Source organism: Pseudomonas sp. ABC1, from assembly GCF_013395055.1.
Lineage (GTDB): Bacteria > Pseudomonadota > Gammaproteobacteria > Pseudomonadales > Pseudomonadaceae > Stutzerimonas.
Genome location: NZ_CP058349.1, coordinates 3,649,080 through 3,764,422, shown reverse-complemented (window position 1 = coordinate 3,764,422; position 115,343 = coordinate 3,649,080). Strand labels below are relative to the sequence as shown.

The 115,343-nt window shown below is 64.9% G+C and carries 94 protein-coding genes and 4 tRNA genes (2 of these 98 cut by a window edge); 82 read left to right on the top strand and 16 right to left on the bottom strand.

Annotation, left to right across the window (positions count from 1 at the left end):
- From HW090_RS16570 to HW090_RS16540, 7 genes are all read left to right on the top strand, one after another.
- Positions 1-125, top strand: the 3' portion of a protein-coding gene (locus HW090_RS16570) for an RluA family pseudouridine synthase (RefSeq protein ID WP_179114562.1). The gene continues 511 nt to the left of window position 1, outside the view; 125 of the gene's 636 nt are visible here — the last part of the coding sequence; its start codon lies beyond the left edge, outside the window; its stop codon occupies positions 123-125.
- 119 nt (positions 126-244) lie between these two features.
- Entirely contained in the window at positions 245-3,955 is a 3,711-nt protein-coding gene (metH, locus tag HW090_RS16565; RefSeq protein ID WP_179114561.1) for a methionine synthase, read from the top strand.
- On the top strand, positions 3,952-4,278 hold the full coding sequence (locus tag HW090_RS16560; RefSeq protein WP_179114560.1) for a DUF5629 family protein: 327 nt from the start codon (positions 3,952-3,954) through the stop codon (positions 4,276-4,278). Before metH ends, HW090_RS16560 begins: the two co-directional genes overlap by 4 nt.
- Positions 4,271-4,753: a GNAT family N-acetyltransferase gene (locus tag HW090_RS16555; RefSeq protein ID WP_179114559.1), complete on the top strand. Its 483-nt coding sequence runs from the start codon at positions 4,271-4,273 to the stop codon at positions 4,751-4,753. The genes HW090_RS16560 and HW090_RS16555 overlap by 8 nt, the downstream gene beginning before the upstream one ends.
- Positions 4,743-5,102 carry a DUF1801 domain-containing protein gene (locus HW090_RS16550; RefSeq protein ID WP_179114558.1) on the top strand — a complete coding sequence of 120 codons (360 nt, stop codon included), beginning with the start codon at positions 4,743-4,745 and terminating at the stop codon, positions 5,100-5,102. Before HW090_RS16555 ends, HW090_RS16550 begins: the two co-directional genes overlap by 11 nt.
- 17 nt (positions 5,103-5,119) lie before the next feature.
- The gene (locus tag HW090_RS16545; RefSeq protein WP_179114557.1) at positions 5,120-5,422 is read left to right on the top strand and encodes a hypothetical protein; all 303 of its coding nucleotides are present in this window, start codon (positions 5,120-5,122) and stop codon (positions 5,420-5,422) included.
- Positions 5,423-5,484: 62 nt separating this feature from the next.
- Positions 5,485-5,907: a hypothetical protein gene (locus tag HW090_RS16540; protein WP_179114556.1), complete on the top strand. Its 423-nt coding sequence runs from the start codon at positions 5,485-5,487 to the stop codon at positions 5,905-5,907.
- Positions 5,908-5,945: 38 nt separating this feature from the next.
- Here HW090_RS16540 and HW090_RS16535 read toward each other — a convergent pair whose 3' ends face one another.
- Positions 5,946-7,811 carry a S9 family peptidase gene (locus HW090_RS16535; RefSeq protein WP_179114555.1) on the bottom strand — a complete coding sequence of 622 codons (1,866 nt, stop codon included), beginning with the start codon at positions 7,809-7,811 and terminating at the stop codon, positions 5,946-5,948.
- A gap of 189 nt (positions 7,812-8,000) precedes the next feature.
- Here HW090_RS16535 and HW090_RS16530 point away from each other — a divergent pair, with 189 nt between their 5' ends.
- Positions 8,001-8,273: an HU family DNA-binding protein gene (locus HW090_RS16530; protein ID WP_131183298.1), complete on the top strand. Its 273-nt coding sequence runs from the start codon at positions 8,001-8,003 to the stop codon at positions 8,271-8,273.
- Positions 8,274-8,331: 58 nt separating this feature from the next.
- Here the strand turns inward: HW090_RS16530 and HW090_RS16525 are convergent, their stop codons facing one another.
- A complete protein-coding gene (locus HW090_RS16525) occupies positions 8,332-8,985 on the bottom strand; it encodes a response regulator transcription factor (protein WP_179114554.1) in 654 nt (217 codons plus the stop codon).
- 260 nt (positions 8,986-9,245) lie between these two features.
- On the opposite strand from HW090_RS16525, the gene HW090_RS16520 reads away from it, so the two are divergent.
- From HW090_RS16520 to HW090_RS16505, 4 genes are all read left to right on the top strand, one after another.
- Positions 9,246-9,797: a PQQ-dependent catabolism-associated CXXCW motif protein gene (locus tag HW090_RS16520; protein ID WP_179114553.1), complete on the top strand. Its 552-nt coding sequence runs from the start codon at positions 9,246-9,248 to the stop codon at positions 9,795-9,797.
- A gap of 55 nt (positions 9,798-9,852) precedes the next feature.
- The gene (locus tag HW090_RS16515) at positions 9,853-10,518 is read left to right on the top strand and encodes a response regulator transcription factor (protein WP_179114552.1); all 666 of its coding nucleotides are present in this window, start codon (positions 9,853-9,855) and stop codon (positions 10,516-10,518) included.
- Positions 10,519-10,714: 196 nt separating this feature from the next.
- Complete coding sequence (locus HW090_RS16510) at positions 10,715-10,993, top strand: peptidylprolyl isomerase (protein ID WP_179114551.1); 279 nt, start codon at positions 10,715-10,717, stop codon at positions 10,991-10,993.
- A 276-nt stretch (positions 10,994-11,269) separates the two neighbouring features.
- Positions 11,270-11,343, top strand: a tRNA-Cys gene (locus tag HW090_RS16505).
- Positions 11,344-11,447: 104 nt separating this feature from the next.
- Here the strand turns inward: HW090_RS16505 and HW090_RS16500 are convergent.
- On the bottom strand, positions 11,448-11,621 hold the full coding sequence (locus HW090_RS16500; protein ID WP_179114550.1) for a hypothetical protein: 174 nt from the start codon (positions 11,619-11,621) through the stop codon (positions 11,448-11,450).
- Between the two features lie 290 nt (positions 11,622-11,911).
- Between HW090_RS16500 and HW090_RS16495 the strand changes: the two genes are divergently transcribed.
- The 4 genes from HW090_RS16495 (at position 11,912) to HW090_RS16480 (ending at position 15,997) form a co-directional block, all read left to right on the top strand.
- Entirely contained in the window at positions 11,912-12,808 is an 897-nt protein-coding gene (locus HW090_RS16495) for a LysR family transcriptional regulator (RefSeq protein ID WP_179114549.1), read from the top strand.
- Positions 12,809-12,983: 175 nt separating this feature from the next.
- Positions 12,984-14,201, top strand: a complete 1,218-nt coding sequence (locus HW090_RS16490; RefSeq protein ID WP_179114548.1) for an acyl-CoA dehydrogenase family protein — start codon at positions 12,984-12,986, stop codon at positions 14,199-14,201.
- Positions 14,198-15,151 carry a D-isomer specific 2-hydroxyacid dehydrogenase family protein gene (locus HW090_RS16485; RefSeq protein ID WP_179114547.1) on the top strand — a complete coding sequence of 318 codons (954 nt, stop codon included), beginning with the start codon at positions 14,198-14,200 and terminating at the stop codon, positions 15,149-15,151. The genes HW090_RS16490 and HW090_RS16485 overlap by 4 nt, the downstream gene beginning before the upstream one ends.
- A gap of 51 nt (positions 15,152-15,202) precedes the next feature.
- The gene (locus HW090_RS16480) at positions 15,203-15,997 is read left to right on the top strand and encodes a class II aldolase/adducin family protein (RefSeq protein WP_179114546.1); all 795 of its coding nucleotides are present in this window, start codon (positions 15,203-15,205) and stop codon (positions 15,995-15,997) included.
- A 21-nt stretch (positions 15,998-16,018) separates the two neighbouring features.
- Here the strand turns inward: HW090_RS16480 and HW090_RS16475 are convergent, their stop codons facing one another.
- Entirely contained in the window at positions 16,019-16,906 is an 888-nt protein-coding gene (locus tag HW090_RS16475; RefSeq protein ID WP_179114545.1) for a LysR family transcriptional regulator, read from the bottom strand.
- A 118-nt stretch (positions 16,907-17,024) separates the two neighbouring features.
- On the opposite strand from HW090_RS16475, the gene HW090_RS16470 reads away from it, so the two are divergent.
- The 14 genes from HW090_RS16470 (at position 17,025) to HW090_RS16405 (ending at position 30,997) form a co-directional block, all read left to right on the top strand.
- Positions 17,025-17,666 carry a DsbA family protein gene (locus HW090_RS16470; protein ID WP_179114544.1) on the top strand — a complete coding sequence of 214 codons (642 nt, stop codon included), beginning with the start codon at positions 17,025-17,027 and terminating at the stop codon, positions 17,664-17,666.
- A gap of 101 nt (positions 17,667-17,767) precedes the next feature.
- Positions 17,768-18,718, top strand: coding sequence for an MBL fold metallo-hydrolase (locus HW090_RS16465; RefSeq protein ID WP_179114543.1), 951 nt, complete (start codon positions 17,768-17,770; stop codon positions 18,716-18,718).
- Between the two features lie 229 nt (positions 18,719-18,947).
- Complete coding sequence (locus HW090_RS16460) at positions 18,948-19,760, top strand: ABC transporter permease (protein WP_179114542.1); 813 nt, start codon at positions 18,948-18,950, stop codon at positions 19,758-19,760.
- A 3-nt stretch (positions 19,761-19,763) separates the two neighbouring features.
- Complete coding sequence (locus HW090_RS16455) at positions 19,764-20,540, top strand: ABC transporter ATP-binding protein (protein ID WP_179114541.1); 777 nt, start codon at positions 19,764-19,766, stop codon at positions 20,538-20,540.
- 87 nt (positions 20,541-20,627) lie between these two features.
- On the top strand, positions 20,628-23,045 hold the full coding sequence (locus tag HW090_RS16450; RefSeq protein ID WP_179114540.1) for a TonB-dependent siderophore receptor: 2,418 nt from the start codon (positions 20,628-20,630) through the stop codon (positions 23,043-23,045).
- Between the two features lie 60 nt (positions 23,046-23,105).
- Entirely contained in the window at positions 23,106-24,746 is a 1,641-nt protein-coding gene (locus HW090_RS16445; RefSeq protein WP_179114942.1) for an ABC transporter substrate-binding protein, read from the top strand.
- A complete protein-coding gene (locus tag HW090_RS16440) occupies positions 24,743-25,696 on the top strand; it encodes an ABC transporter permease (protein ID WP_179114539.1) in 954 nt (317 codons plus the stop codon). Before HW090_RS16445 ends, HW090_RS16440 begins: the two co-directional genes overlap by 4 nt.
- A complete protein-coding gene (locus HW090_RS16435; protein ID WP_256930688.1) occupies positions 25,693-26,622 on the top strand; it encodes an ABC transporter permease in 930 nt (309 codons plus the stop codon). Before HW090_RS16440 ends, HW090_RS16435 begins: the two co-directional genes overlap by 4 nt.
- Entirely contained in the window at positions 26,619-28,244 is a 1,626-nt protein-coding gene (locus HW090_RS16430; protein WP_179114538.1) for an ABC transporter ATP-binding protein, read from the top strand. Before HW090_RS16435 ends, HW090_RS16430 begins: the two co-directional genes overlap by 4 nt.
- Positions 28,245-28,257: 13 nt before the next feature.
- Positions 28,258-28,413, top strand: coding sequence for a hypothetical protein (locus HW090_RS16425; RefSeq protein WP_218673548.1), 156 nt, complete (start codon positions 28,258-28,260; stop codon positions 28,411-28,413).
- The gene (locus HW090_RS16420; protein ID WP_179114537.1) at positions 28,370-28,651 is read left to right on the top strand and encodes a hypothetical protein; all 282 of its coding nucleotides are present in this window, start codon (positions 28,370-28,372) and stop codon (positions 28,649-28,651) included. Before HW090_RS16425 ends, HW090_RS16420 begins: the two co-directional genes overlap by 44 nt.
- A gap of 2 nt (positions 28,652-28,653) precedes the next feature.
- Positions 28,654-29,364, top strand: coding sequence for a DJ-1/PfpI family protein (locus HW090_RS16415; RefSeq protein ID WP_179114536.1), 711 nt, complete (start codon positions 28,654-28,656; stop codon positions 29,362-29,364).
- 713 nt (positions 29,365-30,077) lie between these two features.
- Positions 30,078-30,530, top strand: a complete 453-nt coding sequence (locus HW090_RS16410; RefSeq protein ID WP_179114535.1) for an antitoxin Xre/MbcA/ParS toxin-binding domain-containing protein — start codon at positions 30,078-30,080, stop codon at positions 30,528-30,530.
- A complete protein-coding gene (locus HW090_RS16405; RefSeq protein WP_179114534.1) occupies positions 30,530-30,997 on the top strand; it encodes an RES family NAD+ phosphorylase in 468 nt (155 codons plus the stop codon). Before HW090_RS16410 ends, HW090_RS16405 begins: the two co-directional genes overlap by 1 nt.
- 37 nt (positions 30,998-31,034) lie before the next feature.
- Here the strand turns inward: HW090_RS16405 and HW090_RS16400 are convergent, their stop codons facing one another.
- Positions 31,035-31,601 (bottom strand): nucleotidyltransferase family protein, encoded by a 567-nt coding sequence (locus HW090_RS16400; RefSeq protein ID WP_179114533.1) that lies wholly within the window; start codon positions 31,599-31,601, stop codon positions 31,035-31,037.
- Between the two features lie 274 nt (positions 31,602-31,875).
- On the opposite strand from HW090_RS16400, the gene HW090_RS16395 reads away from it, so the two are divergent.
- From HW090_RS16395 to HW090_RS16380, 4 genes are all read left to right on the top strand, one after another.
- A complete protein-coding gene (locus HW090_RS16395) occupies positions 31,876-34,020 on the top strand; it encodes a TonB-dependent receptor (protein WP_179114532.1) in 2,145 nt (714 codons plus the stop codon).
- A 54-nt stretch (positions 34,021-34,074) separates the two neighbouring features.
- A complete protein-coding gene (locus tag HW090_RS16390; protein ID WP_179114531.1) occupies positions 34,075-35,655 on the top strand; it encodes an FAD-dependent oxidoreductase in 1,581 nt (526 codons plus the stop codon).
- Between the two features lie 18 nt (positions 35,656-35,673).
- Entirely contained in the window at positions 35,674-36,171 is a 498-nt protein-coding gene (locus HW090_RS16385) for a RidA family protein (protein WP_179114530.1), read from the top strand.
- Positions 36,172-36,269: 98 nt separating this feature from the next.
- The gene (locus tag HW090_RS16380) at positions 36,270-38,699 is read left to right on the top strand and encodes a TonB-dependent siderophore receptor (RefSeq protein WP_179114529.1); all 2,430 of its coding nucleotides are present in this window, start codon (positions 36,270-36,272) and stop codon (positions 38,697-38,699) included.
- 106 nt (positions 38,700-38,805) lie between these two features.
- Here the strand turns inward: HW090_RS16380 and HW090_RS16375 are convergent, their stop codons facing one another.
- The gene (locus HW090_RS16375; RefSeq protein ID WP_179114528.1) at positions 38,806-39,330 is read right to left on the bottom strand and encodes a transposase; all 525 of its coding nucleotides are present in this window, start codon (positions 39,328-39,330) and stop codon (positions 38,806-38,808) included.
- A gap of 345 nt (positions 39,331-39,675) precedes the next feature.
- Here HW090_RS16375 and HW090_RS16370 point away from each other — a divergent pair, with 345 nt between their 5' ends.
- The 34 genes from HW090_RS16370 (at position 39,676) to HW090_RS16205 (ending at position 91,675) form a co-directional block, all read left to right on the top strand.
- Complete coding sequence (locus HW090_RS16370) at positions 39,676-41,298, top strand: FAD-dependent oxidoreductase (RefSeq protein WP_179114527.1); 1,623 nt, start codon at positions 39,676-39,678, stop codon at positions 41,296-41,298.
- Positions 41,295-41,666 carry a ferredoxin family protein gene (locus HW090_RS16365; RefSeq protein WP_179114526.1) on the top strand — a complete coding sequence of 124 codons (372 nt, stop codon included), beginning with the start codon at positions 41,295-41,297 and terminating at the stop codon, positions 41,664-41,666. The genes HW090_RS16370 and HW090_RS16365 overlap by 4 nt, the downstream gene beginning before the upstream one ends.
- A 389-nt stretch (positions 41,667-42,055) precedes the next feature.
- The gene (locus tag HW090_RS16360) at positions 42,056-43,042 is read left to right on the top strand and encodes an ABC transporter substrate-binding protein (protein WP_179114525.1); all 987 of its coding nucleotides are present in this window, start codon (positions 42,056-42,058) and stop codon (positions 43,040-43,042) included.
- A 19-nt stretch (positions 43,043-43,061) separates the two neighbouring features.
- Positions 43,062-44,405, top strand: coding sequence for an LLM class flavin-dependent oxidoreductase (locus HW090_RS16355; RefSeq protein ID WP_179114524.1), 1,344 nt, complete (start codon positions 43,062-43,064; stop codon positions 44,403-44,405).
- A complete protein-coding gene (locus HW090_RS16350; RefSeq protein WP_179114523.1) occupies positions 44,402-45,088 on the top strand; it encodes a peroxiredoxin-like family protein in 687 nt (228 codons plus the stop codon). The genes HW090_RS16355 and HW090_RS16350 overlap by 4 nt, the downstream gene beginning before the upstream one ends.
- A gap of 162 nt (positions 45,089-45,250) precedes the next feature.
- Positions 45,251-47,752, top strand: a complete 2,502-nt coding sequence (locus HW090_RS16345) for a TonB-dependent siderophore receptor (protein ID WP_179114522.1) — start codon at positions 45,251-45,253, stop codon at positions 47,750-47,752.
- A gap of 18 nt (positions 47,753-47,770) precedes the next feature.
- Positions 47,771-48,631, top strand: a complete 861-nt coding sequence (locus HW090_RS16340) for a TauD/TfdA family dioxygenase (protein WP_179114521.1) — start codon at positions 47,771-47,773, stop codon at positions 48,629-48,631.
- Positions 48,628-49,944: an LLM class flavin-dependent oxidoreductase gene (locus tag HW090_RS16335; protein ID WP_218673547.1), complete on the top strand. Its 1,317-nt coding sequence runs from the start codon at positions 48,628-48,630 to the stop codon at positions 49,942-49,944. Before HW090_RS16340 ends, HW090_RS16335 begins: the two co-directional genes overlap by 4 nt.
- A 205-nt stretch (positions 49,945-50,149) precedes the next feature.
- A complete protein-coding gene (locus tag HW090_RS16330) occupies positions 50,150-51,256 on the top strand; it encodes an LLM class flavin-dependent oxidoreductase (protein ID WP_179114520.1) in 1,107 nt (368 codons plus the stop codon).
- A 90-nt stretch (positions 51,257-51,346) separates the two neighbouring features.
- The gene (locus HW090_RS16325; protein ID WP_218673546.1) at positions 51,347-52,531 is read left to right on the top strand and encodes an alpha-hydroxy-acid oxidizing protein; all 1,185 of its coding nucleotides are present in this window, start codon (positions 51,347-51,349) and stop codon (positions 52,529-52,531) included.
- Positions 52,528-53,877, top strand: a complete 1,350-nt coding sequence (locus tag HW090_RS16320) for an LLM class flavin-dependent oxidoreductase (RefSeq protein ID WP_179114518.1) — start codon at positions 52,528-52,530, stop codon at positions 53,875-53,877. Before HW090_RS16325 ends, HW090_RS16320 begins: the two co-directional genes overlap by 4 nt.
- A 623-nt stretch (positions 53,878-54,500) precedes the next feature.
- A complete protein-coding gene (locus tag HW090_RS16315; RefSeq protein WP_179114517.1) occupies positions 54,501-55,421 on the top strand; it encodes an ABC transporter substrate-binding protein in 921 nt (306 codons plus the stop codon).
- Complete coding sequence (locus tag HW090_RS16310; RefSeq protein WP_179114516.1) at positions 55,418-56,587, top strand: phosphotransferase enzyme family protein; 1,170 nt, start codon at positions 55,418-55,420, stop codon at positions 56,585-56,587. The genes HW090_RS16315 and HW090_RS16310 overlap by 4 nt, the downstream gene beginning before the upstream one ends.
- 38 nt (positions 56,588-56,625) lie before the next feature.
- Positions 56,626-57,498: a sulfurtransferase gene (locus HW090_RS16305; protein ID WP_179114515.1), complete on the top strand. Its 873-nt coding sequence runs from the start codon at positions 56,626-56,628 to the stop codon at positions 57,496-57,498.
- Positions 57,499-57,683: 185 nt separating this feature from the next.
- Complete coding sequence (locus HW090_RS16300; protein ID WP_179114514.1) at positions 57,684-59,840, top strand: TonB-dependent siderophore receptor; 2,157 nt, start codon at positions 57,684-57,686, stop codon at positions 59,838-59,840.
- 64 nt (positions 59,841-59,904) lie between these two features.
- Positions 59,905-60,738 (top strand): 5'-nucleotidase, lipoprotein e(P4) family, encoded by an 834-nt coding sequence (locus HW090_RS16295; RefSeq protein ID WP_179114513.1) that lies wholly within the window; start codon positions 59,905-59,907, stop codon positions 60,736-60,738.
- 8 nt (positions 60,739-60,746) lie between these two features.
- The gene (gene pnuC / locus HW090_RS16290; RefSeq protein ID WP_179114512.1) at positions 60,747-61,334 is read left to right on the top strand and encodes a nicotinamide riboside transporter PnuC; all 588 of its coding nucleotides are present in this window, start codon (positions 60,747-60,749) and stop codon (positions 61,332-61,334) included.
- An 86-nt stretch (positions 61,335-61,420) separates the two neighbouring features.
- Positions 61,421-62,104: a UTRA domain-containing protein gene (locus HW090_RS16285; RefSeq protein ID WP_256930811.1), complete on the top strand. Its 684-nt coding sequence runs from the start codon at positions 61,421-61,423 to the stop codon at positions 62,102-62,104.
- A 561-nt stretch (positions 62,105-62,665) separates the two neighbouring features.
- Positions 62,666-63,442 carry an alpha/beta fold hydrolase gene (locus HW090_RS16280; protein ID WP_179114510.1) on the top strand — a complete coding sequence of 259 codons (777 nt, stop codon included), beginning with the start codon at positions 62,666-62,668 and terminating at the stop codon, positions 63,440-63,442.
- Positions 63,443-63,771: 329 nt separating this feature from the next.
- Positions 63,772-64,593: a class II aldolase/adducin family protein gene (locus HW090_RS16275; RefSeq protein WP_179114509.1), complete on the top strand. Its 822-nt coding sequence runs from the start codon at positions 63,772-63,774 to the stop codon at positions 64,591-64,593.
- Between the two features lie 16 nt (positions 64,594-64,609).
- The gene (locus HW090_RS16270; RefSeq protein ID WP_179114508.1) at positions 64,610-65,575 is read left to right on the top strand and encodes an ABC transporter substrate-binding protein; all 966 of its coding nucleotides are present in this window, start codon (positions 64,610-64,612) and stop codon (positions 65,573-65,575) included.
- 281 nt (positions 65,576-65,856) lie between these two features.
- A complete protein-coding gene (locus HW090_RS16265; RefSeq protein ID WP_179114507.1) occupies positions 65,857-68,253 on the top strand; it encodes a TonB-dependent siderophore receptor in 2,397 nt (798 codons plus the stop codon).
- Positions 68,254-68,304: 51 nt separating this feature from the next.
- Entirely contained in the window at positions 68,305-69,630 is a 1,326-nt protein-coding gene (locus tag HW090_RS16260; protein WP_179114506.1) for an LLM class flavin-dependent oxidoreductase, read from the top strand.
- Positions 69,631-69,671: 41 nt separating this feature from the next.
- Positions 69,672-71,270 (top strand): ABC transporter substrate-binding protein, encoded by a 1,599-nt coding sequence (locus HW090_RS16255; RefSeq protein WP_179114505.1) that lies wholly within the window; start codon positions 69,672-69,674, stop codon positions 71,268-71,270.
- Positions 71,267-72,265, top strand: a complete 999-nt coding sequence (locus HW090_RS16250; RefSeq protein ID WP_179114504.1) for an ABC transporter permease — start codon at positions 71,267-71,269, stop codon at positions 72,263-72,265. Before HW090_RS16255 ends, HW090_RS16250 begins: the two co-directional genes overlap by 4 nt.
- Positions 72,266-72,383: 118 nt before the next feature.
- Entirely contained in the window at positions 72,384-73,223 is an 840-nt protein-coding gene (locus HW090_RS16245; RefSeq protein ID WP_179114503.1) for an ABC transporter permease, read from the top strand.
- Positions 73,220-74,845: an ABC transporter ATP-binding protein gene (locus HW090_RS16240; RefSeq protein ID WP_179114502.1), complete on the top strand. Its 1,626-nt coding sequence runs from the start codon at positions 73,220-73,222 to the stop codon at positions 74,843-74,845. Before HW090_RS16245 ends, HW090_RS16240 begins: the two co-directional genes overlap by 4 nt.
- A 358-nt stretch (positions 74,846-75,203) precedes the next feature.
- Entirely contained in the window at positions 75,204-85,211 is a 10,008-nt protein-coding gene (locus HW090_RS16235) for an autotransporter-associated beta strand repeat-containing protein (protein WP_179114501.1), read from the top strand.
- A 318-nt stretch (positions 85,212-85,529) separates the two neighbouring features.
- Positions 85,530-86,357, top strand: a complete 828-nt coding sequence (locus HW090_RS16230) for an NADPH-dependent oxidoreductase (RefSeq protein ID WP_179114500.1) — start codon at positions 85,530-85,532, stop codon at positions 86,355-86,357.
- Positions 86,358-86,433: 76 nt separating this feature from the next.
- Complete coding sequence (locus tag HW090_RS16225; RefSeq protein ID WP_179114499.1) at positions 86,434-86,952, top strand: flavin reductase family protein; 519 nt, start codon at positions 86,434-86,436, stop codon at positions 86,950-86,952.
- Positions 86,889-88,388 carry an MFS transporter gene (locus tag HW090_RS16220; RefSeq protein WP_306299179.1) on the top strand — a complete coding sequence of 500 codons (1,500 nt, stop codon included), beginning with the start codon at positions 86,889-86,891 and terminating at the stop codon, positions 88,386-88,388. The genes HW090_RS16225 and HW090_RS16220 overlap by 64 nt, the downstream gene beginning before the upstream one ends.
- 168 nt (positions 88,389-88,556) lie before the next feature.
- Positions 88,557-89,162, top strand: coding sequence for a cysteine dioxygenase (locus HW090_RS16215; protein WP_179114498.1), 606 nt, complete (start codon positions 88,557-88,559; stop codon positions 89,160-89,162).
- Positions 89,159-90,742, top strand: a complete 1,584-nt coding sequence (locus tag HW090_RS16210) for a rhodanese-related sulfurtransferase (protein WP_179114497.1) — start codon at positions 89,159-89,161, stop codon at positions 90,740-90,742. The genes HW090_RS16215 and HW090_RS16210 overlap by 4 nt, the downstream gene beginning before the upstream one ends.
- 213 nt (positions 90,743-90,955) lie before the next feature.
- The gene (locus HW090_RS16205; RefSeq protein WP_179114496.1) at positions 90,956-91,675 is read left to right on the top strand and encodes an endonuclease; all 720 of its coding nucleotides are present in this window, start codon (positions 90,956-90,958) and stop codon (positions 91,673-91,675) included.
- Positions 91,676-91,699: 24 nt separating this feature from the next.
- Here HW090_RS16205 and HW090_RS16200 read toward each other — a convergent pair whose 3' ends face one another.
- Entirely contained in the window at positions 91,700-92,203 is a 504-nt protein-coding gene (locus HW090_RS16200; RefSeq protein ID WP_179114495.1) for a hypothetical protein, read from the bottom strand.
- A 449-nt stretch (positions 92,204-92,652) separates the two neighbouring features.
- Between HW090_RS16200 and HW090_RS16195 the strand changes: the two genes are divergently transcribed.
- The gene (locus tag HW090_RS16195) at positions 92,653-94,242 is read left to right on the top strand and encodes an ABC-F family ATPase (protein WP_179114494.1); all 1,590 of its coding nucleotides are present in this window, start codon (positions 92,653-92,655) and stop codon (positions 94,240-94,242) included.
- Between the two features lie 80 nt (positions 94,243-94,322).
- Here the strand turns inward: HW090_RS16195 and HW090_RS16190 are convergent, their stop codons facing one another.
- Positions 94,323-94,808, bottom strand: coding sequence for a MarR family winged helix-turn-helix transcriptional regulator (locus HW090_RS16190; protein WP_179114493.1), 486 nt, complete (start codon positions 94,806-94,808; stop codon positions 94,323-94,325).
- 80 nt (positions 94,809-94,888) lie between these two features.
- Here HW090_RS16190 and HW090_RS16185 point away from each other — a divergent pair, with 80 nt between their 5' ends.
- Entirely contained in the window at positions 94,889-95,797 is a 909-nt protein-coding gene (locus HW090_RS16185) for a DMT family transporter (RefSeq protein ID WP_179114492.1), read from the top strand.
- Entirely contained in the window at positions 95,797-96,972 is a 1,176-nt protein-coding gene (locus tag HW090_RS16180) for a cyanate transporter (protein WP_179114491.1), read from the top strand. The genes HW090_RS16185 and HW090_RS16180 overlap by 1 nt, the downstream gene beginning before the upstream one ends.
- Before the next feature lie 5 nt (positions 96,973-96,977).
- On the opposite strand, the gene HW090_RS16175 is transcribed toward HW090_RS16180, so the two are convergent.
- The 3 genes from HW090_RS16175 to aroC all read right to left on the bottom strand — a co-directional run bounded on the left by HW090_RS16175 (position 96,978) and on the right by aroC (position 100,925).
- The gene (locus tag HW090_RS16175; protein ID WP_179114490.1) at positions 96,978-99,062 is read right to left on the bottom strand and encodes a BCCT family transporter; all 2,085 of its coding nucleotides are present in this window, start codon (positions 99,060-99,062) and stop codon (positions 96,978-96,980) included.
- 247 nt (positions 99,063-99,309) lie between these two features.
- Positions 99,310-99,837 (bottom strand): acireductone dioxygenase, encoded by a 528-nt coding sequence (locus tag HW090_RS16170; protein ID WP_179114489.1) that lies wholly within the window; start codon positions 99,835-99,837, stop codon positions 99,310-99,312.
- The gene (gene aroC, locus HW090_RS16165; protein ID WP_179114488.1) at positions 99,834-100,925 is read right to left on the bottom strand and encodes a chorismate synthase; all 1,092 of its coding nucleotides are present in this window, start codon (positions 100,923-100,925) and stop codon (positions 99,834-99,836) included. Before aroC ends, HW090_RS16170 begins: the two co-directional genes overlap by 4 nt.
- A gap of 161 nt (positions 100,926-101,086) precedes the next feature.
- Between aroC and HW090_RS16160 the strand changes: the two genes are divergently transcribed.
- The 3 genes from HW090_RS16160 to folE all read left to right on the top strand — a co-directional run bounded on the left by HW090_RS16160 (position 101,087) and on the right by folE (position 103,585).
- A complete protein-coding gene (locus tag HW090_RS16160) occupies positions 101,087-102,049 on the top strand; it encodes an alpha/beta hydrolase (RefSeq protein WP_179114487.1) in 963 nt (320 codons plus the stop codon).
- A 65-nt stretch (positions 102,050-102,114) separates the two neighbouring features.
- Entirely contained in the window at positions 102,115-102,897 is a 783-nt protein-coding gene (locus HW090_RS16155; protein ID WP_179114486.1) for a hypothetical protein, read from the top strand.
- Between the two features lie 127 nt (positions 102,898-103,024).
- A complete protein-coding gene (gene folE, locus HW090_RS16150; RefSeq protein ID WP_179114485.1) occupies positions 103,025-103,585 on the top strand; it encodes a GTP cyclohydrolase I FolE in 561 nt (186 codons plus the stop codon).
- A 61-nt stretch (positions 103,586-103,646) separates the two neighbouring features.
- Here folE and HW090_RS16145 read toward each other — a convergent pair whose 3' ends face one another.
- Entirely contained in the window at positions 103,647-104,249 is a 603-nt protein-coding gene (locus HW090_RS16145) for a glutathione S-transferase family protein (protein ID WP_179114484.1), read from the bottom strand.
- Positions 104,250-104,260: 11 nt separating this feature from the next.
- Positions 104,261-105,457: a PLP-dependent aminotransferase family protein gene (locus tag HW090_RS16140; protein ID WP_179114483.1), complete on the bottom strand. Its 1,197-nt coding sequence runs from the start codon at positions 105,455-105,457 to the stop codon at positions 104,261-104,263.
- Between the two features lie 68 nt (positions 105,458-105,525).
- Here HW090_RS16140 and HW090_RS16135 point away from each other — a divergent pair, with 68 nt between their 5' ends.
- Positions 105,526-105,999 carry a MarR family winged helix-turn-helix transcriptional regulator gene (locus HW090_RS16135; RefSeq protein WP_179114482.1) on the top strand — a complete coding sequence of 158 codons (474 nt, stop codon included), beginning with the start codon at positions 105,526-105,528 and terminating at the stop codon, positions 105,997-105,999.
- Positions 106,000-106,256: 257 nt separating this feature from the next.
- Here HW090_RS16135 and HW090_RS16130 read toward each other — a convergent pair.
- The 3 genes from HW090_RS16130 to HW090_RS16120 all read right to left on the bottom strand — a co-directional run bounded on the left by HW090_RS16130 (position 106,257) and on the right by HW090_RS16120 (position 106,580).
- A tRNA-Leu gene (locus HW090_RS16130) sits at positions 106,257-106,341 on the bottom strand.
- Positions 106,342-106,396: 55 nt separating this feature from the next.
- Positions 106,397-106,472, bottom strand: a tRNA-His gene (locus tag HW090_RS16125).
- 31 nt (positions 106,473-106,503) lie between these two features.
- A tRNA-Arg gene (locus tag HW090_RS16120) sits at positions 106,504-106,580 on the bottom strand.
- 263 nt (positions 106,581-106,843) lie between these two features.
- Between HW090_RS16120 and folD the strand changes: the two genes are divergently transcribed.
- From folD to HW090_RS16085, 7 genes are all read left to right on the top strand, one after another.
- Positions 106,844-107,698: a bifunctional methylenetetrahydrofolate dehydrogenase/methenyltetrahydrofolate cyclohydrolase FolD gene (gene folD / locus HW090_RS16115; protein ID WP_179114481.1), complete on the top strand. Its 855-nt coding sequence runs from the start codon at positions 106,844-106,846 to the stop codon at positions 107,696-107,698.
- A 398-nt stretch (positions 107,699-108,096) separates the two neighbouring features.
- Entirely contained in the window at positions 108,097-110,322 is a 2,226-nt protein-coding gene (locus HW090_RS16110; protein WP_179114480.1) for an NADP-dependent isocitrate dehydrogenase, read from the top strand.
- 77 nt (positions 110,323-110,399) lie between these two features.
- Positions 110,400-110,840 carry an NUDIX hydrolase gene (locus HW090_RS16105; protein ID WP_179114479.1) on the top strand — a complete coding sequence of 147 codons (441 nt, stop codon included), beginning with the start codon at positions 110,400-110,402 and terminating at the stop codon, positions 110,838-110,840.
- Between the two features lie 82 nt (positions 110,841-110,922).
- Positions 110,923-112,050 (top strand): tRNA 2-thiouridine(34) synthase MnmA, encoded by a 1,128-nt coding sequence (mnmA, locus tag HW090_RS16100; protein WP_179114478.1) that lies wholly within the window; start codon positions 110,923-110,925, stop codon positions 112,048-112,050.
- Positions 112,047-112,673: a high frequency lysogenization protein HflD gene (hflD, locus tag HW090_RS16095; RefSeq protein ID WP_179114477.1), complete on the top strand. Its 627-nt coding sequence runs from the start codon at positions 112,047-112,049 to the stop codon at positions 112,671-112,673. The genes mnmA and hflD overlap by 4 nt, the downstream gene beginning before the upstream one ends.
- 107 nt (positions 112,674-112,780) lie before the next feature.
- On the top strand, positions 112,781-114,151 hold the full coding sequence (gene purB / locus HW090_RS16090; RefSeq protein ID WP_179114476.1) for an adenylosuccinate lyase: 1,371 nt from the start codon (positions 112,781-112,783) through the stop codon (positions 114,149-114,151).
- A 79-nt stretch (positions 114,152-114,230) separates the two neighbouring features.
- On the top strand, positions 114,231-115,343 hold the 5' portion of the coding sequence (locus HW090_RS16085; protein ID WP_179114475.1) for a cupin domain-containing protein. The gene runs 54 nt beyond the window's last position; 1,113 of the gene's 1,167 nt are visible here — the first part of the coding sequence; the start codon lies at positions 114,231-114,233; its stop codon lies beyond the right edge, outside the window.

Genomic DNA, 115,343 nt, shown 5'->3' with positions numbered 1-115,343 from the left:
GCCTCTACGCCCATGACGAAGCCTTGCAGGCCCACGAGCGCCTGTGCCTGCACGCCAGCATGCTCAGCCTGACCCACCCGCAAAGCGGCGAACGCCTGCGCTTCGAGAGCCCCGCGCCGTTCTGAGCCGGACGCCCCGCCAGCCAACATGAGCCATTTTCATACACCTGCCCGGGGCGGCCCAGGCGCGGCATAGCTTGCTATCATTGCGCCCTTTTCGTTCCCCCGCTCTTTCAGGTAGTCCCATGTACGATCGCAACACCCGCCTCCAGGCGCTCCAGCAAGCCTTGCGCGAGCGCATCCTGATCCTCGATGGCGGCATGGGCACCATGATCCAGAGCTACAAGCTGGAAGAGGCGGATTATCGCGGCGAGCGCTTCGCCGACTGGCCGCAGGACGTCAAGGGCAACAACGACCTGCTGATCCTCAGCCGTCCGGACGTCATCGGCGCCATCGAGAAAGCCTACCTGGACGCTGGTGCGGACATTCTCGAAACCAACACCTTCAACGCCACGCAAGTGTCCCAGGCCGACTACGGCATGGAAGCGCTGGTCTACGAACTGAACGTCGAGGGTGCGCGCCTGGCACGTCAGGTGGCCGACGCCAAGACCCTGGAAACCCCGGATCGCCCGCGCTTCGTCGCCGGCGTACTCGGCCCGACCAGCCGCACGTGCTCGATCTCGCCGGACGTCAACGACCCCGGCTACCGCAACGTCACCTTCGACGAACTGGTAGAGAACTACAGCGAAGCCACCAAGGGCCTGATCGAAGGCGGCGCCGACCTGATCCTGATCGAAACCATCTTCGACACCCTGAACGCCAAGGCGGCGATCTTCGCCGTGCAGGGCGTGTTCGAGGAAACCGGCATCGAACTGCCGATCATGATCTCCGGCACCATCACCGACGCCTCCGGGCGTACCCTGTCCGGGCAGACCACCGAAGCCTTCTGGAACTCGGTGCGGCATGCCAAGCCGATCTCCATCGGCCTCAACTGCGCCCTCGGCGCCGCCGACCTGCGCCCCTACCTGGCGGAACTCGCGGCCAAGGCCGACACCTTCGTTTCGGCGCACCCCAACGCCGGCCTGCCCAATGCCTTCGGCGAGTACGACGAGCAGCCCCATGAAACCGCCGCGGTGATCGAGGAATTCGCCCAGAGCGGCTTCCTCAATATCATCGGCGGCTGCTGCGGCACCACGCCAGCCCATATCCAGGCCATCGCCCAGGCCGTGGCCAAGTATCCGCCGCGCGTCATTCCGGAGATTCCCAAGGCCTGCCGTCTGTCCGGCCTGGAGCCGTTCACCATCGACCGGCAGTCGCTGTTCGTCAACGTCGGCGAGCGCACCAACATCACTGGTTCGGCGCGTTTCGCCCGTCTGATCCGCGAGGAGAACTACACCGAGGCGCTGGAAGTCGCCCTGCAGCAGGTGGAAGCCGGCGCCCAGGTGATCGACATCAACATGGACGAGGGCATGCTCGACTCCAAGGCGGCGATGGTGCGCTTCCTCAACCTGATCGCCGGCGAGCCGGACATCTCCCGCGTACCGATCATGATCGACTCGTCCAAATGGGACGTGATCGAAGCCGGCCTCAAGTGCATCCAAGGCAAGGGCATCGTCAACTCCATCTCCATGAAGGAAGGCGTCGAGCAGTTCAAGCACCACGCCCACCTGTGCAAGCGCTATGGCGCCGCCGTGGTGGTAATGGCCTTCGACGAAACCGGCCAGGCCGACACCCAGGCGCGCAAGGAAGAAATCTGCCAGCGCAGCTACGACATTCTGGTCAACGAAGTCGGCTTCCCGCCGGAAGACATCATCTTCGACGCCAATATCTTCGCCGTCGCCACCGGCATCGAGGAACACAACAACTACGCGGTCGACTTCATCGAAGCCTGCGCCTATATCCGCGACCACCTGCCCTACGCGCTGTCCAGCGGCGGGGTGTCCAACGTGTCGTTCTCCTTCCGTGGCAACAACCCGGTGCGCGAAGCAATCCACTCGGTGTTCCTCTACTACGCCATCCGCAACGGCCTCGCGATGGGCATCGTCAACGCCGGGCAACTGGAGATCTACGACGAGATTCCGGCGGAACTGCGCAACGCGGTCGAGGACGTCATCCTCAATCGCACCCCGGACGGTACCGAGGCGCTGCTGGCCATCGCGGAGAAGTACCGCGGCGATGGCGCCGTCAAGGAAGCGGAAACCGAGGAGTGGCGCTCGCTGCCGGTGGAAAAGCGCCTGGAGCATGCGCTGGTCAAGGGCATCACCAGCCATATCGTCGAGGACACCGAGGAGTGCCGCCAGCAGTGCGCGCGCCCGATCGAGGTCATCGAAGGGCCGCTGATGAGCGGCATGAACGTGGTCGGCGACCTGTTCGGCTCGGGCAAGATGTTCCTGCCCCAGGTGGTCAAGTCCGCCCGAGTGATGAAGCAGGCCGTCGCGCACCTGATCCCCTTCATCGAAGAGGAAAAAGGCGACAAGCCGGAGGCCAAGGGCAAGATCCTCATGGCCACCGTGAAGGGTGATGTGCACGACATCGGCAAGAACATCGTCGGCGTGGTGCTGGGCTGTAACGGCTACGACATCGTCGACCTCGGCGTGATGGTGCCGGCGGAGAAGATCCTGCAAGTCGCCCGCGACGAGCAGTGCGACATCATCGGCCTGTCCGGGCTGATCACCCCGTCGCTCGACGAGATGGTCCACGTCGCCCGCGAGATGCAACGCCAGGACTTCAAGCTGCCGCTGATGATCGGCGGTGCCACCACCTCCAAGGCGCACACCGCGGTGAAGATCGAGCCGCGCTACCAGAACGACGCGGTGGTCTACGTCACCGACGCCTCGCGTGCCGTTGGCGTCGCCACCCAGTTGCTGTCGAAGGAAATGAAGAGCGACTTCGTCGCCCGCACCCGCACCGAATACGTCACCGTGCGCGAGCGCACCGCCGCCCGTAGCCAGCGCACCGAGCGCCTGGGCTACGCCGCCGCCATCGCCAACAAGCCGGCGTTCGACTGGAGCGGCTACCAACCCAGCGTACCGACCTTCGCCGGCACACGCCTGCTGGACGATATCGACCTGAACGTGCTGGCCGACTATATCGACTGGACGCCGTTCTTCATTTCCTGGGACCTGGCCGGCAAGTACCCGCGCATCCTCGACGACGAAGTGGTCGGCGAAGCCGCCACCGCGCTGTTCGCCGATGCCCAGGCGATGCTGCGCAAGCTGATCGACGAGAAACTGATCACGGCCCGCGCACTGTTCGGCTTCTGGCCCGCCAACCAGGTCAACGACGACGACCTGGAAGTCTACGGTGAGGACGGCCAGCCGCTGGCCACCCTGCACCACCTGCGCCAGCAGACCATCAAGCCGGACGGCAAGCCCAACTTCAGCCTGGCCGACTTCGTCGCGCCAAAGACCAGCGGCACCACCGACTACGTTGGCGGCTTTATCACCACCGCCGGCATCGGCGCCGAAAAGGTGGCCAAGGCCTATCAGGACGCGGGCGACGACTACAGTTCGATCATGGTCAAGGCGCTGGCCGACCGCCTTGCAGAAGCCTGCGCCGAATGGCTGCACGAACGCGTGCGCAAGGAATACTGGGGCTATGCGCCCGACGAGCACCTGGACAACGAGGCGCTGATCAAGGAGCAGTACAAGGGCATCCGCCCGGCTCCCGGCTACCCGGCTTGCCCGGACCACACCGAGAAGAAGACCCTGTTCGCCCTGCTCGACCCCGAGGCCGACTTCAACCAGGCCGGGCGCAGCGGCGTGTTCCTCACCGAGCACTACGCCATGTTCCCCGCCGCCGCCGTCAGCGGCTGGTACTTCGCCCATCCCGAGGCGCAATACTTCGCCGTCGGCAAGGTCGACAAGGACCAGGTGGAAAGCTATACCGCCCGCAAAGGCCAGGACCTGGCCGTCACCGAGCGCTGGCTGGCGCCGAACCTGGGGTATGACGAATGACCGATAACGCCTCGCTTTACCTGCTCGACCAACTGGAGCAGGCCGATATGCTGGAGATCGACGGCCTGCACGCCTTCGACTTCCAGCTCGACGACGACCTGCTCGACCAGGCCGATGCCGCCGCCGAGGCTGGCCAACCCTTCGCCAGCGACGTCATCGCGCTGCGTATCGACTGCCAGGATGGCCGCGAACGCCGGCACTGGGAATTCAGCTACAACGCCCTGATGGAGGCGCAGTACCAGCCGGAAAGCGACACCTGGCAACTGGAAGGCAGCTCGCTCAAATGCCTGTCGGCCATCGGTGTCAGCGCCGAGGATGAATAAGGCTATCGTCACCCTCCGCAAACTCGCCCCCGCCGACCTCGACGCCGCCAGTGCCCTGTGCATGGCCTCGTTCATGGACGCCGTCGCCCCGACGCTGCATGAACAGGGCGTCCAGACCTTTGCCCATATCGCCGCACCCGGAGCCTTCGCCGAACGTATGCAGGGCCACAACCTGATCCTCGTCCATGAGGAAGACGGCACGTTGCAAGGCCTTGTCGAACTGAAGGAAGGACGGCACCTGGCCATGCTGTTCGTCGCGCCCGGACACCAACGGCAAGGCATCGGTGGCCGCCTGCTCGACGCAATCCTCCCGCAGGTGCGTACCGAGGTACTGACCGTCAGCGCCTCGCTCAGCTCGGTCGAGGCCTACCGGCGCTATGGTTTCGAGTGCTCCGGCGATGTCGCCGAAGTCTCCGGGCTGGTCTACCAGCCAATGGAAAAATCCCTGTCAGGCGGGAACACCAATGACCGATGAACGCATCGAGACGCTGCTGGAAGACATCCGTCTGCTCGACGAGGAACGCTTCCAGATGGCCCAGGCACTTCGGCAGAGGATCCTGGCGCTCTCTCCCACCATCCGCGAGGAAGTGAAGTACGGCGGCCTGCTGTTTTCCGTGGACAAGCCCTTCTGCGGCATTTTTTCCTATGCGCGCCACCTGTCCATCGAGTTCAGCGCGGGCGCGGCGCTACAGGACGAACACGGCCTGCTGGAAGGCCAGGGCAAGCTACGTCGCCATATCAAGCTGTCGTCACTGCAAGACATGCGTGACAAACCCGTTGGCGCTTACCTGGAACAGGCGTTCCGGCACTGCGCAGCCCCATGACCCTCACAGGAGCGACAATGAAAATACGCTGGCGACTTATCCTTGTGGCACTCATCTCCCTGGCCTTCTGGATACTGGCGGACGTTGCCTATGTCCTGTCCGGGCAGCCCTACGGCATTGCCGGCAGTGCGGGCTATTTAATGCTGCCGGCCCTCGCGGCGGCCTTCGCCTGGGCGGTCTGGCCGGCCTTTCCCCGCCAGCCGGAACCACTGCGCAGCCTGCTGCGGGTACTGGCCACGCTGGGCGTAGTGTTCGTCTGGCTGCTGCCGGCGCTCTACTGGGTCACCCAGGTGCATATCGCCATTGGCGGCAGGCTCTGAGAAGCTGCGACAGCGGCACAAGACCGTGTAGCGGCCCGATCAGCGAAACAGGAATTTCCACAATGAACCCCGTGATACAGGAAGAACCTTCCGGCTGCGGTATCGCCGCGGTGGCGAATATCCTTGGCCACACTTACGCGCAGATGAAGGAAATCGCCAACGCGCTGGGCATCCACGCCGAGGACGAGGCACTTTGGTCCGATACCCGTTACGTACGCCGCCTGCTCGCCATGGCGGGCGTCAGGACCTCAGAGCAGGAAAACCCGTTCACCTCCTGGGACAACCTGCCCGACCTCGCACTGCTATCGATCAAGCACCATGAAGTGGAAGGGCGGAATTTCTGGCATTGGGTGGTGTTTTCCCGGCAGCAGGGCCGGCCACTGGTACTGGACTCCGCCAGCTACCTGCCGGAAAACCTGCGAACCGACTTCCACGCCATGCAGCCCAAATGGTTTATCGAAGTCAGTCGCCCGGAAAATCCGTAGGGCGCGCCCCGCGCACCGGCCTCAGATACACCAGGCGCTCACAGCAGCGCCTGGTAGAAGCGCAGCTCGCACATAAGCGCATCGGCGAGGTTTTCCGCCTGGCGAAAGCCATGTCGTTCCTGCGCATACAACCGGTACTCGACCGGCACACCCCTGGCGCGCAGGGCCACCACCATCGAGGCAGTCTGCTCCGGTAGCACCACGGCATCCTGCCCACCCTGGAAGAAAATCACCGGCGTCTCGATCCGTTGCGCATTGTGCAAGGGCGCACGCGCCCTGTAGCGAGCGGCCTGGCGTTGCGGATCGCCGATCAGCCAGTCGAGATAGTCGGCCTCGAACTTGTGCGTGACGCGCCGCAGGCTGAGTGGATCGCTGACGCCATAGAGGCTCGCAGCGCCACGGAAACAGGTGTTCCCCACCAACGCATTCAGGGCTGTATAGCCTCCAGCGCTGCCACCGCGAATGAATGTCCGTCCGGCATCGACCAGCCCCTCATCAGCCAAATGGTTGCGCAATGCATGGGCATCCTGCACGTCGAACACGCCCCACTGACCCCGCAGGCACTGGCGGTACTCGCGCCCGAAACCGCTGCTGCCCCGGTAGTTCAGGTCGGCCACGGCAAAACCGCGTTGCGTCCAGAACTGGATACGCGGATCGAATACCGGGTAGCAGGCCGATGTCGGTCCGCCATGCAGAAAGACCACCAGCGGGGGGCGCTCATCCCCCATATCCAGGCCTGGCGCGACAACCGGCGGATAGAAGAACGCATGGGCCTTGCCTTCGCCGCTCTCGAAGCACAGCGCTTGTGGCCGAGACACGCGCTCGGGCGGCACGGGATACGCTCCGCCCGCCAGTACGCGCACGGCCCCCGTGCGACGCTCGATGGCGAGCACGGCCGGCAAGCGGTCCTCGGCGGCGGCAATGCAATAAAAGAAGCCTTCGTCCCAGGACAACTGGCGAAAACGGCTGAAATCGGCTGCAAGGCGCCGCTCCCTGCCCTGCCCATCCCGCAGGATCAGATGCCCGAAGCCCTGGTCGAGACGGCACAGCAGCAGTTCATCACCCAGTGGCAGGTAGCTGACCACACCGAGTTGCCAGGGGCTTGGCGCATGGTCGAAGCGGCTGTCCGCCATCAGCGGTCGCATATTGCCTTCCGTCCAGCGCCAGGGTTGCCACCAGCCATCGGCATCGCCCATGCAATACAACTGCCCCTCACGGCAGAAACGCGGCTGCTGCCAGGACACGTCCTGCCCTCCGGCCGTTCTGTCAGCCAGGCACTGCGCGCCCTGCCAGCCGCCTGCCCCCCACTGCGCCTGGCACAGACGCGTGCATGTCCAAGGCTGTTCGGGGCGCTGCCATTCGATCCAGGCGAGCGTGGAGCCATCCGCCGACAGGCAGGGCCCGGCATAGAAATCCCGCCCCTCGGCCACCACCGTGCGCCGCGCATCGGCCAATCCGATGCTGACCAGGCGGTGGATGACGCCCTGGTCGCCCTGTTCTTCCTCGACCGCCAGCAAGGCCTGTCGCTGCGGGTCGAAACACAGGTCGCCATAGCGGCAACCTTCGCGCAGTGATACCCGCTGCGGCGCGCCCTCCAGCGTCTGCTGGTAGAGCTGCTGGTCAGACTCGTTGACGAAGGCCACGCCCCGCTCGGTCATGCACAGAGCGCCGCCCCCGTACTCATAGACCCGGCTGCGCAGCGAGAACCCAGCCGGCGTCAGGCAACGTGCCTGTCCGTCGCGATGAAACCAGAGCCGGCACGCGCCCAGCGTCGGTTCGAACAGGGTCCAGAACAGGCCGCCGTGCCCCGCCTGCAACTCGGCGAAATCGCCACTGGCGGCAGCCGCCTGGTCAGCACTCCAGTCGCCGGGCCAGAAACCGAACCCGAATGTGGTTTTAGTCATTTTCAGCACCATGACACGATCCCGCGACCATAGGTCGCCATCGTCCATTCAGCCATCATATTTGTTGTAGCCTGTCACCCTTGGCGGCTACCTTACAGGCTGTCGCCGAAACGACACCTGAAATTTTGCAGGCAATACCTTCGACGCCTGCTTATACTGGGCGCCCCCTGAAACCATGGAGATATTCTCGTGAACAAAGCCGAATTGATCGAAGCGATCGCCGAGTCCGCCGACCTGCCGAAGACCACCGCCAGCCGTGTACTGGATGCCTTCACCGACACCGTCACCGCAGCTCTGCAGAAAGGCGACAGCGTAGCCCTGGTCGGTTTCGGTACTTTCGCAGTCAAAGAGCGTGCAGCCCGTGATGGCCGCAACCCGCAGACTGGCGCCACGATCAAGATCGCCGCGGCCAAGCTGCCTGGCTTCAAGCCCGGCAAAGGTCTGAAAGACGCCGTGAACTGAGTCATCCGCGTCCCCGATCGATAGAACCTGTTTCACGCAGGATTCCATCGGGGACGTTCTACCCCGCCACGCTTCCCCCCACCCGCAAGACCCCCGTATCGATGGCCAGGTGCACCAGTTCCGCATGGGAGCTGACCTGCAGCTTGCTCTTGAGCATCGTCAGGTAGTTGGAAACCGTCTTGCCGCTGATGCACAGTTGCTCGGCGATACGCTTGGCCGGCATTCCCTTGGCCAGCATCACGAAAATCTCGAACTCACGCTGGGTCATGCCGCGCAGCCTGGGATTCTCGCTGGCGTCCGACTGTGGCTGGCAAGCCAGCTCCGTGGCCAGCGGCTGTTCGATATAGGGATACCCCGCCAGAATCCGCCGCACCGCCTCCACCAGTACATCCGGCGAAGCCTTCTTGGTGACGTAGCCACAGGCACCGGCCTGCATGGCCTGGCGTACCAGTGACAACTCGTCGTGCATGCTGAAGAACAGCACCGGCAATTGCGGCAGGCGCACCAGCATGCGCCGGGTGGTCTCCAGGCCGCTGATGCCTGGCAAGCCGATGTCCATGATGACCAGGCTGGGAATGTCCGCCTGGATCTTCAGCAAGGCCTCCTCGCCATCCCGCGCCTCGCTGACCTGGGCCTCGGGCAGCAGCACGCGCAACAGGCTCGCACAGCCTTGCCGCACCATCGCGTGATCGTCCACCAACAGAATCTTCATAGGCTGTGCCCTCGCCTGCCAACCGCTCCGGGCGCGTCAAGCGCCGGGCCTTTGCCCCATCCTAGAGAGCGCGGCACGGCATCGACCTACTACCTTGGTATCGCCCCCGTACTACTTTGGCGAAAAGCCCCGGCGCACCGCGCCGCACCGGCTCGAAAACCAGTACTTTGGTACTGGTTTCATTCACCAACGTAGGATTCCAAAGCAACACCCTTTGCCCTGTAATGAAAACCAAGTCATCAAGGCGTACAGGACAGTCGATGGGACAGATACTGTTGTTACCCCTGCTGGTCGTGGCTCTGCTGCTGGGCAACGCGCAGGCCGGCGAAGAGCTGCCCCTGTTCAATGCCGAAGGCTACCGCCAGGAGCACTACCGGAGCCCGACGCCCGAGCAGGCGCCCGGGGCCGTGACGGTCGACACCGCCGCCCTGCGCCAGCTACTCGAACGCCAGCCAGACGCCGTACTGATCGATGTGTTCCGCAGCACCTGGCGCTTCGGGCAATTCATCGAAGACCAGCCCCACAGCAACCTGCCCGACAGCATCTGGCTGGCCAATACCGGGGATGGCGCGCTGGCGCCTGACTGGGAAAGATATTTCACCCGCAACCTGGAAAGACTCAGCCAGAATCGCAAGGATGCCCCGATCGTGTTCTATTGCCGCTCCGACTGCTGGCTGGGCTGGAATGCCACGCGGCGCGCACAGGCCATGGGTTATACGCAGCTGTACTGGTATCGCGACGGCATCGACGGCTGGCAGCAGGCCGGCCTGCCCCTGCATGACGCCACACCGGAGCCTTTCGCGGCGCCTTGAAGCGCCGGCAGCACGCCACGCCATAATCACAACAACAAGATAAAGGTAACCTGCCATGTACAAGATTCTTATCGCAGACGACCATCCACTGTTTCGCGAAGCAATCCAAAACGTCATCAGCGACGGTTTCCCCGGCAGCCAGATCATGGAGACCTCGGACCTCGACGCCGCGCTCGCCCTGACCCTCGAACACGACGACCTGGACCTGATCCTGCTGGACCTGAACATGCCCGGCATGCACGGTCTCAACGGCCTGATCAACCTGCGCAACGAGGCACCGACCATCCCGGTGGTGATCGTCTCCGCCGAGCAGGACAAACAGGTGGTCCTGCAAGCCATCACCTATGGCGCGGTGGGTTTCATCACAAAGTCCTCGCCACGGGCACAGATGACCGAAGCCATCGAGCAGATCCTCAACGGCAACGTCTACCTGCCCTCGGACATCATCCGCAGCCAGAAGACCTCCCAGCGCAGCTCGCAGCACAGCGAGCCGGGCATTCCTCCGGAGCTGCTGCAGGCACTGACGCGCAAGCAACTGCTGGTGCTCGAACGCATGGCCAAGGGCGAATCCAACAAACAGATCGCCTACAACCTGGACATCGCCGAAACCACGGTCAAGGCTCACGTCTCGGCCATACTGCGCAAGCTCAACGTGCACAACCGGGTACAGGCCATCCTCTCCGCCGGCGATATCGACTTCGCCGCCTACCTGCGCCGCTGAACGCACGACGGCGCACCTGGCCTGGTCGGCACGGTGCGCACCGTTGCTTTATCATTGCGCTTCATTTTCCTGCGAGCGGCCTTCGGGCAGACAGCGAAGGAAGGCGCTCGGTGATGCGACGGCCATGTCCGACCACACAGCATCAGGCCTTCACCACCTCCCGCTCGCCACAGCCTCCAGCCCGCGGAAACCGACAATGCGCAAAGCCATGGCACGCCATATCCTGGTCAAGACAGAGGCCGAAGCCCTGCAATTGAAAAAACGCCTGCTCAACGGCGAAGCCTTCGACGTACTGGCCAGAAAGCACTCCACCTGCCCTTCCGGCAAGAAGGGCGGCGACCTCGGCGAAGTCCGCCCTGGCCAGATGGTCCACAGCATCGACCAGGCGATCTTCAAGAAGCCCCTGCGTGACATCCACGGCCCGATCAAGAGCCAGTTCGGCTACCACCTGCTGCAGGTGTTCTACCGCGAGTGACGGGGCAAGTATTGCCAGCGTTCATTACCCCTCTCCCGATTGCGGGAGAGGGCTGGAGTGAGGGAGAAAGACACAAGAACCCTCTTCTGGGGCCATGCCCCATGAATCGGAGGGAAGAAAAGCTTCATGCAATTGCCCTGCGGGTGTTGCCAGCCCGCGGAGCATTCGTCATAATGCGCCGCATCCCGATTTCAGGCTTTTGAAAAAGCCAATGCAATCAACGAGTTGCTAATCATAAAGCACTCGTGAAGCTTGCCAGACAAGCTTGGGAACTGAGGCCGGTTGGCAGAGTGGTTATGCAGCGGATTGCAAATCCGTGTACGCCGGTTCGATTCCGACATCGGCCTCCATATTCGAAAGCCCCGTGAACGCTGGTTCACGGGGCTTTTTCTTTGCCTGCGGGAAAGTGATCACCCCGGCGCAGTGACGAGGCAATCAGGACTTTCCCCGCCTATCACTCTCGGCGCTTGCGAGAAGAAACCAGCAGCGCCAGGCCGGTCAGCAGGAAGCCGGGGGCCATGTAGAAAAACGTGGGGATGTCCGCTGCCATGCCGATGATGGTGAAGACCACACCGCAACACAGCAGGGGGATTGCCAGGATTCGTTGGGGGTTTGGGTTCTTTTCCATGACATCTCTCGACCATGCTAGGGGCGGCCACTCTACCGGCATGCCTCGCCCACCGCCAGTCGTTCACCAGTCCGCTCGCAGTGGTGCGAGCACGCAGCACATGGCTGGACCTGCGGGCAAACGGGCGATGTATATCCTTCGTTGGCACTCAGGTTAATTTCCCGTCCATACCAATATGCAAAAATCAAATTACAGCCGCTGTTGTCCGATGCAATAATCCACGACCGGTCAGGCGCGCATCGCCAGCGGCGCCCGGTCCAGCCCATGAACCCACATGATGAGTGCCCGACATGAAAATCGATGACATGGACGCCTTCGTCGCCGTCATCCGTTGCCAATCCACCAACCTGGCAGCCGAAGCCCTGCAATTGACACAACCGGCCATCACCCGCCGCGTGCAGAACTTCGAGGAAGACCTGGGCGCCAACCTGCTTGACCGCAACACCAAGCCACTCAAGCCGACGCCCATGGGCTGGCGGGTCTACGAACAGTGCAAGGCGATCCTGCGCGAGATCGACACCCTGCGCGAACTGGTGGCCAACGACGGCATACCCAGTGGTTCACTGCGCCTCGGTGTGCCCCAGACCATCGGCGACGTGGTGTTGCTCGACGCCTTGCAGCAGATCCGCGAGGATTTTCCCGATCTGCGCACCCAGGTCATCAACGGCTGGGGCAGCAGCCTGATCAGCAAGATGGAGAACGGCGAACTGGACGCCGCCGCCGCGCTGTTCCCGGCGGGCAAGATATTCCCCGAAGGCATCACCGGGCACTCCATCGGCCGCATGCAACTGCAAGTGGTCGCGGCCAAAGGCAGCATGCCCAAACGCCACTACAAGCTGAAGGATTGCTACACCCTTGGCTGGGTACTGAACCCCGACGGCTGCGGCTTCCGCGCCGGCCTGCAACGCGCCCTGGCGGAACAGGGGCTGTCCTTGCAGATCAACCTGGAGACCTTCGGCACCGAGCTGCAACTGGGCCTGGTGGCCAACGGCATGGGACTGGGCCTGGTACCCGCCCCGCTGCTCGCCAACAGCCGCCATGTCGATCGACTGGAAACCGTCAGCATCAGCGACTTCAAGCCCATGATCGACCTGTGGCTGCTGCACCCACGCTACCTGGGCAACCTGCAGGAGCCGGTGGAGCTGTTCGGCAATGTGGTCGCCCAGCGTTTGGGCAGCCAGGAGTGAGAGCAGTCACAATATAAACAAAACACATATTCTAAAGAATATAAATCAAATCAACTGATAATTAGCATAGAACCAAAAATACTTTTACATGCTGCTTCTATAAGAATACGGTCTCAAGGGCCAGGCAGGAGCACAGGCTGCCCGGCTCTCCATAGACCGATATCGCGAGCAGCCCATGAGCGTTCCAGCACCGTCTTCCGCCGCCCTCTCCACACCTTCGTTCACCCGCGCCCCCAGGGCTCCCGGCGGCAGTGAACTTGATGACCTGCTGGACGAAATCACCCGCACCCTCGCCGCGACTGCCGCCGAGTATGACCGCAGCGGCCGGTTCCCCACGGAAAACTTCGCGCTGCTGCACCAGCATGGCCTGCTCGCCCTTACCGTACCGGAGTCGCTCGGCGGCGCTGGTGGCGACCTGGCGACCGCGCGCAAGGTCATCGCAGCAGTTGCCAAAGGCGAGCCGTCCACCGCACTGATCCTGGTGATGCAGTACCTGCAGCACTTCCGACTGCAATCCAACGAACGCTGGCCCGAGCACCTGCGCCATCGCCTTGCCCGTGAGGCCGTCGAGGATGGCGCCATGGTCAACGCCTTCCGGGTCGAGCCGGAACTGGGCACTCCGGCACGCGGCGGCCTGCCCGCGACCATCGCCCGCCGCAGCGCAGAAGGCTGGCGCATCAGCGGACGCAAGATCTACTCGACCGGCAGCCACGGTATCCACTGGTATGTGGTGTGGGCCCGCAGCGACGACGCCGATCCGTTGGTCGGTGGCTACCTCGTGCACCGGGATACCCCCGGCATCACTATCGTCGACGACTGGGACCACCTGGGCATGCGCGCCACCTGCAGCCATGAGGTGCGCTTCGACGATGTGCTGATCCCGCTCGACCATGCCGTCGGCGTCAGTCCCTGGAGCGCGCCCCGCCCGGAGCTGGATGGCGAAGGCCTGCTGTGGATGTCGGTCCTGCTGCCGGCCATCTATGACGGCGTGGCCCAGGCCGCGCGCGACTGGCTGGTGGACTTCCTCGCCACCCGCACACCGTCCAACCTCGGCGCACCGCTGTCCAGCCTGCAACGCTTCCAGGAAATCGTCGGTCGCATCGACTCGCTGCTGCTGAACAACCGGGTGCTGCTCGACTCCGCCGCACGCGGTCAGTTGGAGGCGCGCCACGCCGGCCAGCTCAAGTACCTGGTCACGAATAACGCCATCCAGGCCGTCGAGTTGGCCATCGAAGCCTCCGGAAACCCCGGTTTGTCGCGGCGCAATCCGTTGGAGCGCCACTACCGCGACGTGCTGTGCAGCCGAATCCACACACCGCAGGACGATGTCGCCCTCAGCGCCGTTGGCCGTGCGGCCTTTGCCAGTCTCGACAACCGGGAGCATGCACGATGAGCGAAGTCCTGATCGCCAGCCAGCTCGATGCCGACGCCAACGACTACCTGCGCCAGCGCCTGCCGGGCCAGCACATCGTCGATATCGAACCGGGTCCGGAGGCCCTGGGCAAGCTGCCCGAACAAGCCAGCGTATTCATCGTCCGGCCGATCAACGTACGTGGCGTGAACGTCGCCGAGGCCCCGCCCGGCTGGCCGTGGAAGCTGAACTGGGTGCAACTGGGGTCCTCCGGAATCGACTTCTACCCGCGCTGGCTGTTCGACGCACCGCAAGTCACCAGCGCCAAGGGCGCCAATGCCAACCATGTGGCGGAGTTCGCCCTGGCCGCCGTGTTCGCCGGGGCCAAGCGCCTGCCGGACATCTGGGTAAAGAATGACGATTGGCACTTCACCTACCTGCAGCCGCTGCAGGGCAGCACGCTGGGCATCCTCGGCTTTGGCGCCATCGGCCAGACCCTGGCACGCAAGGCGCAAGCGCTGGGCATACGGGTACTGGCACTGGGGCGCCCCGGCCACCCGCTCGCCGAGGCTCCCGGTGTCGAGACGGCCAGTGGCATCGAACAGTTGTTCGCCGAATCGGATCACCTGGTCATCGCCGCACCGCTGACCGAGCAGACCCGCCACCTGATCGGCCGTCACGCGCTGGCCCACGCCAAACCAGGCCTGCACCTGATCAACCTGGCCCGTGGCGGCCTGCTCGACCAGCAGGCCTTGCTCGAAGCCCTGGAGGATGGCCGCCTGAGCCGCGCCACCCTGGATGTCACCGACCCCGAGCCGTTACCCAACGGGCACCCGCTCTATCTGCATCCACGGGTGCACATATCGCCGCACACCTCGGCGCTGTCCACAGACGGCAAGACACGTTTCGTCGACAGTTTCGTCGATAACTTCCAGCGCTACCGCCAGCGCACGCCACTGAACAACCTGGTCGATATCCAACGCGGCTACTGAACCGCGTACCACTTCCGCCAAACGTGCCTACCCTTTTCACTGGAGCTTCCCATGAGCACAAGCACACTCGCCGCCACCCCGATCACTACAATCCGCCAGCGCGTCAGCGCGGAAGAATGGGAGGTGCGCGTCAAGCTCGCAGCCGCCTACCGCCTGGCCGCCCTGTTCCGCTGGACAGACCACATCTACACGCACTTCTCCGCACGCGTGCCAGGCAAGGAAGAACACTTCCTGATCAATGCCTACGGCCTGCTGTTCGACGAGATCAGCGCGTCCAACCTGGTCAAGGTGGACATCGACGGCACCATCATCGACGACCCGCTGGGCCTGGGCATCAACCAGGCCGGCTACGTCATCCACAGCGCCATCCACCGTGCGCGCCCCGACCTCAAGGCCGTGCTGCACACCCACACCCGCGACGGCGCCGCCGTCTCGGCCCAGCGCGATGGCCTGCTGCCGCTGTCCCAGCATGCCCTCGCCTATTACGGCCGGGTCTCCTACCACGACTATGAAGGCGTGGCGCTGGACCTGGACGAACAGGTGCGGCTGATCGCCGACCTGGGCGACAGCAACATCTTCATCCTGCGCAATCACGGCCTGCTCACCGGCGGTGTCAGCGTCGAACACGCCTTCCGCGAACTGCATGGGCTGGAGCGTGCATGCAATATCCAGATCGCCGCCCAGGCCGGCGGCAATGCCGACCTGCTGCATGCACCGCAGGCAGCCATCGACAAGGTCGCACGCCAGCGCGAAGCCTTCTCCAACGGCGAGAACCCCGGCATCGCCCGTCACTGGGATGCGCTGATCCGCCAATTGGAACGCGAAGGCGACGCGTACAAGCATTGACCCCGGGCGAGCGTGTTTGCCTCAGCGGATGGACTGGGCCAGGAAATCGACGAAAGCCCTCACTTTGACGGGGCGATAACGTGCCGTGGGAAAGACCGCATGGATATCGCCGCGTGGCAGGCTCCATTGCGGCAATACAGCCACCAGACGGCCTTCGACAAGGTCGGTACTCACCACATAGTCAGGCAGTACCGACAGCCCCGCCCCGGCCAGGACCGCCTCGCGAACCGCCAGCGTGGCGTTGAACATGAGATCGCCCCGCATCGAGACCTCATGGCGCTCCAGCGCACCACGAGAAAACGTCCAGCGGGTGGGTTCGCGCAGCGCCGTATTGACCACGAGGGGCAAGGCGCTGAGTTCGTCCGGTCGCGTAACGCTTGCCAGACGCTCACGCCACTGTGGCGCGGCAACCATGCGCTGCTCGAAACCGCCTATTCGCCGTGCCTGCAGATGTTGCTCGGTCAACCAGCCGACCCTGATCGCCAGGTCGATATCGCCTGTGGAGAGGTCCAGTGTCTGATCACTGAAGCGGGCGTCGACCTTGCAGTGCGGGTAGCGCTGTGAAAAGGCCGCGATGGCGGGCACGACCACGCCGACGCCATAGTCGAATGGCGCAGTGATGCGCAGCGTACCCGTCGGCTCGCTGGCCGCCTCGGCCAACTCGTCGAAGGCATCCCCGGCCTCCTTGAGGATCAGCGCACAGCGATAGTAAAAAGCCTGGCCCGCCTCGGTCAGGCTGACACGGCGCGTACTGCGGGTCAGCAGGGTACAACTGAACTCACGCTCAAGCCGGGCGACCTGCTGGCTCACCACGGCCTTGGTAATACCCAGCCGCTCAGCGGCAGCGGTGAAGGAGCCGGTCTCGACGACTGCGACGAAATAAGCAAGACGATTCAGATTGGACAGCATGGCAGCGTCTGGCGCCCCTTATTGTTAGTCAAAAACAGACAATTCGTTTACATCGTATGTATTTATTCGTCAACACAAGGACTTTAAGCTCCCTCCACATCGGACCCAGGAGTCTCCTGTGAACAAGACGCTGAGCTATCTCTTCGACCCGCTGTGCGGCTGGTGTTATGGCGCAGGTGGCCCCTTGCCGGAAATCCTCGCCAGTACCCGCCTGGAACTGCGCCTGCTTCCAACCGGCCTGTTCTCCGGCGCTGGCGCACGCCCGATGGACGAACAGTTCGCGGCCTACGCCTGGGGCAACGATCAGCGCATCGAGCGCCTGACCGGCCAGGCATTCAGCGAGCGCTATCGCGACAAGGTCCTTGCCGACCGCAGCCAGCTCTTCGACAGCGGCCCCGCGACCGTGGCCCTGACCGCGGTACACCTGAGCGCTGCCGAACGAGAGTTCGACGCGCTGAAAGCCATCCAGCACGCGCGCTATGTCGACGGCCTGGATATCACCAGCCTGCAAATCCTCGCCCACATCCTCGAAGGGCTTGGCCTGAATGACGCGGCCCAACGTCTTGTGGTGCCGGATGCCGCGCTGCGACAAGCCACTCAGGAACGTATCGCACAAGGCCGCGACCTGCTGGCACGGCTCGGTGCCAGCGGGGTTCCGACCTTCCTCCTCGAAGAAAACGGCCAGACGCGCCTGCTGCACGGCAGTGCCATCTTCTCCAATCCCCAGGCGTTCGCCAGCGAGTTGCAGAACGGCCACTGAACCACCCTGCGCCGGCCAAGTCGACTCCAGTGTCGGCAACAGCACTCGCCCTGACGGGCAGCCCCACAACGACCTTTCCACCCTCAAGAAGGTAAAGTGACATGAAAAAATCCCTGTTCGCCCTGTCGGCCTGTGCCCTTGCCATCAGCGCCTTGCTGGTGGGTTGCGACAAGAAAGACGAGCCCGTCTCCCAGGCACCACAGGCCACTGCGCCGCAGGCCCAACCCGGGGTCGAAGCCGCGCAAGAAACCCTGACCACCGATGTATTCAACCCAGGCGAAGCGGCGATCTTCGCCGTCTCCTCGGTCGTTGTTCAGGGCAAGCACGACGCCATCCTGATCGATGCCCAGTTCTCTGCGGATCAGGCACAGAAACTGGCAGAACGGATCAAGGCCAGTGGCAAGCGCCTGACCACCATCTACATCAGCCATGGCGATCCGGATTACTACTTCGGCCTGGACACCCTGCATGACGCCTTCCCGGAAGCCAGAATCCTGGCCACGCCCCAGACCATCGCCCACATCCAGGCAACAAAGGAAGAAAAGCTCAAGGTATGGGGCCCACAACTGGCCGAGAACGCGCCCAAGGAAATCATCCTGCCGCAACCGCTGGAGGGCGACAGCCTGGTCCTCGAAGGCCAGGAACTCAACATCATCGGCCTCGACGGCCCGACCCCGGACCGCACCTTCGTCTGGATTCCGTCGATCAAGACAGTGGCCGGTGGTATTCCGGTTCTGTTCGGCGAGCATGTATGGATTGCCGATACCCAGACGGCGGAGTCGCGCACCCAATGGCTGGAAACCCTGGACCGGATCAAGGCCCTGGAGCCGACGGTCGTCGTCCCCGGCCACTTCGTCGGCAGCCTGCCGCAAGGCCTGGGCGCAGTAGACTTCACCGCCGATTACATCCGCGCCTTCGATGAAGAAGCCGCCAAGGCCAGCAACTCGCAGGAACTGATAGCAGCCCTGAAGCAGCGCTATCCGGACCTGGGCGGCGAAAGCTCGCTGGAACTGAGCGCCAAAGTCATCAAGGGTGAACTTGAGTGGCACTGACAGGCCATTGAGCGCGAACCCAAGCCCGTCAGTGGAGCGCAAACGAAGGCTCCACTGACGGATCTTCACTCACCATCAAATACAAAAAACACATATAAGATTAAAAATATATGTGAAATATAAATAATAACAATATTCCAAAAAAGAATTTCATTTTGATTTTTTAGAAAAATACTATGCATGTCAGACATACGCGATCAATCACACCAGACCACTCGCAGGATCTTTCATGCCAGCCTCCAGTCGCCACGCCATTGCGTCTCCGAACAGACGCAGCAGGCATGTCCCCGAATCCGTACTGCGCCTGCTCAGCCCCCTGGCCATCCTGCTGCTCTGGGAACTGGCCTCCCGTTCCGGGCTCATTCCCTCGCGTGTGATCGCCGCCCCCAGCGAGATCGGCGGCACCCTCTGGGAGCTGATTCGCAGTGGCGAACTGGGCTATCACCTGCTGGTCTCCCTCAAGCGCGCGGTGCTGGGCCTGACCATAGGCGTGATCATCGGCACCGCCGCCGCGCTGGTCAGCGGCCTGTCGAAACGCGGCGAGGTGATCCTCGACTCACCCATGCAGATGCTGCGCACCATCCCTTCACTGGCGCTGGTGCCGCTGTTCATTCTCTGGTTCGGCATCGGTGAGTTCACCAAGATCGCGCTGATCGTCACCGGCACCACCTTCCCGGTCTACCTCAACCTGTTCGCCGGTATCCGCAATATCGACCCGAAACTGGTGGAAGCCGCCAACACCCTCGGCCTGAATCGTCGTGAACTGATCTGGCACGTGATCCTGCCCGGCGCCCTGCCCTCGTTCTTCGTCGGCCTGCGCTACTCCCTGGGTATCTCCTGGCTGGCCCTGGTGTTCGTCGAGCAGATCAACACCACCGCCGGCATCGGCTACCTGGCCAGCGACGCCCGCGACTTCATGCGCACCGACGTGATCGTCATCTGCCTGTTGATCTACAGCGCCCTCGGCCTGCTGATCGACGGCCTGATCCGTGCCCTGGAACGCTTCGCGCTGGTCTGGCGCCCATCCTTCGTGAGGAGCTGAGTGATGAACGCCCACACCCAAGCGCCCGCCGTCAGCCTGCGCAAGGTCGTTCGCCAGTTCGGCGAGAACCGCGTGATCGACGGGCTGGACCTGGACATCGCCCCTGGCGAATTCGTCGCACTGCTCGGCGCCAGCGGCTCCGGCAAGACCACCCTGCTGCGCTCACTGGCCGGGCTGGACCCGATCGACGCGGGTGAACTGCGAGTACCCGCCGCACGCTCGGCGGTGTTCCAGGAACCGCGCCTGATGCCCTGGAAGCGCGCCTGGAAGAACGTGACCCTCGGCTTGCGCGTGGACAACCCCCGCGAGAAAGCCGAGCAGGCACTGACCGAAGTCGGCCTGGCCCACCGGCTGAATGCCTACCCGGCGACCCTGTCCGGCGGCGAGTCGCAGCGCGTGGCGCTGGCCCGCAGCCTGGTGCGCGAGCCCAAGCTGCTGTTGCTCGACGAACCTTTCGCCGCCCTCGATGCCCTGACGCGCATCCGCATGCACCGGCTGATCATCCAGCTCTGGCGAGCCCATACGCCCGCGGTGCTGCTGGTCACCCATGACGTCGATGAAGCAATCCTGCTGGCCGACCGCATCATCGTGCTGCAACACGGCCATATCGCCGAGGAAATCCGCATCGAACTGGAACGCCCGCGCGCCAACGGCGACGCCGGCTTCAACGCGATCCGCCTGCGCCTGCTGGCACTGCTCGGCGTCGAGAAGGACGACCCCGAGGACATCGGCCAGGACCATAACCCATTCGGCTATCCGCTCAGCGCGATCGCCATCTGACCACCACGACGTAACCAATCAATAGCCAACCCCTGTACCCGAACCAAGGGCCAGTGCCGGTCATGCTTACACACAGGACGATCATGTATGCATCACACAGCCAAGCCCCTGGGCCTGTTCCCTCTCTCGACCCTGGCCCTCGCACTGGCCCTGGGCGCCCAGGCGCCGAACCTGGCCGCCGAGGAAGAGAAACGCCTGGAAACCGTCACCGTGATTTCCACCGGCCTGCGCGGCCAGCAGCGCACGGTGGCCGACAGCCCGGCACCGATCGACATCATCAATAGCGAGCAGTTGCTCAAGACTGGCCGCGCCGAACTGTCGGAGGCGATCTCGAAACTGCTGCCATCGTTCAACTTCGGCACCAATATCGCCGGCTACAACTCGGTCAACCGCCCCCTCAGCAACCGCAGCCTGGCCCCGGTCTACACCCTGGTGCTGGTCAACGGCAAACGGCGCCACAACGGCGCCACCGCGGCCCGCGGCTCCATCGACAACAGCGGCGCCAACGCGGTGGACATCGACCTGATCCCGGTCAGCGCGGTGTCCCATATCGAGGTACTCAAGGACAGCGCCGCCGCCCAGTACGGCTCGGACGCGGTCGCTGGCGTGGTCAATATCATCCTCAAGTCCAGCGCCTCCGGCGGGCATGTGGAAAGCAGCTACGGCAAGCTCTACTCGGGCCAGGGCGAGTCCATCAAATTCGCCGGCAACCAGGGCTTCGAGCTGGGCGACGGCGGCTTCTTCCACGCGTCGGCCGATGCCCGCAAACGCGGCACCGCCCAGTGGAACGACAAGGCCGACCGCAGCCTGCGCGCCTACGCCGACGATGCCCGCGAGGCCGCCTGGGATCGCGTCGCGATCAAGAACGGCGACCCGGACATCGAAGCCTTCAACCTGGCCTACAACGCCGAACTTCCGCTGGCCGACGACTTCTCGCTGTACTCCTACGCCACCTATGGCGAGCGCGATGCGGAAGCCTACAACTACTACCGCTTCCCCAATGGCACGGCGTCGGTGCCAGAGGTGTTCCCCAACGGCTACTACCCGGTCAACAACATCAAGGACACCGACTACCAGGCACTGTTCGGCGGCAAGGGCCGGCTCGCCGGCTGGGACTGGGACCTTTCCACCACCTATGGTCGCAACAACAACCATCACTCCAGCGACCTCAATATCAATCCCTCGCTGGGCACCGCCTCGCCGCTCAAATTCAATGACCTGGCCACCTTCCGCTTCGAGCAGTGGGTGAACAACCTCGATGTCACCCGCAGCTACGAAAACCTGTTCGACCTGAGCCTGCCGACCCAGGTGTCCCTGGGCCTGGAGCATCGCTGGGAGCGCTACAGCACCTTCGCCGGCGACGAGGCGGCCTACATCACCGGCAGCTATAACGCCGCCTCCGGCGCCCAGGCCGCGCTGACCATCCGACCGGAGAACGAGGTCGACCTGATCCGCAACAACGTGGCCGGCTACCTCGACCTGGGCTTCGACCCCAGCGACCGCTGGTACATCGGCGCTGCCGCACGGGTCGAGCACTACGACGACGATTCGGGCAACACCTTCGGCTTCAAGCTCAATTCGCGCTATGAACTGACCGACACCCTGGCGCTGCGCGGCACCCTCGGCAGCGGTTTCCGCGCCCCGTCGCTGACGCAGATCGCCTACAACGTCTACGACAACCGCGTCACCACCGATGCCTTTGGCAACGTAGTCCCGGCAGTCACCTACCTGACCCCGTCCGGCAGCGCCCTGGCCAAGGCCCTGGGTGGCGACGACCTGAAACCGGAAAAGTCGCGCAATCTGGGCCTTGGCCTGGCCTGGAAACCAGCGCCACGCACCAACATCACCCTGGACGCCTACCTGATCGACATCGACGACCGCATTACCCTGACCTCGAACGTGTACGGCAGCGCGGTCAACTCCATCATCGCCGCGGCCGGGTTGCAGGCCGGCACTTACGTCAACTTCTACACCAACGCCTTCGACACCCGCACCCGTGGCATCGACCTGGTCGCCGACCACAGCACCGACTTCGGCCGCTGGGGCGACGTACGCTGGAGCGCGGCGTTCAACTACAACAAGACCACCATCGAAGACGTCAAGCGCTCGCCCCAACTGCTGGCCGACGCAGGCATCAACCTGATCGGTCGCGACCGCAAAGGCGATCTCACCGTCGCCTCGCCACGCACCAAGTGGGTACTGGGAGCCAACTGGAACCTGGGCAACCTCTCCACCAGCCTGCAGACCACCCGCTACGGCTCCGTCAGCACCCTGGCGCTCAACAGCGTCGGCGACCGCAGCTTCGGCGCCAAGTGGGTCACCGACCTGGATGTCGGCTACACCTTCTTCGACCGGCTGACCCTCAGCCTCGGCGGCACCAACATCTTCAACGTGCGCCCGGACAAGAACGCCGTCTACAACGCCAACGGCCTGGCCCGCTACGGCAACCCGCCGTTCAGCCCCGCCGGCGGCTTCTGGTACACCAAGATCGCCTACGACTTCTGACCCGTTCGCCTGCCCCGCAGGACGCGGGGCGGGCCGCTCCACGAGGAAACGCCCATGCCGATGAGTTCCCTGCGTACCCTGGCCCGCCGCCTGGCGGGCCTCGCCCTTCCCCTCGCCGCCGCCCTCGCCCTGGGCGGCTGCTCGCCGTCCGAGGACAGCACGTCCGGCAAGACCCTGCGCATCGCCTTCTTCCTCGACAACCCCAACCTGACCAGCATCGACCCCTTCCAGGTCTACTGGATCGAGCACCGCGTGGTCCTGCGCAACGTCGCCGAATCCCTCACCGACCAGGATCCGCAAAACGGTGAGATCATCCCCTGGCTGGCGAAAAGCTGGGAGATCAGCGACGACGCCCTGAGCTACACCTTCCACCTGCGCGACGACGTCACCTTCAGCAACGGCGAGCGCTTCGACGCCCAGGCGGTGAAGACCGCCTTCGACAGCAACAAGGCCTTCGCCAGCGAACTGCCGAGCACCTTCGGCGCCACCTACCTGGCCGGCTACGACCATGCCGAAGTGCTCGACGACTTCACCATCAGGCTGGTACTGGCAAAACCCAACGCAGGCTTCCTGCAAGCCACCTCGACCACCAACCTGTCGATCCTCGCCCCCGAGTCCTACCGTGCGACGGAGCGCGAGCGCTCCCTCGGCAAGGTCATCGGCAGCGGCCCGTTCATCCTCGACAGCTACACCCCCGCCAGCGGCCTGCGCCTGGTCAAGCGCAGCGGCTATGCCTGGCCCTCGGCCAACGTGCGCAACCGTGGCGAAGCCCACCTCGACCGCGTGGAGGTCAGCTACGTCCCGGAGGAAAGCGTACGCAACGGCCAGTTCCTGCAGGGCCAGGTAGACATCCTGTGGCCGCGCAACCCGTTCTCCGAGGTCGACCTGGAGCTGTTCCAGTCCCGCGGTGCCACCATCCAGAGCCGCTCGCTGCCGGGCCCGGCGCTCAACCTCTACCCCAACACCCGCAATGGCCGCATCCTCGGCGACCGCGACGTGCGCCTGGCCGTGCAGAAGGCCATCGACCGCGCCAGCTACGCCAGCACCGTCTACAGCCCGGCGTTCCCGGTGGTGGACGGTGTCTACGACGTCACCACACCCTACTTCCGCAGCCAGGGCGCCAAGCTCGCCTACGACCTGCCGGGCGCCGAACGCCTGCTCGACCAGGCCGGCTGGAGCAAGGCGGACGACGGCTACCGCTACAAGGACGGCAAGCGCCTGACCCTGCGCTACAACCTGGCGCCGCAGGAAACCGCCGGCGACGTGCTGATCCAGGACCAGTTGCGCAAGGCCGGCATCGACCTGCAACTGGACGTGAAGACCTACGCCGAGTGGGCCGCGGCGAATGCGGCGGGCAACTATGACCTGGTCGCCTCCTACATGACCCGCGCCGACCCCATCGTGTTGCAGAGCATCCTCGACCCACGCAGCGCCAACAGCGTCACCCTGGCCACCAGCACCTACGCCCCGGACACCCTGGAGAAGGCCCTGGCGCTGTTCGACGCCGGCATCACTGCCACCGATAGCGAACAACGCGCCCGCGCCTACGGCGACCTGCAGGACCTGCTGATCGACGAAGGCTCGGCGTTGCCGATCTACGAACGCCTCTGGCAGGCCGCCACCTCGGCACGGGTGAAGGATTTCCACTGGTCCGCCGAAGGCTTCGCCTTCCTCAATGACATCGACCTGGAGGCACCATGACCCGCTACATGCTCGGCCGCGTCGCCCAGGCCCTGCTGGTGCTGTGGGGTGCCTACAGCATCACCTACTTCATCCTCTACCTGCTGCCGGGCGATCCGCTGTCGATCATGCTCAGCGCCTCCGGCCTGGAGATCGAGTCACTGTCGCCGGAAGCGCTGGCCCAGGCACGTGCCTACTACGGGCTGGACCGGGGCCTGTTCGAGCAGTACCTGAACCTGCTGCTGGGCGTCTTGCAAGGCGACTTCGGCCAGTCGCTGACGCAGAACCGCCCGGTGATCGAGCTGCTCGCCGAACGCCTGCCGCAGACCCTGGCCCTGGCCGGGCTGGCGATCCTGCTGTCGCTGGTGGGCGGCATCGGCCTGGCCTACCTCACCGCCTACGTGCGCTGGCGCCCGCTGAAAGTGGCGCTGACCCGCCTGCCCGCGCTGGGCTTCTCGGTGCCGGTGTTCTGGATGGGGCTGCTGCTGATCCAGGTCTTCGCCTTCAGCCTCGGCTGGTTCCCCGCCACCGGCAGCCTGGGCTTCGACAGCCTGGTATTGCCGGCGGTGACCCTGGCCATCCCCAGTGCGGCGGTCTACGCCCAGGTGCTGCAACGCAGCTTCCAGGGCATCTGGCGCGAGCCGTATATCGCCACCGCCTACGCCAAGGGCCTCAGCCGGGGCCAGGTGCAGGCGCGCCACGCGTTCAAGAACGCCGCCCTGCCGATCCTCACCCTGGTCGGCCTGCAGGTCGGCAACACGGTGTCCGGCGCAGTGCTGGTGGAAACCATCTTCGCCCGCAACGGCGTCGGCCGGCTGACCCAGGAAGCGGTCCTGCGCCAGGACATTCCGGTGGTGCTGGCGGTGGTCGCCATCTCGGCGACGGCCTTCGTCGTCATCAACCTGATCGTCGACCTGCTCTACCCGGCATTCGACCCCCGCATCGCCCACACGCCCAAGGTGTCCTCATGAGCGCTACCGATACGCCCATCGACCGCTTCAACGGCGTCCTGCTGAAACGAGCGTCCGACGCAAGAGCCCCGGCCAACGGACCGTGGCGACGCAGCAGCCGCCTGCGTCGCAGCCTCGATACCCTGCGACCACTGCTGCGCCGCCCCGGCTTCCTGCTGGCGTTCGCCATCGTCGTCTTCTCCCTGCTGGCGGCACTGGCACCGGGCCTGCTCAGTGGCTTCGACCCTTATGCCACTTCGCCCGCCGACAAGCTCACTGCCCCCAACGCCACCCACTGGTTCGGCACCGATGAACTCGGCCGCGACCTCTACACCCGCGTGGTGCATGGCGCCAGCCTGTCGGTACAGGCGGCCTTGCTGGCGGTCGGCATCGCCCTGCTCGGCGGCCTCGGCCTGGGCATCCTGTCCGGTTTCGCCGGTGGCCGAATCGACGCGGTGATCATGCGCTTCGTCGATGTGCTGCTGGCCCTGCCAGGCCTGCTGCTGGCCCTGGCGATCGTCACCGCCATCGGCTTCGGCACCCTGCCGGTGGCCATCGCCGTGGGCGTCGGCATCATCCCCGGCTTCGCCCGCACCACCCGCGCCGAAGTGCTGCGGGTCAAGACCCTGCCCTACGTCGAGGCCGCGCGCCTGGGTGGCGCGAGCTGGGGACGCACCCTGCTGCGGCATATCCTGCCCAACGCCTGGGGGCCGGTGGCGGTGCTCGCCACCCTGGACTTCGGCGCGGCCATCCTCGCCACCGCCGGCCTGAGCTTCCTCGGTTTCGGGGCGGCGCCACCAGCAGCCGAATGGGGCACGCTGATTGCCAACGGCCGGCACTTCCTCATCACCGCGCCCTGGGTTTCGCTGCTGCCGGGGCTGTTCCTCGTCGCCGTGGTGTTCAGCCTCAACCATATCGCCCGCACCTTCGAGGAAATCCAGCGATGAGCGACCGCCAGCCCCTGATCGACGTCCGCCACCTGAGCGTCGCCTACCGCTCCGCGGGCCAGACCGCCCAGGCCGTGCAGGACGTGTCCTTCCATATCGAGCAAGGCGAGACCCTGGCCATCGTCGGCGAATCCGGCTCCGGCAAGACCACCCTGGCCAACGCCATTCTCGGCCTGCTGCCGGAGAACGCCGAAGTCAGCGCCGGACAGTTGTACGTCGACGGCCTGGACATCAGCCATGCCTCTGAACGCAGCAAGCGCCAGTTGCGTGGCCGCACCATCGGCCTGGTACCGCAGGACCCGATGGTCAGCCTCAATCCGACCCTGCGCATCGGCCGGCAGATCGCCGAGGCGCTGATCCTCGCCCATGGCAGGCGCTACCCAGGCGTGGATGCAGACGTCGTCGAGCTGCTGCAACAGGTCGGTCTGGACAAGCCGGTGCTGCGCGCCCGCCAGTACCCCCATGAGCTTTCCGGCGGCATGCGCCAGCGCGTGCTGATCGCCATCGCCCTGGCCGGCAATCCCCGGCTGATCATCGCCGACGAGCCGACCAGCGCGCTGGACGTCACCGTGCAACGGCGCATCCTCGACCACCTGGAGCGACTGGTGCACGAGCGTGGCATCTCGCTGTTGATCATCACCCACGACCTCGGCGTGGCCGCCGACCGCGCCGACCGGGTACTGGTGATGAAAAGCGGCCACCTGCTCGAACAGGGGCCGCCCCGGCAAATCCTGCTGGCACCAACCCAGGACTACACCCGCGCCCTGATCGCGGCGGCACCGGCCTTCGCAGCCCGCCGTGCACCACCCGCCCCCGCCGCCAGCGGCACGCCGCTACTGGCCCTGGAGAATGTCGGCAAACAGTACCGACTGCCCGCCGTGAAGGGCGAGGACGCCGTGTTCCAGGCCCTGCAAGACGTCAGCCTGGCCGTCTACCCCGGCCAGACGCTGGCCATCGTTGGCGAATCCGGCTCCGGCAAGAGCACCGCCCTGCGCATCGCCCTCGGCCTGGAGAAACCCGACCAGGGCCGCATCCTGTTCGCTGGCGAGGACGTCACCGGCCACGGCTGGCGCCAGTTCCGCCCGCTGCGCCGGCGCATGCAACTGGTGCAGCAGAACCCTTTCGCCGCCCTCGACCCGCGCTTCTCGATCTTCGACAGCATCGTCGAACCGCTGGTGTCCTTCGGCCTGGCCAAGGGCCGCGAACTGGAACAGGCGGCGCGCCGCCTGATCGACCTGGTGCACCTGCCACAGGCCTACCTCGACCGCCTGCCCCGCGAACTCTCCGGTGGCCAGCGCCAACGGGTGGCCATCGCCCGCGCCCTGGCGCTGCAACCGGACCTGCTGCTGCTCGACGAACCGGTGTCGGCGCTGGACGTCTCGGTACAGGCACAGATCCTCGACCTGCTCGGCGAGCTGCAACGGGAGCTGGGCGTCGCCTATGTGCTGGTCTCCCACGACCTGGCCGTGGTCGCCAGCGTCGCCCACCAGGTGCTGGTACTGAACAGGGGCCAGGTGGTGGAACAGGGCCCGGCGAGCCAGGTCTTCGACACCCCCGCCAGCCCCTACACCCGCGAACTGCTCGATGCCATCCCCGGCAGCCATTTGGCTCAGGCGTCCTGATGGGTACAGAAACATGACCACCCCGCAACTGCCCTCCCCGTGCGAAGCGCTGGCGATCGCCGACAGCCTGCTGCGCAGCCGCTACGCTGGCGCCGCCTTCGCCTTTGTCGCCGGCTCGATCATTCGTGGGCACCGCCACCGGCATCCGCCAGGCCGAAGCCCTGCGTGACCGCCTGCCCGATGGCACCGACACCCTGGTCAGCTCGCCGCTGCTCCGGCGCCACCCGGACGCCACCGTGGCACTGGTCGCCCACGGCTTCGTCGCCAAGGTCATCCGCGCCATCGCCCTAGACGAACGCAGCGACCTGTTCGACTGGCAACTGGACAACGCCCACTATTGCGAACTGCAACTGGGCCTGCCACTGTCCCGCTTCGACAATACCCTCGACGACATCCACCAGGAATGACCATGAGCCAGCCAACACTGCATATCGGTCTGCTGCTGTTCCCCGGCCTGACCCAACTGGACCTGACCGGCCCCGCCGAAGTGTTCGCTCGGTTGCCCGGCACGTGCCTGCATCTGATCTGGAAGACCCTCGACCCGGTGGCCTCGGACCGTGGATTGAGCATCCTGCCGGACACCACCTTCCAGGACTGCCCCAGGCTCGACGTGATCTGCATCCCCGGCGGGCCGGGACAGATCGACCTGATGGACGACGCTACGACCCTGGACTTCATCAGGCGTATCAGTGCGGACTGCCGCCTGGTCACCTCGGTCTGCACCGGCTCGCTGGTGCTTGGTGCCGCCGGCCTGCTGGATGGCTACCGGGCGACCTGCCACTGGTCATCCCTCGACCAGTTGGCGCTGCTTGGCGCCCTCCCGGTCGAACAACGGGTGGTGCGCGACCGCAACCGCATCAGCGGTGCCGGTGTCACCTCCGGCATCGACTTCGCCCTGAGCGTGGTCGCCGAACTCGCCGGCGAGGACAGCGCCCAGGCGATCCAGTTGCAGATGGAATACGACCCGCAACCGCCCTTCACGGCAGGCTCGCCGCGCAGCGCACCACCCGCGCTGCTGGAGCGGGTCCGCGTCCAGAGCGCCAGCTTCATCGAGCGCCGCCGCCAGGCGACCTTGCGCGCGGCACAACGCTTGTCACTTGCGTCCGACCTCACGTCGTGAGCGAACACGTGCTGCTCCTGAACGGCGGCAGCCCCTCGCTCAATAGTCACCATGGGCAGACAACGACCTCCGTCGCTCCCGCGCAGGCGGGAGCCCAGGTGCGCGGGCTTATGACCAACACATCTTTCCTGCATTCACCACCGAAGATGACTGCTGGATAAGAGCCGGTAAACATGCGTGTGGGGCACCTGGGTTACCGCCTGCGCGTACTACGGTCTGACACGTCTTTTGCCTTCCCCACGACTCGGTGACCTTGCGTTCGGCGCTCCTGTGCGAATACCAGGCTACGTCCCGCCACTTGTCATCCACACAGCCGTCTTCTGCGGCGACTGTAGGAAGAAACCCGCCAGCCTTGGCCTTGCGCACCTGGGCTCCCGCCTGCGCGGGAGCGACGGGGTTGTGGCTTCTTCTCATGGTCACTTCGATATTTGCAGCGAGCCCGACCTGCCCTCGGAGCAACCTTCGCCGACAGGGATGTCGGCGTAGAGCTACAGGGATGTATTCATGCGTGTTGCGTAGAGGGGCTGGTCGGGCTCGCGACAGCACGGACGTCAGGACAACACCAGCGTGTTCATGACCCATCACGAACTGACTTGCCAATCCAGCTCCAACCTTCACATAGCAGGATTGCCCTGGCGCCCTTCCGACTGGCACGCACAGCCATTCCTGCTATCATTTGACGAAATTCGATCAATCATTTGAAGGAGGCAGTCATGCAGCCCCTCGCAAGATCGTCGACCTCAGGCACCCACCATCTTCATTTCTGGATCATGGCCCACGCGCTGGCGCAGCAGACCGAGCACCAACGTCTGCATCAGATCAGTCATGGGCTGGACGCTTCCTGGCTGGTCGCGGTGCGCTCGGCTTTCGATATGAAAGCGCCTGCCCTGGCGCTGCTGGTGAATCTGTCCACCTCGACCCTGGAACGGCGCATCAAGGGCAACGTCGCCCTCGACCCGGTGGCCTCCGAGCGAATCGACCGCCTTGCGCAGATCGCTGTACTCGCCGAAGAGGTTTTCGAAGACAAGGCCATAGCAACCGACTGGCTGGCGAGCGAGAACGATACCCTCGGCGGCAAGACGCCTCTCTCGCTGTGCGAGACCGAGCTGGGCGCACGCCAGGTGCGGCGGGTCCTGCATGCCATCGAATGGGGTGGCGTCGCCTGATGCGGGCCTGGCGCATTGCCAAGGCGGCACGGGCGGCGGACCTCTCCGGCAAGGGCGCGGCCATCGAAGGTGGCCGCTGGAACGACGCCGAAGTGCCCGCCGTCTACCTGGGCCTGTCGCCGGCGATCTGCTGCCTGGAAACCTTCGTGCACCAGACCCGGCGTCCGCTCATTCCGATGAAGATCAGCCTCTTCGAGCTGCCCGATGAGCCATCGCTGTACCTGGAACCGGAGCCCGCCAGCCTGCCCGATGGCTGGGCCACACTCCCGGCCGACCGGCCGAGCATGGGCTTCGGCACCCAATGGCTCGAACGTGGCGAACAGCTCGGGCTGATCCTGCCTTCCGCGGTGCTGCGGCTCGAACGCAACATCATGCTCAACCCCCTGCACCCCGCCATGGCCGATGTGAAACTGGTGGAAATACTCGACTTCGCCTACGACGAGCGCTTGTTCATTGCTCGGACCTGACGCCATGAAAACGCCCGGCGTGCTGCCCGGCGGACGCTCACTCGATCACCACTCGTGGCCAGCGCTCCTGGTAACGCTTCTGTGCGATCCGCTGGCGATAGGTCGACTCGCTGACCCGCGTCGGGTTGCGCCGGATGCGCATGGCGAACAAATCCCCCAGCCCATGGGGCGCGATGACATGCAGGCTGTCGTCATCCGCCAGGTACACCCCCACCGCCGTGGCGAACTCCGGCCAACTGGCCACCGCCTGCTCCAGCGAACGCAGCGGCTCGACCGCATGGCCGAAATACGCCTCGAACCACAGGTGCACACCCGCCTGGTTGGTCACCTCCCACGGCAAGCCGGGCGCTGACGCGCACAGGCGCGCCTGCAGCGCACGGTCGCGCTCGGCGGACAGGTCCTCAGGGTCGAAATAAGCCAGGTCGATATCGCTCAGTGCCGAGGGCATGACATGCCCATGCAAGTGATCCCACACCAGATTGCGTACCGCACCGGCACCGATGCACCAGTCGTCCAGCCCCAGCGACCTGGCAGCACGCAATGCCGCCATGAACCCATCAGCCTGGCGAACGATGCCCTTCAACCGCCGCTCACTCTCGTCCATCCCCGCCCTCCTGAAACGTCATCACGAAGCCTCAAAATCAATAAAATTTATATTTATAAACTTAATAAATAATACAAATACATAATTAACATAGAACGAAAAAGACTTTCACAGCACTTTTTAAAACGAATACCTTCTGTACCAGACCGACCCCGACACGGTGGAGGCAACGGATTCCTGCTGTCCTGCGCCATTCGGATCGGTGCTACTCCACCCGCTTGCCACCAGGTTTCCGACATCACGACCCCCTCGCTGACCGTCAGGAGCCACAGCCATGTCCACCCTTCCATACCCCCTGCAACCCCTCGTGCTCGCACTGGCCGTCAGCACCCCGGCACTGGCCGCGTCGACCATCGACGACGACCGCTTGCCCACTGTCACCGTCACCGCCGAACACCGCCAGGAAAACCTGCAGAAGACCCCGCTGGCCATTTCCGCCTTCGACGAGAACAGCCTGCGCGACCAGCAGATCAGCAATGTACGCGACCTCTCCGGCCGCGTACCCAACCTGACGTTGAACCGCCAGTCGATTTCCTACAGCGCCCAGACCTACGGTATCCGTGGCATCGGCGAGACCGACCCGATCCAGGAAGCCGCCGTGGCGGTGTACGCCGACGACCTGTATATCCCGCGCGCCATATCCTCGATGCTCGACTTCAACGACGTCGAGCGCGTGGAGGTGCTGCGCGGACCGCAGGGCACCCTGTACGGGCGCAACAGCGCCGCCGGCGCGGTACGTGTCATCACCCGCGACCCGGACCAGCAACGCCGGGGCTTCTTCGAACTGGGCGCGGGCAACTACGACGCACGCAATGGCCGCCTGCTGCTCAGCGGCCCGCTGGTCGACGACACCCTGTTCGGCAGCTTCTCCGCCCTGCGCCTGACCCGTGACGGCACCGTGCACAATCGCACCACAGGCAAGGACGTCAACAATGTCGACATCCAGTCCTACCGGGGCAAACTGCGCTGGGCGCCGGACGAGTCCCCGTGGGACGTGCAACTGACCCTGGCAGCCACCATCGACCGAGGCGACACCACCAGCTACACCCCCTTCGACCCGGCCACCGGACACTATGACAAGTTCAAGACCTACAACAGCCTGACGCCGAAGAACAAACTCGACCAGGGCAGCGCCGTGCTGCGGGTAATCCGCGAACTGGGCGACGGCCTGCAATTCAAGTCGGTCACCGCCTGGTCCGAGTTCGAACAGCCGGTGGACTACGACAACTCGGGCAAGGCCAACAGCGGCAACGCCTCGCCAATCCAGAACAACCTGATCCTCTACAAGCAGCGCTATGCCACCCAGGAATTCCAGCTCAACGGTGAAGGCGAACGCCTGAGCTACACCCTGGGCCTCTACCTGTACAAGGAGCGCTTCCGCGCAGAGCGCGACAGCCTCACCTACTCGGTGGCACAGGACCGGGTCAACGCCAGCGGCCAGTACAGCACCACCGACACCGAGAGCTATGCGCTCTACGGCCAGGGTAACTACAAGCTGACCCCGCGCCTGTCGCTGACTGCTGGGCTGCGCTACACCAGCGAGCACAAAAACTTCAGCTACACGAACTACGCCATCACTCCCGAGCAGGTGATCACCGGGATCAACTTCAGCGCGGACACCAGCGACTCCTGGGCGTCGCTCAGCCCCAAGGTAGGCCTCGAATTCGCCTGGAGCGACGATCTGGTGCAATACGGCTACGTGGCGCGTGGCTTCAAGGCCGGCGGCTTCGACAACCGTGCGCCCACACGGGTGGCCGCCGAGCAGGGCTTCGACCCGGAGAACGTCACCACCTACGAACTCGGCTTCAAGGGCGACTTCGTCGATGGCCGGCTGCGCAGCAATATCGCCGTGTTCTACAACGACTACGACGACCTGCAGACCAATGCCTGGGACCCGGCGATCAGCGCCAACCTGCGCACCAACGTCGGCAGCGCCCACACCTATGGCGTGGAACTGGAGAACACCGCCCTGCTCGTCCGCGACCTGCAACTGCGGGCCAACATCGGCTACCTCAAGAGCCAGTACGACGACTTCCAGAACGCCAGCGGCCCCGGTGTCAGCGCCGACGGCAAGGAGATGATCTTCGCCCCGCGCTGGAACGCCAGCCTGGGCCTGACCTGGACCATCCCACTGGACCTGCCCGGCGCCCTGGTAGCCACCACCGACTACCAGTACCAGACGCGTTCCTGGGCCAATGCGCTGAACGCCGATATCTACGAAGTGCCCGCCCAGGGCTTCTGGAATGCCAGCACCAGCTACGCCAGCGGCGATGGTCACTGGACCACCACCCTGTCGGTAAAGAACCTGCTCGACCGCGCCTACCCGCAAACCGTCGCCTACTCGGCTGCCAGCAACACCTCCCACTACGCCTTCAACGACCCACGCATCGTCCTGCTCAGCGTGCGCTACGACCTGTAGGCCTGGCCGCGTGCGCGGTACGGAACGCATTGACCCATCACAAGGAGAGACACCATGGGGCTCACCCGCAGAGACCTGATTTCCCGGATTGCCGCCGTCGGCGGTTACTCCGCCGCGCTCGGCACCATCAGCAGCCTCGGCCTGCTGCCGCGACCGTCGCAGGCCGCCACCTTCGAGCCACTGCAACTCGCCGGCAACGGCCAGGGCAAGCGCGTACTGATCGTAGGCGGTGGCATTGCCGGCCTGGTCTCGGCCTATGAACTGAGCAAGGCCGGCTTCTCGGTGAAACTGCTGGAGGCCCGCGAACGCATCGGTGGCCGCGTCTGGACCCTGCGCAACGGCGACACGGTCGAGCACAACGACGGCAGCCGGCAGACCGTCCAGTTCGATGATGGGTTGTTCTTCAATGCCGGCGCCGGACGCATCCCCAGCCACCACCAGACCATCCTCGGCTATTGCCGCGAATTCGGCGTGGAACTGCAGCCGCTGGTCAACAGCAGCCGCAGTGCGCTGGTGCAGCCCGACCTGAGCCAGCCACCGCTGCAATTGCGCCAGGCGGTCAACGACACCCGAGGCTGGCTCAGCGACCTGCTGTCGCGCAGCGTCAGCAGCCACAGCCTGGACCAGGAACTGCCCGCCGACGAGCGCAAGGCGCTGCTGGAATTCCTCAAGGTCTACGGCGATCTCGACGAGCAGTTGCACTACAAGGGCTCGCGACGTTCAGGCTACAGCCGCTTCGCCGGTGCCGGCGAGCAGGCACCGCTGATTCGCGAACCACAGGATCTGCGCCGGCTGCTCGACAGCAACCTGCTGCTGCCGCAGGTGTTCGAGGAAATCCCCGAATTCTCCGCCACCATGCTGCAACCGGTCGGCGGCATGGACCGCATCCCCCAGGCGTTCTACCAGCGGATCAAGCAGCACGTGCGGCTGAACGCCGAAGTCGTGCGCCTGGAAACCTCCGAGCAGGGCAGCAAGGTCCAGTGGAAGGATCGCCTGAGCGGTCGCCAGTACAGCGAGGAAGCCGACTACGCCATCGTCACCCTGCCGACCCCGTTGGTGGCCAAGCTGGCGAATAACTTCAGCGCACCGTTCCAGGCCGCACTGGCCCGTACCCAGGGCGATTTCGGCAACAAGGTGGCCTGGCAATCGCCGCGCTTCTGGGAGACCGACTACCAGATCTATGGCGGCCTTTCCTATATCAACCACGAAGCGCGCACCCTCTGGTACCCGAGCGAAGGGCTGAACAGCGCCCAGGGCGTACTGGTGGGCACCTACAACAACGGCGAGGTCGCCCAGGCCTTCGCCGAGAAATCGCTGCAGGCGCAATTCGCCTCCTCACGCCAGGCGGTGGAATCGCTGCACCCCGGCCACAGCGGCAAGCTGGCACGACCGCTGGCGATCAACTGGTCGAAGATCCCCTTCAGCGAAAGCCCCTGGATCGTCCATGGCCAGGACGCACCCAACCCCTCCTACGCCGAACTCAACCAGCCCCAGGGCCGTACCTGGCTGGCCAGCGACTCGCTGGCCCATGGCGGCGTAGGCATCTGGCAGAACAGCGCCGCCGATTCGGCGCGGCGGGTGGTCGAGCTGATCACCCGGCATGCCACACACAACCAACGCGGCGTCGCCGCCTGACCCTGGAAGACCTGCCCTATGAAAACCACCGCCTTGCTGCTGGGAGCCCTGATGAGCCTGTCCACCCTCTCTGCCCACGCCGACGCCATCAAGCGTGTCGATCCACCGGGTTCCAACTTCCCCATCTCGCAACTGATCACTGTCCCGGCCGGCAGCGCCCTGACCTTCGTCAGCGGCACCCTGCCGGACGTCGCCGATCCCAAGGCGCCGCCCTTCACCCTGGCCGCCTACGGCAACACCGAAACCCAGACCCTGTCGGTGCTGAACAAGATTCGCACGGCCTTGCGCAGCCAGGGACTCGACCTGGGCGACATCGTGCAACTGCGGGTCTTCCTGGTCGGCGACCCGGCCAACGACGGCAAGCTCGACTTCAACGGCCTGCAAGCGGCCTACACCCGGTTCTTCGCCACCGCCGAACAACCGAACAAGCCCACACGCACCGCGTTGCAGGTCGTCGCCCTGCCACTGCCCGGCGCCCTGGTGGAAATCGAAGCCATCGCCGCCAAGGCCCCCTGACCACACGTAGGGCGCACCACGCGCACCAAGCCCCGCAGCCCGGTGCGCGCGGCGCACCCTACGGCCAGTGATGTCCCATAAATCTCAGGAAGAGAACCATGCCTTTCACGTGCCCCCATCCAGCCAGCGGACTGCTGGCCCTCTCCATCGCCGCCGGCCTGACGGCTCCGGCCCTGGCTGATGACACCAACACCGGCGCCACCCGCTCGCCCCACCTGGACACGGTGATCGTCACCGGCAACCGTGGCAGCGAGGCGCGCACCGTCACCAGCAGCCCGGTGCCCATCGACGTGGTCAGCGCCAGGCAACTGCAGGAGACCGGTAAGCCCGGCCTGATGGAAGCACTGAGCGCCAGCATTCCCTCGCTGAGCCTGCCGGAAAAGAGCGGCTGGGACGCCAGCGGCATCGCCCGCGCACCGAACCTGCGCGGCCTCAACGCCGGACAGGTACTGGTACTGGTCAACGGCAAGCGCCGCCATACCAGCGCCACCTTGAACATCAACGGCATCAACGCCGGTGCCGCCCCCACCGACCTCGACCTGATCCCGATCAGCGCCATCGACCGCGTCGAAGTGCTGCGCGACGGCGCCGCCGCCCAGTACGGCTCGGACGCCATCGCCGGGGTCATCAACGTCATCCTCAAGGCCGACACCAGCGGCACCTCGGTGACCCACGCCGGGATCGGCTACGACGGCAAGAAGGACACCCTGCAACAGAGCCTGAACAAGGGCTTCGAGATCGGCGACGGTGGCATCGTCCAGCTCGCACTGGACGCCCGCACGCAGAACGACGACAACAAGGCGCGAGCCAACGGCTACAGCTACGCCGAGGCCCACGAGCGCGCCGGCAAGAGCACCTATGGCGGCTACGGCACGCCGAAGGTCAACCTGCTGACACTCGGCTACAACGCCGAGCTGCCGGTCGGCGACAGCCTGGAGCTGTATTCCTTCACCACCTGGTCATACCGAAAGGGTGAACAGGGCCAGAACTTCCGCCTGCCGACCATCGTCAACACCATCACCACCGGTCCCAACGGTCGCCCGTCCGGCTACGTGCCCACCTGGTACATCGAGGAAGACGACTTCCAGGCCGCGTTCGGCGCCCGGGGCGATGCCGCCGAGTGGACCTGGGACCTGTCCAGCACCTACGGACGCAACGCCGCCGAACAGGGCACCTGGAACAACCAGAACCCCTCGCTGGGCGAAGCCACGCCCGACGAATTCGAATCCGGCACCTGGATCGCCACGCAGCTCACCAGCAACCTCGACCTCAGCCACAGTTTCGACGTCGGCCTGATCAAGCCACTGGACCTGTCCTGGGGCCTGGAGCACCGCAAGGAAACCTACCAGGTACGTGCCGGCGACTGGGCCTCCTGGGCCGACGGCGGCTATTGCCGCGCGCCAGGCGAATGCGCCTCCTCCGGCGCCCAGGTAACCAACGGCATCTCACCCGCCGAGGCCAGCAGCGCCAGCCGCAACAGCGTCGCCAGCTACATCGACGTCGGCATCCACCCCGTGGAGAACTGGTACCTGGGCGGCGCCCTGCGCTACGAGCACTACAACCAGGGCGTGGGCGCTACCCGCAGCGGCAAGCTGACCACCCGCTACGACTTCACACCGGCCTTCGCCATACGCGCCACGGTGAGCAACGGCTTCCGTGCCCCATCGCTGGCCAACGACCTGTTCAGCGCCCGCTCGACCAGCTACGCGGTGATCAACAATGTCTACCAGTCCTACAACTTCGGCGTGCTGCCGGTAGACTCCGCCGCCGCCAGGGCGCTGGGCGCCAAGGCACTCAAGCCGGAAAAGTCCACCAACTTCAGCCTTGGCTTCACCTGGGTGCCGCTGCCCGAACTGTCGCTGACCGCCGATGCCTACCTGATCGACATCCGCGACCGCATCACCCTGACGGGTCGCCTGCTCGGCGACGAAGTGCGCCAGACCCTGGTGGCCAACGGCATCACCTCCACCTCCGGCGGGCAGTACTTCATCAACGGCGCCGACACCCGCACCAAAGGCCTGGACATCGTCGCCAGCTACGATCAGGACCTGCGCCGCTTCGGCTCGCTCAAATGGACCGCCGCCTTCAACTGGAACGACACGGAAATCCGTGACTACGAGCAAAGTACCGACATCCTCGGCGTCAGCTACTCGCTGATGGACCGCGACGCACGCAACCTGCTGACCAACGTGCAACCACGGACCAAGCTGATCCTCAGCGGCACCTGGCAGTACGGCGCCTGGACCAGCACCCTCGGCCTGACCCGCTACGGCGCCTACCGTGAGGTCAACGACGCCAGCGACCGCAGCTACGACCGCACCTACCAGGCCAAGTGGATCACCGACCTGGACATCGGCTATCGCCTGACCCACAACCTCGACCTGGACATCGGCGCGAAGAACCTGTTCGACGTCTACCCCAAGCGCCAGGGCATCGCCAGCAAGACCATGGACTCGGGCTACGGCACCTATTCGCCGTTCGGCTTTACCGGCGGCTATTACTACACTCGCCTGACCTACACGTTCTGAAACCGCTACCGGGCGCTCCCCGGTGCGCGCGGCGCACCCTACGGCCATCCACGATCAAGCATCACGCTGGATAACGCCTTTTCGTAGGGTGCGCCATGCGCACCGCTCACTCACCGAAATCCCCCGTCTCCACTCCCGAGCCACCCCACTCCAGCGGATAGATACCCTCGCGTTGCAGACGATGGAAACTCGACCAGGGCCAGTCGGCCACACGCCCGATCAGGCCATGCTTGACCGGGTTCCAGTGCAGGTAGTCCATATGCCGCTGGTAGTCGCTCCCGTCGCGAATACGGTGCTCCCAGAAGCGACGCTGCCACAAGCCGGCCTCACGCCTGGCGCACTGGCTGGCGGAAAGCATGAACACGGGCGATGACAATGTCTGGCTGGCCAGGCGTTTGATCATCGACCAGCGCCTGGAGTAGTTCGTGTCGGGCAATTCCCATATGCAGTGCAGATGATCAGGTAGCAGTACCCAACCATGAATACCAAAGGGATAGCGCCGGCAGACATGCTGAACGGCCTCGCGCAAAGCCTGCCGCACCTTCGCCTGTTCAAACAGCGGCCGCCGCCTGGCGGTCACCAGGGTAAAGAAGAACAGCGAGCCTTCCCTGGCACGACGGTAGTTGGGCATTGCCTTCTCTCCGATCACCAACCTTCCGGAAACATAGCCCGTGGAAAGAGAAGCGACAGCCTGATTCGTCCAGGAATGCGCGCCACATCACAGAAAACTTCGGGATTCGTTCGGTGCGCACGGCGCACCCTACGGCCATGTGCGTCATGCCAGGAACGGGTGGCTTGACGCACAGCCAATAAATACAACAAACACATAAAATAGATTTGTGATTATAAAAAATAAGAAATTAGCATAGAGCCAAAAATAATTTCACAGCGGTTTTTAATAGCTCTACCTTTCATCCACAGACCGACCCCATGCCTGGCGGAGGTGCCTCACGAATCCACCCCAGGAGCCTCTCGCATGTCCGATGTACCTCCCCTGCCCACACTCGAACTGGATACCGACATCTTGATCGTCGGTGGCGGCATGGCCGGTGCCTGGGCGGCGGTGGCGGCGCGCCAGGCGGGGGCCGAAGTGGTGCTGGTGGACAAGGGCTATTGCGGCACCAGCGGCGTCACCGCCGCCGCCGGGCCGGGGCACTGGTGGGTCGAGCCGGAGCAGCGCGACAGCGCGGTGGAGACCCGCGCCATCCCCACACTGGGGCTGGCCGACAAGCGCTGGATGCGACGCATCCTCGACGAGACCTGGGAGTGGCTGCCGACCCTGGCCCCCTGGTACGACTTCGGCACCGACGAGCACGGCAAGACCTGGTACGGCGCGGTGCGCGGTCCGGAATACATGCGTGCCCTGCGCCAACGCATCGAGCAGGCCGGTGTCACCATCCTCGACCACAGCCCGGCGCTGGAGCTGCTGCGCCGCGCCGATGGCTCGATCGGCGGCGCACGCGGCTGGCAGACCCGCCAGCGCCGGGCCTGGCAGGTCCGCGCCGCCGGGGTGATTCTCGCGGCAGGCGGTTGTGCCTTCAGGTCGCACCTGCTCGGCAGCGGCAACAACACCGGCGATGGCTTCCTGATGGCCGCCGAAGCAGGCGCCGAGCTGTCCGGCATGGAGTTCTCGCGCGAGTACTGCGTTGCCCAGGCACACACCGGCATGACCCGCAGCATGATCTACTCCTTCGCCACCTACTACGACGCCAGCGGCCAGGTGGTGGCGCCGGTGGAAGGCCCGGACCCATCGATGCGCACCGCTGGGCTGGCCCAGGCGCTGCTGCGCGGGCCGGTGTACTGCAACCTGCACCACACGCCGGAAGACATCCGCGAACAACTGCCGGAAATCTCCCCCAACGTGCAGTTGCTGTTCGACCGTGCCGGCCTAGCCCCCTACGAGCGCCCCTTCGAAGTCACCCTGCGCGCCGAGGGCACCATCCGTGGCACCGGAGGCCTGCGGGTGATCGACGAGCATTGCCAGACCCACGTGCCCGGCCTCTACGCCATCGGCGACAGCGCCACCCGCGTGCTGGTGGCCGGCGCCAACACCGGCGGCGGCGCGGTCAATGCCGCCTGGGCGCTGTCCTCGGGTATCTGGGCCGGACGCGCCGTCGCCGCCCTGGCGCAACGCGCCGGGCGACGCCTGGACGAACCCGTGGACGCCATCGGCCAGGCCGGCCTGCGCCCCAGCGAAGCGCCGCGCCCGGACAGTGGCGATGCAGCGCGTATCAGTGAAACCGTGCGCAACGAGATGCTGCCGCTAGAGAAGAACTTCTTCCGCACCGGCGAGAAACTCCAGCACTCTCTGGCCACCCTCGATGCTGCCTGGGACGACCTGCGTCGCCACCTCGGCGGCGCAGCCAACGAACAGGTGCGCAACCGCGAGAGCGCTGCCCTGGTCGCCACCGCCCGCTGGTGCTACCGCGCCGCATTGGAACGCAAGGAAAGCCGTGGCCTGCACTTTCGCAGCGACCTGCCGCAGACCGACGACAGCCTCGCCTATCGCCTCGCCACCGGCGGCCTCGACCGCGTCTGGGTGCGCCGCGAGGAAGCCCCTGTCCCGCAACGGCTAGAACCCCAGGAGTTGCCGGCATGATCGAAGTCATCGTCCAGTCGCGCTGCGACGGCTGCAACCGCTGTGTCGAGGTCTGCCCCGGCAACGTGTTCGACATCAGTGCCGAGGGCCATCCCGTCATCGCCCGCCAGGTGGATTGCCAGAGCTGCTACCAGTGCGAGCTGTATTGCACGGCCGACGCCCTCTATGTCGGCCACGACTGCGAACGCCCATTGGGCATCGACGAGGTACAGGCGCTGGCCTCCGGCACCCTCGGCCAGTACCGGCGCCACTCGGGCTGGGACGAATGGGCCGGCACCTACAGCAACCAGCAATGGCGCATGGGCCAGGTGTTCCGCCGTGCCGCCGGCTTTCGCAGCGGCACCATCGATGGTCTCGGCAAGCCATGAAGGCCCCATCGTCTCTCCGTCACACCTGCATCGGCGGGAATCCATGCGCTGACCGCCATACCGCGCACCTGGGTCCCCGCCTTCGCGGGGACGACAGCGGTGAGGTTGCGAAGGTGTTCCAACCGACCAATAGACGTTCCCTGTCCCACCGTCATTCCCGCGCAGGCGGGAATCCATGCGCCAGCCGCCATACCGCGCACCTGGGTCCCCGCCTTCGCGGGGACGGCGGCGGTGGAACTGCGATGGCATTCCAATCTGCCAACAGACGCGCCCTATCCCCCAGTCATTCCCGCGAAGGCGGGAATCCATGCGCCAGCCGCAACACCGCGTACCTGGGTCCCCGCCTGCACGGGACGACCACAGCATTTCAAGTTAGAAGGAGCTTCCCCATGTCGATCCGCCCATCCCTGATTGCGCTGCTCGGCCTTGCCCTAGCGCTCGCCTCGCCGCTTACGCTGGCCGCCGACTTGCAGCCCTTGCGCGTGGCCAACCAGAAGTCCTCGCTCAAGCTGCTGCTGGACGCCGCCGGCGAGCTGGACAATCTGCCCTACCGCATCGACTGGTCGGAGTTCGCCGCCGCCGCGCCGCTGGGCGAAGCGCTCAATGCCGGCGCGGTGGACGTCGGTGCCCTCGGCGATGCGCCCTATGTGTTCGCCCTCGGTGCTGGAGCGCCGCTCAAGGTGATCGCCATCACCCATGCCGACGGGCGTTTCAGCACCTCCATCCTGGTACCCAAGGACTCCCCGCTGCACAGCGTGGCCGACCTCAAGGGCAAGCGCATCGTCACCAACCGTGGCTCCATCGGCCACTACCTGGTGATCCGTGCGTTGCAGGATGCCGGGCTGAAAACCGCCGACGTGACCTTTGTCAACCTGCTGCCCACCGACGCCCGCAGTGCCCTGGAAAGCGGCAACGCCGATGCCTGGTCGACCTGGGACCCGTACACCACCATCGCCATCACCCAGAACGGCGCACGCATCCTGCGCAAAGGCGACGACCTGCTGAGCAACCACCTCTACCTGGCCGCCACCAGTCAGGCCATCGCTGACAAACGTGTGCAACTGGACGATTTCGTCCAGCGCCTCGACCGCGCCTGGCAATGGGTGAACCAGCACCCCGAGGCTTATGCCAGGGCCCAGGCGAAGGTCACCGGCCTGCCCCTCGAGGTGCACCTGACCTCGGCCAGCAACACCGACTTCCGCCCGGTGGCGATCACCGCGCAGGTCATCGACGGCTTGCAGAAGACCGCCGACATCTACCTCGCGGAAGGCGTGCTGACGCGTCCGGTGGACGTGTCCCAGGGTTTCGACGCCAGCTTCAACACAGTGCGCGAACTGCCCGACAGCCTGCCCATCAGCCACACCCAACCCCAGTGAATCGAGAGGAACCCACAGCATGAGCAAGCGACAGATCAGACTCGGCGCCATGATCCACGGCGTCGGCCACGGTTGGGGCGAGTGGCGCCACCCGGACGCGCGGGCCGACGCCAGCGTCGACTTCTCCTTCTACAAACGCCAGGCGCAACTGGCCGAGGCGGCGAAGTTCGACTTCGCCTTCATCGCCGACAGCCTGCATATCCATGAGAAATCCAGCCCGCACTACCTCAACCGCTTCGAGCCGCTGACCGTACTCTCCGGACTGGCAGCGGTGACCGAGCACATCGGCCTGGTGGCGACCATCACCGTCAGCTACACCGAGCCGTTCCAGGTGGCGCGCCAGCTCGCCTCGCTGGACCATATCAGCGGCGGCCGCGCCGGCTGGAACGTGGTCACCTCCTGGCTGTCCGGCACTGCCGACAACTTCGGCAAAGCCGAACACCCGCCGCACGCGCTGCGCTACCGCATCGCCCGCGAGCATGTCGAGGTGGTCAAGGGCCTGTGGGATTCCTGGGAAGACGACGCCTTCGTACGCGACAAGACCAGCGGTACCTTCTTCACTCCCGGCAAACTGCACACGCTCGGCCACCAGGGCGAGTTCTTCACGGTCAAGGGGCCGCTGAACATCGCCCGCTCGCCCCAGGGCCAGCCGCTGATCTTCCAGGCCGGCACTTCCGAGGACGGACGCGAGTTCGCCGCGCGCAACGCCGATGCGATCTTCGTCAGTCCGGAATCCTTCGAAGAAGCCCGCGACTACTACCAGGACTTGAAACGCCGCGCCGCCGAGGCCGGGCGTAACCCGGACGATTTGTACATCCTGCCCGGCATCCGCCCCATCGTCGGCCGCGACGAGCAGGACGTGGAAGAGCGCTACCGCCAGGCGGTCGAGCTGGTCAGTCTGGACGAAGCCATCACCGCCCTCGGCCGCCCGTTCAACGACTACGACTTCAGCGCCCACGACCCGGACGCACCCTTCCCCGCCCAGGACAGCCTGGCAGCGCTGGGCAAGGAGAGCAGCCGTGGCTTCGCCGAGCGCATCCTCAAGCTGGTCGCCGAGGAAAACCCGACCTTGCGTGAGGTAGCACTGCGCGTGGCCCAGCCACGCCGGGATTTCGTCGGCACCGCGCAGCAGGTGGCGGATGCGCTGCAACACTGGTTCGAACAAGGCGCCGCCGACGGCTTCATCGTCAACTCGCTGCTGCCCGATGGCCTGGAGAAATTCACCGAGCTGGTGGTGCCGGTGCTGCAGGAACGTGGCCTGCTGCGCCGCGAATACAGCGGCAAGACCCTGCGCGACAACTTCGGACTGGCCGTCCCGGCCAACCGCAACACCCTGCGCCGCACACAAGGAGAAGTGGCATGAGCGAATCGATCAACCAGTTGCTGGCCGACCTGCACGCCGAGCGCGAACGCACCTGGGCACCAGAGGCCCTGAAGATCAACATCGACCAGCGCCGCACCCTGGTCGAGCAGGCCGACCCGGCGCGCTTCGTCAAGGTCGGCGACAGCCTCGAACCGTTCAGCCTGGCGCCGGTCGAGGGCGGCACGCTGGGGCTGGAAGCATTGATCGCCAACGGCCCGGCGGTGCTGGTGTTCTTCCGCTTCGCCGGCTGCCCGGCCTGCAACATCGCCATCCCCTACTACGAGCGCAATCTGCAACCTGCGCTGCGCGAGCGCGGCGTACCGCTGGTGGCGATCAGCCCGCAGGTGCCCGAACGCCTGAAGGAGATCAAGGAGCGCCACGCACTGACCCTGCAGGTGGCCAGCGACCCGCTCAACGCCCTCGGCCGACGCCTGGGCATCCTCTATGAATTCGACGAAGCCTCGCGCCAGTCTTCCCTGGCCAAGGGACCGGGCATCGGCGACGTCACCGGCACCGGTACCTGGGAGCTGCCGCAACCGACCGTACTGGTGATCGGCCAGGACCGCCGCGTGCACTTCGCCGAGGTCAGCCCGGACTGGCTGGTACGCAGCGAGGCACAGCCGATCATCGACGCGGTGGATACGCTGCTGGAGCAGGACACCCGCGCCAGCAAACGCGCGTAGCACCACCATTGCCCGTACCCCTTGCGTAGGGTGCGCCATGCGCACCAGGCAGACCAAACCGCCACCAGCCCGAACGCTGGCGCCCGCCCCCCCAATCACCCATCACGAGCCTGCCTCACAGGCTCCGCAGGGGCTTCTTTTACCCAGTGAAGGAAGTTGCAGATGCATGCGTTCGTACCGTCCCAACCCACCCACCATCCGGCTCGAATCCGTTACCTGCTGCTGTGCGGCCTGGCCGGCAGCCTGTCGGCCCAGGCGGCGCCCTCGGAAACCGTACTCGATACCGTCTCGGTGATTTCCACCGGCAACCGCAGCAATACCCTGACCGTGGCCGACAGCCCATCACCCATCGATATCATCAGCGGCGAGCAGATCCGCAAGACCGGCAAGGCCAGCCTGCGCGAAGCGCTGGGCCGCATCGTGCCGTCGTTCAGCGCACCTGCGCAGTCTGGCGGCGGCACCTCCAACTCGGTGCGTCCGGTGTCGATCCGTGGCCTGTCCGGCGATCACCTGCTGGTGCTGGTCAATGGCAAGCGCCGGCACAACACCGCCGTCTACAACAACTTCGCCCGTATCGCCAGCGGCAGCGTGCCAGTGGATCTCGACCTGATCCCCACCTCGGCCATCGAGCGTATCGAGTTGCTGCGTGACGGTGCCTCGGCGCAGTACGGCTCCGACGCCATCGCCGGGGTGCTCAACATCATCCTCAAGCGCCAGGACAGCGGCGGCAGTGCCAGCATCACCACCGGCCAGCAGGAAGACAAACCCGGCGACCTGACCCAGACCGGGATCAACGGCGGCTTCGCCCTTGGCGACAACGGCGGCTTCTTCAACACTTCGCTGGATATCCGCCTGCAGGGGCCGTCCTACACGGCCGGCGATGCCCAGGGTTCGTGGTATTACCCGGTACTGAACGGCCAATCGGTGCCCTTCGGCACGCCCGGCGCCACCGCCGATCCGCGTGAGGAATCGGTCGACCGCCTGCTGGAAAAAGGCTACGGCCGCTCCAACCGCGACAAGGTCTACAACCTCTCGTACAACGCCGAGTTGCCGATCAACGACGTCACCTTGTACTCGTTCGCCACCTACAGCGACCGCAATATCGTCGATACGCGCGGCAGTTTTCGCGCCACCAACGTCTCGTCGATCCCGGAGATCTACCCCGACGGTTTCCACGCGCAACGGCTGATCGACGAGAAGGATTTACAGATCGCCCTCGGCGGCAAAGGCGACCTCGCCGGCTGGGCCTACGACCTTTCCACCACCTACGGCAAGGATGACGTGCGCCTCGGTGCGCAAAACACCCTCAACGCCTCCATCGGCCCGACCAGCAAGACCTCGTTCTACCTCGGCGCCCAGGAGTTCCAGCAGTGGACCACCAACCTGGATATCACCCGCCCGTTCGAGATCGGCCTGCCCAAGCCGCTGCAACTGTCGGCAGGCATCGAGCATCGCTGGGAGAAATACCTGCAAGGCGCCGGCGAACCCGACTCCTACCGCGACGGTGGTTATGAGTATCCGCTTGGGCATCCACGCGCGACGCAGAAACCTTCGCCCGGCCTGCAATCCTTCACCGGCACCTCGCCTGGCGATGCCGGCTCGCTGGACCGCGACAGCTACGCCTTCTACATCGACGCCGGCAGCAACCTCACCGAACGCCTGTACACCAGCGCCGCCTTTCGCTTCGAGCACTACGACGACAGCTCGGGCAACACCGTCAGCGGCAAGCTATCCAGCCGCTATGAGCTGACTCCGGGGCTGGCCCTGCGCGGCACCTTCAATACGGGCTTTCGCGCGCCATCGCTGGCTCAGCAGATATTTTCGGTCACGCAGAACACCGGCGTGCTCCAGGCCGACGGCACCACCCGCACCATCCAGGCACGCTACCTGCCACCCGGCAGCGCCGAGGCTCAGGCGCTCGGCGGCAAAGACCTGGAACCGGAGAAGTCGACCAACTTCAGCGTCGGTCTGTCGTGGGAGCCGGCCCGCAACGCACGCATCACCCTCGACGCCTACCGCATCGAGATCAAGGACCGCATCGTCAAGAGCGAGATCATCCAGGTCAGCAACACCTACTCCGCGCAATACAACCTCAACGGCGTCGACAGCCGCACAGACGGGATCGACCTGGTCAGCGAACTGCACAGCGACTACGGGCGTTTCGGCCAGGTGCGCTGGTCGGCGCTATACAGCCACAACCGCACCAGCATTCGCGACATCAAGGAAAACGGCGCCGCCGCCCTGCTCGGCAGCAACTACGTGACCTTCGGCCACCAGGCGCAGACCGACCTGACCCAGGGCAGCCCGCGCGACAAGCTGGTGCTCGGTGGCAACTGGCACATCGGCGACTTCATCACCGACCTGCGACTGACCCGCTACGGCAAATACACCGAAGCCGGTACAACGGCGGCGGCCGACAAGCAATTCAGTGCCAAGTGGATAACCGACCTCGACGTCACCTACCTGATCACCGACAACCTGTCGGTCGCCGTCGGCTCCAACAACCTGTTTGGCGTACGCCCCGACAAGCAAAACCCGAACGTGCTGCGCACCAACCTGGCCGGTAACGCCACCGAGATCAACAACCCCGACGAGTACGGCGCATTCAGTCCGTACGGCCTCAACGGCGCCTTCTACTACGCGCGCCTTTCCTACGACTGGTAACGACAAGAGGACACAGCCATGCCCGCAGAAAATGTCGTCGCACTCGCCTCCACACTCAAGGTCACGCAGCTGGAGCCCACGGTCGGCGCGGAAATCACCGGTGTCGATCTGGGCAAGCCGCTCAGCCCGAACCAGCGTGACGAGATCCACGCCCTGCTGCTCAAGCACAAGGTGATTTTCTTCCGCGACCAGCACATCAGCAGCGAACAGCAGATCGCTTTCGCCGCGCAATTCGGCGAGTTGTACGAACACCCGACCACCCAAAAGCAGGACAGCAACAAACCCCAGGCGCACCTGATCCTCGCCCGCGAAGCACGCGAGGCCTACGGCAATGCGCCCAAGGGCCGCTGGCACACCGATACCAGCTGGCTGCTCAAGCCGACCTACGGCGCGGTGCTGCGCGCCGTGTCGCTACCTGAACTCGGCGGCGATACCGTATGGGCCGATGCCGGGCTGGTCTATCGCGAGCTGTCGGATGAGTTGAAAGCGCGTATCGACAACCTCTACGTCACCCACAACTTCAAGTCGTCGCTGGACAAGGTCGGCTACGCCTACCCGATCCTCGCCCACCCGTTGGTGCGCACCCATCCGGAGACTGGCGAGGACACACTGTTCATCAACTTCTCCATGTCGCCCCAGGTGATCGGCTGGTCGGTGGAAGAAAGCCGCGCCCTGGTCGCCGAACTGCTCAAGGCGTTCAGCAACCCCGAATACCACGTGCGTTTCAAATGGACCGAGGGCAGCGTGGCGTTCTGGGACAACCGCGCCCTGCTGCACTACCCGGTCTATAACTACGGCGAATTCGAGCGAGTGATGGAGCGTGTGCTGATCGCCGACGACGACATTCCCCATCGCGTGCGCCCGGGGGCTCGAACATGAGCCGCCAACTGCACCTGGCCCTGTTCGTCACCCACGCCGGCAGCCACCTGGCCGGCTGGCGTCACCCGCTGGCGGAGAACGGCAACGCCCTGGACATCCGTCACTACCAGCGTCTGGCCCAGCGCGCCGAGGCGGCGAAACTGGACATGCTGTTCGTCGCCGACAAGCTGGCGCTGGACGATATCCACGGCGGCGACTTCGAGGCCGCCGTCACCTGGCGCCCCAGCGGCAGCCCGGAACCGCTGGCGCTGCTCTCGGCGCTCAGCGTACTGACCGAACGCATCGGCCTCGGTGCCACCATCTCCACCAGCTACCACCAGCCGTACCATGTGGCACGCCAGTTCGCCACCCTCGACCACTTCAGCGGCGGTCGCGCGGCGTGGAACGCGGTGACCTCGGTGAACGACGGCGAGGCACGCAACTTCGGCCTCGACCAGCACCTGGGCCACGCCGAGCGCTACGCCCGTGCCGGCGAATTCATCGAACTGGTGCGCACACTGTGGGACACCTGGGAAGACGACGCGCTGATCGTCGACAAGGCCAGCGGCCGCTACGCCGACGCCAGCCGCATCCACTACGCCGACCACCAGGGCGAACACTTCCGCGTGCGCGGCCCGCTGAACCTGCCACGCCCGCCCCAGGGCCACCCGGTGCTGATCCAGGCAGGCGTCTCCGGCACCTTCCAGGCACTGGCGGCGGCCAATGCCGAAGTGATCTTCCCGGTGCAATCGACCCTGGAAAAAGCCCAGGCCTTCTACCGCCAGTTCAAGCAGCAGGTGCTCGACGCGGGCCGCCAGGCCGATGCCGTCAAGGTGCTGCCCGGCCTCTACCCGATCGTCGCCGACAGCGACCAGCAGGCCCAGGACCTGGCCGGCGAACTGGACGAACTGATCCAGCCGATCGCCGGCCTGGCCTTCATGTCGGCGAGCATGAACTACGACCTCGCCCGGCATGATCCGCAGGCACCGGTGCCGGATATCCGCGACTTTATCCGTGGCAGCAAGGGGCGCTTCGACGTGGTCATCGGCAATGCCATCGAGGCCGGCTGGAGCCTGCAACAACTCGGGCGCTGGTACGCCTCCAGCCTGGCCTTCGCCAAGCTGGTCGGCTCGCCACGCACGGTGGCCGAGGAAATGGAGCGCTGGCTGGTGGAGGACGCTGCCGACGGTTTCGTGGTGATGCCGCCCTACAGCCCCGGTGGCGCGGAGCGCTTCCTCGACCAGGTGGTGCCTGAACTGCAACGGCGCGGCGTGTTCCGCCGTGAATACAGCGGCAGCACCCTGCGCGAGCATCTGGGGTTGCACAAGCCATAGCACAGGCATGGCGACCTGAGCGTGTCTTTTCAGAAACACTCCAGTACCCGCAATAATATAAAAATAGAAATAAATATAACCTTATCTCTATTCGTTTTTTGCATATTCAGCATGACTTTCCTAGTATCGATCACATGCCTTGTCGTACCCACCGGCGCCCTGTGCAAGCGCCCAGTACTTTTTCGATGAACAGGAGTTTTCCAACATGAGTCTCGAATTTATCGGCCTGATCGGCCCGCAGGAAGGCAGCGAATCCCAGGCCCCGCGTGGCCCCATCGTCGACGTGGAGTTCGTCAAGGCATTCGCCCAGGCACAGGAATACGGCGGTTTCGACAAGGTGCTGCTGGCGGTCAACACCAGCGCGCCGGATTCGCTGATCCTCGCCAGCTACGTCGCCGCGCTGACCGACCGCCTCGGCCTGCTGGTCGCCCACCGCCCCGGCTTCCAGGCACCGACCTTCGCCGCGCGCCAGTTCGCCACCCTCGACCACCTGAGCCAGGGCCGCGCCGCGATCAACGTGATCACCGGCGGCGACAGCGGCGACCTGCAGCGTGACGGCGACTTCCTCGACAAGGATGCACGCTACGCCCGCACCGACGAATACCTCGACGTGTTCCGCAAGACCTGGACCAGCACCGAAGCCTTCGACCACCAGGGCGAGCATTACCGCATCGAGGACAACCTGACCCTGGTCAAACCGTTGCAGAAGCCTTACCTGCCGATCTACTTCTCCGGTGCCTCGGACGCCGCCGTGGAAGTCGCCGCCAGGCACGCCGACGTCTACATGATGTGGGGCGAGCCGGTGGAGCAGATTCGCGAGCGCATCATCCAGGTGCGCAAAGCCGCCGCCAAATATGGCCGCGAAAAGCACATCCGCTTCAGCCTGTCGCTGCGACCGATCCTCGGCGCCACCGAGGACGAAGCCTGGGCCCGCGCCGAACGCATCCTCGCCGACGCACGGGAGCTGGTCCACCTGCGCAAGAACACGCGGCGCGAGAAGAACTTCGGCAAGAGCAACATCGGCTCCGAGCGCCTGGTCGACCTGGCCAGCCAGCGCAAGGTGCACGACAAGCGCCTGTGGACCGAAATCGCCGCGCTGACCGGGGCCGCCGGCAACTCCACTTCGCTGGTGGGCACGCCGGAGCAGGTCGCCGAGGCCGCGCTGGACTACTACAACGTCGGCGTCAGCACCTTCCTGTTCCGTGGCTTCGAGCAACTGCGCGACGCGGTGGAGTACGGCCAGGACCTGCTGCCGCGCATCCGCGCGCTGGTCGAGCAGCAGGAGAAAGCGGGCAAGGTCCAGGCCGGCTGAGGCAACAGCCCCCCGGTGCGCACGGCGCACCCTACCGCTACCGGCAACGTAGGGTGCGCCATGCGCACCGGGGCCCGACGGAGTCCGAACATGCCCCTGAACAGACGCGAAACCCTGGGCCTGCTGGCGGGCAGTGTTACCCTGATGGCGACACGCCCAGTAAGGGCCACACAGGAATCCACCCCCGTGATCGAAACACCCCTGCCCCCCTTCGCCAATCTACTGGAACTGGAAACACTCGCCAGCAAGGTCATTCCCAAGCCAGCGTTCGATTACATCGCCCGGGGTGCCGGCGACGAACAGACATTGCGCGAGAACCGCGACGCTTTCTCACGGGTCTTCATCGACCAGCGCGTGCTGACCGGCAAGACCGTGCAAGCACTGGATACGCTAATTCTCGGCAGCCTGTTGAAATCCCCCCTGGTCGTCGCGACCATGGCGGCACACGGGCTGGTCCACACCACTGCGGAGTCCGGTAGCGCACGAGGCGCCGCAGCCTATGGCACGCTGCTCGAGGTCAGCGCCGTATCGACCCAGAACCTCGAACAGATCGCCGCCGCCAGCAACGGCGACAAGTGGTTCCAGTGCTACCTGACCCGCGACGTCGGCTTCAACCGCGAACTGTTGCAGCGAGCGCAGGCCGCCGGCTACACGGCAATCGTGCTGACCGCCGATGTCACTGTCGGCGGCAACCGCGAGCAGGACCGGCGCAACGCACTCTGCCTGCCGATACCCGGCAACTTCCTTGACCGCACAGGCCGCCCACGCGCCATTAATCGTGTCTTCGAAAACCGCCTTGGGCCGGACAGCCTGGACTTCGTACGCCAGCACAGCGGCGGCCTGCCGCTGGTACTCAAAGGCGTCACGACCGCCGCGGATGCCCGCCTGGCACTGCGCCATGGCGTCGATGCGATCCAGGTTTCCAACCACGGCGGACGCCAGTTGGACGGCTCGCCGGCGGCCTTCGACTCACTGCTACGGGTCGCCGCCGAGGTACAGGGTCAGGTACCGATCATTTTCGACAGCGGCATCCGCCGCGGACTCGACGTGTTCAAGGCGCTCGCCGCTGGCGCAGACGCAGTGGCCATCGGCCGGCCCGTGCTCTATGGCCTGTCCCTCGGCGGCTGGCAAGGCGTGCACGCGGTACTGGAACACCTCGAAAGCGAGCTGCGCACCGTCATGCAACTGGCCGGCGCTGCCACCCTCGCCGATATCCGCGCAACCCCACTACTGAACCCCGACGGCTCCCCCCTACAGCAAGGAATTCGCTCATGAGCCCAGCACGACAACTCCACTTCGGCGCCATCCTCACCGGCGTCGGCACCGCCCAGCACGAATGGCTGCACCCAGCCATCCCTGGCGACGCCAGCATCGACATCGACTGGTACCGGCAGCAGGCGCGCGCCGCCGAGTCCGCCGGCTTCGACTTCGTCTTCATCGTCGACAGCCCCTATATCACCGCCGAATCGGCGCCGCACTTCCTCAACCGCCTGGAGCCGCTGACCCTGCTCTCGGCGCTGGCCGGCGCCACCGAGAAAATCGGCCTGGTCGGCACCCTCACCACCTCCTACACCGAGCCCTTCAACGTTGCCCGCCAGTACGCCTCGCTGGACCATATCAGCCATGGCCGCGCCGGCTGGAACGTGGTCACCACCGGGCTGGAGGGTGCCGCCGGCAACTTCGGCCGTGAACGCCATATCGACCATGGCGAGCGCTACCGCCGCGCCCGCGAGCATGTCGAGGTGGTACAGGGCCTGTGGGACTCCTACGAAGACGACGCCTTCCCCCGCGACAAGGCCAACAAGCGCTTCCTCGACCCATCCAGGCAGCATCGCCTGGACCATCAGGGGGAATTCTTCCAGGTCACCGGCCCGCTCAATATCTCCCGCTCGCGCCAGGGCCAGCCAGTGATCTTCCAGGCCGGGGTGTCCGAATCCGGGCGCACGCTGGCCGCCGAAGTGGCGGAAGGCATCTTCGCCGGGGTGGACAACTTCGACGATGCCCGGGAGTACTACGCCGACATCAAGCGGCGAGTGGCCGAAGCCGGACGCAACCCCGAGCATGTGCTGCTGTTCCCCGGCATCGACCCGATCATCGCCGACAGCGACGAACAGGCCCAGGCCATCCAGCGCGAACGCCAGGGCGAACTGGACCTGCACAAGGCCCTGGTGCAACTGGGCCGCCCGTTCAACTACCACGACTTCAGCCAGTACGACCTCGACGCGCCCTTCCCCGACCTCGGCGAACTGGGCGTCAACGGCTACCGGGGCCATGCCGAGAAGATCAAGCGCATCGCTCGCGAACAAGGGTTGACGGTACGCCAGGCCGCCCTGCGCTTCGGCCAGCCGTTCTCCAGCTTCGTCGGTTCGCCACGCACCGTGGCCGACGAGATCGAGCGCTGGTTCACCCAAGGTGCGGCGGACGGCTTCAATATCCACGTCGGGCCACCCGAGGACTTCGCCCGTTTCACCGACCAGGTGCTACCGCTCCTGCGCGCGCGCGGCCTGTTCCGTGGCGAACTCACGGGCGACACGCTGCGCGCCAACCTGGGCCTGCCGGTGCCGCGCAACCGTCATACGCTCCGGGCCGAACAGGTTGCCGAGGAGTCGTTGGCGTCCTGAGGCAGGTTGCTGTCCGGCGCCACTTATGTGAGCGCCGCGATTGTGAGCGCCGCAATGCGGTGGCCTTGCGCTCGTCGTTCCTGTGCGAATGCCAGGTGGCGGGACGGGGCACGCGTGAATACATCCCTGTAGCTCTTCACCGCCATCCCTGGCGGCGGAGGCCCCGTCTCGCCACCTGGCATCCGCACAGCCGTCTTCGGTGGTGATTGTAGGAAGACATTCGTCGGTCATAAGCCTTGCGCACCTGGGTTCCCGCCTTCGCGGGAACGACGAGTGGTGGCGTTATTATGCTGTGCTCTTTCCCAGGATCACTTCGGTATTGACCGCGAGCCAGGCCAGCCCCTCGGAGCAACCTTCGCCGACAGGGATGTATTCATGCGTGTTGCGTAGAGGGGCTGGTCGGGTTCGCGACACACGGTCGAAAGGTCTGCACGGGCCAGCAAGATCAGAATGAGCACCGAATAGCAGTACGCACTCATAGGGCCTGATACCCACTCAGCCATCTCACGACTCGAAGCAGCGTTTATTCAAAAAACGCATGCGATTAGCGCCAAAGGGTATTGGTATATACCAGAACCCTTCCCATTGAATACGCCGCACACAGCAACTGGCGGAGTATTCGGATGATCGTGGTAAGGGTGATGCTGGAGTATTTCCATCCCTGGCCCAACTCGGCGGGGTTCTACCTCGCCCGGGATAGGGGCTGGTATCGGGAGGCCGAGCTCGACGTGCGCCTGGTACAACCCGATCCCTACCATGGCGACAGCCTGCAACACCTGCTCGACGGGCAGGCCGACTTTGGCGTGTTCCCCAGCAACCGCCTGCTGGTGCGCCGGGCCAAGGGCCAGCCGCTGCGGGGTATCGCGGCGATCAACCATGCGGGGCTGGAGTCGATCCAGACCCTGCGCGACTTCGGTATCGAACGCCCCCGCGACCTGGCCGGCAAGCGCCTGGCACTCAACCCGACCCCTCGCGGACTGGCCATGGTGCGCCACCTGGTGGCCGCCGATGGCGGCGATCCGGACGCGGTGATCCTGGTCGACAGTGGCGTGCGCGAACTGCGTCCGGAGCAGCTTGCCGCCGGGGCCGCCGAGGCCAGTTTCGGCGGTTACTGGGCCTGGGAAGCACTGATGGACAGCCCCATCGCCGACGAACGTCGCGTGGTCTGGCCGGTCGACGAAATCGGCGCACCAGCCTATCACAGCTACCTGCTGGGCGCCCACGAACACCTGCTGGAACAGCAGCCGGAGCAGGTACGGCGCTTTCTTGCCGTCACCGCACGCGGCTTTCTCACCGCTGCCGCCGACCCGCAGGCCGCACTGCCCGCCTACGAGCAGGCCACGCCCTACTTCCCCAGCGAACTGCTGGCACGCTCGCTGCAGAAAATCGCCCCGACCTGGCTGCACCAGGGCGGCTGGGGGCAGCAGCGCCGCGAAATGGTCGAACCCTATGCACGCTGGCTGCACCAACAGGCGGTACTGGACGACCCCGAAGTCGGTCAGAATGCCGTGCTCAACGACTACCTGCCGGATGCAGCGCGATGAACGAAGCCTTCCACGACAGCGGGCACGACAGCAGCCACGATAACAAGCACACCGCCCACGGCCTTGGCCTGGACCCCGTGGAGCCGGACTGGCCGGCGCTGCGGGAAGCGGAAGTCGCCGCGCTGCTCGAACGCTACCCCGGACTGGGCGGCGTGCAGGCCATCGCCTGGCACAGCCCTCGGCCTTTCTCGGCCGCCGCCCGGGTCGCCGTCGGCGACAGCCAGGTGATCGTCAAGCGCCATCACCACAGCGTGCGCCAGCCCACCTGGCTGGATGAGGAGCACCGTTTCGTCCAGCACCTGCACCAGCGCGGCGCTCCGGTCACACCGCCGCTGCGCGACCGCGACGGGCAGAGCGCCGTCGGCCTCGGCGACTGGACCTACGAAGTGCTGCCCCTGGGCCAGGGCGAAGACCTCTACCGCGACGCACTGTCCTGGTCGCCCTTCGCCAGTAGCGCCCATGCCAGGGCCGCCGGTGTCGCCCTGGGCGAACTGCACCGCGCCGCCGAAGGCCATGCCGCCGGCACGCGCCAGACACCGGTGCTGGTGGCCAACCTGCAGCTGTTCAGCCAGCCAGACCCGCTGCGCGCCATCGCCGCCCAGGCCGAGCGCCAGCCGCAACTGGCCCTTTCGCTGGCCCGCCGTGACTGGCAGCGCGACATCACGGAAACGCTGCTGCCGTTCCACCGCGCCGTGCAACCGCGCCTGGCCGCCCAGGCACCGCTGTGGACACACAACGACTGGCACGCGTCCAACCTGCTGTGGCAGGGCGACAAGGTCGCCAGCGTGCTGGACTTCGGCCTGGCCGACCGTACCTTCGCCCTCTTCGACCTGGCCACTGCCATCGAACGCAATTGCATTCCCTGGCTCGACCTGCAACCGGGCGCACGCCTGGAAGTGGACCACGACGCACTGCTGGCCCTGCTCGACGGCTATGGCTCGATCCGCCCGCTGGGGCGTGACGAGTTGCTGACCCTGGCCGACCTGCTGCCTCTGGTGCATGCCGACTTCGCCCTGTCCGAACTGGTCTATTTCGAGTCCCTGGTTGGCTCCAACGCCAGCGGCGACCTGGCCTACGCCTACCTGGTGGAGCACGCACGCTGGTTCCAGCAGCACGAAGGCGCGGAACTGCTCGAACAGCTGCGGCAGCAGGCGCGCCGAGCATAAGGCTTTCCCCACAGCGAACCCGGCACGAGGCATTCACCATGAACGACATCCTTATCAGCGTCGAACGACTGAGCCAGTGCCTGGCGGAACCCGGCCTGCTGCTGCTCGATGCCAGCGTCGAGCTGCCGGCGCCGGCCTTCGACGGTGACTACCGGGTGGCCAGCGGCCTGGATGCCTGGCGCCAGGGCCATATCCCCGGTGCACGGCATGCCGACCTGCTGCACGACCTGGCCGACCCCGACGCTGCCTTCAGCTTCGCCCTGCCCGACAGCGAACGCCTTGGCGCGGCACTGGGTCGGCTGGGCGTCGGCGAGGCCCGACGGATCGTCATCTACGACCGCCACGACGGCTTCTGGGCCGCACGCCTGTGGTGGACCCTGCGCAGCCTGGGCCTGTCCAGCCAGGTGCTGGACGGTGGCCTCAACGCCTGGCGCGACGCGGGGCGGCCCCTGCACAGCGGTGACGAGAGCGTCACCCGCCACGGCACACCACTCAAGGTCCGACTGCAACCCGGTTACTGGAGCAATCGTGCCCAGGTGCAGGCCATCGTCACCGGGCAGGCGCCCGGGCAACTGGTCTGCACCCTGTCCGCCGGGCTGTTCGACGGCAGCGCCGTCACCCGCTACGCCCGCCGTGGCCATATTCCCGGCAGCCTCAACCAGCCATCGCGCGGCCTGCTGGACGCCAGTGGCTGCTACCTGCCACCCGCCGAACTGGCCGTGGCCCTGGCCAGCCTGCTGGCGTGCGATGAACCGCTGGTCCTCTACTGTGGTGGCGGAATTTCCGCCGCAGCGGTGGTTTTAGGGCTGACATTGCTGGGCCGCGAACGAGTCTCACTCTATGATGGCTCGCTACAGGAGTGGGCGGCCCGCGCTGAACTACCAATGACCACCGGAGCAGCTCCGGCCTGACCTGCCAGGAACCCGTCAACCCTCCCCACCGATTGCCCAGGACAGGGTGCGCCGTGCGCACCGCGTTCATCTCCCGGGTGCGCACGGCGCACCCTACTGGGCCAGGATCGGAGGCGTTTTCGGGCTCGAACACTATTCGCACGCGCCCGGACACCGTATCCATGGCGCGATACCAGGAGCTTTCCATGGCCTCGCCGTACCCCCGCTTCACCCCGACCCTGCTCGCCCTGGCCCTGAGCCCGGCACTGGCCTGGGCCAACGACGACCTCACCACGCTGGACACGGTCACCGTGCACGGCCAGCGCAGCGACGGCTACCAGGCCCAGAGCGCCTCGGTGGCCGGCTTCGGCAACGCGCCGTTGCTGGACACACCGGCCTCGGTGTCGGTGGTCACCCGACAGTTGCTGGACGACCAGCAAGTACGCCTGCTCAGCGAAGTGCTGAAGAATGACGCCTCGGTCGGCGACAGCTACGCACCGCTCGGCTACTACGAGAACTTCGCCGTGCGCGGCTTCTCGCTGAGCGCCGCCAACAGCTACCGCGTCAACGGCAAGAGCCTGGTCGGCGAACAGAACGTGGCCCTGGAGAACAAGCAGCAGGTGGAATTGCTCAAGGGCCTGTCCGGCCTGCAGAGCGGCGTCAGCGAACCGGGTGGCCTGATCAACTACGTCACCAAGCGCCCGGAAAACGTGCGTTCGGTGAGCGTCGCCAGCAACCAGGACGGTGAGCGCTACATCGCCACCGACGTCGGCGGCTGGTTCGGCGCCGAACAGCAGTTCGGCCTGCGCGCCAACCTCGCCCACGAGGATATCCGCTCCTATGTCGAGCACGCCGACGGCAAGCGCGACTTCGCCTCCCTGGCGCTGGACTGGAACATCTCCAGCGCCGCCAGCCTGCAACTGGACGCCGAGTACCAGACCCGCGAACAACGCTCGGTGCCCGGCTACCAGTTGCTCGGCGGTACCCAGGTGCCCAGCGGCGTCGACCCGGACAAGCGCCTCGGCCACCAGAGCTGGTCCAAGCCGGTGACCATCGACTCGTACAACCTGGGTGGTCGTTTCGAGTACCGCCTGAGCGACACCTGGAAGGCCAGCCTCGACGCCTCGCGCAGCCATGTGGTGATCGACGACTACAGCACCTTCCCCTGGGGTTGCTACGGCGCGGCCAGTTGCGCGTCCTCGGCCGTGCCCAACTATTTCAGCCCCGAGGGCGACTACGACATCTCCGACTACCGCAACCCGGACGATACCCGCCGCCACGACGAGTTGCAGGCCGCGCTGTCCGGCAGCTTCGCCACCGGCACCCTGAGCCATGAACTGACCCTTGGCAGCAGCGCCCTGCGCCGTACCCTCGACCGGCGCAAATCGGTCAACGAGTGGATCGGCGTGGGCAACATTTACCAGCCGGTCCCCGAATACAGCCCGACCAGCGAACCGCTCAAGCCCAAACATCGACGCCTGGACAGCCGCCAGTACAGCCTGTTCTTCAGCGACCGCATCAGCTTCGACGAGCAATGGCAGGTACTGCTGGGCGGTCGCCTGGTGCGCCTGGACGAAGAAGCCTTCGACTCCAGCGGAGTCCGCGAGCGCGACACCCGTCGCACGGAGTTCCTGCCCAATGCCGCCGTGATCCACAAGCCACGCCCGGACGTTTCGCTCTACCTGAGCTACAGCAAAGGCCTGTCGAGCGGCGGTGAAGCAACCTGGTTCGCCACCAACGATGGCCAGACCCTGGCACCGACCACATCCCACCAGTGGGAGGCCGGCATCAAGCGCGACTGGCAGGGGCTCAGCCTGGGCGCGGCGCTGTTCCGCATCGACCAGGCTCACGAGTACACCCGCAACAATGGCGACGGCACCTTCACCTATGTGCAGCAGGGCCGCCAGGTCAACACCGGCCTCGAGCTCTCCGCCAGCGGCCAGGCCACCCGCGACCTGCAACTCTCGGCCAGCGCCACCGCCATCCGCGCACGGGTCAACGGCACGGGCAGCCGCGACCACGAAGGTCACCAGATCATCAACACGCCAAAGCTGCGCACCAGCCTGTCCGCTGACTACCGCGTACCGGGCATCGACGGCCTGGCGCTGCTCGGCGGCATGCAGTACAGCGCCAGCAAGTACGCCGACTATGCCGGCCAGGCCAAGGTCGGCGGCTATGCGCTGTTCAATCTGGGCAGCCGCTATAGCACGCGCATCGAGGGCTACGAGACCGTCTTCCGCCTGACCGTCGACAACCTGTTCGACAAGCGTTACTGGCGCGATGTCGGCGACTTCGCCGGGGATGGCTACCTGTTCCAGGGCGCGCCCCGCACTGCGCGGCTGTCCGCCACCGTCAATTTCTAACCCCCGTGGGTGCCGCAGCCTTGCGCTGCGCACTCTCGCAACAGGAACACGATAGGAACAGGACATGCGCCCAGCCCTCCTCGCCACCGGCCTGCTGCTGATCGCCCTCGGCGGTTGCCAGCAACGCCCGGCCCCCCATGACCAGCTCGACGCGGTGCTGTGGACGCAGACCTCGGTCGAGCACGAGCTGCTCTACCGCCAGGTCTACGCCGCCGCCACCCGGCAACTGGCACCGGCCCTGGCCGACGCGCAGTGGGACGCCCTGCCCCAGCCTCCGCGTGACCTGGAGGGGTTGCCACCGGCACTGATCGTCGATATCGACGAGACCTTGCTCGACAACACCCCGGTGAATGCCCACGCCATCCTCGCGAATGGCCCCTACGACTACGAACAGTGGTACCGCTGGGTCGACCGTGGCGAGGCCCGCGCATTGCCCGGCGCGGTAGTATTCATGCAGGAGGCAGCACGGCTCGGCATCACGCCCTATTACCTGACCAACCGCGAACCCGGCCAGGAGGCGGCGACCCTGGCCAACCTGCGCCGCGCCGGCTTCCCGATCGACGATACCGGTCAGATCCTCACCGCCGGCACCGCCATCGGCGGCTGCCAGGCCGAAGGGTCGGACAAGCACTGCCGCCGCCAGTGGGTCGGCCAGCGGCATCGCGTCCTGCTGCTGGTGGGCGACAGCTTCGGCGACTTCCTGTCGGCGGCGAACAGCCTGCCGGCGCAACGTGCCGCCGCCGAGCCGTACCTGGCGTGGTTCGGCCAACGCTGGTTCCTGTTGCCCAACCCTGTCTACGGCGGCTGGTACAGCGCGCCCTACCAGGACCGCGAAACCCTGCCCGCCGCCGAAAAACGCGACCGCAAGCGGCAGGCCCTCATCATTCCTTCCGAGTGAAACGCACCATGTCATCCCTGGAAATCATCGCCGTCATCGTCAACATTCTCGGCGTCTGGCTCACCGCCCGGCGCATCCGCTGGTGCTGGCCGGTGAACATCGTCGCCGTGCTGCTCTACGCCTGGATCTTCTTCGAGGTGAAGCTTTATTCCGACATGCTGCTGCAACTGGCCTTCGTGCTGATGCAAGGCTATGGCTGGTGGCAATGGAGCAGTGGCCGCGACCTCGCCGGCAAGGTCCACGTGGAGCGCCTGCCGCGCGCCGCCGCCCTGCCCGCGCTGGGCGCAGGCCTGCTCGGCGGCCTGCTGCTGGGCGCGATCATGCACCACCTGACCGATGCCGCCGTACCCTGGCTGGATGCCCTGCTGACCGCATTCAGCCTGGTCGCCAGCTTCTGGGCCGCCCGCAAGTACCTGGAGAGCTGGGTGCTGTGGATCGTCCTCGACATCCTCTATGTCGGCCTGTTCGCCTACAAGGGCCTGCACCTGACGGCCGCGCTCTATGCCGGCTTTATCATCCTGGCGGGCTACGGGCTGCTGGCCTGGCGCAACGACCTGCGCCAGCAGGCACAACCCGCCACGGGCGCCACGCCATGAAAGGCGACCTGCCGCCCGCCACCCCGGCCCGCTCCCAGTTGAGCCTGCGCGCACCGCAACCGCATTACCTGAGAATCCGCGACCAGATGGTCGCGGACCTTGCCCGGGAACCCCTGCCCGCCGACAGCCAGTTGCCCGCCGAACGCGAGCTGGCCGAACGCTTCGCCTGCACCCGGGTAACCTTGCGCCAGGCCCTGCAACTGCTGGAAACCGACGGGCTGATCTACCGCCAGAACCGTCGCGGCTGGTACGTCAGCCCGCCGCGCATCCGCTACGACCCGACCCACGTCACCGGCTTCATGGAGTACGTGAAGGCCCAGGGCCGCGTCCCGCGCACCGAGTGCCTGCACGCCCAGCGCGGCACCGCCGGCGCCTGGCTGGCCAAGCGCATGGGCCTCGACCACCCGGAGCAACAGGTCTTCCACCTGCAACGGCGGCGCTGGGTCGACCAGCGTCCGGTGCTGCTGGAATACAACGTACTGGTCGCCGAGTGGTGCCCCGCGCTGCTCAGCGAAGACCTCTCCACCTCCCTGACCCAACTGCTGCGCGAGCGCTTTGGCCATGTGCAGTCGCGCAGCGAACTGCTGATGCACCCGGAAACCCTCGATGAAGAACAGGCGACCCAGCTCCAGGCCAGCCCCGGTAGCAACGGCTTCTATCTGGAACGCCTGAGCTTCGGCGAACAGGGCCAACCGGTGGAGTTCGACCGCGAGTTCTGGCGTCCGGATGCCCTCGCCGTGGTGCTGGAAACCCAGGGCGTGCGCACCTGAAAGCCTGCACGCCAGGGTTCCCGACTACGCACACTGCTGTCCGGTACGAATTTTGCGCCTGAGAGGCTGGAAGTCTTATGAAGACTATCTGTGCGGTTTGAATCCTGTTCTGCCGATTCCATCTCACGGGCTTGTGTTTTCAGAACCGTTCGACCTCCTGACCCTGTGTCGCGAACCCGACCAGCCCCTCTACGCAACACGCATGAATACATCCCTGTAGCTCTACGCCGACATCCCTGTCGGCGAAGGTTGCTCCGAGGGGCTGGCCGGGCTCGCGGCAAATATCGAAGTGACTATAGGAAAAAGCCACAACTCCGTCGCTCCCGCGCAGGCGGGAGCCCAGGTGCGCAAAGCCAAGGTCGGCGGGTTTCTTCCTACAGTCACCACCGAAGACGGCTGTGCGGGAACAACGAGTGGTGTTGTTCCCATGGTCACGCCGGACTCGCAGCAGGAGGAGCGAGCCTCAAGTCAGCTCACACTACTGGTGCGCGCGGCGCACCCTACGGGCGGGGGCAATGGCGATAGACTGTGCGCCTCGAACACACAAGGCGGGGCAGGCACATGGCGGTCTTCAATCACCAGGACGGGCGGCATATCGAGGTCGATGGCGCCCAACTCTACATGGAACAGCAGGGCAACCCGGACGGCCCTGTGCTGGTGTTCCTGCATGGCGGCGTCGGCGATATCGAGACCTTCAACGCCATCACCCCGCACCTGGCCGGACAGTACCGCCTGATCGGTATCGATACCCGTGGCCACGGCAAATCCACGCTGGGCACCGCCCCCCTGAGCTACGCGCGAATCCAGCGGGATGTGCAGGCCGTACTCCACTCGCTCGGCGTACCACGCTTCACCCTGATCGGCCATAGCGACGGCGGCATCGCTGCCTTGCGCCTGGCAGCCGCCAGGGCTCCGGGCCTCGACCGGTTCGTCACCATCGGCGCGCACTGGGCCTTGCCGAAGGACGACCCGACCCGCGCGCTGTACCAGGGCATCACCGCCGCCGACTGGCGGGAGATGTTCCCCCACAGCTACAACAGCTACCAGGCCCTGAACCCTGCGCCGGACTTCGAGGCATTGGTGGCGGCGGTTCGCGACCTCTGGCTCGACACCGGCCCGGACGGCTACCCGGCGGAAAGCGTACGGGATATCGAGGCCTGCCTGCTGGCGGTACGCGGTGACGAAGACCCGCTGGTGTCACGCAGCAATGCACTCGAACTCGTCGAACGAGTGCCTGGGGCCGCCCTGTTGAACATCCCCTTCACCGACCACTCGCCCCATGAAGACCGCCCTCAGTGGCTGCTCGCGCCGCTGTTGCACTTTCTGCAGGTCGACTGATACGGATCGTATGAGGTGCGCACGGCGCACCCTACGTGCCGTACCGATGTTGCGTACGGCATCGGGCAAGGCACCAGCATAAAATGCACAAAAAGCATAAAAATCAACGATCATATTTAAATAAAATAATAATTTTAGATCGAAAGATTATTTATCAAGGCGTTTTAGTTCCAGTAGATTCCATCCGTACCGACCCCTCACCCGGTGGAGGCTATCGACGCGCAAGACGTGGGGTGAGAGGAATCCGGTCATCCCGCAGCGCTCGATCAAAGAGGGACGTCGAACAGTCGACGCCCCCATGACCGCTACCGAGCCTGAGAGCGATACCGATGACCAGCCGAACCCACAGCATCCTTGCCCTGCCGCATGCCGATAACCGCCTGCTGAGCACACAAGTCCCGACCCACGCCGATCTCCAGGCGGAACGCCTGCACCGCAAGCAACGCCTGGCCGCCGCCTACCGGCTGTTCGCCGAGCTGGGCTTCGAGGTCGGCGTCGCCGGGCATTTCACCGCCCGCGACCCGATCGAAACCGAGCATTTCTGGATCAACCCGCTGGGCGTGCCCTTCTCGCAGATCCGCGTTTCCGACCTGTTGCGGGTAAACGGCGAAGGCCAGGTCGTCGAAGGCGACGGCCTGCTCAACACCAGCGCCCTCGACCTGCACTACGAATTGCAGCGCGCCCGCCCCGAAGTGGTCGGCATTGCCCACGTGCATGGTTTCCATGGCCGCGTCTGGTCCTCTTTCGGGCGCCTGTTCGAGCCGATCATCGCGGAATCGTCGGCGTTCATCGACGATCAGGTGATCTTCGAGCGCAATGCCCTGCGCAATGCCAGCGGTGCCCTGGAGCAGGACCGCGAGATCGTCACCCGCGCCTTCGTCGAGCGCTTCGCCCAACACAACCTGCTGGTCTGGCAGAACCATGGCCTGTGGACCACCGGGGAAACCGTGGAAAGCGCGGCCTGGCGTTTCATCCAGGCCGACGACAGCGCCAAGGCACACCTGCTGGCCTATGCCGCCGGGCAACCGCTGGTGCCGGAGATCGACCCGGCGGACCGCGCCTCGAAGGAACGCCGCGAGTTCTTCGGCTGGCTGAATTTCCTCCCACTCTGGGACCGTATCCGCCTGCAACAGCCGGACCTGCTGGACTGACCGGGGAGCGACGAGCATGACCTCATTCGACCGCCGCACCCTGTTGCGCAACGGCGCCCTGCTGGCTGGCGCGGCGCTGCTGCCGGGACTGGCCAGCGCCGCCCGCCCGCAGCCGCTCCGGGTCTGGCGCTATAAAGGCAGCGCGGCCCACTTCCTCGAAGACGCCGGACAGGCGGCCACGCCCTATCCCGTGGAATGGGTGGATATCGGCGGCGGCAACCTGGTGCTCGAAGCCCTGACCAGCGGCAGCCTCGACTACGCCTTCATGAGCGAGATACCGCCGATCTTCGCCAGCATCGCCAAGGCGCCGCTGGCGCTGATCGCCAGCTACAGCGGCGACAACAACCAGAGCGGCATCGTCGTCAAGAAGAACGCCGGCATCGAGCATATCGGCGACCTCAGGGGCAAGCGCATCAGCTATGTACGCGCCACCAACACCCATTACCTGGTGCTCAACATGCTGCGCCAGAACGGCCTGTCCCTGAGCGATGTGCAGGCTATCCCACTGCCCGCGCAGGATGCCCTGACCGCGTTCCAGAACGGCCATATCGACGCACTGGTGACCGGGGGCATCAGCGCCATCCACGCTGAGGTCAACCTTGATGGCGTACTGCTGAAAAGCGCGGAAGGCTACTACTCCGGCAGTTTCCTCATCGCCAGCACCCGTGACGCCCTGGCAGACCCGACCCGGCGTGCCGCCATCGGCGATTTCCTGCTGCGGGAAAAGGCCACCTGGGCGTGGATCGAGAGCCATCCGCGGCAATGGGCCGAACGCAGCGAACGGCTGACAGGCATCCCTCGGGAACTCTACCTGCGCCAGTTCGAACGGCGCAGCCAGCCGGCACGGCTCAAGCTAGTGGAAGACTCGGACATCGAGGCACAACAGCAGGTGGCCGACCTGTTCCACGAAAGCGGGCTGATCCGCCAGAAAGTGGATGTACGCCCCCTGTGGGACAGGCGCTTCACCGAACTGCTGAGCTGAGGGCCTGGGCACACGCCACAACCAGGCACAGCCCCGACGAAACACACACGAACAACGGTGAAGGCCGCAACTTCACCGCCAGGGCCGGCTGTTGCCCGAAAAACAGCATGCAGTGCCTTGAGTACCCGTTGCCTCGCCTTAGCAGGCATGACGGTACAGGCAAGACCCTCAGGGAAAACCCGGGATTGCCTTCATTCAGGAAGAGCCAGCACGGCCAGGGAAGGCATGACAACCGGGCGCCAATGCCTGACGCCATATCCACAATGAGGGGAACCAGACATATGAATCGTTTACTGACATTCGCACCGGCGCTGCTCGCCGGTTACCTGCTCGCACCGCTGGCGGCCATCGCCGCGCAGAGCGACGACAAACTGGACACCGTGATCGTCACCGGCTCGCGCGGCAGCGAGGCGCGTACCGTCACCACCAGCCCTGCGCCCATCGACGTGATCGACGGCGCGCAGTTACAGAAAGACAGTTCTGGCAGCCTGCGTAACGCGCTGCAAAAAGCCTTGCCATCGTTCTCCCAGCGCCCATCGGGCTCGTCCAACGACAGCATCGCGCGGCCCTATAGCCTGCGTGGCCTGAACGGTTCCAACGTGCTGGTACTGGTCAACGGCAAGCGCCGGCACAACAGTGCGGTGATCAACCTCGACACCACCGCGGCCTACGGAACCAACCCGGTCGACTTGGACATGATCCCGGTCAGCGCCGTCGACCATATCGAGGTGCTGCGCGACGGCGCCTCGGCGCAATATGGCTCCGATGCCATCGCCGGGGTGATCAACATCATCCTCAAGCAGCAAGACAATGGGGGCTCGGTCAGCACTCAATACGGCGAGTACTACAAGGGCGACGGTGGCACCATTCGCCAGACTTTCAACAAGGGCCTGGAGTTAGGCGATGGCGGTTTCCTCAACCTCTCGCTGGATGCCAAGTCGCAGCAGACCGCCGTGCGCTCACGCGATGCGACGGGCGACATCTACGCGGCAGGCGATCCACGCAACGATACCGTCGATCGCAAGCTTCAGAAAAACGGTCTTCCGAAGATCAAGGGCATCAACCTCGGCTATAACGCAGAGCTGCCGATTAACGATGATCTGACGCTGTACTCGTTCTCAACCCTGAGCAAAAGAGATGCCCGCGGTGGGCAGAACTTCCGCAGACCGAACTCGATAAACATCGTCCCCGAGATTTATCCCGATGGCACCGCACCGTTCTACACCCTGGAAGAAACCGACTATCAGGTAGCGGCCGGCGGCAAAGGGGAACTGGTCGGCTGGAACTGGGATATCAGTTCCACCTTCGGCCGCGACAAAGGCCAGGCCGGTGCCGACGAGACCCTCAACGCCTCTCTCGGTCCAACCAGCCCGACTCACTTCGATACCTACACCAATTACTTCGACCAGTGGACCAACAACCTAGACGTAACTCGCGCTTTCGAGATCGGTCTGCCCAAGCCGCTACAAGTTTCCTGGGGAGCCGAGCATCGCCACGAGCGCTACAAGACCGAGTCAGATGATCCACTTTCCTACATCGATGGTGGTTTCCCCTACGCTCCCGGTGCCCAGGGCGCGATCACCTTGACACCGGAAGACGCCGGCCAGGCCAGTCGCAACAGTTACGCGGTCTACAGTGACCTGGGTATCAACCCGACCGAAAAACTCTACCTGGGCGTGGCAGGGCGCTTCGAAAAATATGACGACAGCGCTGGCAACACTACCAGCGGCAAGTTCACCGCACGCTACGACTTCACCCCGACCTTCGCCCTGCGCGGCACCCTGAGCAACGGCTTTCGCGCGCCCTCGCTGTCGCAATCGGTGTATGCGCAAACCTCCAACCAATACACCTCGGTCGGTGGCATTGCGCAGTTCGTCGAAGCCAAGACATTGCGCGTCGACTCCCCTCTGGCTAGGTACCTGGGCGCTGAAGACCTTAAGCCTGAGAAGTCGCGCAATATCAGTCTAGGCCTGACCTGGCAGCCACTACCCCAGGCGAACGTAACCCTCGATGCCTACCAGATCGAGATACGCGATCGTATCGCCCTGACCGGATTCCTCTACGGCGCTGGAGTCGATACGGCTTTGGTCAACTATGGCTACAAGGCCGGTTACCGGGTGAAGTACTTCACCAACGCCGCCGATACCACAACTCGCGGTATCGACCTGGTCACCGACTACAAGGTCGACTACGGCCAATTCGGCAAAGTCAAATACGGCGTGGCCTTCAACTACAACAAGACCGAGATTGACGACATCAAGGAAACCCCTGCCAGCCTGCGCGCGGCGGGCAATAACCTCGAACTGTTCGACCGTGTCGCCCAGGGCTACCTGACCGTTGCCAACCCGAAGACCAAGCTGATTCTCAGCGCCGACTGGCAGATCGAACGGTTCACCATCAACGCCGCCGTAACCCGCTACGACAAGGTCGTGGCCCGCGATGCTAACCCTGTCTACGACGTGACCTACGGCGCGAAGTGGCTGACCGATCTGGAGGTTGCCTACGCCGCCACCGACAACCTGGACGTGGCCGTCGGCGCCAACAACCTGTTCAACGTCAAGGCTGACGACAACGGCTTCCCGGCGGGTGACATCAACGGCTTCCCGCGTTTCGGCAGCATCTCGCCGTTCAACCCCTACGGCGGTTTCTGGTACGCCCGTCTCGCCTACAACTTCTGACCACGCAAGCCTCCTGCTCGCTGGGCTGGAGGCGAACCACGGGACACAGCTATGAACTCACCATCGAACACCATCATCCTCGGCGCTTTCGTTCCCGGCGTGCTGACCGGCGCGGCCTGGCGCCTGCCGGAAGCACCGAAGGACTCCTTCCGCAGCTTCGACCACTACCGCTACATCGCCGAGAAACTGGAAGCCGGGCGCTTCCATTCGCTGTTCTTCAACGACGGAGTCAAGGTCGACCTCGATCCCGGCCAGGAGAAAGGCCCCAACAGCGTACGCTGGGACCCGCTGGTACTGGCCCCGGCGCTGGCCCTGGTGACGCGCCATATCGGCCTGATCGCCACCGCCAGCACCACCTACAACGAGCCCTACAACGTAGCCCGCAAATACGCCTCGCTGGACCACCTGACCAACGGCCGCGCCGGCTGGAACCTGGTCACCTCGCTGGGCGGCGGGGAGAACTTCAACCGCAGCGAACACAGCCTGCACGGCGACCGCCACGAACGTGCCGAAGAGTTCTATGACGTGGTCAGTGGTCTGTGGGACAGCTGGGGCGACGACGCCTTCGTGCAGGACAAGGAAAGCGGCACCTGGCTCGACCTGGAGCAATTGCATGTGCTCGACCACCAGGGCAAGCACTTCCAGGTCAAGGGCCCGCTGAACGTTGCACGGCCGGTGCAGGGTTATCCGGTGATCGCCCAGGCTGGCTCCTCCGAGGCCGGCATCCGCCTGGGCGCGCGGGTTGGTGAGCTGATCTTCACCGCCCAGCAGACGATCGAGGAAAGCCGCGAGTTCTACGAGAACATCAAGGGCCAGGCGCTCGGTTTCGGCCGCTCGCGCGAGCACCTGAAAGTACTGCCGGGCATCTCCCCGGTGGTCGGCAAGACCCAGGCCGAAGCGGAAGCCAAGTACCAGCGCCTGCAAGAGCTGCTTGACCCGCAATCCTTTCTCAGCCGTATCTCCAAGTTCGCCAGCCTGGACTACGACCTCGCCGAACTGCCGTTCGACGAAGTGGTGCCGCTGCCGCCGGAGCACTTCAGCACCGACAGCCACCCGAGCCGGCAGAAGCTGGTCTACGACCTGATCCGCCGCGAACGGCCGACCGTGCGCCAGTTGTTCAACAAGCTCACGGCGGGCGGCCACCGGGTGCTGATCGGCACACCAGAGAGCATCGCCGACGACCTCCAGCACTGGTTCGAGGCCGGCGCCGCCGATGGTTTCAACGTGATGTTCTCCGGGCTGCACGCCGGCATCGACGACTTCGTCGACGGCGTGGTGCCGGAGTTGCAGCGACGCGGCCTGTTCCAGCGTGAATACGCCGGCACCACCCTGCGCGAAAACCTCGGCCTGCCCTATCGCCAAAACCGCCACCGCTGACCCACCACATCGGCCCACTTTCGAACTGCCTGGAGAACCCCATGAATCACCGCTCCCTGCCCTTCCTGCTGGCACTGGGCCTTGTCACCCTGGCCGGCTGCGACAGCGCCAGCGATGCCCCGCCAACCCCGGACGCGGCGCAAAACACCCCGGTCCACGGCGGTGTGCTCAAGGTCGCCTTCGACGGCGACCCGCTGTGCCTCGACCCGCACCAGGGCGGCAACAACACGGCGCTGAACGTGGGCCGGCAACTGACCGACTCCCTCACCGACCAGCACCCCGAGAGCAGCGAGATCGTGCCCTGGCTCGCGGAGCGCTGGGAGATCAGCGAAGACTCGCGGCGCTTCACCTTCCACCTGCGCGATGGCGTCACCTTCAGCGACGGCACGGCGGTGGACGGCGCGGCGGTCAAGGCCAACTTCGAGGCGATCCAGAAACTCGGTGCCCTGGCGCAACTCTCCGGCACCTACCTGGCCGGACTGAAGTCGATCGAGGTGCCGACACCGCTGAGCGTGGTGATCGAATTCGAGCAGCCCAATGCACAATTCCTCCAGGCCAGCTCGACCATGAGCCTTGGCCTGTTCGCCCGCAGCACCCTGGAGAAGAGCAGCGAGGAACGCTGCCAGGGCGCGCTGATCGGCTCCGGCCCCTTCGTGCTCGACAGCTTCGTGCACAACCAGCATGTAAAGCTGTCGCACCGCGCCGACTACGCCTGGCCTTCATCCCTGGCCCGGCACCAGGGGCGCGCCTGGCTGGACGGTATCGAATTCCTGGTGATCCCGGAGTCCGGCGTGCGCCTGGGCAGCCTGCTGTCGGGGCAGATCGACGTGAACACCAGTGTCGCGGTACAGGACGAAAGCATTCTCGAATCCCGCGCGATTCCCTTTCTCGCCCGCCCCAACCCCGGCATCGTATTCAACCTGGCGCCCAACGAAAGCCGCGCGCCGCTGGACGAAACGGCGGTGCGCCAGGCCTTGAACAAGGCGATCGACCGCAACCAGTTGCAAGGCATCATCTCCCGCCACCAGAAGCCCGCCAGCTCGGTGCTGGCCAGCAGCACGCCGTTCTACCGCGACTATTCCCAGTACCTGACCCATGACCCGCAGGGCGCCGGGCAACTGCTCGACGCCGCCGGCTGGCAACCGGGCAGCGACGGCATCCGCGTGCGCGACGGACAGCGCCTGTCGTTCCAGGTCGACTACTGGCAGGCCACCACGCCGGTGCTGGAGCTGGTGCAGCAGCAGTTGCGCCAGGTCGGCATCGAGTTGCGCCTGAACAAGAGCACCATCAGCCAGGTCAGCGCCAAGAGCAACGAGCGCGACTACAGCCTGTGGTTCTTCAACCTCACCCGCGCCGATGCCGACGTGCTGCGCACGGTGTTCCTCGCCTCGGGACGCAACGTCAACGAGCGGGCCTACACCGAGGTCGACCGCCTGCTGGAAGAGTCCTCACGGGTGCTGGAGCCTGAGCGCCGCCGCGAGCTGGTGGAAGCCGCCAGTCGCTTGCTGATCGAGGAAGGCCATGTGCTGCCGCTGTTCGAAGCCGCCACCGTGACCGCCTTCGGCTCGCAGGTGCAAGGTCTGCACTATGAAGCATCGACCCGCCTGCAATTCTTCGACACCTGGCTGGCACCACGATGAGCGCTGATGCCTCCATCACCGCGCCACAGCACTGGCGACGCTGGACGCCACGGCTGCTGGCGTTGCTCGGCCGACTGGGGCAGGCGCTGTTCGTGCTCTGGGCCGCCTTCAGCCTGTCGTTTCTGATCCTCTATGCGCTGCCCAGCGATCCGGTGAGCATCATGCTCAACCAGAACGGCGAAATGAGCGCCACCGACCAGGCCCAGGTCGCGGCCCTCAAGGCCCGTTACCACCTGGACCAGCCGCTGCCGGTGCAATACGCCATCGCCCTGTGGCAGGCCGTGCAACTGGACCTCGGGCAGTCGATCCAGAGCGGCCAGGCCGTCACCCAGGCACTCTGGCAGGCCCTGCCTGGCACGGCGGCACTGGCCGCCGCGGCCCTGCTGCTGGCGCTGCCGGTCGGTGTCGGCCTGGCGCTGCTGGCCAGCCGGGTACGCGGCCCGCGCCTGCGCGAAGGCCTGCTGGCGCTGCCTTCCGTGGCGGTTTCGTTGCCGACCTTCTGGGTCGGGCTGTTGCTGCTGCAATGGCTGTCGTTCCGTATCCCGCTGTTCCCGGCCATGGGCAACCAGGGGCTGGCGGCGCTGGTGCTGCCCGCGTTGACCCTGGCCATTCCCACCGCAGCCGTGATCGCCCAGGTGCTGGCGCGCTCCATCGCCGGCGTACTGCAACAGCCCTTCGTCAGCGCCCTGCGCAGCAAGGGCGTAAGCCATAACCGACTGCTGTTCGCGCACGTGTTGCACAACGCGGCCATCCCGCTGCTGACCCTGGCCGGCGGCATCATCGGCAACCTGCTGGCCGGTGCGGTGGTCACCGAAACGGTGTTCTCCCGCGACGGTATCGGCCGCCTGGCGCAAGGTGCGGTGGCCAGCCAGGACATTCCCATGGTGCAAGGCGTGGTGCTGCTGGCAGCGGCGATCTACATCCTGGTCAACCTGCTGGTGGACGCGCTCTATCCCCTGCTCGACCCGCGTATCGCACTGGGGAAACGCTCATGAACCTGCGTATGCATCGTTTGTGGTGCGCACGGCGCACCGGAACGTCCCTCGCCCAATTTCCACGACGCACGCCATGCATGGCCCCGCCAACGCGTCCATCGCACTACGGATGGCCCTTATGAGCAGCCTTTCCATCACCCTCCCAGCCGCCCGACACCTGCCACGCCCGGCCTTGCTGCTGAGCCTGACAGTGCTCGCCCTGGTGCTTGGCTGGGCACTGTTTCCCGGCCTGTTCAGCCGTATCGACCCGCTGCTGGCAGTGCCGGCCAAGGCATTGCAGGCGCCCTCCGCCGAACACTGGTTCGGCACCGACCACCTCGGTCGCGACCTTTATAGCCGCACCGTGCATGGCGCCAGCCTGTCGCTGCGCGCCACCACCCTGGCGGTACTGATTGCCCTGCTGGTGGGCGGCGCGTTGGGGCTGATCGCCGGGTATTTCTCCGGGCGGCTGGATGCCCTGCTGATGCGCCTGGTCGAAGTGCTGATGGCGATCCCCTCGCTGCTGCTGGCGATGGCGGTGATCACCGTACTCGGCTTCGGCACGCTGAACATCGCCCTCGCGGTCGGCCTGTCCTCGGTGGCGACCTTCGCCCGCCTGAGCCGTGGCGAAGTGCTGCGCTGGCGTGGCAGCACCTTCGTCGAGGCGGCCATCGCCAGCGGCGTCGGCCATGGCGCCATCATCCTCCGGCATATCCTGCCGCATACCGCCGGCCCGGTGCTGGCGCTGGCCGCGCTGGAGTTCGGCGGCGCCGTACTGGCGGTTTCGGCGCTGAGCTTCCTCGGCTTCGGCGCCCCGCCACCCCAGCCGGAGTGGGGACTGCTGATTTCCGAGGGGCGCAATTTCATCGTCGCCGCCTGGTGGTACACCACCCTGCCGGGGCTGGTGGTCGCCAGCGTGGTGCTGGCTGCCAACCAGATCGCCCGCGCCATGCAGAGAGCCTGGGGAGAAAACCGATGAGCGAGACATTGCTGGAGATCAGCGGGCTGTCGATTGACTACCTCGAAGCGGACGGCACGCAGCCTGGCGTGCGCGAGATCGACCTGCACGTGCGGCGCGGCGAATTCGTCGCCATCGTCGGCGAGTCCGGCTCGGGTAAATCCACCACGGCGGCGGCGCTGATCGGCCTGCTGGCCGACAATGCGCGCATCACCGCCGGGCACATCGACTTCGAAGGCCTGGCGCTGCACGACCTCGACGAGCGCCACTGGCGCCAATTGCGCGGCGGCCGTATCGGCTTCGTGCCGCAGGACCCCGGCCTGTCGCTGGACCCGGTCAAGCGCATCGGCGGCCAACTGGTCGAGGCCATGCGCATCCATGGCGTGGCACACGCGGTCGCGCGCCGGCGCAGCCTGGAGCTGCTGCGCCAGGTCGGCCTGCGTGATGTCGAGCGCCTGGCGCGACGCTATCCCCATGAACTGTCCGGTGGCATGCGCCAGCGTGTGCTGATCGCCATCGCCCTGGCCAACGAACCGACGCTGATCATCGCCGACGAACCGACCAGCGCCCTCGACGTGACAGTGCAGCGGCAGGTGCTCGACCACTTGCAGCAACTGGCGCGCAAGCGGCAGATCGCCGTGCTGCTGATCACCCATGACCTCGGCGTGGCGATGGACCGTGCCGAGCGGGTGATCGTCATGCAGCAGGGACGCATCGTCGAACGTGGCAGCACCCGGGAGATTTTCCTGCGCCCACGCCACCCCTACACCCGCCGCCTGCTGGAAGCCGCTCCCAGCTTTGCCCAGACGACCGCCAGCGAGCGCCGACCACACCAGGACGGACCAGCTCTGCTCAGCGTCAGCGGTCTCGGCAAGCAGTTCGCCCACTGGCACGAAACGCTGCCGCCCGCGGTCGCCGACGTGTCTTTCGAAGTGCCGCGCGGCGGCACCCTGAGCCTGGTCGGCGAGTCCGGCTCGGGCAAGTCCACCACCGCGCGCATGATCCTGCGCCTGGAGCGCCCGAGCAGCGGCGGCATCCGTTTCGACGGCGAGGACGTGCTCGCCTACGCCGCCGCCGGCCTGCGCAACTACCGGCGCCGTGTACAGGTGGTCTACCAGAATCCCTACGCCTCGCTCGACCCACGCTTCACCCTGGCGCAGATCATCAGCGAGCCGCTGCGCGCCTTCGCCGTCGGTGACCGCACCAGCCAGCGGCAACGGGCGGCGCAACTGCTGGAGCGGGTCGGCCTGCCGGCGCACACCCTCGACAGCCGCCCCGGTCGGCTTTCCGGTGGCCAGCGCCAGCGCGTGGCCATCGCCCGGGCGCTGGCGCTGGAGCCGGAACTGCTGGTGCTCGATGAACCGCTGTCGGCCCTGGATGCCTCGGTGCAGAAGCAGATCCTCGACCTGCTGGCCGAACTGCAACGGGAACTGGGCCTGAGCTACCTGTTCATCTCCCACGACCTGGCGGTGGTGCGACAGATATCGGACCGGGTGGTGGTCATGCAGGCTGGCCGCGTGGTCGAGCAAGGCGACAGCGAACGGCTGTTCGAGTCCCCCGCCAGCGACTACACCCGGCGCCTGCTCAGCGACGTACCGGGCCAGCGCTACCTGGACAGCCTGGATTTCCTGGTGGCGATCTGACGGGGCAGCGCTCCCCGCCAGGGTGGCGACGTTGTCCAGGCCGTGAATCAGTCCAAATGGACTATGGAAGTTGTGCTTACAGTTTCTATAACCTGAGGATTGGAAAACTCCCACTCTTGCATACCGCCCAGGCAGTTGCCTGGCGAACGGTCACTTAGGCGCGCGCCGGCTCTCGGGCAAGGTGCGCCGCCCAATACCCGGCACACCTCGACACGGGAGCCCACCGGGCTTGAGTCGAAACGGCGGCCCTGACGAGTGAGACCATTATCGGGTTGCCGACCGCCGGGTATGCAGCAACGACTGCACAGGCAGCGGAAAAGCCATTCATTGCCGTCCAGCAATAATAAAGGAAACCACCATGGGTGCCCCCACCAAGCGTGACCAGACTCCAGCCGTTCGTTTCGCGCCGCTGCCTTTGGCCATCAGTCTTGCTATCACGGGTGCCCTGGGCAGCTTCGCCAGCACCCCGGCCTTCGCCGACTGTCCCCAGGGCTTCCCGGCCGACGGCAGCACGGTGATCTGCAGCGGCACGATTCAGGGCTATTCCGCCTTCGGCAACGACCTGGTCTTCAACATCCTCAGCGCGTCCGTGGTCAAATCCGGTGCAGAGGGCATGCCGTCGATGAGCTTGGTTGGCACCAACATCACGGTGAACAATGCCGGCCACTTCGACCCGACGGGCGGCAGCACCTTCACACAGCCGACCACCGGGTTGAAGATGGAAGGGATCGGTGCGTCCAACCTGACCATCACCAACAGTGTCGGCTCATCCATCCGCGGCGCCTCGGGTAACCTTTCGGCCGCTCTGGCCTCCTTCGATGGCATGGCCATCGACGTATTGAACTCCAGCGCAGGCCTGACCAGCATCACCAACAGCGGCATCATCAACTCCATAACCCTGTCGGGTACCACCGCGTCCGCCGAGATGAGGCCGGTGGTGGCCATCTATGGCGGAGGCGTGGTCAATTTCGTCAACAATGGCACCATCAACGGCAGGGTCGCCTTCGAAAGTTCCAGCACAGGCAACACCTTCACCAACACCGGCTCGATCCTGGGCAGCCTGTCGCTCGGCGCAGGTGGCAACAACCGCTTTATTGCCGTCACCGCTAGCGTGGTGTCCGCCAACGGCGCCAGTGCTGCGGCCCTGGGCAACAGCATTGGGGTCAACCTGGAATTCGCCCCGGTCGGGGTCATCGATGGCGGTGCGAACGGCAACAACACCCTGACCTTGCGCAACGCCATCAATAGCGGCACCGTCGGCACCGGTACGATCTCCTCGACGGTCTACACCAACTTCAGCAACCTGGTGGTGCAGAGCGGCTCCTGGGACGTCACCGGGGCGCTGCTGAGCGGCGCCACCACCAGCGTCAGCCTGGCGGGCGGAGCGCTGACGGTCAACAATGACGCCTTCGCCGGCACTGGCACGATCTCGGCCTCCGGCGGCACGCTCAGCAGCTCGGCCACCTTGCTGACGCTGGGCAACGACATCGAGCTGGGCATCAACGTCCCGGCGGGGAGCAGTGGCCTGATCCTCAGCGGTTCCAACGAAATCACCCTCAACGGCGTGATCTCCGGCGCCAACGCCTTCCTGATCAAGGACGGCGCCCACGTGCTGCGCCTCAATGGCGTCAACACCTACAGCAACGGGACCATCCTCAACGGCGGCACCACCATCGTCGGCACCAGCCAGGCCTTCGGTACCGGTGACATCTCCATCGGTACCACCGCGCGCATCGACTCCAGCACCGTGGTGACCCTGGACAACAACATCAACATGGGTGATAGCCTGATCTTCGGCGGCAGCAACGACCTGCGCCTCAACGGCGCGATCACTGGCAGCGCCAGCAACAAGCTGACCAAGACGGGCAGCGGCAACCTCACCCTGGGCGGCGCGAACAGTGCGTTCGCCGGTGGCATCGACCTCAACGCCGGCACCCTGACCGTCGCCAGCAGCGGTGCGCTGGGCAGCGGTACGCTCACCGCCACTGGCAACAGCCGCCTGGCCGTCACCTCGGCGCAGACGATCAGCTCCGCGATGACCGTCAACAGCGGTGCCACCCTGGACTTCGACACCACGGCCGCGACTACCCACAACGGCGGCATTTTCGGTACCGGCACCCTGGCCAAGACCGGCTCGGCAGACTTGCTGCTGACCACGACCAACAACTTCACCGGCAACTGGGACGTTCGCGAAGGCTCGCTGACCACAACGGCGGTCAACGCCCTGGGCAGCGATCCCGGTCTCAATGTCGCCAGCGGCGCCAGCGTCAGCCTGGGCGGCAACACCGACCTCACGACCCTGAGCGGCAGCGGCCTGGTAAGCACCGACTCACGCGTGACCGTCGGTTACGCCAACGTCAGTTCGACCTTCAACGGCCAGATCACCGGCCTGGGCAGCCTGCTCAAGGTCGGCAGCGGCACCATGACCCTCGGCGGCATCAACACCTACACCGGCGCCACCACGATCAACGTCGGTCGCGTCAATGTCGCGGCCGGCGCCAGCCTGGCCAGCAACCTGGTGACCGTCAGCACCGGCGGCACCCTCGGCGGCAGCGGTACCGTGAACGCGGTGACCGTCGGTATCGGCGGCCGCCTGGCCCTGAGCAGCGGCAGCACCCTGACCACCGGCTCCCTGACCCTGAGCAGCGGCGCGATCCTCGACCTCGCGCTGAGCGCGCCGACCCTGATGCCGATGCTCAACATCGTCGGCAACCTGTCGATCACCGCCAGCACCTTCAACATCACCGATGCCGGCGGCCTGGCCAACGGCAACTACCGCCTGTTGAACTACAGCGGCGGCCTGACCGGCACCAACCTCACCGCCGGCAGCACCCCCTCCGACCTGCTGTCGACCGACATCGGCCGGGTGTTCGACATCGCCGGCAAGACCCTCACCCTGGTGATCAACTCGCCAACCCTCGGCACCCAGTACTGGGACGGCAACAACACCCTGGCCAACGGCGTCATCGAGGGCGGCAGCGGCGTGTGGAGCTCCAGCGCGTCGAACTGGACCAAGGCCGATGGCAACACCAACCAGGCCTGGGCGGGCAAAACCGCGGTGTTTGCCGGCAGTACCGGCGTGGTGCTGGTCCAGGGGCAGCAGTTGGTCAACGCGCTGCAGTTCAAGACCGACGGCTACGTCCTCGTCCAGGGCGCGGCGGGCGCCCTCGACCTGGTCAATGGCACCGGCGGCACCGCCAGCGTGGTGACCGGCACCGGCATCAGCGCACAGATCGCCACGAGCATCAGCGGCACGGGCAAGCTCACCAAGAGCGGCGGCGGTACCCTGATCCTCAGCGGCAGCAACAGCTACAGCGGCGGTACCGTGCTCAGCGCCGGCACCCTGGTGGTGCGCAGTGACAGCGCCCTGGGCACGGGCAACCTGGTGCTGGGCAGCGGCACCACGCTGGTGGCCGACTCGTTCCCACCTTCCCTGAGCAACGCCCTGGTCACCAATGGTGTTTCCACCTTGCAGGTCAGCGTCAGCCGCCTGACCCTCGGCGGCGTCATCAGTGGTGCCGGCGGCCTGATCAAGACCGGCAGCGGCACCCTGGTACTGAACGGCAGCAACACCATGCTCGGCAATTTCAACCTGACTGCCGGTGGCCTGACCATTGGCAACGGGCTGGCGCTGGGTTCGGGGTCGCTGGTCACCAGCACCGGCACCACCCTCGACGCCGGCCTGCCCGGGGTGAGCGTCGACAACAACGTGGTGATCAACGGCGACCTGACCTTCCTCGGCAACCGCGACATGTCCCTCGGCGGCGTGATCTCGGGCACCGGCAACCTGATCCACAACGGCGGCAACGCCCTCAACCTGACCGGCGCGAACACCTTCGACGGCACCCTCACCCTCAAGGGCGGCACCCTGCGCCTGGGGCAGAACACCTCGCTGGGCAACGCCCAGCTCAATGTCACCGGCTCCGCCACCCTGCAGAGCGCCGCCAACATCAGCGTGGCCAACGCGGTGGACCTGGGCGCGATGCTGACCGTGACCGGCAGCAACGACCTGAACCTGAGCGGCGTGCTCACGGGCGCGGGCGAACTGCGCAAGAGCGGCACCGGCACCCTGAACCTGTCCGGCAACAACCAGGCGCGCACCGGCACCACCGAGATCGACAACGGCACCCTGCGCCTGGGCCATGCCAATGCCCTGGGCAGCGGCAACCTGAGCGTCAACGGCATCGCCACGCTGGAAAGCAGCAGTGCGCTGACCGTGGCCAACGCCGTGGATATCAGTGGCGTGATGACCGTGGGCGGTAGCAACGACCTGACCCTGAGTGGCGTGCTCAGCGGCAGCGGCGGCCTGACCAAGAGCGGTACCTCGACCCTGACCCTGGGCGGGGTGAACACCTTCGGCGGCACCTACCAGATCAGCGCCGGACGCCTGGTCAGCAACGTCGCCTCCGGCCTGGGCGCACCGAGCCAGGTCAACGTCGCCTCCGGCGCAACCTTGCAGATCGTCCAGGGCGGCAGCATCGGCCGTCTGGACGGCGCGGGCGCGGTCCAGCTCGACGCGGGCAACTTCTCCGTCGGTGCGGGCAGCTTCGGCGGGGCGCTCAGCGGCAGCGGCAACCTGGTCAAGACTGGCACCGGTACCTTGCGCCTCAATGGCAACAGCAACTTCTCCGGCGCCACCACCATCGATGGCGGTGTCCTGCTGGTCGATGGCACTCTCGGTTCCGGTAGCGTCCTGGTGAACAGCGGTGCCTACCTGAGCGGTGTCGGCACCCTGGTGGGCGCGGTGACCGTGGCCGATGGCGGCCACCTCGACCTTGCCGGCGGCTTCGTGATGAACCTCGGCTCGCTGGTGCTGAACAACGACTCCAATATCGACGCTACGCTGGGCGCGGCGATTCCGGGTGCGGCCGGCCTGGCCAACGTGGCCGGCAACCTGACCCTGGACGGCAAGCTCAATATCAGCAACGGCGGTGGTTTCGGTGCAGGTGTCTACCGCCTGTTCGACTACGGCGGCCTGCTGACCAACAACGGATTGGTGATCGGCACCCTGCCGAACGGCGTTCCGGCCAATGAGTTGGTCGTGCAGACCAACGTCGCCGGCCAGGTCAACCTGGTGGTGGGCGCTCCGTTCGACGTGCGCTTCTGGGATGGTTCGGAGCTGTCTGGCAACGGCAGCATCGAGGGCGGCAACGGCACCTGGAACAGCACCGCCACCAACTGGACCGGCGCCAATGGCAACCTGAACTCCGCCTGGCTGGATACCTTCGCGGTGTTCCAGGGCACTGCTGGGTTCGTCGACCTGACCAGCGCGCAGCGGGTCACCGGCCTGCAGTTCGTCACCAGCGGCTACAACCTCTACGGCAGCGGTGCCGGTGAGCTGGTGCTGGTCAACGGCAGCAATGGCGCGACCAATGTCCGCGTGGACAGCGGCGTGACCGCTGACCTGGACGTGAACATCAGCGGTGCCGGAACACTCAACAAGCTCGACAGCGGTACCCTTGTCCTCAATGGCAGCAACAGCTACAGCGGCGGCACGCTGCTGGCGGGTGGCCGGCTGGTTGTCGGCAACGACAACGCCCTGGGCAGTGGCAGCCTGCGGGTGACCACGGATGCCAGCTTCGCCAGCAATCGTCCCGTCAGGCTGGCCAACGATGTGATCCTTGACGCTGACCTGACCTTCAATGGTGCCGGTGGCCTGACCCTGGACGGTGCGATCAGTGGCAGCAAGGGGCTGATCAAGGAAGGGGCCATGACCACCCTGGTGCTGAACGGCAGCAGCAGTTACGCCGGCGACACCGTGCTCGACGCCGGCACCTTGCGGCTGGGCCACAACGACGCGCTGGGCAGCAGCGTGCTCAAGGTCACGGGCAGCGGTACGCTGCAAACCGTTGGCGTGACCGAGGTGAGCAACCGCCTGCAGATCGATGACAACCTCACCTTCGACAGCGCCGACAGCGTGAGCCTTTCCGGCCGCCTGGGCGGCGGTGGCGTGTTGACCAAGACGGGTACCGGTACGCTCACCTTGAGTGGTACCAATGACTTCCTTGGACAGATGAACATCTCCACTGGCCAGGTGACCCTGCAGGGCATCACCGGACTGGGGGCGCCCAGTGTCAACCTGCAGAGCGGCACCGTTCTGAAGGTCGCAGCCAACAGCACGCTGAACCAACTCACCGGCAGTGGCAACGTGGAGCTGGCCAACTCGACCCTGACGGTGAACGGGGGAGGACTCGGCGGCAGCTTCAGCGGCAGCGGCCACCTGACCAAGGTCGGCAATGGCAGTCTGATGCTTGCCGGCAACAGTGCGATTGGTGGCGCGCTCACTGTTTCCGCTGGCACCGTGGGAATCCTCGGCCCCTATGTCTTCAGCGCATCCGCCGTGAACGTTGCCAGTGGCGCGAGCCTGACCGGGCTCGGTGGCGCAACCTTCGACAGCACCGTGAACGTCGCCGACGGTGGCAGTCTCGGTCTCGCCAGTGGCAACACGATGATCACTGGCGCCCTGAACCTGAGTGCCAACTCCATACTCGCGGCTTCCCTCGGTGCGCCCGTCGATGGCGCGCCAGGCCTGCTGCGGGTCAATGGCAACCTGGTGCTGGACGGCAAACTCGACGTTACCGATATCGGCGGCTTCGGCATGGGCGTGTACCGCCTGATCGACTACACCGGTACCCTGACCGACAACGGCCTGAGCGTCGGCACCATCCCGGGCGGCCTGGCCACCAGCGACCTGGAAGTGCAGACCAGCACCGACAAGCAGGTCAACCTGGTGGTCGGCGGCGCAGCCGGTAATGTGCTGTTCTGGGACGGCAACACCACCAGCAACGGCATCATCGAGGGCGGCAGCGGCACCTGGGGCACGACCGGCAACTGGACCACCGCCAGCGGCAACTTCAACCAGGCCTGGCTTGATGGCGCCTTTGCGGTGTTCCAAGGCACGGCAGGCAGCGTGACGGTGGACGGCCTGCAGAACACCACCGGCCTGCAATTCCTCACTGATGGCTACACCCTGGCGAACGGCACGGGTGACGGTCTGAACCTGGTCAACGGCGTTACCGGCTTCACCGGCGTGCGCGTGGGCAGCGGCAACACCGCGACCCTCGCTGTCGCCCTGAGCGGCAATGGCACCCTGAACAAGCTGGAGAGCGGCACCCTGGTGCTCAACGGCGATAACAGCTACAGCGGTGGCACCTTGCTCAACGGCGGCACCCTCGTCGTGGGCAGTGACCTGGCCCTGGGCAGCGGCAGCCTGACCGCCGCCAACGGCACCGTGCTGGACAACAACCGTGTGTTCAGCCTGGGCAACGCGGTGGTGCTCAACGGCGGGTTGAGCCTCGCCGGCAGCAATGACCTGAGCCTGAGTGGCGTGATCAGCGGCAGCGGCACCCTGGTCAAGAATGGCAACACCACGCTGACCCTGAACGGCAACAACAGCTACCAGGGCGGCACCCTGCTCAACGCAGGCAGCCTGATCCTGGGCCACAACACGGCCCTTGGCAGCGGCGCGCTGAGCGTGCTGGGCAACACCAGCCTCGACACCAGCGCCGACCTGCACGTGGGCAACGCCATCGCCATCGCCTCGCAACTGACCCTCACCGGCAGCCACGACCTGACCCTGGGCGGCGTGCTCAGCGGCAACGGCAGCCTGATCAAGAATGGCCAGGGCGACCTGATCCTCGGCGGTGCCAGCACCTTCAGCGGCGCGACGTCGGTCAACGCCGGCAACCTGATCGTCAACGGCAGCCTCGCCAGCGCCAGCGTGCAGGTCGCCAGCGGCGCCGGTCTCGGCGGGGGCGGCACCCTGACGGGGGCCGTGAGCCTTGCCGATGGCGCCAGCCTCAACGTCGGCAGCGCCACCGCACCGCTGACCGTGGGCAGCCTGGCGCTGGCATCGGGCAGCAACCTGAACTTCGCCCTTGGCGCGCCGGGCAGCACGACTTCGCTGGTCAAGGTCAGCGGTGACCTGACCCTCGACGGCACCCTCAACATCAGCAACGCCGGCGGTTTCGGCATCGGCGTCTACCAACTGTTCACCTACGGCGGCAGCCTGACCGATAACGGCCTGACCCTCGACGACCTGCCGACCGACTTCGTCGCCAACCAGATGACCCTGCAGACCAACCTGGCCAACCAGGTCAACCTGGTGGTGGACAACAACGACGGCAACCTGCTGTTCTGGAACGGCACCAAGACCAATGCCGACGGCACCATCGCGGGCGGCAGCGGGGTCTGGGGGCCCGATACCAACTGGACCAACTCCAGCGGCAAGAAGAACGACGACTGGAGCGGCGGCCAGTTCGCCGTGTTCGGCGGTGCCAGCGGCACGGTCACGGTGTCGGGTGTGCAAACCTTCTCGGGTATCCAGTTCATCACCGATGGCTATGTGCTCGACGGCGGCGACGGCGATGCGCTCGAGGCGGTCAACGCGCCGGATGGCAGCCCGGCAATACTGCGCGTTGCCGACAGCAGCATGGCAACCATCCATACGGCGATCATCGGCACAGGCGGTATCGAGAAACTCGATACCGGCACCTTGTTCCTCACCGGCAGCAACAGCTACAGCGGCGGTACGACCATCAGCGGCGGTACGCTGATGGGCAACACCAGCAGTCTGCAGGGCAATATCGTCGACAACGCCAGCCTGATTTTCCAGCAGGACAGCGACGGCACTTTCGACGGCACCCTCAGTGGGACCGGCGAAGCCATCAAGCGCGGTGCCGGCACCCTGTTGATGACCGGCTACAACGACTTCAGCGGCAACTTCATCATTCAGGAAGGTGTGCTCGAAGTCGGCCGGACCGCCGCGCCGGTGGCCAGCGTGGCGCGCGTTGCCCGCTTCTCGCTGCTCGCCGCACCCGTTGGCGACGTGCTGGCGGCCAACGTCGTGGTCAACCAGAACACCGCGCTGACGGGCACCGGCAGCGTCGCCAGCATCCTCAACAGAGGCGTCGTACACCCCGGCGCCAACGGCAACCTGACCGTCACCGGCAACTTCACCAACACCAGCGACGGCACCCTGAGCATCGCCCTGACGCCGCTGCCGACCAGCCACCTGGACGTCGGCGGCAGCGCCAGCCTGGCCGGGAAACTCAATGTGTTCGCCATCGCGCCCTACAGCGGCGACACCACCTATACCCTGCTCACCGCTGCGGGAGGCATCAGCGGCACCTTCGACGAAGATAACGTCGACAGCCTTGGCAACAGTGGCCTGGCATTCATCGACACCGTACTGGACTACGGCACCAACGACCTGACCCTGTCGGTCAGCCGTAACGCCGTCGCCTTCGCCGATGTCGCCGAAACCGCCAACCAGCGCAGCACCGCCGCCGCCCTGGAGTCGTCCGGCGCACCGGCCAGCCTGCGCAGCGAGATCACCAGCCTCGACCGTGCGTCCGCCGTGGCCGCCTTCGACAGCCTCTCCGGCGAGATCCATGCCAGCACCGCCAGCGTGCTGCTGGAAGACTCCCGCCACCTGCGCAACAGCCTGACCGACCGCATGCGCCAGGCCGACTGTGGCGACGACCCGCGCAGTGTGCTGGCGCCGAGCGGCAACCAGCAGCAGAGCAGTTCCGGCTGCCAGGGCCAGGGCGTGGGCTGGATGAGCGTACAAGGCGCCTGGGCCGATCATGACGGCAGTCATGGCGCGGCCAGTGTGGATCGCGACCTCAGCGGCTTCATGCTGGGCTACGACAACGCCCTCAACGACCAATGGCGCGCCGGTATCGCCGCGGGCTACAGCAACACCGACCTGAAAACCCAACGCCATGGCGATGCCTCGGTCGACAGCTACCACCTGGCCAGCTACCTGAACTACCAGCAGGACGCCTTCTCGGCACGCCTGGGTGCCGGTTACAGCTGGCATGACATCGAGACCAAGCGCCAGGTCAGCGCCGGCGGCTACAACGCCGAGCAGAAGGCCAAGTACAAGGCCGGTACGGCGCAGGTGTTCGGCGAGGTGGCCTATGCCGTCAAAGCCGCAGGCGTGGCACTGGAACCGTTCGCCGGCGTAGCCCACGTTCGCCACGACAGCGACAAGGGCCGCGAGAAAGGTGGCGACGGACGCCTGGAAACCAGCAGCGAACAGAACACCACCTTCACCACCGTGGGTCTGCGCGCCGGCAAGGCGTTCACCCTGGACAACGGCACCACCCTGACCCCGCGCGGCAGCCTCGGCTGGCGTCATGCACTCGGCGACACCCGCCCGGATGCGGACCTGCGCTTCATCGAGGGCGGTGCGGCGTTCAGCAGCCAGGGCGTGGTAATCGCCCGCAATGCGGCGGTGGTCGAGGCCGGGCTGGACGTCGGCATCGGCGAGCACGGCAAGCTGGGGATCGGCTACAACGGACAACTGTCCAGCGACAGCCGCGACCATGGCATCAGCGTGAGCTTCAGCCTGGGCTTCTGAGCTGCAGGCCTTTCAACGTGTCGTGTAGCGCTTGCCGGCGAGGCGGGTGGCGCTACCGACACTGCAGGGATTCCCGCCTGTCCGGTACGTATTCTGCCTGGTCCACGACGCGGTGGCCTTACGCTCACCGTTCCTGTGCACATGCCGGGTGACGGCCAAGGGCATCTGGCAGCGCAAACCTGAAAATGCAAATATCGAATATAAAATAATAAATAACATTCGTTATTTTAATTATCAGAATAGAACGACAGGGTATTTCACAAGCCCCTGCGGCTTGCCTAAGGTACGCCCTCAGCGCCTGAACATGAGGGATCGAGAATGCCTGAAGCCCACCGCCAACCCCGCTGGCAACAACGCTATGGCGACGCCGCCACAGCCCCGCCGCAGTCCGACAATGCCTTGATCGAACAGTTGCTGGGGCACCGCAGCGTGCGCGCCTACCTGGACCAACCGCTGCCCGAAGGCACCCTGGAAACCCTGCTGGGTGCGGCACAATCGGCCGCGACGTCATCCAACCTGCAAGCCTGGAGCCTGCTGGCGGTCGAGGATCGCCCACGCAAGGAGCGCCTGGCGGCACTGGCCAACAACCAGGCACATATCGTCCAGGCGCCGCTGTTCCTGGTGTGGCTGGCCGACTTCGCGCGCGTGGCGCGCCAGGCCGAGCGTCATGACCGGGAACTGCACGCCGTCGAATACCTGGACAGCCTGCTGGTGGGCGGTCTCGACGCGGCCCTGGCGGCGCAGAACGCGGTGCTCGCCGCCGAAGCGCTGGGCCTGGGCACCGTCTATATCGGCGCCCTGCGCAACAACCTGCAAGCCGTGATCGATGAATTGCAGTTGCCGCCCCTGGTCTTCCCGGTGTTCGGCCTGTGCGTCGGCTACCCGGACCCGACCCTGCCGGCCGCCATCAAGCCTCGCCTGCCGCAGTCGGTGGTGCTGCACCGGGAAACCTACCGCCTCGACGAACAGGAGCCCCGGCAACTGGACGACTACGACCGCCAGGTCGAGGCCTTCTACCGTGCCCAGGGGCTGGAAAACCCTGCCTGGAGCCGACAGGTCATCGAGCGCCTGGCCAGCGTGGACAGCCTGCATGGCCGCGAGCGGATCGCCCAGGTGCTGCACCGACAGCGACTGGCCTTGAGCTGAGCGACGACTTGCAACGGTGCGCGCGGCGCACCCTACGGAGGGCCCACACGGCCCCATTACCGACCGGATACCCCTGATGAGCGTCATAGCCCTGGAACACCCACGTCCCGCACCCACCGTTGAGGCCTCGGCCTTCAAGCAGGCGATGCGCAACACCGCCGCCTCGGTGAATATCGTCACCTGCGCCGGCAGCGACGGCGACTACGGCCTGACCGCCACCGCGTTCAGCTCGATCACCGCCGACCCGCCCACTGTACTGATCGCAGTCAACAGTGGCGCCAGCCTCTACCGCCACCTGATCGAGCAGAAGCGCTTCTGCGTCAATGTCCTGCACGCCGACGACGAAGCCATCGCCACCGATTTCGGTGGTCGCCTGCCCGCCGAGCAGCGCTTCGGCAAACATGCACATGCCTGGCGCCGGCTGGACAGTGGTAACCCGGCCCTGCTCGCCAGCAGTGCCGGCTTCGACTGCCGTATCACCGACGTCAACCATGTCGGCACGCACCTGGTGGTGATCGCCGAGGTGCTGGAATGCTGGCACTCCGAGCAGGCTCCCCTGCTCTACTCCTCGGGCCGCTACGGTCGTTTCTCCTGAACGGCGGTTCCACTCGGCAGCACGCCACGCAGTCGCCGCACGGTACCGGCGAAGAGGCCCGCTTCGAGCGCAAGGTGCCGATGATCATCGGCTGCGCGCTGTTCATGGAGTTGCTCGACTCCACCGCGGTGCTGACGGCGCTGGCACAGATCGCCGAGGATTTCGGCGAGTCCAGCGTGCACATGAACCTGGTGGTTTCGCTGTACCTGCTGGCCGTGGCGATGTTCATCCCCATCAGCGGCTGGCTGGCCGAGCGCTACGGACCGCGCCGGGTGTTCGTCCTCGCCATCCTGCTGTTCATGGCCAGTTCGCTGGCCTGCGCCGCGTCCGCTTCGCTGTTGCAACTGTCGCTGGCACGCTTCTGCCAGGGCATGGCCGGCGCCATGATGGTGCCGGTCGGCCAGGTCATCCTGCTGCGCTGGACGCGCAAGGCCGACCTGCTGCGCGCCATGGCCTTCCTTACCATGCCGGCGCTGCTCGGGCCGGTGGTCGGGCCACCGCTGGGCGGGCTGCTGGTGACGTGCCTGTCATGGCACTGGATATTCCTGATCAACCTGCCGATCGGGCTGCTCGGCATCCTGCTGATCCTGCGGCACATCCCCGATTATCCAGGGCAGAAGCGCCAGCCGCTGGACCTTGCCGGGTTCCTCTCCAGCAGCCTGGCGCTGGCGTGCCTGGTGCTGGCCTTCGAGTCCATCGGCCACGGTTCGCTGGCGTGGTTCTGGTCCTGTGCGCTGCTGGCCGGCGGGCTGTTCTTCGGCGCCCTCTACCTGCGCCATGCCAGGCACTGCCCGGCCCCACTGCTGGACCTTTCGCTGCTGAACATCGCGACCTTCGGCATCGTGCTCAAGGGCGGCATGCTGTTCCGCCTCGGCAGCGCCTCGCTGCCGTTCCTGCTGGTGCTGCTGTTCCAGGTCGGCTTCGGCCTCAGTGCGCTGGAGGCCGGCCTGCTGACCTTCGCCGGCGGCGTCGGCGCACTGATGATCAAATTCATCTCGGTGCCGCTGGTACGGCGCTTCGGCTTCCGTCGCATCCTGATCTACAACAGCGTCCTGTCCAGCGCGTCCGTCGCCATCTGCGCCCTGCTGCGCGAAGACAGCACGGCGCTGGCGATCGTGCTGGTGCTGTTCGCCGGCGGACTGTCGCGCTCCCTGCAAATGAGCACCATGGGCGCCCTGACCTACGCCGACATCACGGCCTGCCAGGCGAGCAAGGCCAGCACCCTGTCCGCCATGTCGGTGCAATTGAGCATGAGCCTGGGGGTCGGCATCGCGGCACTGCTGCTCGGCCTGATCCAGCGCCTGCGCGCGCACGAAGTGCCCAGCGTCGATGACATCGGCCTGGCCATGGTCCTCGCCAGCCTGCTGTGCCTGGCCTCCGGTCTGTATTTCCGACGTCTGGCTGGCGACTCCGGCACGGCCATGTCGAAACCTTGAAGAGTGGACGACCACATGCCGTCGAAAAGGTCATCCTTATTCAATACATGCATATTAGATTATTACTAAATTGAATTTTTGTGATCGAGAGAAGCTTGCTAAGGTAACCCCACTGGATCGCCACCGTGCATGCAGGCCTCATCATCCTTGCCATTGGACGCATACGCCATGACAACCCCCGTTCGCCTGGACCGCTTGCGCGGTTTCATCGACGCTCTCGCCGAACTGCTGGAAAGTCAGTCGGATGAGGCGCTTATCCTGGAGCGTGGCGGCGCGCTGCTGGCGGAGCTGGTCAGCCACGACGACTGGCTGCCGGACACCTTCGCCCAACCCGATCCACAGCGCTACCAGCAGTACCTGCTGCATGCCGACTCGCGCCAGCGCTTCTCCATCGTCAGCTTCGTCTGGGGGCCGGGCCAGAGCACGCCGGTGCACGACCACCGGGTCTGGGGGCTGATCGGCATGCTGCGTGGCGCCGAGTACTCCCAGGGCTTCGCCTTCGCCGAAGACGGTAGCCTGCATCCCGAGGGCGAGGCCGTGCGCCTGGTGCCGGGGCACGTCGAGGCGGTGTCGCCGAACGTCGGCGATATCCACCAGGTCAGCAATGCCTACGATGACCGGGTGTCCATCAGCATCCACGTCTACGGTGCCAATATCGGCGCGGTCAAACGCGCGGTCTACAACCCGGATGGCAGCGAGAAACCATTTATCTCGGGCTACTCCAACCCTTACCTTCCCAACCTGTGGGACCTTTCCAAAGAGAACGCTGCATGAGTCAGATCGCTACCCGCTCCTTCCATGCCATCCGCCAGGCCCTGCTCGAGCAACGGGAAGTTGCGCTGATCGACGTGCGCGAAGAAGCGCCCTTCGCCGAGGAACACCCGCTGTTCGCCGCCAATATCCCGCTCTCCAAGCTGGAGCTGGAGATCCATGCCCGCGTGCCCCGGCGCGATACCGCGATCACCCTCTATGACGATGGCGAAGCCCTGGCCCAGGTGGCCGCCGAGCGCCTGATCGCCCTTGGCTACAGCGATGTCGCCCTGCTCGAAGGCGGCCTGGCCGGCTGGCGCGAGGCCGGCGGCGAACTGTTCCGCGACGTCAACGTGCCGAGCAAGGCCTTCGGCGAGCTGGTGGAAAGCATCCGCCACACGCCCTCGCTGGCTGCCGAGGAGGTCAAGGCGCTGCTCGACGCCAAGGCCGATGTGGTGGTGCTGGACGCCCGCCGCTTCGACGAATACCAGACCATGAGCATCCCCAGCGGCATCAGCGTGCCGGGCGCCGAACTGGTGCTGCGCGCCCGCGAACTGGCGCCAGACCCTAGCACCCGGGTGATCGTCAATTGCGCCGGGCGCACCCGCAGCATCATCGGCACCCAGTCGCTGGTCAACGCCGGCCTGCCCAACCCGGTGGCGGCGCTGCGCAACGGCACCATCGGCTGGACCCTCGCCGGACAGCCCCTGGAACATGGCCAGTCGCGCCGCTTCGGAGAAGTCAGCCCCGCCACCCACCAACGCGCCGCCCAGGACGCCCGCGCCGTGGCGGACAAGGCCGGCGTCGGCCGCGCCAGCCTCGCCGACCTGCAACGCTGGCAGGCCGAAGCCGGACGCACCACTTACCTGTTCGATGTGCGCACCCCGGAAGAATACGAAGCCGGCCACCTGCCCGGCGCCCGCAGCACACCCGGCGGACAGTTGGTGCAAGAGACCGATCACTACGCCAGCGTACGCGGCGCCCGCGTGGTGCTGGCCGACGATGACGGCGTGCGCGCCAACATGAGTGCCTCCTGGCTGGCCCAGTTGGGTTGGGAAGTGCATGTGCTGGATGGTCTGGAGGGCAGCGCATTCAGCGAGCGCGGTGCCTGGCAGGCGCCCTTGCCGCCCCTGCCACAACCGCAATCGATCGACGCCCCGACCCTGAACGCGTGGCTGGCAGAGGGCGACACCCTGGTGCTGGACTTCACCGCCAGCGCCAACCATATCGCCCGGCATATTCCCGGTGCCTGGTGGGTGCTGCGCTCGCAACTGCCACAGGCCCTGGAGCGCCTGCCGCTGGCTCAGCGCTATGTGCTCACCTGTGGCAGTAGCCTGCTGGCGCGCTTCGCGGTGGACGAGTTGAACGTGCTGACCGGCAAACCGGTGTTCCTGCTCGAAGGCGGCACCGCCGCCTGGGTCGCCGCAGGCCTGCCGACCGAAAGCGGCGACGAGCGCCTGGCCGTACCGCGCAGCGACCGCTACCGCCGCCCCTACGAAGGCACCGACAACCCACGCGAAGCCATGCAAGGCTACCTGGACTGGGAGTTCGGTCTGGTCGAGCAACTCGGCCGGGACGGCACCCATGGGTTCTTCGTGATCTGACAGGCCTCTCGTCTGTGCAGGGTAATCCCATGGAGATCGTCATGTTTGCTCATATGAACAGAGCACTCGGATATTCATGTGCAGAGCCCGCCGTTACCCCCTCTCCCACTTGCGGGAGAGGGCTGGGGAGAGGGTGAAAGACGCAAGAACCAAGCCCATGCTGGCCCCTCACCAGCGCATCATGGCTATAATCCGACGCTTTTTCAGGTCGCCATGCTCCGCTCGATACGTCCACTGCTGCCCCTTCTCGCCGTTGCCTCCCTCACCAGCCACGCTGCACCTGCCTCGTTCAGCGAGGCCAAGAAGATCGCCCGCCCGCTGTATGCCCTCCAGGCCACCGAGTTCTATTGCGGCTGCAAGTACAAGGGCAACCAGGTCGACCTCAAGAGTTGCGGCTACACACCGCGCAAGAACGCCCGCACGGCGTCCCGTATCGAGTGGGAACATATCGTCACCGCCTGGCAGATCGGCCACCAGCGCCAGTGCTGGAAAAACGGCGGGCGGAAGAACTGCACGGCCAACGACGCCACCTTCCGCAAAGCGGAAGCCGACCTGCACAACCTGGTGCCCAGCATCGGGGAAGTGAACGGCGACCGTTCCAATTACCAATTCGGCTGGCTGGCACAGAAGCCCCACCAGTATGGCCAGTGCCAGATGGTGGTCGACTTCAAGGCGCGCAAGGTCATGCCGCGCCAGGCCATCCGCGGCATGATCGCCCGCACCCACTTCTACATGGCCGACCGTTACAGGCTCAGGCTGTCGGCGCAGGAGCGCAAGCTGTTCACCGCCTGGCACAAGAGCTACCCGCCACAACAGTGGGAACGCCAGCGCAATCAACTGGTGTCCTGCGCCATGGGCTGGGGCAACCCTTACGTAGGCAGCGTACGGCCGGAACTCTGTGCCGGCCTGATGAAGGCGGTCAACGCCCGTTGACACGTGAGCAGCCAGCAGCCCGTATCAGGCTTGAGCGTCGAGACCAGTGCCAATCCGAGTCACCGACTGCCCCTGGAACCGGGCCAGCGCATCGGCAGCTCGCTGCAAACCAGCGGCGCTACCTTTCTCATTGCGAGAAAGCGCACCTTCGATGCCCGCCTGGATTTTCGCGAAGAAGTCCACGGCCTTATCCTCGTATGCCACTGCAGCACCATCGTAATTCACCTTGGCCAGCGCCGATGACGGCGACATCATTCCGACCAGTGACGTGGTGTCATCGAGGTCCAGTTGGCCGCTGCGAATCAATCCGTTGACCGTTTCAAATAATGTACTGGCTGTCATGTTCGTGAAGTCCAGCGGCTCGGCCTGCACAGACTCATGGGAAGTCGCCAAAGACCCGGTTGTCTGCTGGAGCTTCTCGGCCAGCACGCTGGAGAACGACGATGCCCCGGTTGCGCCCGTACCCGCATTGCTCTCGGAGCGACGCTGGCTGGCGAGCAGTTGGGTATCTCCACTGTCAATTCTCATGTTCATCCCCTTGGCTTGTCGTGATTTCCGCGGGCGATCAAGCAAGCATCGTTCCAATCCATCGAATCGACGCCATCCGCACATGCCTCCCGGCAAGGCCACTGAAGCGGCACCCTCTTTCCTTTTCCCACCTGAACGCTTCAGCGGGCTCCTTGCCGCAAGCGGCAGAGAGCTGCCAGCCCTGGCAATGGACCTCAAGACCTGCGCCGATCACCGACGTTGCAGGCACACAGCCCGCACATCCCATCGCACACCACCCCAAAGGCGCTGGGTATTCGCGACCGACCTCCGTACAATGCGCGCCACGCTTGTGCAACCGTGCGTTTGATGACTGCCATGATCGTCAGCGGTCCGGCACAAGCAACTGGGCAGAGACAGGCAATTGGATCTTGCCCCAGATGTGTCCCGAGCCAAGACGCACTCCCCTGATAACCGCGAGATAGAGTCCTTTGATTTCCACTGCCAACATCACCATGCAGTTCGGCGCCAAGCCGCTGTTCGAAAACGTTTCCGTCAAGTTCGCCGGAGGCAATCGCTACGGCCTGATCGGCGCCAACGGCTGCGGCAAGTCGACGTTCATGAAGATCCTCGGCGGCGAGCTGGAGCCTTCGGGCGGCCAGGTGATGCTGGAGCCCAATGTTCGCCTGGGCAAACTGCGCCAGGACCAGTTCGCCTATGAAGACTTCACGGTCATCGACACCGTGATCATGGGCCATGAAGAGCTCTGGCAGGTCAAGGCCGAGCGTGACCGCATCTACTCGCTGCCGGAAATGACCGAGGACGACGGCATGGCCGTGGCCGAGCTGGAAGTGCAGTTCGCCGAGTTCGACGGCTATACCGCCGAGTCCCGTGCCGGCGAACTGCTGCTGGGCCTGGGTATTCCCCTCGACCAGCATTTCGGTCCGATGAGCGCCGTGGCGCCAGGCTGGAAACTGCGCGTGCTGCTGGCCCAGGCACTGTTCTCCGACCCGGAAGTGCTGCTGCTGGACGAACCGACCAACCACCTGGATATCAACACCATCCGCTGGCTGGAAAGCGTCCTCACGGCGCGCAACAGCACCATGATCATCATTTCCCACGACCGCCACTTCCTCAACAGCGTGTGCACGCACATGGCCGACCTGGATTACGGCGAGCTGCGACTGTTCCCCGGTAACTACGACGAGTACATGACCGCCGCCACCCAGGCGCGCGAGCAACTGCTGTCGGACAATGCCAAGAAGAAGGCGCAGATCGCCGAGCTGCAGACCTTCGTCAGCCGCTTCTCCGCCAACGCCTCCAAGGCCAAGCAAGCCACCTCGCGGGCCAAACAGATCGACAAGATTCAACTGGCCGAGGTCAAGCCTTCCAGCCGGGTCAGCCCATTCATCCGTTTCGAGCAGACCAAGAAACTGCACCGCCAGGCCGTCACGCTGGAGAAAGTGAGCCAGGGTTACGACGGCACACCGCTGTTCAAGAACCTCAGCATGCAGATCGAAGCAGGCGAACGCGTTGCGATCATCGGCCCGAACGGCATCGGCAAGACCACGCTATTGCGCACCCTGGTCGGCGACATGCCAGCCATGGCCGGCGAGGTGAAATGGACCGAGAGTGCCGACGTCGGTTACTTCGCCCAGGATCACGCCGACGACTTCAGCGATGACGTCACGCTGTTCGACTGGATGGGCCAGTGGACCCAGGGCGGCGAACAACTGATCCGTGGCACCCTCGGCCGCATGCTGTTTTCCAACGATGAAATCCAGAAGTCGGTGAAGGTGATCTCAGGTGGCGAGCAGGGCCGCATGCTGTTCGGCAAGCTGATCCTGCAGAAACCCAACGTGCTGGTGATGGACGAGCCGACCAACCACCTGGACATGGAATCCATCGAGGCGCTCAACCTGGCGCTGGAGAACTACCCGGGCACGCTGATCTTCGTCAGCCATGACCGCGAGTTCGTCAGCTCCCTGGCTACCCGCATCATCGAGCTGTCGGAAAACGGCGTGACCGACTTCAGCGGCAGCTACGACGACTACCTGCGCAGCCAGGGCGTGCAGGTCTAGCAACCAGCAACGTTGCATCGGGTGCGCCATGCGCACCTGGGTGCTCGATGCCATCTCCTCACAAGGCATCGAGCGTTCCGCTAGCCGCTCCTGAGCAACTTGCCCAGCAAGTCGTAGAGCCGCTGCTGCTCTTCCCTGCTCATTCCCGCCAGAACCCGCTGCTCGTTCGCCACGTGCAGCGTCATAAGATTCTCGATCAGCGCGAAGCCCTGCTCCGTCAGCGCCACCAGCACGCCACGGCGATCATGAGGGTGCTTGCGACGCTCGATCAGCCCAGCTTTTTCCAGACGGTCGATACGGTTGGTCATGCCACCGGACGAAATCATGGCGCTTTCATACAGCACGGTCGGTGTCAGCGCATACGGCTCCCCCGATCGGCGCAGGGTGGCCAGCACGTCGAATTCACCGGATTGCAGGCCATGTTCGGCGAACAGCGGATTGAGGTGATCACGGGCGATCACCTGGGCCGCCTCTCCCAGCCGCCCCAGTATGCCCATCGGCAACGGGTCGAGGTCCGGGCGTTGCACGTGCCACTGCGCAATGGCGATTTCAGCACGATCCGACATAGGCCACCCCATTTATCTTGATACTAAGATACTTTTCATCGAGACTGTAGCCATCATACCCCACACGCAAGGGAGCCGACATGGCAAACCGTCACACCCACTTCTGGCTGCCACTACTCCTGCTGATCGGGACCGGCGGCCTGATGGGCCTGACCAACAACGTGGTCAAACTGGCGACTGCGGCCGGCTGGCAACCCTTGAGCTTCCTGATGCTGAGCCTGCTGGGTAGCGGTCTGATACTGGCCCTGCTCGCCACTCGTCAGGGACAGCGCCCCAGCCTGGCGCCCCGCTATTTCCGCTACTACCTGATCGCCGCGCTGCTCAGCGCCAGCCTGCCGCAAGCCCTGCTGTTCAGCGCGATCCCCCATACCGGGGCCGGTTTCGCCTCGGTCTGCATGGCATTCCCTCCGCTGCTCACTTACATCATGGCCTTGCTGCTGAAGATGGAGCGCTTGCGCACGCTACGTCTGCTGGGGCTGGTCAGCGGCCTGAGCGGCGCCCTGTTGCTGACGATGGACAAACTCGCAGGAAGCACCGGTTCGAGCTTCTGGGCACTGCTCCTATTGTCGTCACCCTTGCTGCTGGCGCTGGGCAATATCTACCGCAGCCGTCACTGGCCGGGGGGCGCCAGTGCATTGTCCCTGGCGCCCGGCATGCTGCTGGCGGCCGCCCTGCAATTGCTGCCGGTGATCGTGCTGGCCGGCGGTGACTGGCTGCCACGCAACGCCAGCCCAGCGACTCATGCCCTGCTGGCGGCGCAGGTGCTGCTGTTCGCCCTGACCTATGCGCTCTACTTCATGCTGCAGCAGATCGCCGGGGCGGTTTACCTGAGCCAGATCGGCGCAATAGCGGCGGTGGCAGGCACGGCCTTCGCGGTCTGGGTGCTGGGCGAATCGGCCAGCCTGTCCATGCTGCTGGCGATACTGGCGGTCGTCGTGGGTGTCTTGCTGGTCAGTCTCAATGCACTACCCGCCCGGGAGAAACCCTGATGAAAACCGAACGCATCCCGACGGTGCTGATACTGATCCTGCTGGGCCTCAACCTGCGTCCGATCCTGAGCGCCGTCGGCCCGCTGCTCGACGATATCCAGCGACAGACCGGTATCAGCCATGTAACCGCCAGCCTGCTGACGACCCTGCCGATCATGGTCATGGGGCTTGGCGCACTGGCCGGACGTCAGTTGCGTCGGGGGTTGGGGGAAGGCAACGGTATTTTGCTCGGCATCCTGCTCATCGCTTTCGGCTGCCTGCTGCGCTGGCTACTGCCGAATGCCGCCGGGCTGCTGGCCAGCGCCTTGCTCGCAGGTGCCGGCATCGCATTGATCCAGGCCCTGCTGCCAACATTCATCAAACGCAGCGCACCCAACGACAGCGGGCGCCTGATGGGCTTCTACAGTTGCGCCATCATGGGCGGTGCAGCGTTCGCCGCCGCCCTGACGCCATCGCTCGCCAAGCCCGTCGGCTGGCCTGCGGCCCTTGGTTTCTGGGCCATACCGGCGGTACTGGCGGCCATGGCCTGGCTCTACTGCCGGGCACCGCAACATGATTCCGCAGCCCGCCAGGAGGGCGGAAGAATCCTGATGCGGCGCTCGCCACGGGCCTGGCTTCTGATGCTGTTCTTCGGGTTGGCCACCTGCGCCTACACACTGGTGCTCACCTGGCTACCGCCGTATTACACGGCGATGGGCTGGAGCCCGGTGGACAGCGGCATGTTGCTGGCAGGCCTGACACTCTGTGAGGTCGCGGCCGGGCTGCTGTTTTCCACACTGCTGCCGCGCTGGGCGGATCGCCGCACACCGCTGTTCATCGTCCTGGGTTGCCTGCTGGCGGGGCTGCTCTGCCTGATTTTCGCCCCACAAGCCCTGGTCATCGCCATCTGCATCCTGCTGGGCGTCGGTATTGGTGCACTGTTCCCACTGTCGCTGATCGTCGCGCTGGATCACCTGCAGGACCCGGAACAAGCCGGCGACCTGCTGGCGTTCGTGCAGGGCGGTGGCTACCTGATCGCCGCCCTGGCCCCGCTGATGGGTGGACTGCTGCGCGAGTACTTCGATGACCTGGTACCCAGCTGGATCGCCATGGCCATATTCAGCCTGGTACTGATGCTGATCGCCAGCCGACTGGCGCCGGGCAGCGGGCGATTTCACCTGCGTCCGGGCGCCTGAACCGACTACGCCTTGCCCTTGTCCAGGGAGGGGTCCACAGGCTCCTGTTGAAGCATCTCATCGTGCTCGGCCATGTTCCACGGCAGGTTGCCGGGTGAAATGTGCAGGAAGTGCAGGTACTTCTCGAACTGGTCGAGGATGTCGCTGATGATCTCCGCCTTGTCGTAGCCGTAGATATCGTAGGACTGCCCTCCTCGGCGCAAGAACACCTCGGCCCGGTAGTACTGCTCGTCTGCCTCCTCGGAGCGGTCCATCTGCGGATGGGCGAAGGAAGGCCGGGCGTACTCGCGCAAGCGTATCTCGTAGAGGAAGTCGAGCTGCTCGGGCTTGACCACCTCCAGCCAGGCGCGCCCCAGGTCATCGTCATAGCTCACCTTGGCTGGCCAGCCCTGCTCCTCCAGGCCTTTGCCGACGCGGATCATGCTCGGCAATACAGTGCGCCGGACGAAATGCTCGACCTCGTCGCGCTGCGGGAAGTTGACGATACTGGCCAGTCGCTTCTTCCAGAGGGTCGGCCCGTTCGGTGCGGCATAGCGCCCCGCCTGCTGCGAGTAGCGCATGCTCATCTCGCGGTGTCCCTCGATCACCAGCGCCCGCCACATGCCCACGGCCGACAGCAGCATGATGATGGCGAACGGCAAGGCGCTGGCGATGGCCATGCTCTGCAGAGCCTTGAGCCCCCCCGCCAGCAACAGTACCGAGGCCAGGGTACCGCTGAGAATGGCCCAGAAAGCCCGCTGCCAGGCGGGTGTGTTCATCACCCCGCCAGAAGCCAGCGAATCCACCACCAGTGCGCCCGAGTCCGCCGAGGTGACGAAGAACAGTGCGATCAGCAGGATGGTGATGCCGGAGATGATGGAGGTCAGCGGCAGCAGCTCGAACAGTTTGAACAGGGCAATGGCATTATCGGCCTTCACTTCGCCAATCAGCGAGGTATAACCCTCGTTGATGATCAGGTGCAGGGCGGTGTCGCCGAATACCGAGAACCAGAAGAAGGTGAAGAGGGTCGGCACCAGCATCACGCCGAAGACGAACTGGCGAATGGTGCGACCCCGGCTGATCTTGGCGATGAACAGGCCGACGAAGGGCGCCCAGGCGATAGTCCAGCCGAAGATGAACAGCGTCCAGTTGCCGATCCAGTCGCTGCGCGAGTAGGCCTGCAGGTTGAAGGTGCGCTCAACGATGTTGTTCAGGTAACGCCCGGTGTTCTCTAGGAAGGTCTCGAGGATGAAGATGGTCGGGCCGACCAGGAACACGAACAACATCAACGCCGTGGCGATCACCATGTTGAGGATCGCCAGGGTCTTGATGCCCTTGTCCATGCCCGCCACCACCGAGCCCATGGTCATGGTGGTGATCACGGCGATACAGGCGATCTGCATCGTGGTACTGACCGGGATGTCGCTCCACAGGTAGTTCATCCCGGCATTCATCTGCGCCACGGACAATCCCAGGGTGGTGGCGATGCCGAACAGCGTGCCGAGGATGGCGAAGATATCCACCGCATGCCCGATCGGCCCATGGATGCGCTCGCCGATCAACGGGTAGAGCGCGGAGCGGATCGCCAGCGGCAGGCCATGGCGAAAGGAGAAGTACGCCAGCACCAGGCCGACCAGCCCGTAGATCGCCCAGATGTGGAAGCCCCAGTGGAAGAAGGCGATCTGCATCGCCTGTCGCGCTGCATCCAGCGTTTGCCCCTGTGCGCCCTCGGGCGGGTCGGCGTAGTGCAGCACCGGCTCTGCCACACCGAAGAACAGCAGGGCAATACCGTAGCCGGCGGAGAACAGCATGGCGAACCAGGCCGGGAAACTGTACTGCGGCTCGGCATGGTCCGGCCCCAGCTTGATACGGCCCCATTTACTGAAGGCCACCAGCACCACGAACATCAGGAACAGCGACACCGCCAGCATATAGAACCAACCGAAATTGGCGGTGATGTAGCCCAGCATCGAAGCGAAGACCTCGTTGGCCAGCTCCGGCTTGCTGATGGTGCCGACCACCAGCAAGGTGGCGAACAGCACGGCAGGAATGAAAACCGGCCAGAGAATAGTGGTCTGCCAGCGTGATGGCCTGGCTTGTGACTCGGACATGAGCGAGTGCTCCTTTCGCTGATGAGAAGGCGTGATCGTGGCGATCATGAAGAGGCAGGGATATTTCCCAGGTGTTGCAGAGCGGGCCTTCCGGCCCGGCGACAGTTAAGACAACGGGATGGCCATTAAGGTGCCACCCGGTTTGGCAAGGGCTGCGGCAGGCGCAATGCGGTAAAGATGAATGTCTCGAAGAAGACGGTGGATGCTGTTTTCTCGAGCGCCAGGCAAAGCCCGAGAGGGGTGGAGTTCAGAGCCCCAGGTCATCCAGGCTGGGGAAGTACTCGGCGAGCGATCCCGCGCTCGACTCCGGCGCCTCGCCACGGGTACAGCGGATCACGACGAAATAGGGGTTCTCGCCCAGGTCCAGCCAGTGCTGCGTGCCTGCGGGAAGGCTCAGCAGGTCATGCCGCTCGCACAGCACACGGTAGACGTACTCGCCATGGGGCAAGCTGAACAGCGCCCTGCCGGACAAACACAAGAATGCCTCGCCGCCCACCTGGCGATGCTCACCCAAGCGCTCCGCAAGGCTCGGGTGGTCGTGGCGCAGCAGCGCATGCCCGGTGTAACCCTGCCCGTCCAGCAGCGCCGCGACCGGCTGCCGGTAGGCAGCCAGCAATTCATCGTCGCTGGCCGTGGCCGAGATCGGCGTCGCAGGCTGCCAGCGCTCCAGGGTGACGCCGAGCGGCGCCAGCTCGGCGGCGATGTCTTCATGGTGGGTCAGCATCTTGAGCGGCTGCTCGGGCTGCGCCTGGAGATAGATGCCGAGAATGCTCATAACTGCCCCAGCACCGGCGTATTCACCTTCACCTCGGCATTCTGCGCACGGTGACGCAGCAGGTGGTCGAGCAGCACGATGGCCATCATCGCCTCGGCGATGGGCGTGGCGCGAATGCCGACACAGGGGTCATGACGCCCCTTGGTCACCACCTCCACCGGATTGCCGTCGACATCGATGGAGCGGCCCGGCGTGGTGATGCTGGACGTCGGTTTGAGCGCGATATGGGCAACGATCGGCTGGCCACTGGAGATCCCGCCGAGGATGCCGCCGGCGTTGTTGGACAGGAAACCTTCGGGCGTCAGCTCATCACGATGCTCGGTGCCGCGCTGGGCGACACTGGCGAAGCCCGCACCGATCTCGACGCCCTTGACCGCGTTGATGCTCATCAGGGCATGGGCCAGGTCGGCGTCCAGGCGGTCGAAGATCGGCTCGCCGAGACCCGGCAATACGCCCTCAGCGACCACGGTAATCTTCGCGCCGACCGAATCCTGGTCCCGGCGCAACTGGTCCATATAGGCCTCCAGCTCCGGCACCTTGTCCGCATCGGGGCTGAAGAACGCGTTCTGCTCGACACTCTCCCACCCCTTGAACGGAATCTCGATAGGGCCGAGCTGGCTCATGTAGCCGCGCACGCTGATGCCGAGGCTCGCCAGGTACTTCTTGGCGATGGCGCCCGCCGCCACGCGCATGGCGGTTTCCCGCGCGGAACTGCGGCCACCACCACGGTAGTCGCGCAGACCGTACTTGTGGTGATAGCTGTAGTCGGCATGGGCCGGGCGGAACAGGTCCTTGATCGCCGAGTAGTCCTTGGACTTCTGGTCGGTATTGCGAATCAGCAGGCCGATGGCGCAGCCGGTGGTGCGGCCTTCGAACACGCCGGAGAGGATTTCCACCTCGTCGGCTTCCTGGCGCTGGGTGGTGTGCCGGCTGGTGCCGGGCTTGCGCCGGTCGAGGTCGCGCTGCAGGTCCTCCAGGGAAAGCTCCAGTCCTGGCGGGCAACCGTCGACGATGGCGACCAGGGCCGGGCCGTGGCTCTCGCCAGCGGTGGTGACGGTGAACAGCTTGCCGTAGGTATTGCCGGACATGCAGGACGCTCCGCGATCAGCCTGTAGGAAAAGTCAGGCAGTATACCTGAGCGTCGGCGGCTTGCCGCCACCCCGGCACTTTCGTCACGGCCATGACTCCAAAGGCGCAAGCGCTCCATGCCACGGCAAGCGCCCCTCATCCAACCAACGCAAGATCCAGCATGCGCCTTCTAATTCTGCTCACGACCCTCTTCTTCATGTCCATTCCGAGTGCCTTCTCCCACACCCTGCTCAGCCAACCCATGCAGCAGCAGATCGCCAGCGGAACACTGTACGGCACCCTGCTGCTGCCCAAGCGTGATTATCCGGTGCCGATTGCGCTGATCATCGCCGGCTCGGGCCCCACTGACCGCGACGGCAACAATCCGCAGGCCCATAGCGACACGCTTAAAAAGCTTGCCTACGCCCTCGCCCGCCAGGGCGTCGCCAGCCTGCGCTACGACAAACGCGGGATTGCCGCCAGCCGCGCAACCGCGGTGGATGAGCGCCAACTGAGCCTGGAGGGTTATGTGGAGGATGCCCTGTCCTGGTCCCGGACGCTCAAGGCCGATCCTCGCTTCGGGCCGCTGCTGCTGGTGGGCCACAGCGAAGGCGCACTGATCGCCAGCCTGGCCGCCCCGCGCAGTGGCGCGACGGCGCTGATCAGCCTGGCCGGCAGCGGTCGTCCCATCGACCAGTTGCTGCGCGAGCAACTACAGGGTCGCCTGCCGCCACCGTTGCTGGCCAGCGCAGGCTACCTGCTCGACGAGCTCAAGGCCGGGCGCCAGGTTCCTGAAGTGCCCGATACGCTGGATGCGCTGTTCAGGCCCAGCGTCCAGCCTTACCTGATCTCACTGCTGCGCCAGGATCCGGCCCGCGCCATGGCCAATGCCGGGGTGCCAACCCTGATTGTCCAGGGGCTCAACGATATCCAGGTACAGGCCGCAGACGCCCGGCGCCTGCATGCAGCCCGCCCCGATGCTCAACTGAGCCTGATCGAAGGCATGAACCACATGCTGCGCATTGTCCCCGAGCATGGCATCCGGCAACTGGCCTCCTATGACGACGCAGAACGGCCTATCGCCCATGAACTTCTGAAGGCAATCGGCGAATTCCTGCGAAACAATGCCATCCTGCCAGCATAGAGTTAGACTGGCCGCCGCCGATAACGAAAATGACACGCGAGCCTGTACCCGACGAGATGCCAGGAATGACCGATACTCCCGCTCCGCCACAAGCCCCTGCCGACGAAGCGCCGCAAACGCCACAGCCCCATCCCTGGGAAGAGCTGGCGCCCGAGCGTTTCCGGCTGTTGCGCCTGGCGCCCCTGGCGGCCGACAAACATACCGGCGCGCGTCCGTTGCGTTTCGTCGAACTGGCCCAGGTGGAGCGCCACAGCGACGAGGAAAGCCTCCTGCGGCTGTTCATCAACCAGGCGGGGCAGAGCCGCTCGCGCAAGCTGAACACCCTTGAGGTCTGGGCCGACCATGCCAACAAGACCCTGCGCTTCGGCCCCGAAGAAGGCCTGAACATCGTGCCGGCCAATCGCGGCCTCGGCCGCTTCCTGCTGGCACAGGCGGCACTCTGGGCACAGAAGCACTGGGCCCACTACCTGGTAGAGAGCGGCGCCCTGACGGAAAAAGGCAGCGAGGAACAGCGCCAGTTGCGCGACCACTTCCTGCAGACCCAGGGCTTCGATATCGAGTACGACCCCGAACACCCATTCAAAAGCGCCTATTCGGCACCGCGCGTCAGCAGCCTGCGCGGCGACTGGAACCAGGACAAGGTCCAGATCATCGAACTACTGGATTCGGCCAGCATGCTCGAACAAGCGGACCAGAACCTCGCCAAACAGGAAAACCGGATCGGCGAGCTACTGGAGCAAATGGCCAAATACCGTCGCGAAGACGGCACGCTACGCTTCACCATCGTCTGCCTGATCGCCTTCTGCCTGTTTCAGGCAGGCCTGCTGATCTGGATCGCGACACGCTGATTACCAATACCCTCGGTATCTGCCCGCAAGAACAGTACAATCCCCGACGCACAGGCAACTGTGCCCCTGATGGCGGATACGACTCCAAGAGCGTCCGCCAAGAACATTGCCAATCCCTGGAAGCCCCATGGACTCTCGTAATAAAGAAATAGAAAGCCACTACACCGCAATCCTCGGCCAGCTCGGCGAAGATGTGAACCGTGAAGGTCTGCGGGATACGCCCAAGCGTGCAGCCAAGGCGATGCAGTATCTGTGCAAGGGTTACCAACAGACCCTGGAAGAAGTCACCAACGGAGCCCTGTTCAGCTCCGACAACAGCGAAATGGTGCTGGTCCGGGATATCGAGCTGTATTCCCTGTGCGAACACCACCTGCTGCCCTTCATCGGCAAGGCGCATGTCGCCTACATTCCGAATGGCAAGGTGCTGGGCCTGTCCAAAGTCGCGCGCATCGTCGACATGTACGCACGACGCCTGCAGATCCAGGAGAACCTGACCCAGCAGATCGCCGAGGCAGTTCAGCAGGTCACCGGCGCAGCCGGTGTCGCGGTCGTCATCGAAGCCAAGCACATGTGCATGATGATGCGTGGAGTCGAGAAGCAGAACTCGTCCATGATCACCTCCGTCATGCTTGGCGCCTTCCGTGAGAATGCCGCCACCCGCAGCGAATTCCTCGGACTGGTGAAATAAGAAAGGCTCCAGGCTTGCCAACCGCAAGCCTGGAGCCTCACATGCCCCGCCCGTCGACCTGCTAGTCGAACATTCCGACGTGCCCAGGTTGCGCCTCGACACGCTTCAACCATTCGCCAATGGCCGGGTACCCGCTCATATCGAAGCCGCCTTCATGGGCCACATGCGTATAGGCATACAAGGCCACATCCGCGATCGAATAGTGGTCGCCGACCAGGTAAGGCGTGCGCACCAGTTGCTGCTCCATCACATTCAGCGCGTGATAGCCATCCAGCAACTTGGCCTCGTACTCTTCCTGGCGCTCCGCCGGCAGGCCGAGGTAGACCTTGATGTAGCGCGCAACGGCGATGAACGGCTCATGGCTGTACTGCTCGAAGAACTGCCATTGCAGCACCTGGGTACGCAGGCGCGGATCGGTCGGTAGCAGTGGGCTGCCCTCTCCGAGGAAGTTGAGAATGGCGTTGGACTCCCACAGGCAGGTTCCATCCTCCAGTTCCAGGACCGGAATCTTGCCGTTGGGGTTCTTCTGCAGGAATTCTTCCGAACGGGTTTCACCCCGCAGGATATTGACCGGCACCCACTCATAGGCCCGACCAAGCAGGTGCAACATCAGCTTGACCTTGTAGCAGTTGCCCGACCGGTAATCGCCATAGACCTTGAACATACACCCCTCCGCTACACATCCTGCACGGACAATTCACTGGCACGCTCGCGCCAGGCTTTCTGCTCGGTCTTGATGACACTCGCCAACCGTCGCAGCCCCTCATTCATGCGCGCCGGCTCCACATGGCTGAAGTTCAGCCGCAGGTAACCCGGATTGCGCTCCGGCTCCACGAAGAACGCCTCACCCGGCATAAAGGCCACGTTCTGCGCCAACGCCGCCTGTAACAAGACCCGCGTATCCACCGGCTGTTTCAGCGCCAGCCAGAAAAACAGGCCGCCCTGGGGAATGCTCCATTCGGCGATATCACCGAAATGCTCCTCCAGCGCCAGTTGCATCCTGTCCCTGCGCTCGCGGTAGAACTGCCGCAGGTCTTGCAGGTGCTGCCGGTAGGGTTCGCTGCCCAGCCATTGCAGTGCCTGCCACTGGCCGATGCGATTGGTGTGCAGGTCGGCGGCCTGCTTCAGTCGCAGCAAGTGCGGGAACAAATCAGGCGTTGCGATCAGATAGCCGACACGCAGCCCCGGCAGCAACGTCTTCGATACCGTCCCCATGTAGATCCAGCTGGACGTCCGCAGGTGGCTGACGACAGGCCGCGCCTCCACCTCATCGAACACTAGATCGCGATAAGGCTCATCCTCCAGCAAGGTCACACCGAACTCGTCGAGCAAGGCCGCCACGGCCGCTCGCTTCTCGGCGCTGTAGCGCATGCCCGAGGGATTCTGGAAGGTGGGAATCAGGTAGGCGAACGCAGGCTTGCTCTGCTCCAGCCGAGTCCGCAGCGCCTGCAGGTCGATTCCGTCAGGCTGCAGGGGCACCGTCAGGCACTCGGCCCCGAACAACTGGAACGACTGCAGGGCGGCAAGGTAGGTCGGCGCCTCGAGCAGCACCTCGGTACCCTTGTCGATATACAGCTTGGATACCAGGTCGAGCGCCTGCTGCGAGCCGCTGAGCACCAGCACCTGGCTGGCGTCGCACGCTACGCCCAGCGCCCTCGCCTGCTCGGCAATCGCCTCGCGCAGCGCCGGCTCCCCTTCACTCATGCCGTACTGGCCGACACTGACCGGCATCTCGTCCCAGGACACCTTGGGCAACATCGGTTCGGCAGGCAGGCCACCCGCGAAGGACATGACCTCCGGCCGCTGAGCGGCCGCCAGGATTTCACGGATGAGGGAACTCTTGAGACGGTCGATGCGTTCGGAAAAAGCCATTGGAGTACGGAGCCTGATAAGTCAAAATGCTTGACCAAAACTACTCTCACGCCCACAAATACGTCAATATGCCTGACCTAAAAAAAAGCACCATTCAGCGCCAGATAATGGAAAGCTTCTTCCTGGCTTATCAGGCCTTCACCGCCAAGCCCGACGAGATGCTCGCGCGTCGCGGACTGTCCCGCGTACACCATCGCATCCTGTTCTTCATTGCCAACTACCCGAGCCTGAGCGTGAAAGACCTGCTCGGCTATCTCGGCGTCAGCAAGCAGGCGCTGAACATCCCGCTGCGCCAGCTACTGGAAATGCACCTGGTGGAAAGCCTGCCCGACGAAGACGACAAGCGTAAGCGCAAACTGCAACTGAGCGCCGAAGGCGCCAGGCTGGAACACGCCCTGCGCCGCGAGCAGGCCCGCCTGCTGACCCGCGCATTCGCCGAAACCGGGGACGCCGCTGTCAGCAACTGGCTTTCGGTCAACCTGGCCCTCGCAGGCAAACGCACGGCAGACCACCAGGAACCTGCCGACGACGAGACGCGATAAGCCCGACTCACGATAGAAGCCACACATCGAAACGACCATATGAACCACACGCCGGCAGCGATGGCCTGGCGACACCTGGCCCGATAAAACAATCAAGACGGTCCAAGCATGCACTCGAACGCAAAACCACAGCCCGGAAACGAAAAAAGGCAGCCTGCAAAGGCTGCCTTTTTCATGTGCTTATCCCAAAAGCTCTCCAAAAGCACCTCCATTCAAGACGGAAGCCAAATGAAATTCTTTTAAAACAGCTACTTACATGGTGCGGACAGAGAGACTCGAACTCTCACACCTTGCGGCGCCAGAACCTAAATCTGGTGTGTCTACCAATTCCACCACGTCCGCGTGACAGGGGGCTTGAAACAAGAACGCCAGGCTTTTGGCCTGGCGTTCTGGAATATGGGGTGGACGAAGGGGATCGAACCCTCGACACCAGGAGCCACAATCCTGTGCTCTACCAACTGAGCTACGCCCACCATATTGCTTTGCTTGTGCCAGAGCACTCAATGGCGCACCCGGCAGGACTCGAACCTGCGACCACCCGCTTAGAAGGCGGGTGCTCTATCCAGCTGAGCTACGGGCGCTTTCGAACTCGAAATTCATATGAACCACGTGTTCAAGCTTGAATGCTATTGAAGAAACTCTTCTTTAGCTTTTCTACCCTGTGACAGGCTGTGCTCGACAAGCGGGACGAATCTTATAGATCGGAAAACGGCTGGTCAACAGTAAAAATCAAAAAATTTCAGATAGTTAAACTCCCCTGCAATATCCACGACTTTGCCTGAATGGCACGACATGCGAGAATGCACGCCCTTTTTCAATCCCCTCCGATGGTTAGCCAAGCGACATGACCGCACAATTGATCGACGGTAAAACGATCGCTGCCGATATTCGCCAGCAGATTGCCACTCGCGTACAGCAGCGCCGTGACAAAGGACTGCGCGCACCCGGGCTTGCGGTCATCCTGGTAGGCAACGACCCTGCTTCGGAAGTCTACGTGGCCCACAAGCGCAAGGACTGCGAGCAGGTCGGCTTCCACTCGGTGGCCCATGACCTGCCTGCCGAGACCAGCCAGCAGGCGTTGCTGGAACTGATCGACAGTTTGAACGAAGCGCCGGAAATCGATGGCATTCTCGTGCAACTTCCTCTGCCCAAACACCTGGACGCCTCCCAACTGCTGGAACGCATTCGCCCGGACAAGGACGTGGACGGTTTCCATCCCTACAACATTGGCCGTCTTGCCCAACGCATGCCCCTGCTGCGCCCCTGCACTCCCAAAGGCATCATCACCCTACTGGAAAGCACTGGGGTCGATTTGCATGGCCTGGACGCCGTGGTAGTAGGCGCTTCGAATATCGTAGGGCGCCCGATGGCCCTGGAACTGCTGCTGGCTGGCTGCACCACGACGGTCACCCACCGCTTCACCAAAGACCTGGCCGAGCATGTAAAACGTGCCGACCTGGTCGTGGTCGCCACGGGCATAACCGGGCTGATCAAGGGTGAATGGATCAAGCCGGGCGCCATCGTCATCGACGTCGGCATCAATCGTCAGCCCGACGGCCGCCTGCTGGGCGATGTAGAGTTCGAACCCGCCTTGCAACGTGCCGGCTGGATCACACCGGTACCGGGTGGCGTCGGCCCGATGACGCGTGCCTGCCTACTCGAAAACACGCTGCACGCCGCCGAACACCTGCACGACTGATCCCCCCGAGGCCGGTCCAGCGACCGGCCTCCCCCTCCAATCCTCAAGCCTCGCGCTCACCTCGCAGACGGCATCAAGCAACCCTCACCAAGCCCATCCATAAGCAGAACAGCGCATGGTCACGGCATATTCCTGCCCACTCTTCTGCCATCGAATATCGGTGATATACTGCGTCGCATGACTTCATAGTCATTGAGGGCCGAACACTCTCATGCGGAGCTGCCGGCCCTTGAAGCGACTGCGTCACCACCATGACTCAGCCGCTCGACGCTCTACTGGTGCCCTAAATCACCGCGGCAAGCTCTCGACCTTCGGCCAATGTTTCATTGAACGAAAGCGCCTACCCAGCGCACCTCGAGACTCTGTGCACGCCCAGCAAAGAAGAGAGTTAATACCCGATGTCCACTCGTTCGAAGATTATCTACACCCTCACCGATGAAGCCCCCGCACTCGCCACCTACTCGCTTCTCCCTATCGTAAAAGCCTTCGCCGCCTCAGCCGACATAGCCGTCGAAACCAGTGACATCTCTCTCGCCGGGCGCATACTGGCCACTTTCAACGACCGCCTCCCCGCCGACCAGCGCATCCAGGACGACCTCGCCCACCTGGCGACCCTGACGCTGGCGCCCGAAGCCAACATCATCAAGCTGCCGAACATCAGCGCCTCCGTCCCCCAGCTCAAGGCCGCCATCGCCGAACTGAAGAGCAAGGGCTACGACCTGCCGGACCTGCCGGAAGATCCGCAGACCGACGAAGAAAAAGAAATCCGCGCCCGTTACGCGAAAATCCTCGGCAGCGCCGTGAACCCGGTCCTGCGCGAAGGCAACTCCGACCGCCGCGCACCCGCTGCGGTCAAGGCCTATGCCCGCAAGCACCCGCACTCGATGGGCAAGTGGAGCATGGCTTCGCAATCCCACGCCGACTACATGCGCGGCGGCGACTTCTTCTCCAGCGAGCAATCCTTCACCAATGAAAAAGCCGGTGAAGTCCGCATCGAATTCGTCGGCAAGGACGGCAAGGTCGAAGTCAAGAAGACCCTGAAACTGGAAGACGGCGAAGTCCTCGACGGCATGTTCATGAGCGCGAAGAAACTGCGTGCGTTCTTCGAGCAGACCCTGCAGGACTGCAAGGAAACCGGCGTCATGTGGTCCCTGCACGTCAAGGCGACCATGATGAAGGTCTCCCACCCGATCGTCTTCGGCCATGCCGTCACCGTCTACTACAAGGACGTGTTCGACAAGTACGGCGAGCTGTTCAAAGGTCTGGGCGTCAACCCGAACAACGGCATCAGCAGCGTCTACGAGAAAATCAAGTCCCTGCCTGCCTCGCAGCAGGAAGAAATCCTCCACGACATCCACGAGGTCTACAGCCACCGTCCGGAAATGGCGATGGTCGATTCGGTCAAGGGCATCACCAACCTGCACATCCCGAGCGACGTGATCGTCGACGCCTCGATGCCTGCGATGATCCGCAACTCCGGTCAGATGTGGGGCAAGGACGGCAAGCAGAAAGACACCAAGGCCGTGATGCCGGAAAGCACCTACGCCCGCATCTACCAAGAAATGATCAACTTCTGCAAAACCAACGGCGCCTTCGACCCGACCACCATGGGCACCGTGCCGAACGTCGGCCTGATGGCGCAGAAAGCAGAAGAATACGGCTCCCACGACAAGACCTTCGAGCTGCAGGCCGACGGCATCGTCCGTGTGGTACTGGCCGACGGCACCGTCAAGATCCAGCATGAAGTCGAAGCCGGTGACATCTGGCGCGCCTGCCAGACCAAGGACGCCCCGATCCGTGACTGGGTCAAGCTGGCCGTCACCCGCGCCCGCCAGTCCAATACGCCAGCCATCTTCTGGCTGGACCCGGAGCGCGCCCACGACAACGAACTGCGCAAGAAAGTCGAGCGCTACCTGAAAGACCACGACACCAGTGGCCTGGATATCAGCGTCACCGACTACAACTCGGCGATCCGCATCAGCATGGAGCGTCAGATCCGTGGCCAGGACACCATCTCGGTGACCGGCAACGTCCTGCGCGACTACCTGACCGACCTGTTCCCGATCATGGAACTGGGCACCTCGGCCAAGATGCTCTCCATCGTTCCGCTGATGGCGGGCGGCGGCATGTATGAGACGGGCGCTGGCGGCTCCGCACCCAAGCACGTACAGCAACTGGTCGAAGAGAACCACCTGCGCTGGGACTCCCTGGGTGAATTCCTCGCCCTGGCCGTATCCCTGGAAGAAGAAGGCATCAAGACCGGCAACGCCAAGGCCAAGCTCCTCGGTCGCACGCTGGACGAGGCCACTGGCAAGCTGCTCGACAACGACAAGTCGCCGTCGCGCAAGACCGGCCAGCTGGACAACCGTGGCAGCCACTTCTACCTGGCACTGTACTGGGCCCAGGCCCTGGCAGCCCAGACTGAAGATGCCGCGCTGGCAGCCCAGTTCGCACCGCTGGCCAAGACCCTGACCGAGCAGGAGAAGACCATCGTCGCTGAACTGAACAGCGCCCAGGGCCACCAGGTCAACATCGGTGGCTACTACCGCCCTGACGAAGAGCTGGTCAACAAGGTCATGCGCCCAAGCGCGACCTTCAACGCAGCGCTGGACGCCCTGGCGTAACGCCTGCCGAAGCCTGACAGAACCCCCGGCCCCGCGCCGGGGGTTCTGTTTCTGCCCACCCGAAACAGGTACAGCACATGGACTGGTATCCCCATATCACCGTCGCCACCATCGTCGAAGACCAGGGCCGCTTCCTGCTGGTCGAGGAGTTTTCCGGCGGCCAGGCCGTCTTCAACCAGCCCGCCGGACACCTGGAAGCCGACGAGAGCCTGCTCGACGCCGCCCTGCGCGAAACCCTGGAAGAGACTGGCTGGGAGGTCGAACTGACCGGCGTGACCGGCATCTACCTCTACACCGCCCCCTCGAACGGCGTGACCTACCAGCGCGTCTGCTTCTGCGCACGTCCGCTGCGCCACCTGCCCGACAGCCCACTCGACCACGGCATCATCGGCCCACACTGGATGACCCGTGACGAGATAATCCAGCAACGTCCGCGCTGGCGTAGCGAACTGCTGCTGCGCTGCATCGACGACTACCTGAACGGCGAGCGCTTCCCGCTATCGCTGGTAAAGGCCTAGATAGCGGGCGGCAATCCGCCTGAATCGCCCTCGGCCAAGTCTGCTAGAATCCCGCGATTCGAATATCGCTGTCCGGATCGTCATGTCCATTTCAACCGCTTCTCCCGCCAAAACCCGCGTGATCGTCGGCATGTCCGGCGGCGTGGACTCTTCCGTTTCCGCCGTCCTGCTGCTGGAGCAGGGCTACCAGGTGGAAGGCCTGTTCATGAAGAACTGGGAGGAAGACGACGGCACCGAATACTGCACCGCACGAGAAGACCTGGCAGATGCCCAGGCCGTCTGCGACCGCATCGGCATCAAGCTGCACACCGCGAATTTCGCCGCGGAATACTGGGACAACGTATTCGAACACTTCCTCGCCGAATATAAGGCCGGGCGCACACCCAACCCGGACATCCTCTGCAACCGGGAAATCAAGTTCAAGGCCTTCCTCGACTACGCCCTGATGCTCGGCGCCGACCTGATCGCCACCGGGCACTATGTGCGCCGCCGCGACATCGACGGACGCAGTGAACTGCTCAAGGGCCTGGATGCCAACAAGGACCAGAGCTACTTCCTGCATGCCGTGGGTGGCGAACAGATCGGCAAGACCCTGTTCCCGGTCGGCGAACTGGAAAAACCGGCAGTACGCGCCATCGCCGAGCGACATGGCCTGGCCACGGCGAAGAAAAAGGACTCCACCGGCATCTGCTTCATCGGCGAACGACGCTTCAGCGACTTCCTCAAGCAATACCTGCCCGCCCAGCCTGGCGACATCGAAACCACCGAAGGCACCGTCATCGGCCGCCACCACGGCCTGATGTACCACACCATCGGCCAGCGCCAGGGCCTGGGCATCGGTGGCCTGAAGGACGCGAGCGAAGAACCCTGGTACGTCCTGCACAAGGACCTGACACGCAATGTACTGGTGGTCGGCCAAGGCAACGATCACCCTCGCCTGTTTTCCAGCGCCCTGCATGTTTCCCGGATTTACTGGGTCAACCCGTTCGACCTGCAGCAGCCTCGTCGCCTGACCGCGAAGGTCCGCTATCGCCAGGCCGACCAGGCATGCACTCTGGAGCAGACGGCAAGCGGCTACCGCGCCACCTTCGACGAACCGCAACGCGCCGTCACGCCGGGCCAGTCGGTGGTTTTCTACGATGGAGAAATCTGCCTGGGCGGAGGCGTCATCGAAAGCACCGAACCCGGCTGCCAAGGAGAGCATGCATGAGTACCCAAGAGCAGATGATCGCCCTGGGCGCGGTCTTCCAGACCGCGATTCTGGTCGATCGCGTCGCCAAGACCGGCCAGGTGCCATCGGCACCGCTGGAGTGCATGCTGCGCAGCCTGATGATCCGCGACCATGACTCGATACTGGATATATACGGCGGCGATGATCTCAACCTGCGCGACGGCTACCGTGCCCTGGCCGGCACCCTGGAGCGCGACACCGGCAGCCTGCAGCGCGATCCGCTGCGCTATGCCCTCGGGCTGATCGGCCTGGAACGCCAACTGGTCAAGCGCGATGACATGCTGAGGACCATCGGCAGCCGCCTCGACCAGGTGCAATTCCAGATCGAACACTTCGGCCTGCTGCACGACAACGTGATTTCTTCGCTGGGCGGTCTCTACCAGGACACCCTCAGCACCCTGCGACAACGCATCCAGGTGCAGGGCGACATGCGCTTCCTGCAACAACATGACAACGCAGCGAAAATCCGTGCCCTGCTGCTGGCCGGCATTCGCTCGGTCAGGCTCTGGCGCCAGGTCGGTGGCCATCGCTGGCACATGATCGTCTGCCGTGGACGCCTGCTCAAGGCGCTCTATCCGCTCATGGATGCGCAGTACAAATAAGCCCGCGAGGGCTGCCGGCACACGTCGTATCCGCAGGGTAACCCTCCTTCTTCGGGCCGTTTCATGTATCATGTGCGCCCTTTTCGAACACGACCGTCGAGAACTCCATGCAGCTTTCCTCGCTCACTGCGGTTTCCCCCGTAGATGGCCGCTATGCCGGAAAAACCGCCGCCCTGCGGCCGATCTTCAGTGAATACGGCCTGATCAAGAGCCGTGTCAAAGTGGAAGTGCGCTGGCTGCAACGCCTCGCCGCCCACGCCGGCATTCCTGAAGTCGCGCCCTTCTCCAGCGAGGCCAACGCCCTGCTCGACCAACTGGCGGAAGACTTCCAGATCGAGCACGCCGAGCGTGTCAAAGAGTTCGAACGCACCACCAACCACGACGTCAAGGCCGTGGAGTATCTGCTCAAGGAGCAGGCGCGCAAGCTGCCGGAACTGGCTGCCGTCAACGAATTCATCCACTTCGCCTGCACCAGCGAGGACATCAACAACCTGTCCCACGCGTTGATGCTGCGCGAAGGTCGCGACGACGTACTGCTGCCGCTGATGCGCCAGATCGCCGAAGCCATCCGTGCCCTGGCGGTCGAGTTCGCCGACGTGCCGATGCTGTCGCGCACCCACGGCCAGCCGGCCTCTCCGACCACCCTGGGCAAGGAACTGGCCAACGTCGTCTACCGCCTGGAGCGACAGATCGCACAGGTCGCGGCAGTGCCGCTGCTGGGCAAGATCAACGGTGCCGTGGGCAACTACAACGCCCACCTCTCGGCCTACCCGGAGATCGACTGGGAAGCCAACGCCCGCGAATTCATCGAAGGTGACCTGGGCCTGAGCTGGAACCCCTACACCACGCAGATCGAGCCGCACGACTACATCGCCGAGCTGTTCGACGCCATCGCGCGCTTCAACACCATCCTCATCGACTTCGACCGCGACGTCTGGGGCTATATCTCCCTCGGCTACTTCAAGCAGAAGACCGTGGCAGGCGAAATCGGCTCTTCGACCATGCCGCACAAGGTCAACCCGATCGACTTCGAGAACTCCGAAGGTAACCTCGGCATCGCCAACGCGCTGTTCCAGCACCTGGCCAGCAAGCTGCCGATCTCGCGCTGGCAACGCGACCTGACCGACTCCACCGTACTGCGCAACCTCGGTGTCGGCTTCGCCCATAGCGTGATCGCCTACGAGGCCAGCCTCAAAGGTATCGGCAAGCTGGAATTGAACGCCCAGCGCATTGCCGCCGACCTGGACGCCTGCTGGGAAGTGCTGGCCGAGCCGGTACAGACCGTGATGCGCCGCTACGCGGTGGAAAACGCCTACGAGAAACTCAAGGACCTGACCCGTGGCAAGGGCATCACGCCCGATGCGCTGCAGGCCTTCATCGACGGCCTGGATATCCCGGCCGAGGCCAAGGCCGAACTGCGCCAACTGACCCCGGCCAGCTATATCGGCAACGCCGTCGCCCAGGCCAAGCGCATCTGATCGAAGAACCGGACCCTAGCGCCCGGCCGACGCCGGGCGTTTTTATTTACAGCTCGTATTCCGAGCAAGGTAACAAGCGATGACATCCGACATTCCCCTGCAAATCCTCGGTGGTCTCAGCGCCCGGGAATTCCTGCGCGACTACTGGCAGAAAAAACCCCTGCTGATCCGCCAAGCCATTCCTGGCTACCAGAGCCCGATATCCCCGGACGAGCTGGCAGGACTGTCGCTGGAGGAAGAAGTCGAGTCGCGCCTGGTCATCGAACACGGCGACCGCCCCTGGGAGCTGCGTCGCGGCCCATTCGAGGAAAGCACCTACCAGCAACTGCCGGAAAAAGACTGGACCCTGCTGGTACAGTCGGTCGACCAACTGGTGCCGGAAGTCGGCGAACTGGTCGAACACTTCAGCTTCCTGCCCAACTGGCGCATCGACGACATCATGATCAGCTTCGCCACCCCCGGTGGCGGTGTAGGTCCGCATTTCGACAACTACGATGTCTTCCTGCTGCAGGCCCACGGCCATCGCCGCTGGCGTATCGGCCAGATGTGCGACAGCGAGAGTCCGCTGCTGGCACACCCGGACCTGCGCATCCTGGCCGACTTCCAGGGCACCGATGAGTGGGTACTCGAACCCGGCGATATGCTCTACCTGCCGCCGCGCCTGGCCCACTTCGGCACCGCCGAAGACGACTGCATGACCTACTCGGTCGGCTTCCGCGCACCGAGCGCCGCCGAGGTGCTGACCCACTTCACCGACTTCCTCGCCCAGTTCCTCACGGACGAGGAGCGCTATGGCGACCCTGACCTGCAACCCGCCAGCGATCCGCACCAGATCCAGCATGACGCCCTCGACCGGCTCAAGGCACTGCTCGGCGAACACATGAACGACGAGCGCCTGCTGCTGACCTGGTTCGGCCAGTTCATGACCGAGCCACGCTACCCTGAGCGTGTCGAAGGCGCATCGGTCGAGGAAGATGAACTGCTGGCGGCCCTGCAGGATGGCGCCGTGCTCGTGCGCAATCCCAGCGCTCGCATGGCCTGGAGCGAAGTCGACGTCGGCTTGCTGCTGTTCGCCAGCGGCCAGAGCCGCCTGCTGCCGGAACACCTGCGCGAACTGTTGAAGCAGGTATGCTCCGCACAAGCGTTACATATCGACAACCTCGGCCAGTGGCTGGCCGACGAAGATGGGCTT

Bases quoted from the DNA above. Each gene is read 5' to 3' on its own strand.
- metH (WP_179114561.1), top strand. From the start codon at position 245: ATGTACGATCGCAACACCCGCCTCCAGGCGCTCCAGCAAGCCTTGCGC.
- HW090_RS16560 (WP_179114560.1), top strand. From the start codon at position 3,952: ATGACCGATAACGCCTCGCTTTACCTGCTCGACCAACTGGAGCAGGCC.
- HW090_RS16555 (WP_179114559.1), top strand. From the start codon at position 4,271: ATGAATAAGGCTATCGTCACCCTCCGCAAACTCGCCCCCGCCGACCTC.
- HW090_RS16550 (WP_179114558.1), top strand. From the start codon at position 4,743: ATGACCGATGAACGCATCGAGACGCTGCTGGAAGACATCCGTCTGCTC.
- HW090_RS16545 (WP_179114557.1), top strand. From the start codon at position 5,120: ATGAAAATACGCTGGCGACTTATCCTTGTGGCACTCATCTCCCTGGCC.
- HW090_RS16540 (WP_179114556.1), top strand. From the start codon at position 5,485: ATGAACCCCGTGATACAGGAAGAACCTTCCGGCTGCGGTATCGCCGCG.
- HW090_RS16535 (WP_179114555.1), bottom strand. From the start codon at position 7,811: ATGACTAAAACCACATTCGGGTTCGGTTTCTGGCCCGGCGACTGGAGT.
- HW090_RS16525 (WP_179114554.1), bottom strand. From the start codon at position 8,985: ATGAAGATTCTGTTGGTGGACGATCACGCGATGGTGCGGCAAGGCTGT.
- HW090_RS16520 (WP_179114553.1), top strand. From the start codon at position 9,246: ATGGGACAGATACTGTTGTTACCCCTGCTGGTCGTGGCTCTGCTGCTG.
- HW090_RS16515 (WP_179114552.1), top strand. From the start codon at position 9,853: ATGTACAAGATTCTTATCGCAGACGACCATCCACTGTTTCGCGAAGCA.
- HW090_RS16510 (WP_179114551.1), top strand. From the start codon at position 10,715: ATGCGCAAAGCCATGGCACGCCATATCCTGGTCAAGACAGAGGCCGAA.
- HW090_RS16500 (WP_179114550.1), bottom strand. From the start codon at position 11,621: ATGGAAAAGAACCCAAACCCCCAACGAATCCTGGCAATCCCCCTGCTG.
- HW090_RS16495 (WP_179114549.1), top strand. From the start codon at position 11,912: ATGAAAATCGATGACATGGACGCCTTCGTCGCCGTCATCCGTTGCCAA.
- HW090_RS16490 (WP_179114548.1), top strand. From the start codon at position 12,984: ATGAGCGTTCCAGCACCGTCTTCCGCCGCCCTCTCCACACCTTCGTTC.
- HW090_RS16485 (WP_179114547.1), top strand. From the start codon at position 14,198: ATGAGCGAAGTCCTGATCGCCAGCCAGCTCGATGCCGACGCCAACGAC.
- HW090_RS16480 (WP_179114546.1), top strand. From the start codon at position 15,203: ATGAGCACAAGCACACTCGCCGCCACCCCGATCACTACAATCCGCCAG.
- HW090_RS16475 (WP_179114545.1), bottom strand. From the start codon at position 16,906: ATGCTGTCCAATCTGAATCGTCTTGCTTATTTCGTCGCAGTCGTCGAG.
- HW090_RS16465 (WP_179114543.1), top strand. From the start codon at position 17,768: ATGAAAAAATCCCTGTTCGCCCTGTCGGCCTGTGCCCTTGCCATCAGC.
- HW090_RS16460 (WP_179114542.1), top strand. From the start codon at position 18,948: ATGCCAGCCTCCAGTCGCCACGCCATTGCGTCTCCGAACAGACGCAGC.
- HW090_RS16455 (WP_179114541.1), top strand. From the start codon at position 19,764: ATGAACGCCCACACCCAAGCGCCCGCCGTCAGCCTGCGCAAGGTCGTT.
- HW090_RS16450 (WP_179114540.1), top strand. From the start codon at position 20,628: ATGCATCACACAGCCAAGCCCCTGGGCCTGTTCCCTCTCTCGACCCTG.
- HW090_RS16445 (WP_179114942.1), top strand. From the start codon at position 23,106: ATGAGTTCCCTGCGTACCCTGGCCCGCCGCCTGGCGGGCCTCGCCCTT.
- HW090_RS16440 (WP_179114539.1), top strand. From the start codon at position 24,743: ATGACCCGCTACATGCTCGGCCGCGTCGCCCAGGCCCTGCTGGTGCTG.
- HW090_RS16435 (WP_256930688.1), top strand. From the start codon at position 25,693: ATGAGCGCTACCGATACGCCCATCGACCGCTTCAACGGCGTCCTGCTG.
- HW090_RS16430 (WP_179114538.1), top strand. From the start codon at position 26,619: ATGAGCGACCGCCAGCCCCTGATCGACGTCCGCCACCTGAGCGTCGCC.
- HW090_RS16425 (WP_218673548.1), top strand. From the start codon at position 28,258: ATGACCACCCCGCAACTGCCCTCCCCGTGCGAAGCGCTGGCGATCGCC.
- HW090_RS16415 (WP_179114536.1), top strand. From the start codon at position 28,654: ATGAGCCAGCCAACACTGCATATCGGTCTGCTGCTGTTCCCCGGCCTG.
- HW090_RS16410 (WP_179114535.1), top strand. From the start codon at position 30,078: ATGCAGCCCCTCGCAAGATCGTCGACCTCAGGCACCCACCATCTTCAT.
- HW090_RS16405 (WP_179114534.1), top strand. From the start codon at position 30,530: ATGCGGGCCTGGCGCATTGCCAAGGCGGCACGGGCGGCGGACCTCTCC.
- HW090_RS16400 (WP_179114533.1), bottom strand. From the start codon at position 31,601: ATGGACGAGAGTGAGCGGCGGTTGAAGGGCATCGTTCGCCAGGCTGAT.
- HW090_RS16395 (WP_179114532.1), top strand. From the start codon at position 31,876: ATGTCCACCCTTCCATACCCCCTGCAACCCCTCGTGCTCGCACTGGCC.
- HW090_RS16390 (WP_179114531.1), top strand. From the start codon at position 34,075: ATGGGGCTCACCCGCAGAGACCTGATTTCCCGGATTGCCGCCGTCGGC.
- HW090_RS16385 (WP_179114530.1), top strand. From the start codon at position 35,674: ATGAAAACCACCGCCTTGCTGCTGGGAGCCCTGATGAGCCTGTCCACC.
- HW090_RS16380 (WP_179114529.1), top strand. From the start codon at position 36,270: ATGCCTTTCACGTGCCCCCATCCAGCCAGCGGACTGCTGGCCCTCTCC.
- HW090_RS16375 (WP_179114528.1), bottom strand. From the start codon at position 39,330: ATGCCCAACTACCGTCGTGCCAGGGAAGGCTCGCTGTTCTTCTTTACC.
- HW090_RS16370 (WP_179114527.1), top strand. From the start codon at position 39,676: ATGTCCGATGTACCTCCCCTGCCCACACTCGAACTGGATACCGACATC.
- HW090_RS16365 (WP_179114526.1), top strand. From the start codon at position 41,295: ATGATCGAAGTCATCGTCCAGTCGCGCTGCGACGGCTGCAACCGCTGT.
- HW090_RS16360 (WP_179114525.1), top strand. From the start codon at position 42,056: ATGTCGATCCGCCCATCCCTGATTGCGCTGCTCGGCCTTGCCCTAGCG.
- HW090_RS16355 (WP_179114524.1), top strand. From the start codon at position 43,062: ATGAGCAAGCGACAGATCAGACTCGGCGCCATGATCCACGGCGTCGGC.
- HW090_RS16350 (WP_179114523.1), top strand. From the start codon at position 44,402: ATGAGCGAATCGATCAACCAGTTGCTGGCCGACCTGCACGCCGAGCGC.
- HW090_RS16345 (WP_179114522.1), top strand. From the start codon at position 45,251: ATGCATGCGTTCGTACCGTCCCAACCCACCCACCATCCGGCTCGAATC.
- HW090_RS16340 (WP_179114521.1), top strand. From the start codon at position 47,771: ATGCCCGCAGAAAATGTCGTCGCACTCGCCTCCACACTCAAGGTCACG.
- HW090_RS16335 (WP_218673547.1), top strand. From the start codon at position 48,628: ATGAGCCGCCAACTGCACCTGGCCCTGTTCGTCACCCACGCCGGCAGC.
- HW090_RS16330 (WP_179114520.1), top strand. From the start codon at position 50,150: ATGAGTCTCGAATTTATCGGCCTGATCGGCCCGCAGGAAGGCAGCGAA.
- HW090_RS16325 (WP_218673546.1), top strand. From the start codon at position 51,347: ATGCCCCTGAACAGACGCGAAACCCTGGGCCTGCTGGCGGGCAGTGTT.
- HW090_RS16320 (WP_179114518.1), top strand. From the start codon at position 52,528: ATGAGCCCAGCACGACAACTCCACTTCGGCGCCATCCTCACCGGCGTC.
- HW090_RS16315 (WP_179114517.1), top strand. From the start codon at position 54,501: ATGATCGTGGTAAGGGTGATGCTGGAGTATTTCCATCCCTGGCCCAAC.
- HW090_RS16310 (WP_179114516.1), top strand. From the start codon at position 55,418: ATGAACGAAGCCTTCCACGACAGCGGGCACGACAGCAGCCACGATAAC.
- HW090_RS16305 (WP_179114515.1), top strand. From the start codon at position 56,626: ATGAACGACATCCTTATCAGCGTCGAACGACTGAGCCAGTGCCTGGCG.
- HW090_RS16300 (WP_179114514.1), top strand. From the start codon at position 57,684: ATGGCCTCGCCGTACCCCCGCTTCACCCCGACCCTGCTCGCCCTGGCC.
- HW090_RS16295 (WP_179114513.1), top strand. From the start codon at position 59,905: ATGCGCCCAGCCCTCCTCGCCACCGGCCTGCTGCTGATCGCCCTCGGC.
- pnuC (WP_179114512.1), top strand. From the start codon at position 60,747: ATGTCATCCCTGGAAATCATCGCCGTCATCGTCAACATTCTCGGCGTC.
- HW090_RS16285 (WP_256930811.1), top strand. From the start codon at position 61,421: ATGGTCGCGGACCTTGCCCGGGAACCCCTGCCCGCCGACAGCCAGTTG.
- HW090_RS16280 (WP_179114510.1), top strand. From the start codon at position 62,666: ATGGCGGTCTTCAATCACCAGGACGGGCGGCATATCGAGGTCGATGGC.
- HW090_RS16275 (WP_179114509.1), top strand. From the start codon at position 63,772: ATGACCAGCCGAACCCACAGCATCCTTGCCCTGCCGCATGCCGATAAC.
- HW090_RS16270 (WP_179114508.1), top strand. From the start codon at position 64,610: ATGACCTCATTCGACCGCCGCACCCTGTTGCGCAACGGCGCCCTGCTG.
- HW090_RS16265 (WP_179114507.1), top strand. From the start codon at position 65,857: ATGAATCGTTTACTGACATTCGCACCGGCGCTGCTCGCCGGTTACCTG.
- HW090_RS16260 (WP_179114506.1), top strand. From the start codon at position 68,305: ATGAACTCACCATCGAACACCATCATCCTCGGCGCTTTCGTTCCCGGC.
- HW090_RS16255 (WP_179114505.1), top strand. From the start codon at position 69,672: ATGAATCACCGCTCCCTGCCCTTCCTGCTGGCACTGGGCCTTGTCACC.
- HW090_RS16250 (WP_179114504.1), top strand. From the start codon at position 71,267: ATGAGCGCTGATGCCTCCATCACCGCGCCACAGCACTGGCGACGCTGG.
- HW090_RS16245 (WP_179114503.1), top strand. From the start codon at position 72,384: ATGAGCAGCCTTTCCATCACCCTCCCAGCCGCCCGACACCTGCCACGC.
- HW090_RS16240 (WP_179114502.1), top strand. From the start codon at position 73,220: ATGAGCGAGACATTGCTGGAGATCAGCGGGCTGTCGATTGACTACCTC.
- HW090_RS16235 (WP_179114501.1), top strand. From the start codon at position 75,204: ATGGGTGCCCCCACCAAGCGTGACCAGACTCCAGCCGTTCGTTTCGCG.
- HW090_RS16230 (WP_179114500.1), top strand. From the start codon at position 85,530: ATGCCTGAAGCCCACCGCCAACCCCGCTGGCAACAACGCTATGGCGAC.
- HW090_RS16225 (WP_179114499.1), top strand. From the start codon at position 86,434: ATGAGCGTCATAGCCCTGGAACACCCACGTCCCGCACCCACCGTTGAG.
- HW090_RS16220 (WP_306299179.1), top strand. From the start codon at position 86,889: ATGCTGGCACTCCGAGCAGGCTCCCCTGCTCTACTCCTCGGGCCGCTA.
- HW090_RS16215 (WP_179114498.1), top strand. From the start codon at position 88,557: ATGACAACCCCCGTTCGCCTGGACCGCTTGCGCGGTTTCATCGACGCT.
- HW090_RS16210 (WP_179114497.1), top strand. From the start codon at position 89,159: ATGAGTCAGATCGCTACCCGCTCCTTCCATGCCATCCGCCAGGCCCTG.
- HW090_RS16205 (WP_179114496.1), top strand. From the start codon at position 90,956: ATGCTCCGCTCGATACGTCCACTGCTGCCCCTTCTCGCCGTTGCCTCC.
- HW090_RS16200 (WP_179114495.1), bottom strand. From the start codon at position 92,203: ATGAGAATTGACAGTGGAGATACCCAACTGCTCGCCAGCCAGCGTCGC.
- HW090_RS16190 (WP_179114493.1), bottom strand. From the start codon at position 94,808: ATGTCGGATCGTGCTGAAATCGCCATTGCGCAGTGGCACGTGCAACGC.
- HW090_RS16185 (WP_179114492.1), top strand. From the start codon at position 94,889: ATGGCAAACCGTCACACCCACTTCTGGCTGCCACTACTCCTGCTGATC.
- HW090_RS16180 (WP_179114491.1), top strand. From the start codon at position 95,797: ATGAAAACCGAACGCATCCCGACGGTGCTGATACTGATCCTGCTGGGC.
- HW090_RS16175 (WP_179114490.1), bottom strand. From the start codon at position 99,062: ATGTCCGAGTCACAAGCCAGGCCATCACGCTGGCAGACCACTATTCTC.
- HW090_RS16170 (WP_179114489.1), bottom strand. From the start codon at position 99,837: ATGAGCATTCTCGGCATCTATCTCCAGGCGCAGCCCGAGCAGCCGCTC.
- aroC (WP_179114488.1), bottom strand. From the start codon at position 100,925: ATGTCCGGCAATACCTACGGCAAGCTGTTCACCGTCACCACCGCTGGC.
- HW090_RS16160 (WP_179114487.1), top strand. From the start codon at position 101,087: ATGCGCCTTCTAATTCTGCTCACGACCCTCTTCTTCATGTCCATTCCG.
- HW090_RS16155 (WP_179114486.1), top strand. From the start codon at position 102,115: ATGACCGATACTCCCGCTCCGCCACAAGCCCCTGCCGACGAAGCGCCG.
- folE (WP_179114485.1), top strand. From the start codon at position 103,025: ATGGACTCTCGTAATAAAGAAATAGAAAGCCACTACACCGCAATCCTC.
- HW090_RS16145 (WP_179114484.1), bottom strand. From the start codon at position 104,249: ATGTTCAAGGTCTATGGCGATTACCGGTCGGGCAACTGCTACAAGGTC.
- HW090_RS16140 (WP_179114483.1), bottom strand. From the start codon at position 105,457: ATGGCTTTTTCCGAACGCATCGACCGTCTCAAGAGTTCCCTCATCCGT.
- HW090_RS16135 (WP_179114482.1), top strand. From the start codon at position 105,526: ATGCCTGACCTAAAAAAAAGCACCATTCAGCGCCAGATAATGGAAAGC.
- folD (WP_179114481.1), top strand. From the start codon at position 106,844: ATGACCGCACAATTGATCGACGGTAAAACGATCGCTGCCGATATTCGC.
- HW090_RS16110 (WP_179114480.1), top strand. From the start codon at position 108,097: ATGTCCACTCGTTCGAAGATTATCTACACCCTCACCGATGAAGCCCCC.
- HW090_RS16105 (WP_179114479.1), top strand. From the start codon at position 110,400: ATGGACTGGTATCCCCATATCACCGTCGCCACCATCGTCGAAGACCAG.
- mnmA (WP_179114478.1), top strand. From the start codon at position 110,923: ATGTCCATTTCAACCGCTTCTCCCGCCAAAACCCGCGTGATCGTCGGC.
- hflD (WP_179114477.1), top strand. From the start codon at position 112,047: ATGAGTACCCAAGAGCAGATGATCGCCCTGGGCGCGGTCTTCCAGACC.
- purB (WP_179114476.1), top strand. From the start codon at position 112,781: ATGCAGCTTTCCTCGCTCACTGCGGTTTCCCCCGTAGATGGCCGCTAT.